The following is a 91175-nucleotide window of genomic DNA, read 5'->3' as shown; positions in this document are numbered from 1 at the left end:
AGGGACAGCTGATAGAAACAGAAGCCACTGGAGCACCTCAAAAACACCATCATACACTAAATCAGTAAGTTGGCAGCATCACCCAGCGGCGCTGCTGTATTTAATTGCCAGTGGTAAAACGGGTTTTGACGCGGCAGCCAGCGGTTTTGCTTCTAACGGTTATGGCGAGCATTCACCAGGCGGTTATTCCATGCTTTCCGCGCTGGTAGTTGAACTGGTATTGAGTGCAGGTTTCCTGTTGGTGATCCACGGCACAACCGACAAATTCGCGCCGGCAGGTTTTGCGCCGATCGCTATTGGTCTGGCCTTAACCCTGATTCACTTAATTAGTATTCCGGTGACTAACACTTCTGTTAACCCGGCGCGCAGCACCGCGGTTGCTATCTTCCAGGGCGGCTGGGCATTAGAACAACTGTGGTTCTTCTGGGTGGTGCCAATTGTCGGCGGCATTATCGGTGGTCTGATTTACCGGACCCTGCTGGAAAAGCGTGATTAATTAACGCAGAAGGCCTGGCGTAATGTCAGGCCTTTTTTTAAGATGTTGTTATATGTTGATTCATCATCTTGTTGCGCTCCTTTCATGAGCTAAGCCACATATTGCCACTGGCGCAAGGAGCGCGCAGGGGGCGGCCAATCGCCGCCGCCCCCTGCACCCCCGGGCTCTGGCGAACAAAATCGCCGCTGCGCGGTGCCCTCGGCTTATCCCTTACGGCTACCGGGTCGGGCGCGAGGTAACATCCCTGTAAAACGCGCCCTCAGCCCACATCCATGTGGGCTGCCCCGGCCTTCAGGGAACGCCTCGGCGATTTTGACGCCACCAACATCGGTGCAGTTTGTAATTAAAGCGCAAGAATATCTTTAAATGAAAACGAATACTCTACTGCTCCTTATGCATAACATTTCCTTTTAATTGCAACTTTACTCGTCCTTCCGCTTTCAGTAGTGTGTCATCGCGCATTTCGACTTCATCTTTGCAAGGACTGGGTTTTCATGTTTTCTGGGCTGTTAATCATTCTGGTTCCCCTGATTGTGGGTTACCTCATTCCGCTTCGCCAACAAGCTGCGTTAAAAGTTATTAATCAGCTATTAAGCTGGATGGTTTACCTTATTCTCTTTTTTATGGGTATCAGTCTGGCGTTTCTCGATAACCTCGCCAGTAACCTGTTGGCGATTCTGCATTATTCTGCCGTCAGTATTACCGTTATTTTACTGTGTAATATTGCCGCCCTGATGTGGCTGGAGCGAGGCCTGCCGTGGCGCAACCACCATCAGCAAGAAAAACTCCCGTCGCGTATTGCGATGGCGCTGGAGTCGCTAAAACTGTGCGGCGTAGTAGTGATTGGTTTTGCCATTGGTCTGAGTGGACTGGCTTTCTTACAACACGCGACCGAAGCCAGTGAATACACGTTAATTTTGCTACTTTTCCTCGTTGGTATTCAGTTGCGCAATAATGGCATGACCTTAAAGCAGATTGTCCTTAATCGCCGGGGAATGATTGTCGCCGTGGTGGTGGTTGTCAGTTCATTAATTGGTGGTTTAATTAACGCCTTTATTCTTGATCTCCCCATCAATACCGCGCTGGCAATGGCCTCCGGTTTCGGCTGGTATTCTCTTTCCGGTATTTTATTGACCGAATCTTTTGGTCCGGTAATCGGGAGCGCGGCGTTTTTTAATGATCTGGCCCGTGAACTGATTGCTATTATGTTGATCCCTGGGCTGATTCGCCGCAGCCGCTCTACTGCACTGGGCTTATGCGGTGCCACATCAATGGATTTCACCCTGCCCGTTCTTCAACGTACTGGCGGGCTGGATATGGTCCCGGCGGCAATTGTTCACGGTTTTATTCTTAGCCTGTTAGTGCCGATCCTCATCGCCTTTTTCTCTGCGTAATACCTCTCTGGCGGTAGATCCCTGCCGCCAAAATTGCGCTAAATCAATCTCCCTTAAAGTTGCATGAAAAATCCCTTTTATCCCCGCGTTAAGCGTCTTAACCTTAAACATGCATATTAAATATAACTTTAAAAGGTGTGATCATGTTTTGTGTGCAATGTGAACAAACTATCCGTACTCCGGCAGGAAACGGCTGCTCATACGCGCAGGGGATGTGTGGTAAAACGGCGGAAACTTCTGACCTTCAGGATTTACTCATCGCGGCGCTGCAAGGGCTTTCTGCCTGGGCGGTAAAAGCGCGTGAATACGGCATCATCAACCACGATGTTGACAGCTTCGCGCCACGTGCCTTTTTCTCAACCCTGACCAACGTTAACTTCGATTCTCCGCGTATTGTCGGCTACGCTCGTGAAGCGATTGCCCTGCGCGAGGCGCTGAAAGCGCAATGCCTGGCTGTAGATGCCAACGCGCGCGTCGATAACCCGATGGCTGACCTGCAACTGGTGAGCGACGATCTCGGCGAGCTGCAACGTCAGGCAGCAGAATTTACCCCTAACAAAGATAAAGCGGCGATTGGCGAAAACATTCTCGGCCTGCGTCTGCTGTGCCTGTATGGCCTGAAAGGTGCGGCGGCCTATATGGAACACGCGCATGTTCTCGGTCAATACGACAACGATATTTATGCCCAGTACCATAAAATCATGGCGTGGCTGGGGACCTGGCCTGCCGATATGAACGCGCTTCTTGAGTGTTCAATGGAAATCGGCCAGATGAACTTCAAAGTGATGAGCATTCTGGATGCAGGCGAAACCGGTAAATACGGTCACCCGACGCCAACCCAGGTCAACGTCAAAGCGACGGCGGGTAAATGCATTCTGATTTCCGGTCACGATCTCAAAGATCTCTACAACCTGCTGGAACAGACCGAAGGCACGGGCGTTAATGTCTACACCCACGGCGAAATGCTGCCTGCGCATGGCTACCCGGAGCTGCGTAAATTCAAGCATCTGGTCGGTAACTACGGCAGCGGCTGGCAGAATCAGCAAGTAGAGTTCGCTCGTTTCCCTGGCCCCATCGTGATGACCTCGAACTGCATCATCGACCCAACCGTAGGCGCTTATGACGATCGTATCTGGACCCGCAGCATCGTTGGCTGGCCTGGCGTGCGTCATCTGGATGGCGAAGATTTCTCTGCGGTCATCGCCCAGGCGCAACAAATGGCGGGCTTCCCGTACAGCGAAATTCCTCACCTGATCACCGTGGGCTTTGGTCGCCAGACGCTGCTTGGTGCAGCCGATACGCTGATTGATCTGGTTAGCCGTGAAAAACTGCGTCATATCTTCCTGCTTGGTGGCTGTGACGGCGCACGCGGCGAGCGCCACTACTTCACCGATTTCGCCACCAGCGTGCCGGATGACTGCCTGATCCTGACCCTCGCCTGTGGTAAATATCGCTTTAACAAACTTGAGTTTGGCGATATCGAAGGTCTGCCGCGTCTGGTAGATGCAGGTCAATGTAACGATGCTTACTCAGCGATTATTCTGGCTGTCACTCTGGCAGAGAAACTGGGCTGCGGTGTCAACGATCTGCCGCTGTCGCTGGTGCTCTCCTGGTTTGAACAGAAAGCGATCGTCATTCTGCTGACGCTGCTTTCTCTGGGCGTGAAAAATATCGTCACCGGCCCGACTGCACCTGGTTTCCTGACACCAGACCTGCTGGCGGTGCTGAACGAGAAATTTGGCCTGCGTTCTATCACCACTGTTGAAGAAGACATGAAGCAACTGTTGAGCGCGTAAGGAGTTTGTCGATGACGATGCCAACGAATCAATGCCCGTGGCGGATGCAGGTTCATCACATTACGCAAGAAACGCCGGATGTGTGGACGATTTCCCTGATTTGCCACGATTACTACCCATATCGCGCCGGGCAATATGCACTGGTCAGCGTGCGAAACTCAGCGGAAACGCTGCGTGCTTACACCATTTCCTCCACGCCAGGCGTGAGTGAATATATCACCCTGACCGTGCGGCGGATTGATGACGGTGTCGGCTCCCAGTGGCTGACGCGCGATGTAAAACGCGGTGATTATCTCTGGCTTTCGGACGCGATGGGGGAATTTACCTGCGACGATAAAGCAGAAGATAAATTCCTGTTGCTGGCGGCAGGCTGCGGCGTCACGCCGATTATGTCGATGCGTCGCTGGCTTGCGAAGAACCGTCCACAGGCCGATGTGCGGGTGATCTACAACGTGCGTACGCCGCAGGATGTTATTTTCGCCGATGAGTGGCGTAACTATCCGGTAACGCTGGTGGCAGAAAATAACGTTACCGAAGGCTTTATCGCTGGTCGTCTCACTCGCGAACTGCTGGCAGGTGTACCTGACTTAGCTTCACGTACCGTGATGACCTGCGGCCCGGCTCCGTATATGGATTGGGTAGAGCAGGAAGTGAAAGCGCTCGGCGTGACGCGTTTCTTTAAAGAGAAATTCTTCACCCCAGTAGCAGAAGCGGCGACCAGCGGTCTGAAATTCACCAAACTGCAACCGGCACGAGAATTTTACGCCCCGGTTGGCACCACGCTACTGGAGGCGCTGGAAAGCAATAACGTTCCGGTTGTCGCTGCCTGCCGTGCGGGTGTTTGCGGCTGCTGTAAGACAAAAGTGGTTTCCGGTGAATATACGGTGAGCAGTACAATGACGCTGACCGACGCCGAAATCGCTGAAGGTTACGTACTGGCCTGCTCCTGCCATCCGCAGGGGGATTTGGTTCTCGCATAATCGCCTTATGCCCGATGATATTCCTTTCATCGGGCTATTTAACCGTTAGTGCCTCCTTTCTCTCCCATCCCTTCCCCCTCCGTCAGATGAACTAAACTTGTTACCGTTATCACATTCAGGAGATGGAGAACCATGAAACAAACGGTTGCAGCTTATATCGCCAAAACACTCGAATCGGCAGGGGTGAAACGCATCTGGGGAGTCACAGGCGACTCTCTGAACGGTCTTAGTGACAGTCTTAATCGCATGGGCACCATCGAGTGGATGTCCACCCGCCACGAAGAAGTGGCGGCCTTTGCCGCTGGCGCTGAAGCACAACTTAGCGGAGAACTGGCGGTCTGTGCCGGATCGTGCGGCCCCGGCAACCTGCACTTAATCAACGGCCTGTTCGATTGCCACCGCAATCACGTTCCGGTACTGGCGATTGCCGCTCATATTCCCTCCAGCGAAATTGGCAGCGGCTATTTCCAGGAAACCCACCCACAAGAGCTATTCCGCGAATGTAGTCACTATTGCGAGCTGGTTTCCAGCCCGGAGCAGATTCCACAAGTACTGGCGATTGCCATGCGCAAAGCGGTGCTTAACCGTGGCGTTTCGGTTGTCGTGTTACCAGGCGACGTGGCGTTAAAACCTGCGCCAGAAGGGGCAACCACGCACTGGTATCATGCGCCACAACCAATCGTGACGCCGGAAGAAGAAGAGTTACGCAAACTGGCGCAACTGCTGCGTTATTCCAGCAATATCGCCCTGATGTGTGGCAGCGGCTGCGCGGGGGCGCATAAAGAGTTAGTTGAGTTTGCCGGGAAAATTAAAGCGCCTATTGTTCATGCCCTGCGCGGTAAAGAACATGTCGAATACGATAATCCGTATGATGTTGGAATGACCGGGTTAATCGGCTTCTCGTCAGGTTTCCATACCATGATGAACGCCGACACGTTAGTGCTACTCGGTACTCAGTTCCCCTACCGTGCGTTCTACCCGACCGATGCCAAAATTATTCAGATTGATATCAATCCAGCCAGCATCGGCGCGCATAGCAAGGTAGATATGGCGCTGGTCGGCGATATCAAATCAACCCTGCGCGCATTGCTGCCACTGGTGGAAGAAAAAACCGATCGCAAGTTTCTGGATAAAGCGCTGGAAGATTACCGCGATGCCCGCAAAGGGCTGGACGATTTAGCTAAACCGAGCGAGAAAGCCATTCACCCGCAATATCTGGCGCAGCAAATTAGTCATTTTGCCGCCGATGACGCTATTTTCACCTGTGACGTTGGTACGCCAACGGTGTGGGCGGCACGTTATCTAAAAATGAACGGCAAGCGTCGCCTGTTAGGTTCGTTTAACCACGGTTCGATGGCTAACGCCATGCCGCAGGCGCTGGGTGCGCAGGCGACAGAGCCAGAACGTCAGGTGGTCGCCATGTGCGGCGATGGCGGTTTTAGCATGTTGATGGGCGATTTCCTCTCAGTAGTGCAGATGAAACTGCCGGTGAAAATTGTCGTCTTTAACAACAGCGTGCTGGGCTTTGTGGCGATGGAGATGAAAGCTGGTGGCTATTTGACTGACGGCACCGAACTACACGACACAAACTTTGCCCGCATTGCCGAAGCGTGCGGCATTACGGGTATCCGTGTAGAAAAAGCGTCTGAAGTTGATGAAGCCCTGCAACGCGCCTTCTCTATCGACGGTCCGGTGTTGGTGGATGTGGTGGTCGCCAAAGAAGAGTTAGCCATTCCACCGCAGATCAAACTCGAACAGGCCAAAGGTTTTAGCCTGTATATGTTGCGCGCAATTATCAGCGGACGCGGCGATGAAGTGATCGAACTGGCGAAAACGAACTGGCTAAGGTAAAAAGGGTGGCATTTCCCGTCATAATAAGGACATGCCATGATTGATTTACGCAGTGATACCGTTACCCGACCGAGCCGCGCCATGCTCGAAGCGATGATGGCCGCCCCGGTTGGGGACGACGTTTACGGAGACGACCCTACCGTTAATGCTCTGCAGGACTATGCAGCAGAGCTTTCCGGTAAAGAAGCCGCCATTTTTCTGCCTACCGGCACTCAGGCCAACCTGGTCGCTCTGCTCAGTCACTGCGAACGTGGCGAAGAGTATATTGTCGGTCAGGCCGCGCATAACTATCTGTTTGAAGCCGGTGGCGCAGCGGTGCTGGGCAGTATTCAGCCGCAACCCATCGACGCGGCTGCCGACGGCACGCTACCGCTGGATAAAGTGGCGATGAAAATCAAACCCGACGATATCCATTTCGCCCGCACCAAATTACTCAGTCTGGAAAACACCCACAACGGCAAAGTGCTGCCGCGTGAATACCTGAAAGAAGCATGGGAATTTACCCGCGAGCGCAATCTGGCGCTGCATGTTGACGGTGCGCGCATCTTTAATGCCGTGGTGGCTTACGGCTGCGAACTGAAAGAGATCACGCAATATTGTGATTCGTTCACCATTTGCCTGTCGAAAGGTCTTGGGACGCCAGTCGGTTCATTACTCGTCGGTAATCGTGATTACATTAAACGTGCCATCCGCTGGCGGAAAATGGCCGGTGGCGGGATGCGTCAGTCCGGGATTCTGGCTGCCGCCGGGATGTATGCCCTGAAAAATAACGTCGCACGGTTGCAGGAAGATCACGACAACGCCGCCTGGATGGCGGAGCAACTGCGTGAAGCAGGCGCGGATGTGATGCGTCAGGACACTAATATGCTGTTTGTTCGCGTCGGGGAAGAAAATGCTGCCGCGTTAGGCGAATACATGAAAGCGAGAAACGTGCTGATTAACGCCTCGCCGATTGTCCGCCTGGTGACGCATCTTGACGTCTCGCGCGAACAACTGGCGGAAGTCGCCGCCCACTGGCGCGCATTCCTGGCGCGTTAAGGAGAGAGACGTGCCGCAACGCATTTTAGTTCTCGGTGCCAGTGGCTACATTGGTCAGCATCTGGTGCGCACACTCAGCCAGCAAGGGCATCAGATCCTGGCGGCGGCACGTCATGTCGACAGGCTTGCAAAGCTGCAACTGGCAAACGTCAGTTGCCATAAAGTCGATCTCAGCTGGCCGGATAACCTTCCGGCCCTGTTGCAGGATATCGATACCGTCTATTTTCTGGTGCACAGCATGGGCGAAGGCGGCGATTTTATCGCTCAGGAGCGCCAGGTGGCTCTCAACGTCCGCGATGCGCTACGTGAAGTACCAGTTAAGCAATTAATCTTTCTCAGTTCGTTGCAGGCCCCGCCACATGAGCAGTCGGATCATCTGCGTGCTCGTCAGGCTACGGCGGACATTCTTCGTGAAGCGAATGTACCTGTGACCGAACTTCGGGCCGGAATTATCGTTGGCGCAGGTTCAGCGGCGTTCGAAGTCATGCGCGATATGGTCTACAACCTGCCAGTGTTAACGCCGCCACGCTGGGTACGTTCACGCACCACGCCCATCGCGCTGGAAAACTTGCTGCACTATCTGGTGGCGTTGTTAGATCATCCGGCCAGCGAACACCGCATCTTCGAAGCCGCCGGACCAGAGGTGCTCAGTTATCAGCAACAGTTTGAACATTTTATGGCGGTGAGCGGTAAGCGCCGCTGGTTGATCCCCATCCCCCTCCCCACCCGCTGGATTTCGGTGTGGTTTCTCAATGTGATTACTTCCGTACCGCCCACCACCGCCAGGGCGTTGATTCAGGGGCTGAAACACGATCTGCTGGCGGATGATACCGCGCTACGTGCACTCATCCCACAACGGCTGATCGCTTTCGATGACGCGGTACGTAGCACGTTGAAAGAGGAGGAAAAACTGGTCAACTCCAGCGACTGGGGCTACGACGCTCAGGCCTTTGCCCGCTGGCGACCGGAGTACGGTTATTTTGCCAAACAGGCGGGGTTTACCGTTAAAACGTCCGCCAGCCTTGCTGCTTTATGGCAGGTAGTGAACCAAATCGGCGGTAAAGAGCGTTATTTCTTTGGCAATATTTTGTGGCAGACACGGGCGTTGATGGACCGCGCGATCGGTCATAAGCTGGCGAAAGGCCGCCCGGAGCGCGAATATTTACAGACTGGCGATGCGGTAGATAGCTGGAAAGTGATTGTCGTTGAACCGGAAAAACAACTTACGTTGTTATTTGGCATGAAAGCGCCGGGGCTGGGACGACTGTGTTTTAGCCTGGAAGATAAAGGCGACTATCGTACTATCGATGTCCGCGCTTTCTGGCATCCGCACGGTATGCCGGGGCTGTTTTACTGGTTATTGATGATCCCCGCGCATCTGTTTATTTTTCGCGGAATGGCAAAACAAATCGCCAGACTGGCAGAACAAAGCACAGATTAATCGACAAAACCTGCGTTATTCTTTCATGTTTCCCATTGCATCATGGGGGAAATCACGGAAGAATGCGCACGTTATTTTCTCAACAACAGTGGATTGATATGAAGGTACTGGTTACCGGCGCCACCAGCGGCTTAGGTCGAAACGCGGTAGAGTTTTTATGCCAGAAAGGCATCAGCGTGCGAGCGACCGGTCGCAACGAGGCAATGGGCAAATTGCTGGAAAAAATGGGCGCAGAGTTTGTTCCGGCGGATCTGACCGAGCTGGTTTCATCACAAGCTAAAGTGATGCTCGCGGGCATTGATACGCTGTGGCACTGCTCCAGCTTTACCTCACCCTGGGGGACACAACAGGCTTTCGATCTGGCTAACGTTCGCGCCACTCGCCGCCTGGGTGAATGGGCTGTCGCCTGGGGTGTGCGTAACTTTATTCATATCTCTTCCCCCTCCCTGTACTTCGATTATCACCACCATCGCGATATTAAAGAAGATTTTCGCCCTCACCGCTTCGCCAACGAGTTTGCCCGCAGCAAAGCAGCCAGCGAAGAAGTGATCAATATGCTTTCGCAGGCGAATCCACAAACGCGCTTTACTATTCTGCGCCCACAAAGTCTGTTCGGACCGCACGATAAAGTCTTTATTCCCCGTCTGGCGCATATGATGCACCACTACGGCAGTATTCTGTTACCGCATGGCGGCAGTGCGCTGGTCGATATGACCTACTATGAAAATGCCGTGCACGCAATGTGGCTGGCAAGCCAGGAAGCCTGCGATAAGCTACCTTCCGGGCGTGTGTACAACATCACCAACGGCGAGCATCGCACACTGCGCAGCATCGTGCAGAAGCTGATCGACGAGTTGAATATTGACTGTCGTATTCGTTCCGTCCCCTACCCGATGCTGGATATGATCGCCCGCAGCATGGAGCGTTTAGGCCGCAAGTCAGCAAAAGAGCCGCCGCTGACCCACTACGGCGTCTCCAAGTTGAATTTTGACTTTACGCTGGATATTACGCGTGCGCAGGAAGAGTTAGGTTATCAGCCGGTCATCACCCTGGATGAAGGTATCGAGAAAACTGCCGCCTGGCTACGCGACCACGGAAAACTGCCGCGCTAATCCTGCCCGTATTTCTCCAGCAATGCTTCGGCAATCGCCTGAGTTTCTGCATCCGCTTCGCCGTTATATAACGTCGGGCGGAAATGCATCTGGAATGCCATAATCACGCGCCGCTGCTCGCGCGGTGTCATATCAGGTTTAACGTCATAACCGTAGCGCGCCAAAAGCTCCAGCAATGACGCGGTATCTACCGGTGTGTGCGGCGCGCGCCCGGCAAGGTAAAAGTTAACCCGCTGCGCATCCGGCCAGGCACCAATCCCCTGCTGCGCCAGTTGCTGCCAGGGAAATAATGGCCCCGGATCGTCTTTGCGCTGCGGTGCGATATCCGCATGTGCCACTACGTTTTCCGGCTTGATGTGATAACGGGCAATAATATCTTTCGCCAGTGGAATAAGCGCCTGAATCTGTGCCGGTTCAAACGGGGCAAAATATTTCACTCCGGCCGATTTTTGCCAGCCACGGTTTTCCAGCTCAATGCCAATAGAGGTGTCGTTAAGGCGCGTTGCCCCGCGCCAGGCGCTAATCCCCGCATGCCAGGCCAGTTCTTGTTCCGGCACCAGTTGCCAGATGCGCGGTTTACCGTTGTATCGCGGTGGTACCGCAGGGACCAGATAATGCGAGCTGACCTGCTTATCGGTCAGTGTCGCCAGCGAGCTATCAAAATCATCTGCGGTGTAGTGGATCACCAGCACTTTAATGCGCGGATACGCCGCCTGCGCCTGGCGTCGGGTATCAAGCTGATATCCCTCTTTCTCGACAATGCCTTTTTCGCCTGCACACCCTGCCAGTAACAGAGCGGCAGCGATCAGCCAGAAGACTCTTCTCATCGACGCGTTTTCACCGCCGTACCGCTGACGCTAACCATCAGCATACTGCCGTTTTGCCCGACCGTTTCGTAGTCGATATCAATACCGACGACGGCATCGGCCCCCAGCGCCCGCGCCTGGGAGCCTAATTCCTCAAAGGCGATCTCCCGTGCTTTACGCAGTTCTTTTTCATACGCACCGGAACGTCCGCCAACGATATCGCGGATACCGGCAAAGAAATCACGGAAAATATTGGCACCTAAAATCGCTTCGCCGGTCACCACACCGCAATATTCAACGATGGTCTGGCCTTCCAGAGTTGGGGTTGTAGAAAATTGCATGATCGATCTCCTTGTTTGTTAAGCCTTCGATCTCTAAAGCATTATCAGACTGATACGCTATTATTGAAAGGATATCATTATTATCGTAGAACGCTTTCAGAGCGATCGCTTATAAGGAAATCATTATGCGCTACAGCAAATTGACAATGCTTATCCCCTGCGCACTGCTCCTCAGTGCCTGCACCACAGTCACTCCAGCTTATAAAGATAACGGCACACGCAGTGGTCCTTGCGTTGAAGGAGGCCCGGATAACGTGGCCCAGCAATTTTATGACTACCGCATTTTGCACCGCAGCAACGACATCACCGCCTTGCGCCCTTATCTGAGCGACAAACTGGCGACACTGCTTAGCGATGCCTCCCGGGATAATAACCATCGGGAACTACTGACCAACGATCCATTCTCCAGTCGCACAACCTTGCCAGAGAGCGCCCGTGTTGCCAGTGCCTCAACAATCCCGAATCGTGATGCGCGAAATATTCCTCTGCGTGTGGATCTAAAACAGGGTGATCAGAGCTGGCAGGATGAAGTGTTAATGATTCAGGAAGGCCAGTGTTGGGTGATCGACGATGTACGCTATTTAGGCGGCAGCGTTCATGCCACGGCGGGTACGCTCCGTCAGTCCATCGAGAATCGCTAACGCCTTGATCAACCAATAAACCCCGTAAATTGTCCGGCATTTCGTGAGGAATGCCGACATTTATGCTCACCGACCACCGCCCCCGTTATTTTGTGCTATGTTTATTGAATAATGCGCTTTGCTTTTAACTTTTAAAGCATAAATATTGCATAATTATTCTGTCAAAGGTACTATCTTCGACCTCAATAGCTATCAGACTGCCAGTATACGAGTGTCAATGAGTATTCAATTAAACGGCATTAATTGCTTCTACGGCGCGCATCAGGCGCTGTTCGATATCACGCTGGATTGCCCACAGGGCGAAACGCTGGTGTTACTTGGCCCCAGCGGCGCGGGTAAAAGCTCGCTGCTGCGTGTACTCAATCTGCTTGAGATGCCGCGCTCCGGTACGCTCAACATTGCAGGCAACCATTTCGATTTCACCAAAACACCCTCTGACAAAGCGATTCGCGATTTGCGTCGTAACGTTGGCATGGTGTTTCAGCAATACAACCTGTGGCCGCATCTGACCGTGCAGCAAAACCTGATTGAAGCGCCCTGCCGTGTACTGGGGTTGAGTAAAGATCAGGCGCTGGCCCGTGCAGAAAAACTGCTGGAACGTCTGCGTCTCAAACCTTATAGCGATCGTTACCCGCTGCATCTTTCTGGTGGTCAGCAGCAGCGTGTTGCTATTGCCCGTGCGTTGATGATGGAACCGCAGGTACTGCTGTTCGATGAACCGACCGCCGCACTGGACCCGGAAATTACGGCACAAATCGTCAGCATCATTCGTGAGCTGGCAGAAACGAATATTACCCAGGTGATCGTCACCCACGAAGTTGAAGTGGCGCGTAAAACCGCCAGCCGAGTGGTGTATATGGAAAATGGTCATATCGTAGAACAAGGCGACGCGAGCTGCTTTACCGAGCCGCAAACCGAAGCATTTAAAAACTATCTCTCTCACTAAGATTCGGGATAACAACAATGAAAAAAGTTCTGATTGCCGCGTTAATTGCAGGTTTTAGTCTTTCCGCCACAGCTGCCGAAACCATTCGTTTTGCTACCGAAGCCTCCTATCCTCCGTTTGAATCGATTGATGCAAACAACCAGATCGTTGGTTTTGACGTCGACCTGGCACAGGCACTGTGTAAAGAGATTGATGCAACCTGTACTTTCTCTAACCAGGCGTTTGACAGCCTGATCCCAAGCCTGAAATTCCGTCGCGTAGAAGCAGTGATGGCGGGCATGGATATCACTCCGGAGCGTGAAAAGCAGGTACTGTTTACCACCCCGTACTATGACAACTCTGCCCTGTTTGTGGGTCAGCAAGGCAAATACACCAGTGTTGATCAGCTGAAAGGCAAAAAAGTCGGCGTTCAGAACGGGACGACACACCAGAAATTCATTATGGATAAGCACCCGGAAATCACTACCGTTCCGTATGACAGCTACCAGAACGCAAAACTGGATCTGCAAAACGGGCGTATCGACGGCGTCTTCGGTGACACCGCAGTGGTCACTGAGTGGCTGAAAGATAACCCGAAACTGGCGGCGGTGGGCGACAAAGTGACCGATAAAGATTACTTCGGCACTGGCCTCGGCATCGCGGTACGTCAGGGCAACACTGAGCTGCAGCAGAAACTCAACACTGCGCTGGAAAAAGTGAAGAAAGATGGCACTTACGAAACCATCTACAACAAATGGTTCCAGAAGTAATTCCTGATGAATGAATTTTTTCCTTTAGCAAGCGCCGCCGGGATGACCGTCGGCCTTGCCGTTTGTGCATTGATTGTCGGGCTGGCGCTGGCGATGTTCTTTGCGGTATGGGAGTCGGCAAAATGGCGTCCTGTCGCGTGGGCAGGTTCAGCGCTGGTAACCATTCTGCGTGGCCTGCCAGAAATTCTGGTGGTGCTGTTTATCTATTTTGGCTCCTCGCAGCTGCTGCTGACGCTTTCGGATGGCTTCACTATCAATCTTGGGTTCGTGCAGATCCCAGTGCAGATGGACATTGAGAACTTCGACGTTAGCCCGTTCCTTTGTGGTGTCATCGCTCTGTCACTGCTGTATGCCGCCTATGCCTCGCAAACGCTTCGGGGCGCGTTGAAAGCGGTGCCGGTGGGTCAGTGGGAGTCTGGTCAGGCGCTGGGGCTGTCGAAATCGGCTATCTTTTTCCGTCTGGTGATGCCGCAGATGTGGCGTCATGCGCTGCCTGGCCTCGGTAACCAGTGGCTGGTGCTGCTGAAAGATACCGCGCTGGTCAGTTTGATTAGTGTGAATGATTTAATGCTGCAAACAAAAAGCATCGCTACTCGTACCCAGGAACCATTTACCTGGTACATTGTGGCGGCGGCGATTTACCTGGTGATCACCCTGCTCAGTCAGTACATTCTCAAACGCATTGACCTGCGCGCGACACGTTTTGAGCGGAGGCCCAGCTAATGTTTGAGTATTTACCCGAACTGATGAAAGGGCTACACACCAGCCTGACGCTAACCGTTGCCTCGCTGATTGTGGCACTGATTCTGGCATTGATTTTTACCATCATCCTGACGCTGAAAACGCCGGTGCTGGTGTGGCTGGTGCGGGGTTATATCACGCTGTTTACCGGTACGCCGCTGCTGGTGCAGATCTTCCTGATTTATTACGGGCCGGGCCAGTTTCCGACTTTGCAGGAGTATCCGGCACTGTGGCATTTGTTGTCAGAACCGTGGTTATGTGCGCTGATTGCGTTATCGCTGAACAGTGCGGCGTATACCACGCAGCTGTTTTACGGTGCAATTCGTGCGATCCCAGAAGGTCAGTGGCAGTCCTGTAGCGCCCTGGGAATGAGCAAAAAAGATACGCTGGCGATCCTGCTGCCGTATGCCTTTAAACGCTCGCTCTCTTCTTATTCCAACGAAGTGGTGCTGGTGTTCAAAAGTACCTCTCTGGCTTACACCATTACGCTGATGGAAGTGATGGGATACAGCCAGTTGTTGTACGGACGCACCTACGATGTAATGGTGTTCGGTGCGGCAGGGATTATTTACCTGGTCGTCAACGGCCTGCTGACGCTGATGATGCGTCTGATCGAGCGCAAAGCACTGGCATTCGAACGGCGAAATTAATGTAGCTGCGTACATTCGCCGGGGGGGTTTGTAGGTCTGATAAGACGCGCCAGCGTCGCATCAGACATCAGCACGGTGCCTGTGCCGGATGCGGCGTGGACGCCTTATCCGGCCTACATAGTGCATAAATTCTTATAATGAAGACGGACAACTCACTAAGGTATCCGTCTTTTTTTATTTCATTTAAATTATTTAATCATATTTATTGCATATAAATTCACTTGATGGCATTGTTATCCCATGCCGCAGACACGGCCAAAAATCATAAGATTGACAGACGGGAGTTCCATCATGAAAAAGTTAGTTCTTGCCGCTTTACTTGCTTCCTTTACTTTCGGTGCTTCTGCCGCAGAGAAAATCAATTTTGGCGTTTCAGCCACCTATCCACCCTTTGAATCTATAGGTGCTAATAATGAGATTGTCGGCTTTGATATCGATCTGGCAAAAGCCTTGTGCAAACAAATGCAGGCAGAATGTACTTTTACTAATCACGCGTTCGACAGCCTGATCCCGTCACTGAAATTCAGAAAATATGACGCCGTAATCTCCGGTATGGATATCACGCCCGAGCGTAGCAAGCAGGTATCGTTTACCACGCCCTACTATGAAAACTCAGCCGTCGTGATTGCCAAAAAAGATACCTACAAAACGTTTGCCGATCTGAAAGGCAAACGTATTGGGATGGAAAACGGCACCACGCACCAGAAATATATTCAGGATCAGCACCCCGAAGTGAAAACTGTCTCCTATGACAGTTATCAGAATGCCTTTATCGATCTGAAAAATGGTCGTATTGATGGGGTATTTGGTGACACAGCGGTGGTAAACGAATGGCTGAAAACCAATCCGCAACTGGGCGTTGCTACTGAAAAAGTGACCGATCCGCAATACTTCGGCACCGGTCTGGGCATCGCTGTACGTCCGGATAACAAAGCTCTGCTGGAAAAACTGAATAACGCGCTGGCAGCAATTAAAGCTGACGGTACATATCAGAAAATCAATGACCAGTGGTTTCCGCAGTAATTGAGACTGATGACAAAAGTAAGATTGCCTGATGCGCTGCGCTTATCCGGCCCACATCAACTCTGCAATGTATTGATTTAGCATGATTTTGTAGGCCGGATAAGGCGTACACGCCGCATCCGGCATGAACAAAGCGCACCTGATCAGCAATCTGAAGCCGCACCTGCGGCTTTTTTATTGCTTCACCAGCAGCGTCAGCACTTCATAGTGCGCGGTGTGCGGGAACATATCAAAAAGCTGTACCCGTTCGATGCGGTAACCTGGCAGTTCGCGGACATCTTTCGCCATGGTTTGGGCGTTACAGCTGGAGTAGATAATAAAACGCGGTGCCATTGTTGAGAGATAATCACATAGCGGTTTACCAATGCCGCGGCGCGGCGGATTAACCAGCACCAGCTCCGGCACCTCCCCCTGAGCGGTGGCAAACTGAGTGGAGTCCAGCGCCTGAAATTGCAAACGCGTTAAGCCCAGTTCAGCGGCTGACTGCTTTGCACAGGCAATGGCCTCTGATGCAATTTCGATCCCGGTTAACTGCATGTCAGGCGTCGCGCAGTGTAAACCAAAGCCACCCACACCGCAGAACAGATCCCACATATGTTTAACTGGCAGCTGCCGTACCCAGTCGCGCGCGGTAGCGTACAGCTGGCTGGCGACCGCCGGATTAGTCTGGAAGAAACTTTGCGGACGGATCCACAGCGGTACGTCATTAAAACGCTCTGCCAGCGCCTGTTGTTCAGTAAGGTAGATCTCCGTCTCCCCTTCCATAATCGCCATATGTACCGGCTGAATATTGACGGTAATAACTTTCAGTTGCGGTAGTTGTTCCTGTAACCACGGCAGCGCCTTACGCAGTTGTGCCAGTTTGGTTTCAGAACGCAGTACAAAGCGCAGCATCATGCCGCCATCGCTCTGGCTTTCAGTCAGCAGAATGTATTTCAGTTCGCCACGCTTACGCGCCACGTTGTAGGGTGTCAGCCCCGCACGGGCGATAAACGGTTTTAGCGCCGCAAAAACGGGCGCAAATGAGGCAGGATAAAGCGGGCAGTCACAAAGGTCTTCTGGTGTGCCGTCGCGATGCAGCATACCGAGCAGTGGTTTTTCAACGCTACCACTCACCACCATTTTGGCTTTATTACGAAACCCTTGTTCCGGGCCTGACACCGGCGCGCACCATTCCTCAACCGGAAAATCGGCGAGCAGATTTTTAAGATCGGCGGTTTTAGCGGAGAGTTGCTCTGGAATCGGCTGCGTTATCCACTGACAGGAACGACAGCGACCCGCGTCGTAAAGTGCGCACTGCATACATTGACCTTCACATCATCAGGGGCGACGATTATACACATTATTGCAACTGGAAGAACCGCCGACTGGTCGAGGGAACGAACAGCAGCATCAGGATGAGCATATCCGGCAGCTTCTGCAGCATCAGGCTATGGAAGATTTCACGTTTTGATTCACCGGGAATGCTGAACAGCTCCGGATAACCGTACCCCAGCGAAGCCGCCCACAAGTAACTTGCGGCGGTGATTTGTGTCAGCAGATATAGCCAGCGCGCCCAGCGACGCCCTTTCACCAGTGAAAACGCACACCAGATCTCAATGAAAACCAGCACCAGACTGCTTAAAAAGACCAGCGTTAAACTCCAGGTTTGTACGCTGCGATGAATGAACTCGCCAATACCGCGCACGCCCAGCGTATTGAAAATCATCAGCACGTCGAGGCCACGGATCATAATAATGGCGAGCGCCGCCACCTGCACCAGCGCAGGCACATTCAGGCGAGCATGAGATGAAGATGTTTTCTTAAAAAATCCCAACGTTTCGTCTTCCATGAAAACAATGCCGCGGCATGCGCGGCATTATGTAGCCAGGTTGGCAAATTTTAGTGTCTTCAGCCATGTCTTGCACGCTGGATATCGCGTATCCGCTGTTTTTCTGCGCGAGCCATCAGATACCAGGCGATAAATCCGACAATTCCGACCGCACCGAGAATTAACGTTGCAAGGGCGTTGATTTCCGGATTCACCCCCATCCGCACGCTGGAAAAGACCAGCATCGGTAACGTGGTGGCTCCCGGCCCGGATACAAAGCTGGCGATCACCAGATCATCAAGCGACAAAGTAAAAGCCAGTAACCAGCCAGAAATGATCGCGGGCATGATCATCGGTAGCGTAATGACGAAAAACACTTTCAGCGGCGTCGCACCGAGATCCATCGCTGCTTCTTCTATCGAGCGATCCAGTTCCCGCAATCTTGAAGAAATAACGACCGCCACATAAGCCGTACAAAAAGTGACATGCGCCAGCCAGATGGTGAGCATACCGCGGTCCGCAGGCCAGCCAATGGCATGAGCAAGCGCGACGAATAATAACAACAGCGACAAGCCCGTGATGACATCTGGCATCACCAGCGGCGCGGTGATCATAAAGGCAAAGCCATTTGATCCGCGAAACCTGCCAAAGCGCACCAGCACCACCGCCGCAATAGTCCCGAGGATCGCCGCCGCCGTTGCCGCACAGGCAGCAATTGTCAGGCTTAAACCAACCGCACTCATCATCGCGTCATCGCGCAATAACTCACCATACCAGCGCGTTGACCAGCCGGCCCACACCGTCACCAGCTTCGAGCTGTTAAACGAATAGATAACCAGCATCAGCATTGGCGCGTAGAGAAAGGTAAAGCCCAGCAGCAAAATCACAATCCGCCAGGGCGAACGAACTACCGGTAAATTATTCATCCGTGTTCTCCCACGCTTTTTTGCTGGTGTTTGTGGAACCACATTATCGGCACAATTAGCAGCAGCAACATGATGATCGCTACCGCCGAGGCCACCGGCCAGTCGCGGTTATTGAAAAACTCTTGCCATAGCACGCGCCCGATCATGATGCTGTCCGGGCCACCGAGCAGTTCCGGGATCACAAACTCGCCCACAGCCGGGATAAACACCAGCATCGATCCGGCAATAATCCCACCTTTAGTCAGCGGCACGATCACAGTAAAGAACGTTTTCAGCGGTCGTGCACCGAGATCCAGCGCTGCTTCCACCAGCGAATAATCAATACGAATCAACGCGGTATAAATCGGCAGTACCATAAACGGCACGTAGGCGTAAACAATGCCAATATAAACTGCCAGATTGGTATGCAGAATGGTCAGCGGTTGATCGATAACCCCCAGCCACAGCAGAAAATTATTCAGCACACCGTTGTTTTTTAATATTCCCATCCAGGCATAAACGCGGATCAGAAACGAGGTCCACGACGGCAGGATCACCAGTAGTAATAAAATATTACGGGTCGAAGGCTTACTGTGCGCCACCGCCCACGCCAGCGGATAGCCGATCAGTAAACAGCAAAATGTCGAAATCGCAGCCACCTGTAGCGACTGGAGATAAGCATCGAAATAGAGCGGATCGTCGGTCAGTTGCAGAAAATTACCGAGATTAAGAGTGATGGACAGTTGCCCGTCAGCCCACTCCATCAGTTCGGTATAAGGTGGAATAGCGCGCGCCATCTCCGCCAGGCTTATTTTAAAGACAATCAGAAATGGCAGCAGAAACAGCAAGATCAACCAGATATATGGCAACGCAATGACCAGTTTGCGCCCATGCTTCATTTGCAGCTGCGACAACCACAGCTTAAATCCGCCCGGCGGTTTCGACTGGGCAGCAGGTTCAAGTGTATTCATCTTTGCTCCTTAAACCGTCAGCACCACACAGCTGTCCACTTCCCAGCACAAACGCACTTCGTCGCCCCAGGTCGGTAACCCTTTACGATGACGATGGGCGTTTTGTAGCTGGGCGCTAATCATCTGCCCACTTTTCAGACGAACGTGATACACCGAAAGATCGCCGAGATAGGCAATGTGTATCACCTCCCCCACCGCGAAGTTACAACCATTGGCGGGCGGCTCTTCGCAAAGCATGATTTTTTCCGGGCGCAGCGCTACGTGTACCGGCACGTTATCGACCACTGAAGCATCCGCATCGACTTTCAGTGGATGCACCAGCCCCGGCGAATCAAGCACCAGGCCATCTTCCTGACGCTCTTTGAGTACACCTTCAAAGACATTAACCGAACCGATAAATTCAGCGCTGTAGCGGGTAGTTGGATGCTCGTAGATCTCTTCCGGCTCGCCAATCTGGACAAATTTCCCGCGATTCATAATGGCGATACGCCCCGCCATGGTCATCGCCTCTTCCTGATCGTGGGTGACCATCACACAAGTCACACCGACGCGCTCCAGAATATCCACCACTTCAAGCTGCATCCGGTCACGCAGCTTTTTATCCAGCGCGCCCATCGGCTCATCGAGCAGTAATAGTTTCGGGCGTTTGGCAAGGCTTCGGGCCAGGGCCACACGCTGTCGCTGACCACCGGAAAGCTGATGCGGTTTGCGTTTGGCGAACTCCTGCATGTGCACCAGGCCGAGCATCTCATGGACCCGACTGGCAATTTCCGCTTTCGGTAGTTTGTCCTGTTTCAGGCCAAAAGCGATGTTCTGTTCCACGGTCATATGCGGAAACAGCGCGTAAGACTGAAACATCATATTGATGGGGCGCAGGTAAGGCGGCACCTGTGACAAATCGACGCCATCAAGCATTATCTGTCCGGCAGAAGGTTGTTCGAAACCTGCCAGCATACGCAGCAGCGTGGACTTGCCACAGCCGGATGCGCCCAGCAGCGCGAAGATTTCACCTTTGTAGATGGTCAGGCTGACATCATCCACCGCATGTTGACCATCGTAGGATTTGGTGAGGTTGCGGATTTCTAATAGCGGCGTCAGCGCCTTACGGGTTTTCGCCTGCGGGCGAGGGATAGCGTCATTCACGGCTGCTCTCCGGCATTGAATGTGTGCAAGCGCACCATGATGGTGCGAATTGCCGGCGGGTGTGGTGCGCCCGCCCGGCATCTAAGGCTGCGGATTATTTTCCGCTCTTCACTTTGGTCCACGCGCGGGTGCGCACACGGTCGATTTTCGGGTCCTGCACTTTCAGAGTGAACAGCTTCGCACGAACATCCGCAGGCGGATAAATACCCGGGTTCTCACGGACTTCCGCACTCACCAGCGGCGTGGCTGCTTTATTGGCGTTGGCATAGAACACATGGTCGGAAATATGCGCTACTACATCCGGGCGCAGCAGGTAATTCAGGAACTGATAGGCTTCGTCTTTGTTTTTGGCATCCGCAGGCATGGCGAATACATCAAAGAACGCCATCGCCCCTTCTTTTGGAATCGAGAACGAGACATTCACTCCATTCTTCGCTTCCTTCGCGCGGTTTGACGCCTGCCAGACATCACCTGCCCAGCCGATAGCGACGCAAATATCGCCGTTTGCCAGGTCGTTAATGTATTGAGATGAATGGAAATAACGAATGTTCGGGCGCAGCTTTAACAGCAGATCGGTTGCCGGTCCGGTGTAATCATCCGCTTTAGTGCTGTTGGGATCTTTGCCGAGATAATTCAACACGGTAGCAAAAACTTCTTCTGGCGCATCCAGGAAAGAGACACCGCAGCTTTTCAGTTTTTCCAGATTTTCAGGTTTGAGGATCAAGTCCCAGCTATCGACGGGCGCGTTTTCGCCCAGCACAGCTTTAACTTTATCAACGTTATAGCCAATCCCGGTCGTCGCCCACATATAGGGCATAGCAAATTTATTGTCGGGATCGTGTTTGGCGACCAGCTTCAGCAGCTCCGGGTCGAGATTCTTCCACTCCGGCAATTTGCTTTTGTCCAGCGGCTGGAAAACTCCCGCAGTCAACTGGCGTTCAAGAAAGCTGGCAGATGGAACCACCAAGTCAAAGCCGGTGCTACCCGCCATTAATTTGCCTTCCAGTACTTCGTTAGAGTCGAAAACATCGTAGACGACTTTAATACCGGTTTCTTTTTCAAAATTGGCCACCGTGTCCGGGGCGATATAATCAGACCAGTTATAAACGTGGAGTGTTTTTTGTTCAGCCGCGAGCGTGCCGACAGAGACGGCCATCAGAGCACCCGCAACCAGACCCGATAGCCATTTTTTATTTAAGGCGGTCATATCTCTTTCCTTCTGAAAGTTCGTTAACAAACGAACAAAAGTTGTCACACTGAAAGATATGCAATAAACGTGCATATTTTTTTATCGGCGCGGTGTAAGAAAAGAGAACTCTCTCCCGGCCAGCACTGCTCGCTATATAAAAGCATCGCAAGAATAACTTTAGCCAGGGTTTGAGACTATAGCTCGGATTAAAAAACGGTATTTAACAAATTTTTATGCGTATTTGCTCTATGTGATAAAGCCAAATCGACACAAGATAAGTGAAATAATCTTTAAGAAAAGGTTAAAAACAGCAGATAATTTTGCAGCGCGCAGTCACTGCGGCAGCGACTGCGTGCTCGAAAGGAATTATCAGTGGAGAAAATAGTTTTCGGTAACGTTGTTTTGCCCTTCATCGTCAGTCGGTAACAGCAGTTGATGGGCATTAGCTTCAAGAATGACCATCGAAATCTGCTCTTCGCTCTGACGCACGAACCATGCAAACTGCTCATAGGTTACGCCCTGCATAACGGATAAAGACTGGCAAACCACCAGCTTTGGCAGATTATCATCCTGCATATCAAGAAATGCTTTCACGGTCAGCGAACTGGCATTGATGGCAGATAAATCCGCCGCCAGCGGCAATACGGCTGAAGGTCGGACTTCCGCCATGGCAGAAAACAGGATCGTGTTATCGATCAGATCGATTTTGGCATCAAAGACACCGTCGAAATTCTGCATATGGGGCAGATGCAGAGCCTGACAGTTATCACATTCAAAAAAACTCATCCCCAGGTCATCGAGCCATTGACGCAGCGTATCCAGACCAGGAACGACCAGCGATGTCATAATTTTGTACAACCTCTTTCGATAAAAAGACCGGCACAGCTTACGCAAAAAGCGCAGGCAAAACCATGATCAGTAATGTGATTGCGACTAACCACCCGTTTTCAGGCAATATTCTGTCGTAGCGTGGCGTTCGATCCAGCGGATCATTTTACCCGCGATGTCGATACCGGTGGTTTTTTCTATTCCTTCCAGCCCCGGCGACGCATTCACCTCCATCACCAACGGCCCGCGATTAGCACGCAGAATATCCACACCAGCAACGTCCAGCGCCATCGTTCGCGCGGCTTTTATCGCGATTTCACGCTCCTGTGGTGTGATACTGGCGACGCTTGCCGCGCCGCCACGATGCAAATTGGAACGAAAATCGCCCTCTTTCGCCCGCCGTTCAATCGCAGCGACCACTTCATCGCCAACAACCAGACAGCGGATATCGCACCCTTGCGCCTCTTTGATATATTCCTGCACCAGAATATGCGCGTTCAGACCGCGGAAAGCGTCAATCACGCTTTCCGCCGCCTGACGCGTCTCCGCCAGCACGACGCCAATTCCCTGCGTGCCTTCAACCAGCTTGACCACCAGCGGCGCACCACCGACCATGTCGATTAAATCGCTGGTATCATCCGGCGAATGCGCAATGCCCGTGACAGGCAGGTCGATGCCCTGACGCGCCAGCAGTTGCATGGAACGCAATTTGTCACGCGCCCGGGCAATGGCGACCGACTCATTGAGCGGATAGCTCCCCAGCATCTCGAACTGGCGCAGTGCCGCCGTCCCATAAAAGGTAATGGCGGTGCCAATACGCGGGATCACTGCGTCAAAATGGGGTAACTTGCGGCCTTTGTAGTGAATAGAAGACGCCGCAGGATTTATGTTCATGTAGCAAGAAAGCGGATCAAGAATTTCAACCAGGTGACCGCGCTGTATAGCGGCTTCACGCAGCCGCTTACACGAATAGAGCGTTCCATCCCGGGACAATATGGCAATTTTCACCCTGCACCTCTCTGTCAGACCTGGTCAAAAGCCCGCGTATCATACATCGACGTGGCGGTTTTAGCGCGTCGCCCAACCCTGTTTGTGCAAATAATCCAGAATAAATGGGCGGCTTTCTTTAATGATTGTTCGGCGGATATGATCGCTCCAGGTATCCCGGCGATTATTGCTGCCACGGGTGAGGTAATATTCCGCCAGTTGCTCGTCATACTGCGCCAGTGCGTCTTTATCCAGCGGTTGATAGCTGTTTTCATGCACCAAAATGGAGGCCGGTAAACGCGGCTTGAGATCCGGATTATCCGCAGGCCAGCCAAGGCACAGCCCAAACAGCGGCAGAACATGCTGCGGTAATTTCAGCAGTTTCGTCACCGCTTCAATATTATTGCGCAGGCCGCCGATATATACCCCGCCCAATCCCAGCGATTCCGCTGCGGTTAATGCATTCTGCGCCATCATTGCCGTATCAACGACACCGAGCAACAGTTGTTCCGCCAGGCCGAGCTGAGCATCCGGACAGATCTGTAAATGGCGGTTAAAGTCGGCACAGAACACCCAGAACTCCGCCGCTTGCGCTACGTGTTTTTGCCCGCCGGTCAGCGTCACCAGTTCTTCACGTAACGCTTTGTCAGTAATGCGAATAATGCTACTGCACTGCAAAAAACTGGAACTGGACGTCGCACGGGCGCTGTTAATAATCGCCTCACACTGCGCGTCGGAAATGGGTTCATCAGTGAAATGGCGAATGGAGCGATGGCCACAAATAAGTTCAATGGTTGGCGTCATTATCTTTTTCTCTTTCTGAACGTGAATATTGCGGTGGACGGTTCATCAGCTGTGGGGCAAGACGTTTTGCCACCTGAAGAATAACCACCACCGCAGCGGGAAGCATGAGCAAAACACCGAGAAAAATCATCAGAATCTGCACTTCTGGCCGAGAAAATGGCTCAGGCAGCGACAGGGAGTCGCTTACCGACAGCAGCGCCACCGCCAGTAGCATCATTCCGATAAATTCCAGTATCAACACGCCTTTAGGCAATTTACCGATCGCGCGCATACGCTTCCCTCTGCAAAGTGAGCCTTCAGTCTAAAACTTTTCACTGTATTGTGTTTAACAGTTATAGCTTTTAGCAATTAATGCAACAGGTTAAACCTACTTTCAGCGAATACATTTTAGCGTGATCATTACAGGCATAAATCTATGAGGAGAGAAATAATGCAAACCGTTATTTTTGGTCGTTCGGGTTGCCCTTACTGTGTGCGTGCAAAAGATCTGGCTGAGAAATTGAGCAATGAACGCGATGATTTTCAGTATCAGTATGTAGATATTCGTGCGGAAGGGATCACTAAAGAAGATCTACAACAAAAGGCAGGTAAACCCGTAGAAACCGTGCCGCAGATTTTTGTCGATCAGCAACATATCGGCGGCTATACCGATTTTGCTGCATGGGTGAAAGAAAATCTGGACGCCTGATCGTCTGACAAGCCCTCGCGTTGAGGGCTTTACTGATTTTTTCTGTGCTGTGGTTTAAACAAACTACTGATAAATAAGAAACACAGTGCCCCCAGCGCACACCAGAACACCGCGCTTAGTAACCATGCCAGCTCTTGCCAGAATGAGCGCGTCGGTGAAAAAAACAGCCGCATAATGAGCATCGAACAGGGTGCCGCCAGCATTGCGCCAAACAGAGGTTTCAGGACTTCTCTACGCTGTGAAAAGAAGCTGGCGACTGCTCCAGGAAGAATGAAAAATAGCAAGCCGATTTCAGGATGCCCGGCAGCCCGAAAAGCGCCTTTCATGTGCGTCGCCAGAAAAAGGCACACCACAATGAAGAGGACAAAACAGCAGATTGCCCCCGCCCAACGTTGTTTATGTTTCACTCGTTCCTCCTGACACTGCGTCTATCGAACACATTTTTCGCCAGTGTGGCGTTCAGTAAGATAAAGCCGCTTCGCATTCCATGCTAATATAGGCCAACGCAATTCATATAGCCGTTGATACCTAATGTGATTACACTAGTAAAATATATTGTTACTTTACTATCGTTTAGGTGCGCTGAATGAATCTGCGCCCTGAATTCTGGTAAAAAACATTATCGTAAATTACCATTTCTTTCAACAGCTTACTAGTAAACAAGAAGTTAGCCTCCGTGAATATAAACGTCGCCGAATTGTTAAATGGGAATTACATTTTGTTATTATTTGTGGTCCTCGCGCTTGGGCTATGTCTCGGAAAGTTACGACTTGGTTCGATCCAACTGGGTAATTCCATTGGCGTTTTAGTCGTATCGCTGTTATTAGGCCAACAACATTTCAGCATTAACACCGATGCGCTTAATCTTGGCTTTATGCTGTTTATTTTCTGCGTCGGGGTCGAAGCCGGACCGAACTTTTTTTCCATTTTTTTTCGCGATGGGAAAAATTACCTAATGTTAGCACTGGTGATGGTTGGCAGTGCGCTGGTGATCGCCTTAGGGTTAGGTAAGCTGTTTGGCTGGGATATTGGCCTGACGGCCGGTATGTTAGCAGGCTCTATGACGTCGACACCGGTTCTGGTCGGTGCTGGCGATACACTGCGTCATTCCGGCATGGAAAGCAGGCAGCTCTCACTGGCACTGGATAATCTGAGCCTCGGGTATGCCTTAACCTATTTAATCGGTCTGGTGAGTTTGATTGTTGGTGCGCGTTACTTGCCGAAATTGCAGCATCAGGACTTACAGACCAGCGCCCAGCAAATCGCCCGCGAACGTGGCCTGGACACTGATGCCAACCGTAAGGTTTATTTACCGGTGATCCGCGCCTATCGCGTCGGCCCGGAGCTGGTGGCCTGGACCGACGGCAAAAATCTGCGTGAACTGGGTATTTATCGACAAACCGGCTGCTACATTGAACGTATTCGACGTAACGGGATTCTGGCAAATCCAGACGGTGATGCCGTGCTACAAATGGGCGATGAAATAGCGTTGGTAGGCTATCCCGACGCCCATGCCCGACTCGATCCCAGCTTCCGTAACGGTAAAGAAGTTTTCGATCGTGACCTTCTCGACATGCGTATCGTCACTGAAGAAGTGGTCGTTAAAAACCATAACGCTGTAGGTAAACGTCTCGCACAACTGAAGTTGACCGATCACGGTTGCTTCCTTAACCGCGTCATTCGTAGCCAGATTGAGATGCCGATAGATGACAACGTCGTGCTTAACAAAGGTGACGTTTTACAAGTCAGCGGTGATGCCCGTCGCGTAAAAACCATCGCCGATCGCATCGGCTTTATCTCGATTCACAGCCAGGTCACTGACCTGCTGGCATTTTGCGCCTTCTTTGTTATTGGGCTGATGATCGGGATGATCACCTTCCAGTTCAGCACATTCAGTTTCGGCATGGGGAACGCTGCCGGGTTGTTATTCGCCGGAATTATGCTGGGCTTTATGCGTGCTAACCACCCGACCTTCGGTTACATTCCGCAAGGTGCATTAAGCATGGTGAAAGAGTTCGGCTTGATGGTGTTTATGGCAGGCGTTGGTCTGAGCGCCGGTAGCGGTATTAATAACGGCCTGGGCGCGATTGGCGGTCAGATGTTGATTGCCGGATTAATTGTCAGTCTTGTGCCCGTGGTTATCTGTTTCTTGTTCGGTGCTTATGTATTGCGAATGAACCGCGCACTGTTGTTCGGCGCAATGATGGGCGCACGCACCTGCGCGCCGGCAATGGAGATCATCAGTGATACAGCTCGCAGTAACATCCCTGCGCTGGGCTATGCGGGCACCTACGCAATCGCCAACGTCCTGCTGACGCTGGCAGGGACAATCATCGTCATGGTATGGCCAGGATTAGGATAAAACTGAAGTTGCCCTGAAAATGAAATTTTTTTGCACAACCGCAGAACTTTTCCGCAGGGCATCAGTCTTAATTAATGCCACTGCTTTTCTTTGATGTCCCCATTTTGTGGAGCCCATCAACCCCGCCATTTCGGTTCAAGGTTGATGGGTTTTTTGTTGCCTAAAATTTATTCTATTTAAAATCATGAGGTTAGAAGCACTGTTTTTTAACGATGGCGACAAAATGGCGGCAGCGTCAAAGAGAGAGCGCCACCTGTCCTGATTTCATTGGATGCGGCTGAACCGGATTTGACTCTTTTGGCGTTGCAATCGAACGAACAAAAGTTTCATGGGTAACAAAAGTATGGCTGCAGTTAATATTCTGGCACTGGTTGTAACGCTCTTTGGTCAATGAAGATACCTGAAAACTGCTGCGAGTATGGGCGGCACTTCCACACAGTGGGCAAATCATCATTTTTCGAGTTCTCCCCATTTTTGCTAAATTCACAATAATGATACCGCATTATTCCATTTTGCAAACTTAAAAGTTCTCCATTGCGAAGAATCATTCCATTTCGAAATCATCAATCCTCACTTCAAGCTCCAGACTGGTCGTAAAACCGTTATCCGGGCTGACGGTATGCGTCAGAGTCGTAATGGTCCATTCCGCATCATCTATCGGCTGTTTAAAGCCACTGACTTTCACTGGCATTTCCGTGTAGAGATCTGCCCGACCTTCCGCCAGTTGTAGCGAGAATGACGCAACGCCGCGTTGCAGGCGTTCCCACTGCATTTTCGCCGCTCGTTCGGCGTTGCTCCGGTTGGCATAAGTGCGATTAAGTACCAGCACGTTTTCATCCGTACCCACCAGGTAATCGCCCTGCTTCGCTTCCGGCTCTTTCTTCTGCTTCTTAGTCCTGCGCTTACGCTTCACCGTGGTGCTTTCTTTCTTCGAGGGTTCGCGAGTATGCAACCAGCTGGCAATTACGCCCGTGTAAGCTCCGCGATCTGCCAGGGTAAAGCGGTGACTGTCGCCGTCCTTACGTGTGATAGTGATCACCAGCAGTGGTTTACCGCTGGCACTTTTACCCTGTCCCTGTCGGATGAATAACAGATTGCCATTTTTCACTGACGCGATAGCACCGTACTGGCGCGCCAGCCGCATCAGAAAACTGCCGTCACTCTCATTAGTCTGGTCTATATGTTCCACGGGCTTATCCGACAGGTCATTACCCAGTGCCATCTTCAGCTTGTGACGCGCGGCTATTTCCTTGACCACTTCCCCGACAGTGGTCTTGTGCCACGACTTTTCACGGCGGGTATTCAGCGTTTCACGAAAATCAGCACTTCGCGCCCGGATAGTCAGGCGGTCCGGTGCGCCAGTGTGTTCAATCTCGTCCACCGTGAATGCCCCTTTCGGGAAAAGCGGCTGCCCCTTCCAGCCCAGCGCCAGCGTAATGACCGCACCACGGCGCGGCAGCGCTATTTTTCCATCGGCGTCGTCCAGCTCCAGATCAAGCTGGTCCGCTTCAAAGCCCCGGTTATCCGTCAGCGTCAGCCTCATCAGGCGGTTATCCAGCACAGTGGTGATATCCCTGCCCTCAATACTGATGCTGAATGCGGGAGTTTTGTTGCCTTTGTTAAGCAGTTCAGAGCTGAAATTCACGACAGCAGCCCTCCCACCGTTTTACTGATATCACTTAAGGCAGATGTTGCCGTGTCCTGCAGATTATTCAGTTGCGTACTGAGATCACCGAACATATCGGACAGGGATTCATCCACCCGTTTGAGCGACAGGGTGAACTCAATCCGCCGCGGCATACCGTCGCGGAAAAACTCCGTTTTAGTCAGATTCAGTCCCTCAATCACATACATGCCGTAAATCGTGCCGCTGCCTTCAATCAGGGGCCATGCTTTTCCCTGTTCTGCCATCTGCTCCAGAGCCAGCAACGACAGCCTGCCGCCCGTTATCTCCGGCATAAGAACACCAGAAAGCGTCAGCATGTCGTTGTCCGGTCCCAGAAACTGCGTGGACGGACGACGGTTTACCCGGCTGTTTGCCGCATGTCGCCAGCTGCGTTGATACTGCAGTTCCTGATACGGAACGGTGCGCAGCATAAACACGTACAATCCCAGCACCATCATCATGCGTCGTATCCCCCCTGATCGCTGTAGTTACTCCTGGCTTTTGCCTTCAGCCTGCGTTCACGTTCATCAAGCTGGCGTGCCACCTCCCGCGCAATATCCTGCGCACTTTGTCCTGGCTGCATCTGAATGATGATCTGCGTCGGTGCCTCAATCCTGTAAACGGGCGGCACAGTGGCTGCACGACTCACCATCGCTTCGCCGCCTTTCGCGGGAAGTGCCAAAGGATGCAACGGTGGAAGCTCTGCAGGCGCGGCAGCAACGCCCATCATTCCGGCAACAACGGCAGCCAGTGCAGCTGTATTTCTCCGGCTGGTCACATTTGCCGGGCCGTTAACAATTTCCGGCCCGTTTTCACCGACGATGCCAAACTGCCCGCGCGGGATATAGCCGCCGCTGTCATACATCCCCGCAAAGCCATATCCCCATGACGGAAAACCACCCGATGGCATCATCACTTTACCGTTTGTATTCACCGTCGCAGGTTGCTGACGCGTCACACTTTCCGGTAGTTTCGCCTTTGCGGCCTCTTTACTGACAACGCCGAGTTTCTCCAGCAACCAGGAAACGCCGGATTTCAGGGAGTCCAGCGGATGCATGACCATATTCAGCCCTTCCGCCAGTGCCTCCCCGAATCGCCGCCCCATTGCCGCTGCACTCTGCAGTTCGGCAGAGGTTGACTTAACGGGCGTCAGCAGATCAGTAAACCAGCCCCACAGCGCCTGTACTTTGTCGCCAATCCACTGGAACACGGGCTTAAGCGGTTCGAATGCTGCACTGACGGGACCTGCCGCCGCTTTGAATCCTTCCACCACGCCACCAAGAAATGCGGTGATGGGTTGCCAGTATTTCCAGACAACCAGCGCCACGCCCGCCAGTGCAGTAACCACAAGACCTATCGGACTGAGCAGAGCACCTAACAGACCAGATACGGCATACAGGGCAACGCGCAGCATCGCCAGTGGACCAGATGCCAGTACTCGCAGCACCGTGCCTGCGGCGGCCAGTCCACCACGCAGTACCGCCAGAGGATTCATAAACATCACAGCAACAGCACGTAAACCGGATAATCCAGACCGCAAAAGTGCAACCGGCGCACCTGCTACAGTTTTCAGGACATTTCCCGTCAGTGATGCCGTGCGGCGCAAAGACGACAACGGCGCAGTAAGTAAACCCGCAGCGTGGCCCGATGAAGCAAGCCCGCGTCGCAGCAGTGCCAGTGGTGCGCCAGCCAGCCAGGACAACGCGCTGCTGGTTCGAGTTACTGCTGCCGTAACGGAAGGTAACGTTTTGATACCCAGCACAGAGAACCCCAGACGGATCACTGCCAGCGGCCCCAGCACTGCAGCTAACACCACCGCTAAGGTGCCGAGGCCCACGGTAACCGCAGCCACAACAGCCGCCGCTTTCATCAGTGTGCCCGTCAGTTCCGGGTTAGCTTCCACCCAGCGACGCAACGCCCCCGTGACGCTTTTCACCGTGAACAGAATATCCATCAGCGGCTGGCGCAGCGTTTCGCCCAGGCTGCTGAAGGTGTTCTGCGCTCCGGTTTTGACCAGCAACCACTGAGCAGAAAGTGAGTCTTTGTTGATGTCGGATTCTTTCTGCATGGAGCCGAGCGCATCATTGCCCGCTGTCAGTTTTAGCTGGCGCTGCAGTTCCGGCAGGTTGTTTGCCAGTTTCGCCGCGTCATCGCCAAACTCTTTACCAAACAACATGGTCATGGCAGACAGGCGCTTATCCTGCGGCAGCGCGTTCACCTTCTCCAGCACGCGCTGGATGGTTCCCATCGCATCCTTCGTCATCTGCTTTTCAATCACTTCAGGATTGAGTTTCAGCAGATTCATCCCTTCAAAGAAACTCTTGCTCTGCATGGTGGCAATGGACAATTCACGCACCATCGCGTTTGCTGCACTGGCTGCAACCTCTGGCGCAGCGCCCAGTGTCAGGAAGGTGGAACCCAGCGCCGCCGCTTTACGATAATCCAGACGATCAGCCACACCGCCCAGGCGTTGCATGACATCAATGATGTCTGCCCCTTTCGACATGGCGTTATCATCCAGATAGTTCAGCGCATCACCGAGCTGTTCAATATTGCGGGTAGGGATTTTGTAGAGCTGGGCGATTTTCCCCAGACTTTCTGACAGTTCATCCGCTGGCAGCTCAAAGGCTGTTGCCGCCTTTGCTGCCGTACTGGCGAAGGCCAGCAGGTCACGTTTCTGGTCCTCCCAGCTGTCGTCAGGGTTTGCAACGTTCATACGCGCACCACCTTCAACCAGTGCAGCGAAGTCCACCGCACCGTTTTCCATCGGCAACTGTTCGCTGGCAGCTTTGATGGCATCCTGCATTTCATAAAAACGTGCAGTGCGGTTGCCATTATCGTCACGCAGACCATTGACCTGCTTTGCCACACCTTTCATGGCATCTTCCATGCTGGTATAGCTTTTTACTGCCGCCATCACTGGCGTCCCCATTGCCAGCCCTGCCGCCGTGGTGGTGGCTCCGGTTCCTGCGATGCGATCGCGCACCTCCAGCGAACGGGCATAACTGGCACGCGCTGCATTCATCCTGCGCTGAGCTTCCCCCAGTCGCTTCAGCCGCGCCTCCTGTTTCGACAGTTCCTGGTTATAACGTGATGTTTCACGGGCTAAACGGGCAGTTGCTCCCGCATCATCTTTCGCAGAAATTCCCGCCCGGTACAGTTCTGCACGCACAAGCGCCGTTTGCTTCTGCAAATATTTTTGTTGTTCTTCCAGGCGTTGGACTGCCAGTGTTTGCCGACCTAAAGCCACAAGGTGCCGTTGTGATGGTTGTTCCATCGCTTCCAGCTCAGAACTAAGCAAATTTGCCTTCTGTCTGGCATAGTTCAGCCTGTCGCCTAACTTTTTGTTATCGGCCTGCAGCTTGCGAAATTTTTCCAGGCTGTTACCCGCCTGATTGAGTTGCTTTAATGCGTCACGGGAGTTTCTGATTGCGCCAGCCAGCTCTTTCGAACTGGCCTGTGCAGCACGGAATGGGCGGGTGAGTTTGTCAACCGCATTAAGAATGACCTGCAGGCGCAGGTTATTATCACTCATCGTTAGCCCCGCTTCTCTGAATCGCTTTATACCGCCATTCCAGCACTTCGGTCAGCGGCATAACGTCAGTAACGGATGGCGGCCAGTGAAAGATGGTGGCGATATCAGCCACCAGATCGTCAACCGTCAGGCTGTCGGTAAACCGGCAAGCACCGACTTCTTCAACAAAAAAGTGACAACCTCAACCGACATAGCGGTGAGATCTGCCGGGTCCATCTCTGCAATTTCCTGTGCAGTCAGTGCCGGGCTGGAGATGCGGGGGATCACGGTCATCATCGCGTTCACATCCATATCCATAATGGCCTGCAGGCGTGTACCGCGCAGTGCACCAGACTGCGGTTTACGCAGCACAATTTCGGTGATTTCCGTTTTACCGCGCTTGATAGGGGTATCCAGTTGAATAGTCTTTTCAGTCTGCTTATCGCTCATTTTGTTGTCCTGTAAATTGGGTTCTGGCGCGGAATCCCGCGCCGTTCAGATACATCAGAGGCCGAGGGCGTTGCGGTGCGCTTCCATCAGGTCCACACCGTCCACAATTTCCACCATGTTGATAAGGTCCACTTCATAGAGCACCTCACCATTGATAGTCAGCTTCGCGTAGCTGTTGGTACTGGTCACTTTGGTGGTGTTGCTTTCGCCCGTCTTCCACTCACCGGAATCCACTTCTTTGTGACGTCCGCGCACCACAAGCTCCACGGCCTGCACTTCCCCGGTATCGTCACGCTGGATAGAGCCGGTAAAGCGCAACTGGATACCATCCACCGTGGCTTTGCCCATCTGCTTAAACAGCAGCAGTTCAGTACCACCAATGGAAAATTCCGTATCCAGTGCGCCGTCATCCAGCCCCAGATCAACATCCACTGCACCCGGCATTCCGCCGCCGCGATACTTCTCATATTTGCGGGTGAATTTCGGCAGCGTCAGCGACTCAACGATCCCCTGCCAGTTGTTCCCGTCATTAAACAGGTTCAGGTGTTTTAATTTGCGTGGTAAAGCCATGTTGTCCCCTTACGCGCTGACCTGGCTGGAGAAATTCACCAGGTACTGATCGGTGATGCGCTGACGCAGCATCAGGTTTTCAAGTGGCGGCACTGGTGTGTAGTCGTAGTCGATGGTGAGTTTTCCAGCTTTCAGAGTGTCTTTGTCGTTCACCGACTCATCCAGCCAGCAATCGCCACCAATGAGATAGCCCTGACTGATCAGGCTGCGCATTTTGGCGCGGATACCTTCGATAATGTCGCGGGCCAGCGACGGATTCAGCGGTTTGTCGACAGCCCACATTGGCGCTTCTGCCATCGTGTCCATCAGCACCTGCGCCGTGCGGGTGTTGTTTTCGAAGGCAAAGAGTGGGTCATCACTCAGACAGCGGGAACCCCAGAAGCGAAAGCCGTCTTTGCGGATAAGTGTGGTAACATCGTTCTGGTTAAGCAGTCCCGCATCAGTTGCCGGGTCCTGCAGATCCCAGAACACATCAGCAGAAATTCCAGTGACACCGTTCACGCCCACGTTGGACAGGCTTTTGTGCCACCCTGTCTGCTCATCAATTTTGGCACGCAGACCAAGCGCACGGGCGGTGGCATATGCCGTTGCGTCGGCATTCAGCACCGTGTCCCAACCAGTAAAGTCAGGCCAAATCAGCATCCCTTCACGCTGACTGAAGTTTTCACGGTAAGTGATCGCCTCCTGCACCGTCTTGCAGCCATACGCTGACAGGTAAGCAAACCCACGCAGGCTTTGCGCCACGCCCAGCAACTCAGTAGCAACGGCTTTATTATCGTGCCCCGGCACGCCGAGGATGCGCGGTTTAACACCGAGCTGTGACTGGGCAGATAACAGGGCTTTCATACCAGTTTTTTTACCTTCAGCAGTCACTGCGCCGATGATATTGGTCGTGGTTTCTTCTTCCGTTTCACCCTGCGGCACACGCACAACAACGGTCACGGGTTTTGCCTGGTCAGCGATGGCATCCAGCGAGCGGGCCAGCGTACCGGATTCACCCGCCTTACCGCTGGCAGTAAGCACATCAGTGATTAGCACGGGTTTATTAAGAGGGAACATTTTTGCATCGGCATCATCGCCCGTGCAGACCATGCCCACGATGGCGGTGCTCACCGTGGTAATGGATCGAGTGCCTTCGTTGACTTCAACAACGCGCACTCCGTGGTGGTAATCCTGAGCCATAGTGGCGAACCTCCTGATTGGATTAGGCTTCGCCCTATGTTGAAGTGATTGTGTCTGACAAGCAGCTAAGCGCAGTTGTACCGTTATTCACACAAAATGACGGTATTTATCTGCTTGCAGGGAAAACAGGCCAAATAATATCAGGTGCGGTGCTGGTATCTGTTGCCGTCACAGCCTCGATATAATCCAGCACAACGTTAAGTCGGGTAGTTTCCTCTTGCGTCAGTTTGCGCCCGGCCTGCAGCTTTAACTGAATCACGCTGATATTGACCATTGCTGCGTCTATCAACGACTGTTTTTTCTGTTCAGCGTCAGCTACCAGTTCATCATGAGAACGTTCCGGAGTGGGTGGTGCAGTAAATACCCCGTCTGAATACGCCCAGCCGATTCCGGGCTGCTCACTGATATCAGAAATATTAATGAGCTGCAGATTATCCGGCACAGTGAATTCATCCTCGCCATCCCAGACAATGACATTCACAACCATCCCATTTTCAATAACTGCATATGACGCATTCATTATGCAAACTCCTCGATAATACAAACCCCATCAGCACCTTTCCCGCCCGTCATACTGGTTCCGCTATAACCTGCATCGTATGCACCACCTCCGCCTGAACCAAATGCCCTGCCTCTAACGCCACCGCCAGCGCCTGCGCGTCCACCGCCACCCCAGTACGATGTTCCGCCTTCACCGCTGACGCCGATATTTCCGGACTGACCGTCGCCTCCATCTCCACCAGTGATGCGGATATCGCCAGTACTCGGCACACCTCCGTTACCGCCGTTTGTGTTTGTAACACCCACTTTCCCGCCACCTTCGCCACCAGGAGCAATTAACGATGCGAATACGCTATTCCCGCCCCTGGTGCCGTTCGTTGCACTAACACCACCGGCCCCACCTGCGCCGATAGTGACTGGATAACTATTCTGTGTCGGGGTCATTATTGAAATTATTGTTCCACCGGCCCCACCGCCAGCACCGAAAAACGTTTCATTATTGGATGTAGCCTTGCAGCCGCCCCCTCCGCCACCGCCGCCCGTTATTGTGACCCTGATCCGTTTTGTTTCTGGTGATGGGGTATACGTACCTGATGACGCGAAAGCCCGGGTACTCAGCCGGCGTCCCACGTATCCGCTTGTATCTCCCAAACCAAGATAACGAATAACCTCCTGTTTGCTTGTTTTAGCCAGAATATCCCGTCCAACATTAGTCAGGGTTGTCAGGCTGGCTGTATCATTCCCCGTAAAATACGGTAGTTTGTCTGCCGCAGTGGCAAGGCCTGCCAGTGCGGTCAGTGTGGCGTCGGCAGGTTGTTTTCCATTGGCAAGGTCATATACAGCCTTCACAGCTTTTGGTGTGGCAGCCTGCGTTTCTGACGTGCTGTTAGTGGCGCTGCTGAGTTGCACGGTACCTTTTACCGTCAGTGAAGCTGCAGGCACATCCGTTATCTGGCTCCACGGGTGCGTGTGACTGACAGGTGCCTTACCTGCTGCAAGGTCATATGCCGCCTTCACTGCCTTTGGTGTGGCAGCCTGCGTTTCTGACGTGCTGTTAGTGGCGCTGCTGAGTTGCACGGTGCCTTTTACCGTCAGTGAAGCTGCAGGCACATCCGTTATCTGATTCCACGGGTGTGTGTGACTGACAGGTGCCTTACCTGCTGCAAGGTCATATACAGCCTTCACTGCCTTTGGAGTGGCAGCCTGCGTTTCTGATGTGCTGTTAGTGGCGCTGCTGAGTTGCACGGTGCCTTTTACCGTCAGCGAGGCTGCAGGTACACCTGTTATCTGATTCCACGGGTGTGTGTGACTGGCGGATGCTTTACCTGCTGCAAGATCATATGCAGCCTTCACAGCCTTCGGTGTTGCGGCCAGTATTTCGGATTCACTGTTGGTCGCACTGCTTAACTGAGTAAAACCTTTTGCGGTCAGCGAGGCGTCCGGGTGACGTCGTGACTGTTCGTGCTCTGATATTTTGTCATCCACATACTTGCGGGTTGCCAGCACTACAGCAGGGTCGATTTTCAGGATGATATTGTCCGTACTGCTGGTAATCAGCACCATGCGCACGGTCTGGGTACGCCCACTGCCTTCAGCCAGTTGCGGCTTATAGCTTTCCGGGCAGTTACCCACGGCAATCAATGCCCCGGACTCATCAAACAAGCCCACTTCACGTATCCACCAACCGCCCTCGTTTTCAGGGATCACCTGTTCAGCAATAATCTGGCTGCTGTTCTGCGGGTCGATATAAAGCATATTCAGCGCAGCCCGGCGTTTCTCATTTACCAGTGCCGTCTGCTTTGCGTCCGGCGTTGGCAATACTCCGCCGCCATCGCCCACCGCCATATGGGTAATTTTTAGCGGCACACCGAGCGCGGCGGCGCTGGCAAGTTTCGCCGCGCCAATATCCGTCAGCAGGGTATAAAATTTTGTGCTCATGGATTCACTCTCATTGTGTCAATAACATGGACCGCCCCGCCTTCATGCGCGGTGCCACCGGAAATAATCGTTTCGTTGATATACGGATAGATCGTGATTTCTTCGCCAAGATAGCTGGCGGCTCCCACCCAATGCGGGCCGCTGGTCTGCAGATTGATGGACATGCCGATCATGTGGCGGCTACATGGTTTGGCATCGCTTATCAGTCGCTCAAGTTCCAGATAGGTATCTTCAGTGATACCCTGGTCCTGCACGCCGATATCCAGGCGAAACGTGCCCGGTGCCTCTCCGGTCTGCCACCACTCAATAATGCGGATCAGAAAGCCGAACGGCTCCACCACCCGCCGCACGGCACTGGTGGTCCCTTTATGCTGATGAATATAAAAAGCATCCTTCACCACCTGGCGCTTGACGCTTTCTGTCCAGCCCTCGTCCCAGCGATCTACAGAGAACGCCCAGGCGAGATAAGGCAGGAAACTGACCGGACAGGTTGCCGGATTCCACAAGTCACGAAGCGGCACCTGCAGATCAGAAATCCCGCTGCAGGTTTGCGCCAGTCGGCGCTCCAGTGGTGTTGAACCCGGTGGCAGCAGACTATTCATCCGTTCCTCCGTTGGTTACGCTCCACTGCGTACATGATGCCGCCTGTGTTTTGTTCAGGACCACATCCTCCAGAGGAGAAGCCAGCTCCACACGCTGCACACCCTCAACATGCAGGGCGGCAAAGATGGCGCTACGGCGAATATCCCGACCAAGACGCGTCTGACTGGCGATGTACTTCTGCAGGCTGGCTTTTGCCGCTGCCATTACCGGCTCTGCTTCCGGTCCAGGATAGAGAAAAATGGTGGCTTCCACGCGATACGGGATGATTTCTGCGCTGCGAACCGTAAGACGGTCAGCCACCGGGCGGACGTTCTCACTGTTCAGAGCTTTTTCCACCACGTCCAGCAGGTCTTTTTCTGCAGTTCCGTCGCCTTCGCGGCTAAGGACAGTCAGCACCACCTCTGCAGGTGCCGGGCTGGTTGCACTGGCATCCGCCACCCGACCGTCGGCGCTTCGGGCATGAAATTCATAAGCTGCAGTTGGCCCCGCAACTGAAAGCCCTTCAAAGGCTGCAGGCACACGCAGGCGTAACGCTTCATCGCTTTCCATCACAGCTGCAACGGGCGGCACAGCGTCATTATCAGCAGGCGTCACCGTCAGGCGTTTCACGTTGTAGTTGGCAGCGAGCTGGTCAAGATCGCTGCCCATCGCGTAAGCCACCATCACAGCCTGCGCGGCTTCGTTAATGCGCTGGCGCAGAAGCAACTCACGGTAAGCGTTCTCCTGCAGCAATTTGGTGACGGGTTCAGATTCCAGTTCCAGCGTGCGGATCACTGCTTCCTGCTCATCTTTCGGATGAAGCGCAACAAATCCGGCCTTGCGTTCGGCAAGCAGCGTCTCAAAGTCCGGCACATCCACAATCTGCGGCGCAGGCAACTGCGAAAGGTCAATCACTGCCATTCTCTGCTCCTGTTGATACTGAAAGGGACACAGGCACACCGTTATTCCGCCGCCCGGTCAGCTCCACCACCATTGAACCGTCAAAATTGCTGTTAATAGTGATGGAATCCAGCGTCAGCCGTGGCTCCCAGCGACTCAGTGCCACATACACAGCCGACATAACCTGCAGGCGTAACGCCGGATTTTGTGGCTGATCTATCAGTGCCGACAGCAGGGAACCATATTCCCGACGGGCAATGCGGCTACCCTGCGGCGTCAGCAGAATGTCCCGCACCGACTGGCGCAGATGGTCAATATCAGTAATGGCTTTACCGTTGGTATTGTTCATCCCGCTATAAAGCGTCATACCGGGCCTCCGGTTGTGTCGCCGCCTTTCAGGACGCCAGTATGCTGATGCGCATCAACCACGATCCCGTTAGAACTCATTGCTCCGCCGCCCTGGGTAACGCCACCATTGATCACCACTTCGCTGTTAATGCGCGTGCGGTCAGCCTCCAGTACAAACTCACTGGTTTTCATGGTGATGTTGTCAGCGGCCTCAATGACCATTGATTTGATGCCCCTGACATACCAGCGCCCGGTGGCGGGTTCATATTCAAACCAGCCACCGTCCGGGTATTCCGTCACGTTGCCGTCCTCAGAGCCTGAAGGTGGCGGAAACTGGTTTGAGTAGACCGCAGGCAGGGCAAACGCGGTTTCCAGATTGCCGCCAAGGCTGAACAGCACAACCTGCTCACCCACAGACGGTTTCCACCAGGTGCGCGATTTGCCCGCGCGCAGTGTCAGCCAGTTAATCCAGTTGGTTTCGAGGTCGCCAGTTTTCACCCGACACAGCCAGTTTGCCCTGTCCACTTCGGTGACTACACCTGTGCGGATCAGGTTGGTGATAAGGCGCATGATTTCGGTTAATTGTGCGTTCATAGGGAAAGGTTGCCATCAATAGCAAGCAGTAGACAGCCTTTGTAATTGTATTAGACATAGAACAAATGCCTTTCAATGGTCTGCGTTAGAGCATTAATACGTTGCAAAAGGTCGAATGACGTTGCGCAAGTTAAGAAGTTCAATGCTCTTAAAAAAGCACTTGAAAGCAACGCCTTTAATTATTAAAAGCCAATTAATTTAGGCGGTTACTATGTTATCTTTGACACAAAAGATGTTTATTGACAATATATAAGTTCAATCTAACAAGGAGAAAAATTATGCCAAATGAAAATCTTGATATTGACTCAAGGACTACCGAGCAATTATACGAATGGTATTTGCAAGGAAATTTGATAGTCAATAGACGTTATCAAAGGAAACTTGTATGGTCTCTAGAAGAAAAGACTTCTTTAATATCTTCTATGCTGCAACAATATCCTATTCCGTTATTATTATTTGTTACCATCAATGAACAAAGAGAAATATTGGATGGAATGCAAAGATTAGAAGCAATTATGAGCTTCATCGAACAGAGATTTTCATTAGATGGACAATATTTTGATTTGGACTCTATAGCTTTAACAAAACAACTTAAAGATAATGGAACTTTAATTCAGAAAGAACCAATCCTTTCCCGTGATTCTTCAGCAATTATTGCACGTTATCGATTTGCAATATCAGAATATAGCTCCACAAATGAAAATATTGACGAAGTATTCAGACGAATAAACTCAAACGGGAAGATTTTATCCAAACAAGAATTACGTAGTGCAGGAACAGTTAGTAACTTCTCTGAACTGGTCAGATCGATATCAACATCGATCAGAGGTGATACTAGCCATTCTGACATTATGAATCTCCAGCAAATGCACAAAATTTCAATCAGTAACGATAGATTGGAGTACGGGGTAAATATCGATAACCACTTTTATATAAAACATCATATTTTAACAAGACGAAGTATTCGTGATTCTGATGACGAGGAATTGATAGCCAATATCCTTGCATATATCAGTCTAGAAGAAAAACCCACATCTGGGTCAACTTCTCTCGACACATTCTATGGTCAAGGAAACTCCTCTCATGCTCATGGTGTCAGACAGCAATTAGAGTCTTTCATTCAAACCAATAACGCTGCCACTATTAAGCAGAATTTCATAGCTGTATATGAATTAATTACAAGCCTATATGACGGAAAAAATGATACTTTTAGAAGCCATATTTTAGGGGAGGATAATTCATCTCAAGAATGCCCTCGTTATTATCAAGCTGTGTTTTTGTCTATTTATGAACTTCTTTTCAACCAAAATATGCAATTAATTGATAAAGAAGGTTTATTCTCGCAATTAAAAAACACTGGCAATACCATAATTATGGTTACCGATGGTGGCCGCTGGGCTGCAAGCACTCGTGAAAAAAGTGTTAATGATCTTGTTGCATTAATAAGTCGTTACTTCCAACCTGCTCCTCAAAAGTATGTGAATCATGCTTGGGTAACTGAAATTCGCAATCTATTAACAAATTCTAGAACTGAACAACCAAGTTATGATTTCAAACAAGGGTTCTTTAATTTATCAGGTAAAAATGAATTTGATGATGAATGTTTAAAAGGAATATTACAAACTTGCGTAGCAATAAATAATATTGGAAAAAGCGCAAAAGGCTATATTTTAGTTGGTATTGCCGAAAATAAATTAACCGCAGATAGAATTCAACATTTATATGGAGTAAATTCAATTGAGTTCAATGGGTTCTATATAAACGGAATTGATCATGAAGCAATGTTAGTCTCTGGTAGCATTGATGATTACTTTATGTTAATAAAACAAAAAATACAAGGATACAATTTCACTGAAACTCTAAAACAGCAGATACTTAAGAATATTGAGTTTTGCTCTTACAATGGCTTACACATACTCAAGATAACTATTCAGAGCACAGGTCAAATTTGCGACTTTGAGAATATGTTTTATATCAGACAAGGCTCATCGACTGATCCAGTTACGGATACACAAAAAATCTCAGCTCTATTTAACTCTTACATGAACAGCTAATCAATCGCCATCTCCACTGGAGCTGGCTTATGGATAAAAACAAAAGACGAGAGGGCTATTTAAACCTCCTCGTCTTTATTTTGATAGCTCCTCCTTTATGCTCATAATAATATTTTCTTCTGTTTTATAAGATAAGCCCAATAAAGTACGTTGCGGATATTTCGCGATTAAACCTTTTTTATTTACCCGATCACGCAGGCCGTAATGGTGAACACGGGCAATACGCTGTACCATACCTTCAAACTGCACGCTGGCAGAATCGGCGCTGGCGGCAGTTTTCAGGTATTTTGTGGTGCGAAGCTTTGTAAACATCTGACGTTTGATGCGCCCCTTTTTACTACGTGCTGTTACCCTTCGCGGTTCATAGCTGCTGCCATCAGGATTACGCTGCATCCTGATGTTCTGCTGCTGTGTCCGGCGCAGTTCCTGCGCCAGCTGGCGCATCATGCGGCTTCTTGCGGCTGGCTCCAGATTCGCCAGCAAGGCACTCAGCCAGTCGTCCACCTTCTGCAATTCAGCCACGTTTCACCGTCCACATTTCTTCAGGTTCATCGGGTTCCGCTACAGCTTCAACACTCGACACACTGCCGTCAGTGCTGACCAGCACACGCTCCGTCAGTTGCAGGTTAAGGCTGATATCACAGACATCGTTGCGCAAAATATCCACCTCAAAGGTGAATAACTTTTCCCGTAACGCCGGGTTATTGATGGCATCAGGCTGGTTATCCCGCAGCCACAATAAAACCGGGGCCATCAGCAGATTCTGGTCGCCGCTGAAATCCTCAATCACCGCGTTCAGGGTGTAACGGTACTCCCACGACATGGAGCTGGCCCCCGTGGCAACCAGCGAACCGTTATCCACAAACAGATGCAGTTTGTCCGGGTTATTGCGGACATAAGGCACTGCTTTATTGAGGGCGTGGCGCAGGGACTGTGGTTTGTTCACTGTTTCGCTCCTGACACGCAATAATCATGTCCACTTTGTCTGCACAGACCGCCCAGGCGGCCTCCGTTTCATCCAGCAATGCGTTCAGATCACCGTTAGTGCGCGGCGCTGCCTGCTCCAGCCGACACGGCGTCACTCGCGGACAACCACTGACGGTAAGCTGCACCTCCGGTGAGTGCCGGACGTTCCCGCAGCCGGATAATGTCAGCAGGCAAAGGAGTATCAGCCCAGCGGCGTAAATCCTCGTTCTCACGTTTCAGTTCCTCGATCCGGCGTTGTCGTTGTCTCAGCAGTGCGCTGGTCTGTTCTGCTTCGGCGTAGAGCCGCGCCTGCTCCCGGTTGTTGGTTTCAGCCAGAATGGACAGACCGATCAGCTGGCTGTTTTTCTTCGTCAGTTCTTGCGCTTTACTTTTCAGCGCCGCGCGCTGCGTTTCGATGGTGTGGCTGGCGCTGTTAAGCCGCCACGACTGCCAGCCCAGCGCAACGAGTGCCAGCGCCACCACTACTGCCAGCGCACGCGTCATAGTCCAGCTCCTTTAAGGCACCAGGCCATCTCCCGCGCACGGCGGTTATCCAGCCCCTGATTAAACACACCTTTCACATAAACCCAGCGCGGCAACTGTCGGCACGCATCCGCCCAGCGCCGCTGATTGAGTAACTTCACCAGCGTGGAACTGCAGGCATTGCCCGTCCCCACGTTGAAGGCAAACGACACCACCGCGTCATACACCTTTTGTGGCGGCTGTTGCTTCACACATCTTTCCAGCGCCCGCTCCACACGTAGCACGTTTGAGATCAGCCCTTCTGCTGCCTGTCGTTCCGTAATGGTTTTGCCGGGAATGACGCCCGATGTATTACCAATGCCGTCGGTCCAGACACCCGCGCTGCACTGATACGGCTGCAGACGACAGCCTTCGTAATCGGCAATCAGTTTCAGCCCCTCCACGGAGGTGTGAAGCTGCTGAAAACCCGGCAGCGTGGCAGCAATAGCCAGCACGGCTCCGACAAGGCAGCGTTTAACGATTGATGGATTCATAGTCCTCCCGCGAGATCTGCCCGTCACGCAGAAGCTGGTAGGCTTTGTGTTTGTAGTACCAGTTGATAGCCAGCATCAGCACACCAATCATCAGGCCGCCCAGCGTTGAGGCATCCTTGATGGACAAATCGCCCAGCCAGGCCAGCACGACGGCGATGCAATACGTGATAAAGGCGCTGATTCGCTCAAGCGTCATAATTCAGTCCCATAGCTGGACGGTCTGCACGGTGGTGGTTGTCGGTATGTCCGGCAGCTCCACCTGCAACCCGTGAGGTAAAAAGGGGCCGTATTCGGCAAGCCCCGGATTTGCCTTCAGTACCTGCTCCGTGACACCCTGCGTGCGCCCGTAATGACGCCAGCAAAGCGCGTCCACCGTGTCATACTGATGCGCACGCACTTTCATCAGATAAGCTCCACTGTGCAGTGCGGCGCATCCTGCACCCGGCTGATGGCCCAGCGGGCGTCACGCCACAAATCACCGCTTGCTTCCGCCAGTTCCTCGCCCCGCTTCACACCGGACGCCGTGGCGTCATAGTCCTGATAACGCTCGTTGAGCATGGCGCGTGCCCAGCAGTAAACCGCGTTGAAATAGTGCTGAATGCGCTCACTTTTGCCGTCCAGCAGTTCCGCCGGAACCTCAGCCAGCGACGCATACCCCAGCATCTGCTGACGTCTGCGAAACTCATACAACTCTGCGTTGACCTCCGAAATTGCCGACAGGGCAACCTGCTTTAAACGCGGCTGCGTCACCGTGCCGTCAGTGCGCATGACACTGCGAAACTCCGACAGGTCCACATCAGGCCAGAACGGCGTATTTCTGATGATTTCCGCCTGTTCCGGTGCCTGTTCTGGCGCAACAAACTTCATGCTGCTTTCTCCTGAAATAGAGGGCGGTGGACGGGGTTTTGATGTGGCAGTGCCTTTCGCCACCCCGTGCCGCCCGTGCGCGGGGGCACGTTCTGTCAGCGGCTGTCATTGCGCAGTCTGCGCTCCAGCTGCTGTTTGTCTTTTTTCACGCCACAGCGGGGATCGAGCTGTAGCGCATGGTTGAGATGATTAAGGGCGGAAGCCGGATTGCTTTCACTCAGTACAGCGCCAATCGCTTTATGCAGACGCGCCCGTGACTGGTCCGGCATATCCAGACCGTCTGTCAGTTCCAGTGTCTGCAGTAACAGATCGGCATCAAAGCCGGTGGCGGCAAGCATTGCGCTCTGGGCTGCATCTGCCATTTCCTCTGCCAGCACGGTCTGCACGTTGCGGTTACCCAGCGGCATCACCCAGCCATGACGCAGGGCATGACGCCCGATCTCCAGCGCCCCGGCATAATCTCCGGCATCAATGCGCCACAGCATCACGTACATCAGCACGTCATCCTGTTGAGTGCCTCCGGCAGCCAGGACGCCCTCTGCCCAGGCGGCGTACTTCGGCAGCAGCTCCACCTTTATTTCCGCTTTTTTCACCGTGGACTGAACGCCCTTGAGACGGCGGCGGTCTTCCGCCAGTTGCAGCAGCATCAGGTCATAGCCCGACGCGTGGCGAACACTGCCGCCCTCACGGGCGGCCTGTTCAGCCTGAACGCGCAGGCGATGCTGCCGTGCGGGACTCAGGCTCATGGATTACGCTCCGGTTTCTGCTGCGGCGGCGCTGAAGTCGCCAATCTGGATGTTTTCCACCAGTGCGGCGCAGCGGTAGTCCTCAACCACATAGGCTTCGTTAACGGATTCAAAATTTTCAATCCGGTCACGTTTCGGGTTGTCGATAACTGAACGGCGGCGGGTGTCTTCCTGCCAGTAGATGGACAGGTTATCCAGACGGGTGATTAGCAGCGCATTCGGCGGGAAGAACGGCGCACGCACGGCCTGCAGGCCACCCATGCGTTTCTGACTGATGATCATATCGGCATCCAGTTTTTCACTGTTTTCCTGCTCTTTGTTGACCAGCGGGAAATACTTGTCAGACAGCAGTTCACGCCCGCAAATAACCACCAGATCGTCATCGTCCTGGTAAACCATGTCGATAAGCTCATTGACGGCATCCATCACTACGGCGTCCAGGTTGGCATATTCGCCACCTTTCCCGACTTTCACCGCACCCGGTGTGGTTTCACCGCCCGTGGTGGTGCTGCCCATGACGTGATCCGGTGCATCCTCACGGATTTTCTGCAGCCAGCCTTTATTCACATCCTGCAGCAGCGGGTTTTCGCTACGGTTGGAGGTTTTCGCACGCTTCACGCCGTTAAAGCCGATCATGATGCGGTCCAGTGCCTGACGTTTCACGATGGCGTCACGGATACGCACCTGGAAATCCTGAAACTTCGCCCACAGGTCCAGCTTCGCGTAGGTCAGCACCGTGTCAAAGTTGGTCTGCTCGCATTTATATTCCACATCGACCATCAGCGTCGGATCGACAGGTTCACGCTCTTTCGCGGTGGTATCAGTGGTTCCGGCAATGGTGCTGCCAACACCCAGCCCCAGCAACTGACCGGACTGCTCAGTCACTGGCGTGACGTTAATCAGTGTCAGGAAAGCGGCGGACTGCTGGATCTGGTCTTCCAGCGTCTGCTGCACGGACGGTTCGACGGTGAACTTGCTGGACAGTTCTTCAACTGCAACACCGTTCAGACGCGCCAGCTGCTGCAGGTAAGCGTTAAAAGCAAAGCGGGTATTCTTCTTCATCGGGTTTTGTGCTCCATCAGCAATTGGTCAGAGTGTCAGCGGGGGCGTTACCGCCTGTTGCACGCTGGCGGTAGTCCTGGCGGCTGTCTTCATGACTCAGCTTATCCACCAGTTCGTTAAAGGCGGCTTGTTGTGCCTGCAGGGCAGTCTCCAGCTCAGACAGACGTTCTTCCTGCTCAGACAGGGATTTTTCGGTGCGTGCGCTCAGGTTTTGCTGCTCAGTGGCGACCAGCTCCACGGCCTTATGCACATCAGAGAACCGGGCATCGTCGGACTGCTCTTTTTTGGTAAACAGCGCCGTGACACGGGCAAACAGGGAGGGTTTGTCATCCTGGATTTCTTCCAGTTCGATCACCGTTTCCTCTGCAGCGGTAAAGAGATTGGCAGGATTCTGCTTGCGGTTTGCCAGCGGGTTATGGGCTGCACTGGCGCTGAATGTCAGCATTTCAGTGCCCAGACTGGCAGGGTCATCAGTGGCAGCCAGGCCGACCAGGTAGGCTTTGCCCGTATCAGCAAACTTCGGGCTGACTTCCATAGAGGTGAATAATTTCTGGCCTTTTTTCACCAGCTCCACCAGTGATTCCGTTGGCTCAACGTCGGCATACAGCGCCATCTTGCCTGCCAGCGGACCTTCCGTGATTTCTTCAGCAAACAGCGCCGTCACCTTGCCGTAGCGGTTAAAGGTGCTGTCCGGCAGATAAGACTTGATGTGCTCAAGGTTAATCAGCGCGGTATACACCGCCGGGTTATAGCTGGCTGCCATCTGTTCCAGCCATTCACGCTGGATTTCGCGTCCGTCGGTGGTGGCACCTTCCACCCCGATGCGAAAACGCTTTGCTTTCACTGTCATGAGCCGTGCTCCGTTAGAAAAAACTTACTGGAGCCTTATGGTTGCGGTGATGGGGGCAGTGAAACAATGCGCGGTATTTGTACCGACAACCACACAAACCGCAGGCGGGGAAAGCCTTCATTCAAGGCTGTAGGTTTGTGCCATGAACACCACACTGACACTCGCAGATCTCGATCCCCGTCGGCAGGCCATGCTGCTGTACTTTCAGGGATACCGCGTAGCCCGCATTGCTGAAATGCTGGGCGAGAAAGTTTCAACCGTTCACAGCTGGAAAAAACGCGACAAGTGGGGTGACTATGGGCCGCTGGATCAGATGCAGCTCACCACCGCCGCACGCTACTGCCAGCTCATTATGAAGGAGCACAAAGAAGGGAAAGATTTCAAAGAGATTGACCTGCTGGCGCGCCAGTCGGAACGCCACGCGCGGATCGGCAAGTTTAACAATGGCGGCAACGAAGCCGACTTAAACCCTAACGTCGCCAACCGCAACAAAGGCCCACGCCGTCAGCCGGAAAAGAACGTTTTCACCGATGAACAGATTGAGAAGCTGGAAGAAATCTTCCATTCCTCCATGTTCAACTACCAGCGCCACTGGTGGGAAGCTGGAAAAACCAACCGCATCCGCAACCTGCTGAAGTCACGCCAGATCGGCGCGACCTTTTACTTTGCCCGTGAAGCCCTGATTGACGCCCTGCTTACCGGACGTAACCAGATTTTCCTTTCCGCCAGTAAGGCACAGGCTCACGTCTTTAAGCAGTACATCATCGACTTCGCTAAAGAAGTGGAGGTGGAGCTGAAAGGCGATCCGATGGTGCTTCCTAACGGGGCCACGCTTTACTTCCTCGGCACCAATGCCCGCACGGCCCAGAGTTATCACGGCAACCTGTATCTGGATGAATATTTCTGGATACCGAAATTCCAGGAGCTGCGCAAAGTGGCTTCCGGTATGGCTATTCACAAAAAATGGCGACAAACCTATTTTTCCACGCCATCCAGCCTGACACACAGTGCTTATCCGTTCTGGTCCGGTGCGCTGTTCAACCGTGGGCGCAACAAAGCCGATAAGGTGGACATCGACCTGTCCCACAGCAATCTGGCCCCCGGCCTGCTGTGCGCAGACGGGCAATACCGCCAGATAGTCACCGTAGAAGATGCGGTGCGCGGCGGCTGTAACCTGTTCGACCTTGACCAGTTGCGCATGGAATACAGCCCGGACGAATACCAGAACCTGCTGATGTGTGAGTTCGTGGACGATCTCGCGTCCGTGTTCCCGCTCAGCGAGCTGCAGGCGTGCATGGTGGACAGTTGGGAAGTCTGGACCGACTTTCATGCACTGGCCCTGCGCCCGTTTGGCTGGCGCGAAGTGTGGATCGGTTATGACCCGGCAAAAGGTACGCAGAACGGCGACAGCGCCGGATGCGTGGTGGTGGCACCGCCAGCCGTGCCGGGCGGTAAGTTCCGCATTCTTGAGCGTCACCAGTGGCGCGGAATGGACTTCCGCGCCCAGGCTGACGCCATCAAAAAACTGACCGAACAGTATAACGTGACCTATATCGGCATCGACTCGACCGGCGTCGGTCACGGGGTTTACGAGAACGTGAAAGCGTTTTTTCCTGCCGTCAGGGAGTTTGTCTACAACCCCAACGTTAAAAACGCCCTGGTACTCAAGGCCTACGACATTATCAGCCACCGCCGTCTGGAGTTTGACGCCGGGCACACCGACATTGCGCAGTCATTTATGGCAATCCGTCGCGCCACCACCGCCAGCGGCAACCGCCCGACCTATGAAGCCAGCCGCAGCGAAGAAGCCAGCCACGCCGATCTGGCCTGGGCAACGATGCACGCATTGTTTAACGAACCGCTGCAGGGCGAATCCGCCAATACCAGCAATATTGTGGAGATTTTTTGATGGGAAAGAGTAAGAAGAACCGCGCTGCGGCGACGAAACAGATCCAGCTTAAAAGCCAGACTACAGCCGAAGCATTCAGCTTCGGCGATCCCGTTCCTGTTCTGGACCGCCGAGAACTGCTGGACTATGTGGAATGCGTACAGATGGACCGTTGGTATGAGCCGCCCGTCAGCTTTGACGGACTGGCGCGCACCTTCCGCGCTGCCGTGCATCACAGTTCCCCGATTGCAGTAAAGTGCAACATTCTGACCAGTACCTATATCTCTCATCCACTGCTCAGCCAACAGGCTTTTTCGCGTTTTGTGCAGGACTATCTGGTATTTGGTAACGCCTACCTGGAGAAACGCACGAATCGATTCGGTGAAGTTATCGCCCTTGAGCCTGCGCTGGCAAAATACACCCGACGCGGGTTAGACCTGGATACCTACTGGTTTGTGCAATACGGTATGGCCACGCAGCCGTATCAGTTCACGAAAGGCAGCATTTTTCATCTGATGGAACCGGACATCAACCAGGAGATCTACGGCCTGCCCGGTTATCTTTCAGCCATTCCGTCCGCCCTGCTCAATGAGTCCGCCACGCTGTTCCGTCGAAAGTATTACATTAACGGCAGTCATGCTGGCTTCATCATGTACATGACCGACGCTGCGCAGAACCAGGAGGATGTGAACAACCTCCGCAACGCGATGAAAAGCGCCAAAGGTCCAGGCAACTTCCGCAATCTGTTTATGTACTCGCCTAACGGCAAAAAGGACGGACTTCAGATTATCCCGTTGTCAGAAGTCGCAGCGAAGGATGAGTTTCTGAATATCAAGAACGTGAGCCGCGATGACATGATGGCTGCGCATCGTGTGCCGCCACAAATGATGGGGATAATTCCCCAGAACATCGGCGGCTTTGGGGATGTAAGCAAAGCAAGTAAGGTATTTGTTCGTAACGAACTGACGCCTTTACAAAGGCGAATACAAGAACTTAATGAGTGGCTATGTGACGAGGTTATCAAGTTTGACCCCTACAAACTTGATATTGAAGATAACAATCACTCTGCTATCATACCTATCATCTAAATTTCAACCGCCATCAGGCGGTTTTTTGTTTCCAAACCAAACCTACTATGATACACACAGTAGGAAAAAAATTGGAGCATTTATATGGATATCGAAAAGCTAAAAGAATTTTACGAAAAACTTTACTTTCAGGAAACGGAAAATAAAGACAAGATTTACAACAGAATTCAAATGATATTTGGATTAATAGTAATCGACGCAACTATCGTAACATATCTGCTTAAAAACACATCCTTTGAAAATCATGCATTCTTTGCCTGCATTGTTATAGGACTTTCATTATTATCAGTGTTTTTTATTTATAAAGCCTGCATGCTCCTAAAAAAAGCATTTTGGGGTAATGAATTCAAATACATTCCCAAACCTAAGGAAATAGACGAATACTACAATGGCCTCATTAAATATGAAGCAGACTATAAAAAATATTGTGATAATAATGGGCTTACCTATAATGGTGAGCACTCATCAAGTAAAAAGTTCAATGAATACTTAGTAAAACAACTAGTAGAGTGTACTAGTTGGAATACTAAGAAAAATGAAATGAGAACAAGTCAAATATATCGAGCCACTAAATTCTTTTTTTTCTCACTAATTCCATTAGTGATAGCGGTTGGCTTTTTTTTAGCGATGGATCTCGATTCAGCCTCGCCAAGGAAGACTAATGAGCCACATTTCATTATTATACCTGTAGATAATATCAGGAGATTATGATGGGAAAAGCCCCTACACCTAACAAGCCACCAGCGAAGACTCCAACTCCGCCGACACCGCCGACACCGCCTAAATCTAGGCTAGTGAGAGACGATGATTCGAAAGCCAAAAGCAAAAGAGGTTAAAGTATCATGATAAAGCCCAGCAACGAAGGAACTGGAAAACCAAATTCTACAAGTAAATCACCTGTACCGCCTCAGCCGCCTCAGCCGCCTCAGCCGCCTCAAACAAGGTTAGTACGAGAAAGCTTTGGAGAATACATTTCAAAGAGAGATACGAAAAATGACAAAAAATAACGAGCAAAAACCACCACCACCACCACCACCACCACCACTACCACCATCGTCCCGCATGCTATTTGATCACGCGGCCCCCCCTAAGAAGAAATAACCTTAAGCCTGCGACTTAGCAGGCTTTCTTCATTAGCGCGCGCTCGTATCCCCGCCACGCCTGCCCGCTTTATGTAGTGGTTTTCATGCAGGTGCATGATCTACGCAAAAGCCCGCCAGTTCTGGCGGGCCTTAGCAAAAACGATCCTCAAACGATCATGCAATCTCATGCAGCATAGACATGCACAGACGAGTAAAGCGAATCGGACTTTACGCAAGGTGAACTCCTCAGCGGGCATAATCAGTATGTCGGAAGATCTCTAAAAATGAATAATTCGGTTAACAGGTATGCTTACAAAAGCATATATTTGATTAAAAATCATGTAAGGGGGAGGATCTCAAACTGAATCGCCACGGGTTTTACAAATTTCGATAGTCTCTCTAACGTTTCGGCTGAGGTCAAAATGAAAAGCTTTTACGTATTAATTTTAATTCTGGTTGCAAGCTTTGTTAGCGTCCCAGTTCAGGCGGTAACAGCTAAAAACTATGAGAAAGGAACTAAAGCTCAACAGAAATCAATATCTTACCTTTCATGTGCATTCTATGGCAGTAGCACACAATTAGATCCTAGCTACACGGAGCAAGTACCTACAGCCGATATCAAGATATTACAGAAAGCAGCTTACCACGCTTACAACGATGCGCTCTCATACTTTGGCTATGAGGAACCAGATCACGAACAACGCATAATTGATTATGCTGAATTTGTGGCGTCGCAAGAAGCTGTGTTATGGGATAAGCCGGGAATGAATGGAAAGCAGGTAACACTAATTGCTCGTTCTCTCTACAATGAGAGTAACTGTAACTTGTTACTGGACTCAATTAAGTAGGAAAAAGATGGTATTTTGCCCGTAGTTTCAACCTTAATCTCCGAACCTGTCGCAGAACGGGCGTTCACTCATCAAATAAACGCCACACCTAACGCCTCACTGTACTCGTTGTTCAACCTTGCTGACGCCAGAACCAAGTTCAGACGCCAGCAACTTTTCTTAATGCAGCCAGCTGTCGTCTTCCCACACCTTCTGCATAATCTTCATCACTTGTTTTCTTTCTTCGTCCAGTTGCAGTCCGGTCAGTTCCACACCGTTAGAGCTACCTTTGCGGATGCGAATTACCGTTTTGGGATACAGGGGGCGCAGATTGCGGTAAAGCTCGGATTCAAGGGCGTCCAGGGTAGACTGGCTAATCTTCTGCTCTTTATCGATCATTATTTCAATGCGCATAAAGGTCACCTCAGCTGATGACATCCATTGAGCGGTTGTATTCGTGGGTTCTGATTTTTGCCATGAGTTCATCTGTCAGTTCAGAAACCCACTGCAAAGCCAGCCCCTTCTCTTCATCACTACACTCACTAGCCGCTACAAGCTTAAGAAAAAAATCAATGCGCTGGAGCTTCAAAGACTCCAAAAAATAGTCCTGCATCTTTCCTCCTATGACACCACAAGCAATACTGTATACATAACCACTGTTTATATTTACAGCACATAATAATCTTACTGATGTAAAACGTTTTTTTACGTTCATTAGCCTGATATGCCTGGTATTATTAAGAGCACGAATTGTTAACCCGCGTAATTAATACAGGTTTCGCCACTTATCATCTTCCTGCAAACGCTGGTTCCGATAGAAGATACGCAGGCCTGCTCCTGACGGAATACTGCCGCCGCGAAGGAGTAAATCGACCTCTTTCTCGCTGCCATTAAATCCTCTGGACTTCAGTTCATAGACGAGCTGCTGTCGCTGATGGTCTGTAATTCGCTGTTTGTAGTCTTTACGCCGTTTCGGTTTCACCAGGCGTAACCTTGCAGCCAGTTCCCGGCGCTCTTTTTTGCTCATACTGTGCAGGTAATCGTGCAACTCCTTGTCATCCATGCGGGTAATGTCCGTCCTAGTATCCCCATCAGCTGATTTGTCTTTCCCTTGTTGGTTCAAATTTTCAGCAAGGGGACAGTTATTGCCACGAGTCCAAGGGGCGCAAGCGCCCTGGTCGGCTGCCGCCTCCTGAACGTCAACGGCCTTACGAACCATTTTCCACTTCACCGCATGAGTGCAGATCTTGCCCTCTGCAATGGGTGACCAGATGCCATAAATACGAATACCGTGATCGCCATATGCGGTCGGTTCTTCGTTGATTTCATAAGCAGTTCTGATGAGGTGATATTTGCGGGGAACCAGTACGCCTCCCTGCTTCATGATGTAGGTGGCAAAACAACCAGCATCGGCAGCAGCCAGGATTGCATCAAGGCGCGGGTTATCCAGTACCGGCGCACCTGCTTTTTTGTCCCCCTGTTGCCTTGCCGCCTGACCAGCCAGCAATCGCAGTTCACGGTAAGCCTGACGCCCCGGAATGCCAAAGAAGCGGAATTGCTGAACACGATGCAGAGACGCCCAGGCATTAACGTATTCAGCGTTATCACGCAGGGATTTACCCGTTTCCTTGCTGATCTCGCCAGCCAGACCACGCCCGTCAATGTTCTTACTGATGTATTTCGCGATGTAGCTTGTTGGCGTACCTTTGCGCGGGTTTATCAGCTCAGACTTAAAGCGTGGTCCCGTGTTATTACCCAGCTCCTCGCGGTCTTCACGAATGGCAAACTTACGCAACAAAGCAGTAATGGTGCGGCGATCTTTTTTGCGCATAAAACACAACAGGTGCCAGTGAACTGTACCGTCATGATGCGGCTCAGCCACCCGCACGCCATACCAGCGCAATCCGGCTTTGTGCATCGCCTTACGAAATGCAGCAAACATGCCGACCAGATAATCACTGCTTTGTCTTACCGTCGTATTTGTCCAGGTCGGGTTGGGCCTGCCGTTATTTAGCGTGGAATGGAAACGTGACGGACAGGTGATGGTGTAGAAAACGGCGCAGTCACCGCGCATTTCCGCGATAAGCTCCAGACCTTTAACACAGGCCATCATCTCATTGCGGCGATGCGCAGGGTTGCTGCTGCTGGCGTTTACCACATCCTCCATGTCCAGCGTGTCGCCGTCTTCGTTCACCAGTTCATGAGAACGGAAAAACTCCAGCGACTTACGGCGCTGCTCACGTTTATGCATCATGGCTTCATAGCTGACATAGGGAGATGCTTTTTTGCTGACCAGGCAAACAGCACGCAACTGCTCTTCCCGCCATTCGCAACGCATCTTCCATAATTTCCGGTACCACCAATCGGCGCACAACATACGCGCCAGCGAACCCGGAATGAGTTCATAGGGCACGGGTTTACGGCGGTTTCTTTTCCGGCGGAGTTGCTCAAACGCAGGCGGTATGACATCCAGTCGCAGGGTTTCTGCTGCCACCTTTTCCCATGTCTTGCGGATTTCTTCTGGCTTAACGTCATCGGTGGCATACAAATCGCCACAAGCTGCATCAAGGCACATGCTCATATGCGCAGCAACAAGGGTGGACAGGCGTTTCACCTGATCCTGACTCATTTCAGGCAGAATCAGCAGGCCGTCCAGCCCTTCATGGCTTGCCATAAAGCGAAAAGAAGTGGATAGCTGACTGTCGCGTACATGCTCCAGCCGTTCCAGACATGGCTTAATCGTCTCACGTAAATAGCGGGAATAAGCCTTTGGCCTGCCAAGGCTGCTGAAGTATTCAATACGTTGCATCAGCGGCCTGCTGATATGGGAAGGCTGGGCGTTAACGTCTGCCAGAATGACCATGTCCGGGTTAAAACGCTGCTGCTCATGCGCCAACTTTGCCCGGCTAATGAACTTATCCTGCTCCATTTCGCGCTGGACAGGATCACGGGATTCATTAAAGAAATAACGCTCCCAAACCTGATCACTCAGTGCCTCGCGGCGCAGTTGTTCCTGCTCGTTATCGGCAGCGTACAGAGTGATCAGGTTTGAAAGCGCAGAAACCGGCGCAACTTCCGCCGGGTCCAGATAAGGGTTAATAGCCTTTTTCGGGCTGTTCCATGAGAATGCTGCGGCGGCCTCGTTAAAGCCGCTGCAGTTGTTCATATCAGCATGGCTCATGCACGCACTCCGTACACGGCAGAACTATCCACGCCACGCGAAGGATCAAATCCCACCCAGCAGCGCGCCCCAGAAACAGCGATGATTTCTGTTGCAGATTTACTCTCGCCAGCCGACACACCGATGCTGCGTTGTGCCTTGATGTAGTGGTGAGTGAAATTTCGATACAGCGAACGGATCAGGGATGTGTCACTGTTAGAAACAATGACTGGATGACCTTCTGATGATCGATATTCAAGAACAGATGCCAGGTGATACTGGTCATCTTCAGTGAAGCCGTTAGTGTGATAGCCGGAAAACGTACCGTCATAAGGCGGATCGCAATACACCACATCCCCCACCTGCAGCATCGCCAGCGTTTCATCAAAGCTGGCGCAGATAAACGTTGCTTGCTGGGCTTTCTCTGCAAATGCGCGAATTTCTTTTTCAGGGAAATACGGATTTTTATAATTACCGTATGGAATGTTGAAATGCCCGCTCTTGTTATAACGACATAACCCACGGTAACCATGACGATTGAGATACAGGAAATATACCGCTTTCATGAAATCAGTAATTTCAGTGGAGTAATTAAACTCCTGCCTTATGTTGTAATAAGCCAACTCCCTGTTTGCTTCCTCAAATAAAGCTCTGGCACGAGATATAAACGCCTCGCAATCAGCAGCAACCTTTTTATAGAGGTTGATTAAATCAGGATTAATATCCGCAACAAGATAGCTGGGGTAATCCGTCTCCATCATCACAGCACAGGAACCCGCGAAAGGTTCAACCAGTCGCGGGCCAGCAGGAAGGTGTTTTTTCAGTTCGGACATAATGGCGGTTTTATTTCCCGCCCATTTCAGGATGGTGCTCATACAGCACCTCCGTTGTAATGTTTGCCTTTCAGCTCTGCAATTTCCTGGCAGGTAATGCAAAGCTGCACACCCGGAATGGCACGGCGGCGTGCTGGCGGAATTGGCGCTTCACACTCAATGCAAAGCACGCGAGACACGCCCGGTGTTTTGGCACGGGCAGCACGGATATGGCGCTGGCGTTCTTCTTCAACGCGCTGCTGTACGAGATCCATTGCATCAGCCATTAGTGGATCTCCTGCGCTTCGTTCTGGATTGCTTCAGCAGTCACACGCAGCAGTTCTGCCGCTTCCACGTGGTTTAGCTGACGGGATGAGATATGACACGCCAGGCTATCAAGGCGAGCTGCCATTGCTTCAGCCCTTGCCCGGCGTTCTTCCAGACGAGCCACTGTCAGTAAAATATTAAGCCCTGCATCATCCGATCCGGTTTTAGTCGTGAGGATCTCAATATTACGCATAATCAATTCTCCTGAATTTAGATAAAGGGATGCTCGGCGGGTTTACGCCATTAATTTCATTAGTTGGTTAATTCGGCATGGTTAGCCGTCTGGGAAATAAGCTCACCACTGCACGAAAATGATTCATTGCTTTAATCAACTCCCGCTTTTCGTCAGTGGTCAGCTCATTGATGCTGATGCTATGACGTTCAGCCGGAATTTTTGCCATAAAGAATATGGCTGCCAGTGCTCGTTTATTTTGTTCGTTATTGATATCCCGTGGATCACGCATATCTTTAATAAACCGCTCAAGCTCTGACTCAATATTCAGGCCAAAAACTTTTGCCCTTAATTCCGCTATGTGATTAAGTCCATTCAGGCGTTCACCGGGGCTTAATGGAACAGTCGCCGCAGCGCCTTCAATAGCCATTTGTTCCCCCGTTTTTTCGTAGATAGTTCTGCCAGCAATTCATCTTGTGAACGGCACGGATGCCAGCGTTTACCATCCTCACCCATGATCCAGCCGTGACCGTAGTGCATTGCCGGGCTTTGTTTTACCAGCAGCGATGCAAATGATGGTTCTTTCGTCAGCATAAGCACCTCACAGCAAACCGAATGAAGCACCGAGGCCAGTCACGGTATCAACTGCACTCGCCATTGCAGGATTAGCCTGTAAACGGGCCTGCAATGAAACAGCAGCCAGCGCCATCAGTCGTGTTACAGAGTTAATGCTGCTGATAGCATCACGACGACCGGCACTAGTTTTTACATCACCAGATACCGCACCTGCTGCAACACGTCCGATCTCTGCAGTTGCGCTCATGACGTAATGCGGCAGTTTCTCTTTTGCAACCTCATTAATCGGTACACATGGCAGGCAGTGAATCTGTGCCAGAAAACCATCTACCAGCGTTGAATCTTCAGTCAGATCGGTAAGCAGCCAGATTTCTGGTGCGGTTAATAAATGAGGCTGAGCTGGGTTCAGCTTGTTCCGCAGAATCTGCACATTCATGCCTGCACGTTCTGCCAGTTGCACCAGATTGTGGCGCAGTGCAAATGCACGACAGGCTTCATCAAAATGTGGATGTTTGGAAACTTGGTAATCAAACATGGTCAATGCCTCTGATGTATTTCAGAATCGAACTAATTAAGGTTTAGATTGCATTCTGAAAGCGCATCAACGGTCATGGCTGCTATGTTGATCATCACTTTTTCGCGTTTTTTATCTTTGCGCAAACGGTGACGGATAAGGCGTCCATCAGCCAACATGTCATTGATGGTATCGATGGACAGTCCTGTCAGCTCGCTATAGCGTTCAATAGTCACATGAGGCGTGGTAAGAGTGATTGAAATGTTAGGTCTCATGATGCAACATTCCTCGTTTAATGATGATTAATCAGGACGAATACGGATCGTTTGTATTTTGTGAACACCATAAACATACGATCGCACTATGAAATCGTCAAGATAAAAGTTCACTTGGAGTGACCATGAATTTGGAGAAAGGCGGACGAGGCGCTATAGAGCGCATGGTAGAAGCTTATGGATTCAAAACTCGACAGGCGTTGTGCGATCATTTAGGAATCTCTAAAAGTACACTCGCTACACGCTACATGCGTGACTCATTCCCAGCAGAATGGGTAATCCAGTGCGCCCTTGAAACGGGCACCTCGCTTAATTGGCTCACAACTGGACATGGTTCAAAGCAAACTTCAGGTAATACAAATACGATGGAAGTTGCTAAATATGTATTATCTGATGGTGCCTTGCGTGAAGACGGTTTTTATATTTTTGATAAGGGATTTCTACCCTCTACGTTTAAAAAACCTTTTGTCATCACAGATAACAATTCTGAATTTATTTGTGATAAAGAATTTGATGATATACGTGATGGTAAATGGGTAATAAGTATTGATGGCGAAATAACAATCCGCGACATTACTCGTTTACCCGGTGGAAGAATCTTCGTTGAAGGTGGAAACAGAACCTTCGAGTGCAAGATAGAAGATGTTGAAATAATTGGAAAAATTATAAGTTTGACAATTAAGTACGTTAGGTAATACCGGGAGGAAACTATGCTTGGTAAGGTATTTTTTGTGGTTTTATCATGCTCTTTGTTATTAAACCCACTAACTACCTATGCTAAAAATTATCCTTGTTCTGGGAAAAAGGGAGGTGTCTCTCACTGTACCTCCGATGGAAAGTTCGTTTGCAATGATGGAACTATTAGTAAATCAAAAAAAATCTGTACTAAAAACTCGCGATAATTTTTGCTTTTATATCTGCGCCTAATATAACAATGAGCCGCAGGCTAACCGCAAAAGTCACATACTCACATAGCAAAAAATAGCCAACTTCATTATGGCTTCAGTGAGATGTATGGTCGCAAGATTTCATACATTGACACTGGTTATACATACAGTAAAAATGCTCTCTATTGGAGGGCATTTTTTATGGCAGTACGAAAACTCACCACAGGAAAATGGCTTTGCGAATGTTACCCCGCCGGACGTAGTGGGCGTCGTGTGCGTAAACAATTCGCCACCAAAGGCGAAGCACTGGCTTTTGAGCGTCACACGATGGAAGAAACCGAAGCAAAGCCCTGGCTGGGCGAATCAGTAGATCGTCGAACCCTGAAAGACGTGGTTGAGCTATGGTTCAAACTACATGGTAAATCTCTGACTGCTGGGCAGCATGTCTATGACAAATTGCTGCTGATGGTTGACGCTCTGGGCAATCCCCTTGCAACCGATCTCACATCTAAAATGTTTGCCCATTATCGAGATAAACGACTGACAGGTGAGATCTACTTCAGCGAGAAATGGAAGAAAGGGGCCAGCCCGGTCACCATTAACCTGGAGCAAAGCTATCTAAGTAGTGTTTTTAGCGAACTATCCCGCCTGGGCGAATGGTCGTATCCAAACCCACTGGAGAACATGCGAAAATTCACCATCGCAGAAAAAGAGATGGCATGGCTTACCCATGAGCAGATTGTTGAACTGCTGGATGATTGCAAACGTCAGGACCCAATTCTGGCACTGGTAGTCAAGATATGCTTAAGCACAGGCGCACGCTGGCGAGAAGCAATAAACCTAACCCGATCACAGGTGACCAAATACCGAATTACCTTTGTAAGAACGAAGGGGAAGAAAAACAGAAGCATCCCTATCAGTAAAGAGCTTTATGAAGAGATCATGGCGCTTGATGGGTTCAATTTCTTCACAGACTGCTATTTTCAATTTTTATCCGTGATGGAAAAAACGTCTATCGTGCTCCCTCGCGGTCAACTTACACACGTTCTGCGTCATACGTTTGCGGCGCATTTCATGATGTCGGGTGGAAACATCCTTGCTTTGCAAAAAATCCTCGGACATCACGACATAAAAATGACTATGCGTTATGCTCATCTATCACCTGATCACTTAGAGACAGCTCTTCGTTTCAATCCACTAGCAACTTTGGATGTTACTAAATCAGATTCTTAAAGGTTCAAGCATGGTTAAGTTTTTGTTTCAATTCCCAATATTCGACTTCTCCTTAACATTTGATATTATCGAGACGTTAATCACTCATAGCGAATCATCAATCGCTAAGGGTATAGCAGAATATAAAGACAAAGGACCTGAAGAATATATAATTGAAATATCTCCGGAAGATGGTGTATATCAGTCAATTGATCATTACATGGGACTCACCAGCTCATCGCTAGATCTCGATGAAATGTTTTTAGAATACTACCCAAGTATTATCCGCAGGTCAGTATTCTTAACTATATTCGGAATTTTTGAGCACGAAATAGAAAAATTCTGTAACAACTTTGCTAATAGACATCATTCTCCTATAAATGTTTCAGATCTCAAAGGAAGTGGATTTGAGAGGAGCCATCTATTTATCAAAAAAATGATAGGGATGAAGTCAACATCCCACTATTCGAATATCAAAAAAATAACAAAATTAAGAAACAGTTGTGCGCATAATGATGCAAAATACTTAGAAAACGATGGGCAAAATATTAAAAGCATTATTGAACTTATAGAAAAATATCCTGATTTTTTTAAAAAAGATGGAAAACAGGTCCTATTTATGGAGGGCTCGTTAAGCATGATCTTGAACTCATTCAAAGAGTATCTTTCTGATGTTGAAAGAGCCTTAGATGAATTCGAAAAACAAAGCACTAGTGGCGACAAAGTGGCGGCAGCGGTTGGCATTACCCCGTAATAACCACCACTGACCACCAACCTAACTTATTGTTTTAATCTAACTTATTGTTTTCATTAACCCGTTTACATAAATGGGTTTTTTGTTATCTAAAATTTATCTACTACCCTGCAACCCTCTCAACCATCCTCAAAATCTCCTCGCGCGATAGCGGCTTACGGTCGGTGACAAAATGCAGCGTCATCCCCTCAATAAACGCATCAAGCGCGCGGGCGGTTCCGGGTTCAAACCATTGTTCGAGCGTTTGCTGACTGCGCTGCATCCAGTTTTGCATTACCGTTTTTAATAGCGGTTTTCGGCTAGCCAGCGCGTAGAGCTGGTACATCAGCTCCATATTATCCGGCGTTGCAACCTGTGAGCTGTAGATCATATCGGTGATAGCCTGGCATGCGCCTTGAGCATCACTAACATCGCTAAAAAATGCCTGATATTGCCGGGACATAATCTCAGTAAAACTGCTGAACGCCTCCAGCAACAACTCATCAATTCCTGAAAAATAGTAGGTCATCGATCCCAACGGTACCCCGGCAAGGGTAGCAATTTTGCGGTGCGTAACAGCATGTATTCCGTAAAGTTTCACCGCCTCCAGCGTGGCCTGGATAATTTTTTCTCGCCGTTGCGGATCGTTAGCGCGACGCATGTCATTTCCTCTCTCTGCAATTGTGTACAAATGTACACAACCTTGCTAATGTTGTCTTCCCTCTTCTTATTTTGACGTGATCTATGACCGTAAATTCTTCACGTAATGCATTGAAACGCCGAACCTGGGCGCTGTTTATGTTCTTCTTTTTGCCAGGCCTGTTAATGGCGTCCTGGGCAACCCGTACGCCTACTATCCGCGATATTCTCTCTGTCTCGATCGCTGAAATGGGCGGTGTTCTCTTTGGTCTGTCGATCGGTTCGATGAGCGGTATTCTCTGCTCGGCGTGGTTAGTGAAACGCTTTGGCACGCGTAATGTCATCCTGGTCACGATGTCCTGCGCATTGATCGGGATGATGATATTAAGTCTGGCACTCTGGCTGACATCGCCCCTGCTCTTTGCCGTTGGTCTCGGCGTCTTTGGGGCAAGTTTTGGTTCTGCGGAAGTGGCGATAAACGTTGAAGGTGCCGCCGTTGAGCGAGAAATGAATAAAACGGTTTTGCCAATGATGCACGGTTTTTATAGCCTGGGCACGCTGGCAGGCGCTGGTGTCGGGATGGCACTGACGGCCTTTGGCGTTCCGGCAACGGTGCACATTTTATTGGCGGCGCTGGTAGGTATCGCGCCTATTTATATCGCCATTCAGGCAATCCCTGACGGTACGGGCAAAAATGCTGCCGATGGCACCCAGCATGGCGAAAAAGGCATTCCTTTTTATCGCGATATCCAGTTGCTGCTGATAGGTGTTGTGGTGCTGGCGATGGCCTTTGCCGAAGGTTCTGCCAACGACTGGTTACCCTTATTAATGGTTGACGGTCACGGTTTTAGCCCTACTTCCGGCTCGCTGATTTATGCCGGTTTTACCCTGGGGATGACCGTTGGACGCTTCACCGGCGGTTGGTTCATCGACCGTTACAGTCGCGTTGCCGTGGTTCGGGCCAGTGCACTAATGGGGGCGTTGGGTATTGGGCTGATTATTTTTGTCGATAGCGCCTGGGTCGCTGGGGTGTCTGTTGTACTCTGGGGACTGGGTGCCTCGCTGGGCTTCCCGCTGACCATTTCTGCCGCCAGCGATACCGGCCCCGATGCACCAACCCGCGTCAGTGTGGTAGCAACGACCGGTTATCTGGCTTTCCTCGTCGGGCCGCCGCTGCTGGGCTATCTCGGCGAACATTATGGATTACGTAGTGCAATGCTGGTTGTACTGGCGCTGGTTATTCTCGCGGCTATTGTCGCGAAAGCCGTCGCCAAACCCGATACCAAAACGCAGACGGCGATGGAGAATAGTTGATGAGCATTAAATTAATTGCGGTAGACATGGATGGTACTTTCTTAAGCGATCAAAAAACCTATAACCGTGAGCGGTTTATGGCTCAGTATCAGCAAATGAAAGCACAAGGAATTCGCTTTGTAGTCGCCAGCGGGAATCAATATTATCAGTTGATCTCTTTCTTCCCTGAAATTGCTAATGAAATTGCCTTTGTGGCTGAAAACGGCGGCTGGGTAGTGAGCGAAGGCAAAGATGTTTTTAATGGCGAGCTGTCGAAGGATGCGTTTACTACTGTCGTGGAACATTTGCTGACGCGCCCGGAAGTGGAAATTATTGCCTGCGGAAAAAATAGCGCCTATACGCTCAAAAAATATGACGATGCCATGAAAACGGTGGCGGAAATGTATTATCACCGTCTGGAATACGTCGATAACTTTGACAACTTAGAGGATATCTTCTTTAAGTTTGGCCTGAATCTTTCCGATGAACTGATTCCACAAGTACAAAAAGCATTACATGAGGCCATCGGCGATATTATGGTGCCGGTCCACACCGGCAACGGCAGCATCGATCTGATTATCCCCGGCGTACATAAAGCCAATGGCCTTCGCCAACTGCAGAAATTATGGGGAATAGACGACAGCGAAGTGGTGGTCTTTGGCGATGGCGGTAACGATATTGAGATGCTGCGTCAGGCAGGCTTTAGTTTTGCAATGGAAAATGCCGGCAATGCGGTCGTCGCAGCGGCAAAATACCGGGCAGGCTCCAATAACCGTGAAGGCGTACTGGATGTGATCGATAAAGTGCTTAAACACGAAGCGCCATTTGACCAATAAAAACGGCAGCACGCCCGGCAACACAATACCTGAATGAAGGCTGCATAATTCGCGGAAATTAACCCGCTGCATTATTTCAGGCGAAATGTTTATGAAAAATTGTCTACTGTTGGGCGCGCTTTTAATGGGCTTTACTGGTGTGGCGATGGCGCAAAGTGTCACCGTCGATGTGCCGAGTGGATACAAAGTGGTTGTGGTTCCTGATTCAGTCAGCGTTCCACAAGCGGTCAGCGTCGCGACTGTGCCGCAAACCGTCTATGTGGCTCCTGCGCCAGCTCCGGCTTACCGCCCGCATCCTTATGTTCGCCATCTTGCCAGCGTAGGTGAAGGGATGGTTATCGAACACCAGATTGACGACCATCACCATTAATTCGAGAATGCCTGATCGCACAAAGCAATCAGGCATTTTTTTACCCTTCGTGAGAATTTCCCATCTGTTTATCTTTTAAAAAGATAACCATCAGCGACAGCCACAAAATTCCGTTGACAAGGTTGAAGAGATTAAACAGTCCGTTGCCCCCGTTCAGCCAGGCATGTTTGCTGATTTCAATACCGACGGTAAAGATCAGCATTTGCAGCATTCCCATCGCCGCAGAAACCGTACCTTTACTCATATCGCTGGCAAACAGGGTTAATCGCACCAGTCCCGCATTCGCCAGACCAATGCCGAAAGCATAAATACTTAACCCGGCGGTCATCCATAAATACGCGTGCGATGAGATAACCGTTGCCGCAGCAGCGACCAACAGACCAATAATAATCGGCCAGCCGCCCATAATAATCAGCGAACGTACGGTGCGGCGCGAGGTCAGACGCGCTAACAGCAAGTTACCCGCAATTAACGCCCCGAAAATAGGCACTTGCAGCAAGCCATATTCATAGCTGCTCAACTGCTCGCCGGTAATGATGATAATCGGCGACTGGGCGATCCACGCCAGCAATGGCAGGCTAACGAATCCCAGCGCCAGCGCCCCCGCCACAAAGCGGCCGTTCTTCAGCACCAGCTTATAGTCACGACCGAGTTCTTTCAGTGACAGTTTCTCGCCTATACGCGTGGCGGTTTCAGGCATGGCTTGTTGCAGACCGAAAAAGGAGATCGCTGCCAATGCGGCAAACAAGACAAACATCCCTTCCCAGGGCAGCACATGGATCCACGCCGCGCCCACCAGCGGACCAAGTAGCGGAGCAATCAGCGCCACGTTCGCCATCAGCGCGGTGATCTTGATACAAACCGCCTCTTCGAAGGATTCCTGAATTGCGGCGTATCCCACAGCGCCAATGAAACAGAGGCTTATGCCCTGCAAGAAGCGCAACAGAGTGAATTGTTCAATGTTTTGCGCCAGTAATATTGCCAGACAGGTGATGATAAACCACACCACCCCCGCCAGCATCACCGGACGGCGACCAATACGATCCGACAGCGGCCCCAGGAGCCATTGTAAAAACATCCCGCCCGCCAGATATGCGGTCATTGAAGTAGGAACCCAATCAATGCCCGCCTGATATTGTTCCACCACGGCCAACATACCGGGTTGAATCATATCGTTGCCGATATAGGTTGAAAATTCGTAAAGCACCAGACAGAGAGGGAAAAGTAACGCCTGACGTCCAAGCCTGGCACCGGAAGCTAATTTATTTTGCATGCAATTTCTTCGCCAATAATAATCGCGCAGAGTTTAATAAAAGCACAGCTAACGAGAAAGCGAATTTTGTAGCTGAAACCACGGTTAAGCACATTCTTACATTATTGCGAGTATAGCTACGCTTTCTTTAAGTTTTATTTAACCTATGCCCGTTACAATTACCCACCGTAAACAGGCCGCTTGAGGGAAATAAGACGATGCCGCTTTACCCAGTTTAACCTGCACTTTATTCTCAACGACTTGCCTGTATTGGCTCCCTTTTAATCACTTTGCGTCGGGAAGTTATGCTGGAAAATTTGAATCTCTCTCTATTCTCTCTTATTAACGCGACGCCAGACTCGGCTCCGTGGATGATCTCGTTGGCGATTTTTATTGCTAAAGATTTGATTACCGTGGTACCGCTGCTGGCCGCGGTGCTTTGGTTGTGGGGGCTTACAGCACAACGGCAACTGGTGATAAAAATCGCTATCGCGCTGGCGGTCAGCCTGTTTGTGTCCTGGACGATGGGACATCTTTTTCCGCACGACCGACCCTTTGTCGAAAATATCGGCTATAACTTCCTGCATCATGCGGCGGATGACTCATTCCCAAGCGACCACGGTACGGTGATTTTCACCTTTGCACTGGCATTTTTATGCTGGCATCGCCTGTGGTCCGGCTCACTTTTAATGGTGCTGGCCGTCGTCATTGCCTGGTCGCGCGTTTATCTTGGCGTGCACTGGCCGCTGGATATGCTCGGTGGATTGCTGGCAGGTATGATTGGCTGCCTTAGCGCTCAGATTATCTGGCAAGCGATGGGGCATAAACTCTATCAACGTCTGCAATCGTGGTATCGCTTCTGTTTTGCATTACCGATCCGCAAAGGCTGGGTGCGTGACTGATCTCTGCTAAAAAGTGTAGTATTGAGCGGCTCGCTTCAATAACTATTCAGAGGGATTATGGAAACACGTCGCGAAGAGCGTATCGGGCAGCTGCTGCAAGAATTAAAACGCAGCGATAAGTTACATCTTAAAGACGCCGCCGCCCTGCTTGGGGTTTCGGAGATGACGATTCGTCGCGATCTGAACAACCACAGTGCGCCCGTCGTTTTGCTCGGCGGCTATATTGTTCTGGAACCGCGCAGTGCCAGCCATTACCTGTTAAGCGATCAAAAATCCCGCCTGGTGGAAGAAAAACGCCGGGCGGCAAAAATGGCTGCGACACTGGTAGAACCCGATCAGACTCTCTTTTTTGACTGTGGCACCACCACGCCGTGGATTATTGAAGCGATTGATAATGAAATCCCTTTTACCGCCGTTTGTTATTCGCTAAATACCTTTCTGGCGCTGAAAGAGAAACCCCATTGCCGCGCATTTCTGTGCGGTGGTGAATTTCACGCCAGCAACGCCATTTTCAAACCCATCGATTTTCAGCAAACGTTGAATAATTTTTGCCCGGATATCGCTTTTTATTCCGCGGCGGGCGTGCATGTCAGTAAAGGCGCTACCTGTTTTAATCTTGAAGAGTTGCCGGTAAAACACTGGGCCATGTCGATGGCGCAAAAGCATGTGCTGGTTGTCGACCACAGTAAATTTGGCAAGGTGCGTCCGGCGCGCATGGGTGACCTGAAACGCTTTGATATTGTGGTGAGTGATTGTTGCCCGGAAGATGAGTATGTGAAGTACGCGCAGACGCACCGTATTAAGTTGATGTATTAATGACGTATAACCGGATGACGTTTCGCGCCATCCGGTTATCAGAAGATTAAGAGAACCAGCTGCCGAACCACTGATGGAATTTCATCATCACGAAATCCCACATCCGACCAAAGAATCCGCCCTCTTCCACATTTTCCATCACGATCAGCGGACGCTGCTCAATGGATTTACCGTTAAGCTGGAAATCAATGGTCCCGACAACCTGACCTTTTTTCAGCGGTGCGGTAAGCTGCGGTTCCGTTAACGTGTAGCTCGCCTTCAGGTTTTTCAGCTGCCCACGCGGTATGGTCACTGAGCCCGCTTCACCTGCCCCAAGATTCACTTCGCTCTTATCACCAAACCAGACGCGCTGAGTCACAAAGGTGGCATCAGGTTTAATTGGCGTCACGGTTTCAAAGAAGCGGAAACCCCAGGTCAATAATTTCTCAGACTCATTAAAACGGATACGGTCAGTTTTCGCCCCCAGCACTACGGAGATTAAACGCATATCGCCCTGGGTAGCCGAAGCAACCAGATTATATCCCGCGCCTGCCGTGGTTCCTGTCTTCATGCCATCAACATTCAGATTGCTGCTCCACAGCAGACGGTTACGGTTAGGCTGACGAATTTTGTTGAAGGTGAACTCTTTCTCTTTATGAATGGCGTACTCTTCCGGCACATCGTGGATCAATGCTTTACCCAGCAATGCCATATCGCGCGCGGTACTGAACTGCCCCGGCGCATCCAGACCGTGCACCGTCTGGAAGGTAGTGTTGGTCAGACCCAGTTTTTTGGCATAACCATTCATCAAACCAATAAATGACTCCTGGCTCCCGGCAACGTAATCGGCCAGCGCAATACAGGCGTCATTACCGGACTGGATAATCACACCTTTGTTCAAGTCTGCCACCGAAACCTGATCGCCCGGTTTGAGGAACATTACCGATGAACCACGCAGTGCCGGATTTCCCGTCGCCCAGGCATCTTTACCGACCGTCACCATATCGGTGAGTTTAATCTTATCGGCCTTAAGCGCCTGCCCAACCACATAGCTGGTCATGATTTTAGTCAGGCTCGCGGGATCCAGTTTCTCATCCGCGTTGCCTTCTGCCAGCACTTTACCGCTGGCGTAATCCATTAAAATCCATGCACGCGCATCCACGCTCGGCGCTTCAACGGTTTGTTCCGCCGCGAATGCCGTTGGGGCAAAAAGGAATAAAAATGCAGAACCCGCTGCAAGACCACGAAGGAGAGAGGAGTATTGCGTCATAAATGCCACCCGAGTATCCATTCAAAAAAAATACGTTAAATCGCCGTATGATAAGTTCGGTGATTAATAACGCACACACAAACTTAAAGAAACCGTAAGTTGGTAAAGTTTTTAAAGTTTATGCAATATCCTGCCGCTTCGCTGCTTCTGGTGTCATTTTTTTGCCAGCTGTTGCTTAAAAGTTAACTTTACTTCACCATCGGAGTCCTGTTCAGCCTGTGGCTGCCTGTCGGAAAAGGGGTGAGTATGATTACGCTGTGGGGTCGGAATAATTCAACTAACGTAAAAAAAGTATTGCTGACGCTCGAAGAACTGGAACTACCTTATGAGCAAATTCTCGCGGGCCGTGAGTTTGGGATAAATCACGATGCTGATTTTCTGGCGATGAACCCTAACGGGCTGGTGCCGTTGTTGCGTGACGACGAAAGTGATCTCATTCTTTGGGAATCAAACGCCATTGTCCGCTATCTGGCGGCACAGTACGGGCAAAAAAGCCTGTGGATCGACTCACCGGCACGTCGTGCGGAAGCGGAAAAATGGATGGACTGGGCAAACCAGACACTCAGTAATGCTCATCGCGGGATCCTGATGGGATTAGTCAGAACACCACCCGAAGAGCGCGATCAGGCCGCCATTGATGCCAGTTGCAAAGAGTGCGACGCCCTGTTTGCCCTGCTCGATGCGGAACTGGCAAAAGTAAAATGGTTCTCTGGCGACGAGTTTGGTGTGGGCGATATCGCTATCGCACCGTTCATCTACAATTTGTTTAACGTTGGCCTGACCTGGACACCGCGTCCAAATCTGCAACGCTGGTATCAGCAACTCACTGAACGCCCCGCAGTGCGCAAAGTGGTGATGATTCCCGTTAGCTAATTGCGTGGGCTAACTTTAAGTAATTCCCCACTGGACTCGTCGGTGAGAACGTATAAATAACCGTCGGGTCCAGTGCGAACATCACGAATTCGCTGCCCTCTGTCCGTTAAAATACGGCCATCTTCTGTCACTTTGTCGCCGTTGACGCTCATCACAATGACATCTTTATCTTTCAGCGCGCCTATAAATAATTTTTGCTGCCACTGGGGGAATTTATCGCTGTTATAGAAGGCCATGCCGCTCACAGCGGGCGAATCTTTCCAGTAAAAAACAGGTTGCTCGGTCCCGGCGACGATCTCCCCTTTCGCTTCCGGTATCTTAAAGCCTGAATAGTTGATTCCCCAGGTTGCCAGCGGCCAGCCGTAGTTTTTGCCTTTTTGCGGGATATTAATTTCATCACCACCGCGCGGGCCATGTTCATTCAGCCACAGTGCATTACTCCACGGATTCATCGCCATTCCTTGCGGATTACGAATGCCATAAGACCAGATCTCGGCGCGCGCACCGGATTCCTTTATAAAAGGATTATCATCCGGGATTTCGCCCTGGTCGGTCAGACGCACCAGTTTGCCCTGTAATTTATCCAGATCCTGCGCCGTCGGGCGCTGATTGTTTTCGCCCAGAGCAAAAAAAGATAACCTTTACCGTCGAATACCAGCCGCCCGCCAAAATGGTTGCCGGTAGACAGTTTTGGCATCTGGCGGAAGACGGTGCGGAAGTCGGTCACTTTTGAGAGATCATCACTTAAGCGGCCATAACCCACAGCAGTTCCGGCTTTGCCATCATCGCCAACTTCGGAATAACTTAACCAGATGCGGCGAGACTGAGCAAAATCAGGCGCTAAAACCACGTCCAGCAGGCCGCCCTGCCCGTGCGCCCAAACGTCCGGAACTCCGGAAAGCGGCGCAGATAATCCTTTTCCTACTTGCCAGTGACGCAACTCGCCGCCGCGCAGAGTGATTAACATACCGTGATTATCGGGTAAAAAGGCCAGTGCCCAGGGATGGTCGAGTTTGTCTTGCAGTACTTCGACATTTACCGTTGCAGGAGCCGCCCAGAGAGCGGAAGAAAGACAAATAAGGGGCACAAGGAAAAAGGATTGTCGATGCATAACGCCTCCGGATTGACTCTGGCTTAAAGCGTAGTCAGTGGAGGAGATAACAAATTCATTTTTACAAAAACTTAAACATGAAGGGGGAGACGCTTTCTCCCCCTTAGTTTTCAGGCCTTCTCAAGCATGGCGTGCTTCTGCAGGCTCTGGATACTCAGCGTTAAGCTCATCAGACAATTTTCAAGCTTATCGGCGTTGACGGTAATAACAGTCGGGCAATCATGGTGCCCACTCATCAAACATACTGCGGCTGTCGCTAATGCTTCTTCAGCATGATGAAGAGCACTCCACTCTTCCTGATCCAGATGAAGATTCAACCGCAGCGATTTATCGTGCAGTTCGCGATTCAGTTTAAAAAAGTTATCTCGTAGATGATTGCTTTCGCTGACGGACATGTATCCTTTTGCCTTCCTCAGTTGCACGTATGCAGCGAGGTCAACGCGTGCGTCGATCAACCGGTTCAGCAGATCGATTCGCTGTCTGTCAACGAACATACTTCGATCCTCCTCTTTCCAGCCTTGTTGCAATTAAATAGTATGGCTATTTTTTGAGCAAAATGCTGTCCAGGATCAATTCTTCACGCCGAATTAACAAAATTTACATTTCCTTCGCCTCCGCCAGCGAATGAGATTGCGATACAAATTTTATCCAGAACTCTGTAGAATCCCTGCCCTGACCTTTCCTGTAACTGAATATTTTTTAAGCTATGAGCAAAGTAACTCCCCAGCCGAAAATCGGCTTTGTTTCCCTTGGCTGTCCGAAAAACCTTGTCGATTCAGAGCGTATTCTCACCGAACTACGCACTGAAGGTTATGACGTGGTACCGAGCTATGACGATGCGGACATGGTGATCGTCAACACCTGCGGCTTTATTGACAGCGCGGTACAAGAATCACTGGAAGCCATTGGTGAAGCGTTGAATGAAAACGGCAAGGTAATTGTGACCGGTTGTCTGGGGGCAAAAGAAGATCAGATCCGCGAAGTCCACCCGAAAGTGCTGGAAATCACCGGGCCTCATAGCTATGAGCAGGTTCTGGAGCACGTTCATCACTACGTGCCAAAACCGAAACACAACCCATTCCTGAGCCTGGTGCCAGAACAAGGTGTGAAACTGACGCCGCGTCATTATGCCTATCTGAAAATTTCTGAAGGCTGTAATCACCGCTGCACCTTCTGCATTATTCCGTCTATGCGCGGCGACCTGGTGAGCCGTCCGATTGGCGAAGTGTTAAGTGAAGCGAAACGTCTGGTAGATGCGGGCGTTAAAGAGATTCTGGTGATCTCGCAGGATACTTCCGCCTATGGCGTTGATGTTAAACATCGTACTGGCTTCCACAACGGCGAGCCGGTAAAAACCAGCATGGTCAGCCTGTGCGAACAGTTATCGAAACTGGGGATCTGGACACGTCTGCACTACGTTTACCCTTATCCGCATGTGGACGACGTCATCCCACTGATGGCAGAAGGCAAAATCCTGCCGTATCTGGACATTCCGTTGCAGCACGCCAGCCCGCGCATTCTCAAACTGATGAAGCGTCCGGGTTCTGTAGATCGCCAACTGGCGCGCATCAAACAGTGGCGCGAAATCTGCCCGGAACTGACCCTACGCTCAACCTTTATTGTCGGCTTCCCTGGCGAGACAGAAGAAGATTTCCAGATGCTACTCGACTTCCTGAAAGAAGCGCGTCTGGATCGCGTTGGCTGCTTTAAATACAGCCCGGTTGAAGGTGCAGACGCCAATGCCCTGCCTGACCAGGTTCCGGAAGAAGTTAAAGAAGAACGCTGGAACCGTTTCATGCAGCTGCAGCAGCAGATTTCCGCCGAGCGCCTGCAAGAGAAAGTGGGCCGTGAAATTCTGGTGATTATCGACGAAGTGGACGAAGAAGGCGCGATTGGTCGCAGCATGGCAGATGCACCGGAAATCGACGGCGCGGTTTATCTCAATGGTGAAACCAACGTTAAGCCGGGTGATATCCTGCGTGTGAAAGTCGAGCACGCCGATGAGTACGATTTGTGGGGTAGCCGGGTTTAATTAATTCAGGCCGGGCAAAATCATTTGTCCGGCCTGCGAATAATGATTACTGCCAGCTAATCTGAGCCCTGCCGTTTTTCTTACTCTTATACAGCCGCTCATCCGCCAGCATTTTCAAGCGTTCGACGGTGGTACATTCATTTGAATGCGCTACACCGATACTGGTACTTAAATTAATGCTTCCCACCTGGAAATGAACGATTTCTTTTAGAATCGATAGCAACTCTTCCAGCGTTCCACCCGTATAAATCACCGCAAATTCGTCACCGCCGAAGCGGTAGATTTTACCTTTATCTACCGGGATCTGTGATTTAAGGATTTTCACCACTTTCATCAACACTTCATCGCCCAGCAAATGACCGAAGGTGTCGTTAATGTTTTTGAATTTATCGACGTCAAACAGGCACAAATAACCGCCTTTTTCCGGCAGCGCTTTTAAATCTTCGTCAAAGGATTTTCTGCCCATTGCTTTGGTCAGGTCGTCCAGGAACGCCGAGTTATACATACTGTAGAGTTTTTTGACATCGGCAGCCGAAAAGAAAAGCCCGCCATCCAGTACGCGTTCAAAATGGTTATTAATGATGGCTTCTTTCTCCACAATACCACGATTAATCACTCTGCGTACCAGATAGAGGCAACTGGTACCCGATATCACCGCCACCAATGCGGCAAAGAAAATAATCAATGTACAGACCCGCAAATAAACATCTTTTTTATACGCAAATACGTACAATCCGGTCGGCAAATAGGCGAAGTGCTCCATCGCTTCCGAAACGGTGAAGATGGCGTTTTTAGCATTATATTCATCACCGGTCACCGGTTTACCGTTCTTAAACAGAGAGAACATCAGGTTCTCGCTGTCCATCGCCAGCGATTTTGACAGTAAAGAAAAACGCTCCAGACCAAGCAAAAATATCAGACTACGATTGTGAGTTACCGGATAGAGGTAATAGACGAAGGTTTTACCGTCAAAAGAGATAAACCCTGTATTTTTGACATGTCGATACTTCACAACCTGCATAATATCTGCACAATAATTTTTCTCGAACTCCTTTACCTGAATACATTCGTCACTGGAAATCAGATAAGGACCGACATCGTACAAGTAAGAGGGTGAAACCGAGTCAGCGTAAACTGTGCGTAAGCCAACCAACAGCTGTTCCTCCGTGGGATTTAGCGTATTGATAAGATCAATTGCCACGCTACGCCGATATTCAGCAATATTTGCCACCGCAAAAGCAGTATCAATAACGGACTGTTTCAGGCTATACACCCGTTCCTTTACCATTTGAGTGTAGATCCCGCAGGCAACTGCTGAAATCATGATAAAAATCAGCAGACTGACTGTAAGTACGAACTTATTGATTCTGGACATACGTAAACTACTCTTTTACTAATTTTCCACTTTTATCCCAGGCGGAGAATGGCATGGGTTTCTGGTACAGATACCCTTGGGCCTGAACACATCCTAATTTGATTAATTCGCGCGCAACGTCTTCGCTCTCTACGCCTTCCGCAATCACCGGGATCCTGTTATAGCGCGCCAGATCGAAAATAATGCGCACAATTTTTCCCGCAGTACCGAAAATATCGCCGGTAAATTGCGAGTCCACTTTTATGCTATCTGGATTAATTTCATAAAAACGTTTCAGGTTTGACAAACCGGTGCCAAAGTCATCAATCGATATCCGTACCCCTTGTTTACGCAGTTGTTCAATATTGAGATAAAAATGTTCATTAATTCGCTCGATCACGGTTTCAGTGATCTCAACACAGAGGCTGTTCGCCTTCAGGCCATTTTCTTTCATGATGGTGGTAAAACGCTCATGAAAGTGCGGTTCGTTTAACTGCCAGGGCGAAACATTAATATGCAGTAAGAAATCATCCTTCAGCGACGCACGCTGACTAAAATGTCTAAATTCACCCATTGCCGTTTTAATAATCTGATAACCCAGCTCATTGATAAACCCGATATCTTCAGCAATGGTAATGAACTTCAGCGGTGAAATGATCCCCCGCTCCGCAGACACCCAACGGCACAACGCCTCCGCGCCCAGAATGGCGCGGGTGTTAATATCAACGATCGGTTGATAGACGAGGAATAGTTCGCCAATTTCCATTGCATGGCGAATATTACGCGCAATCCAGATATTCTCTTCTATTTCGTTGAGTTTCGCGTCATCACAAAAAATAAACTCGGAGAACATATGGTCACGGATACTGGAAATCGCCAGTTTCAGTTTTTCTGCGTAACTCCAGGCGTTTTCCCCCTGCAAAGGTTCACAAATGGCAGACTTATGGATGCGCAGATTGCGGTAGCCAAAGCTGCTGTCAAAATCGTTTACCATCGCTATTTTACGGGTAAATGTCTGTACATTTTCCCGACACAGAAGTAAATAGAGATCGGCATTGAATGTCACGATATCGCAGCATTGCGCATATTTCTCGGCAATTCGCTGACACAATTTCCTGACGATTTTATTGCGTTCATCAACACCAAACACCGCTTCCACGGCTTCCAGACCACACAGTTTGATGATCCCCACAGCCAGATACTGATTATTGTTGGACTCAATAATCGCCATATTTTTAATAAAACCGCTTTCCTGATCGTAAGAGATCAGTGAGAGCAATTTATTTGACCGTTCAATTTCGGCATCTTTCATTTCCGCGATCGAATTTTTGATGCTGATAATCTCTTTCGCATCGCCTTCGCGAATTTTCAGAGCCTCGATTTGATCCGTTGAGTCGGGCAAAAACGCCAGCGTATTAACCAGCTCGGTCATTTCAGAAAATTGCCGACGGAACACACGAGTGGTCATGAAATATACCACCAGCAACACGATAATAATGAAAGCAAACGGTAGATAAAAAAGTTTATCTGATGCGTTCAATAAATTACCGCCAGGATAATAAAAATAGATTTCGAACAATGCATTATTTGGCACTGCTGATGTCTTTGCAATATACTCCGTATCGACAGAATCAATAATATTATAATTACCTTCGCTATTATAAATAATCAGTTTTTCACGAGCGAGTTGATTCTTGGCAATGATCTCATGACCTTGTTTCAAAAATAGAACTTCATCATTAGCGCTGATTTGATCAAGATACTCGTTCAGATACCGCCAGTTTAAATCGACATGAATTTTATCTACCGCTAACAAATCGTGATCTTTGCCGTTGATACGTAGCGTAAAAGAGATACATTTTTTACCCGGACGATCAAAGCAATTGTATGCCGGATTCCAGCTGTTGTTAGAGTCATCTGAAGCCACCGACCACGGTCGTTTCGATGGGTTAAAATCGGCAAAAATAACCCGCCCTGACTCGTCGACAAGCGGTCCATTTACTTGTTCCTGATGATAAACAACGATTTTATCGTTCGCCCTCCGCGAAAAGAGATAATATTTATTATCATCAAGTACCAGTCCCACCGAGTCTAAAAATGGCATCATTTCCATTTTCAGGATCACAGCGCGTTGAATCTCCTCTGTATTTTTTAATAAATACAGTGAGTCCTTTAATGTCAGGGCCGAACGTTCAATATCTTTAAAGAAATAGCCAACGTTTTTCTGAATAAGTTCAAAGCGGCTATCGGCACGTTTTACCGCGCGTTCCGATACCAGTTGATAGTTAATGATGAAAAAAAGGCCAATAAATGACAGTGCTGCCAATAAAAATAAAATTATCAGCCTTATCTTTATCTTTTCGTATAAACTCAGCATGTTAATACATTTAACAAAATAACTGTCTGAACGCTGTGCCGCTGCAAAAATAGTCCCTTGCTGCGGCTTTTTAACCAAATTACCCGATTCTACAAAATCAGCAGAAAGTTACAACACTTGCTTAGGGCAATAATTTCCTGTGAGGTGATTACCCTTTCAAGCAATATTCAAACGTAACTATCCTTTAATTTTCGGATCCAGCGCATCGCGTAAACCATCGCCCAACAAATTGAACGCCAGTACGGTCAGAAAAATAGCCAGGGCCGGAAAAACAGCGACATGCGGCGCGATAACCATATCCGCTCGTGCCTCATTGAGCATTGCTCCCCACTCTGGTGTCGGCGGCTGCGCACCGAGGCCGAGAAATGACAGGCTGGCGGCAGAGATAATCGAGGTGCCAATGCGCATGGTGAAAAACACCACGATAGACGAGACGGTCCCAGGCAGGATATGACGCAATAAAATGGTCATATCGCTGGCACCAATACTGCGTGCTGACTCAATAAAGGTTTGCTGTTTCAACACCAGCGTGTTGCCGCGCACCAGGCGGGCAAACGCGGGGATGGAAAAAATGGCGACTGCGATAATCACGTTAGCAATGCCGCTTCCCAACACCGCAACAACAGCGATCGCCAGTAAAATACCCGGGAAGGCAAACAGCACATCGCAAATGCGCATGATCAGCCGATCCCACCAGCCTTCATAATATCCAGCCAGCAAGCCCAGCAACGTCCCTATCGCCGCACCGATAAACACGGCAAACACGCCCGCCGCCAGCGAGATTTGCGCACCAACCAGGACACGGCTGAAAATGTCGCGCCCCAGTGAATCGACGCCAAACCAGTGCTGCAAAGAAGGTCCGTTATTCAGATTGTCATAATCAAAATAATTTTCGGCGTCATAGGGAGCGATCCAGCGTGCAAAAATGGCCACCACAATCAATAAAATAACGAATAATGCGGCGGTCATCGCCATATGCTGACGGCGAAATCGTCGCCAGAATTCATGCCACGGTGTACGTACCTGGTCAGGTTTGACCAGTGGCATGGCGTTTAACACCGCCTGACGTCGCCAGTTAAATAGTCGCATCCTTACTTGTACCTGATAGCCGGGTTAATGGCGGCGTAAAGCACATCCACCACTAAGTTGATAAGAATAAATTCCAGTGAGAAAAGCAGAATTTCCGCCTGAATCACCGGGTAATCGCGCATTTCTACGGAGTCAACGAGTAAGCGTCCAAGTCCGGGCCAGTTGAAAACTTTCTCCACCACGATAGAACCACCGAGCAAAAAGCCAAACTGTAAGCCCATCATGGTCACTACCGGGATCATCGCGTTGCGTAGCCCGTGTTTGAGGACAACCCAGGTTTCGCTCACCCCTTTCGCCCTCGCGGTACGCATATAATCTTCGCTTAAAACGTCGACAAATGACGCACGGGTAAAGCGCGCCATCACGGCGGCCACTGCCGCGCCGAGCGTCAGGGAGGGTAAAATGTAGTGCTGCCAACTGTCTGCTCCCACGGTAGGCAGCCAGCCCAGTTCAACGGAGAATACCTGAATTAAAAGCATCCCCAGCGCAAATGCCGGAAACGAGATCCCCGACACCGCAATGGTCATACTCAATCGATCCGGCCAACGATTACGCCAGACGGCGGCGATAATTCCCGCCGCCATACCAAATATCACCGCCCAGACCATACTGGTTATGGTCAGCCACAGCGTTGGCATAAAGCGGCTGGCAATCTCATCGGCAACCGGACGACGCGACACCATCGACAGGCCAAAATCCCCCTGCACAGCATTGCTGATATAGTGCCAGAACTGGTGATACAGCGGCTGATCCAACCCCAGCTGCTGACGCACCAGTTCTATAACCTGCGCATCAGCTTCGGGCCCGGCAATCAATCGCGCCGGATCGCCGGGCAGCATATGCACAAATAAAAACACCAGCACCGAGACGATAAACAGCGTCGGAATCAACCCCAGTAATCGTTTGATAACGTAATTAAGCATTCCACTCCCTGCGTTGCTTATTGCAAATCCGCGTCTTCAAAGCTGAAGCCGGTGTCTGGCATGATCCAAAAACCGGTCAGGTTTTTACTGTGTGCCGACACCAGTTTTTCTACCACCAGCGGGATCCACGGCGACTCTTGCCAGATGATATCCTGCGCCGCCTTATACAAGCGGGTCTTTTCCGCCGGATCATTAGTTTTCAGTGCCTGAGCCAGGAAGTCGTCCACCTGTTTATTGCTGTAAAATGCGGTATTAAACAGCGTCGGTGGCCAGTTTTGCGAGGCGAACAGTGGCGATAGCGCCCAGTCCGCTTCGCCGGTTGAAGCCGACCAGCCAGTGTAGAACATCCGCACGCCGCTCTCTTTTTGCCCTTTACCTTCAACTTCTGCCGCCCGCTGTCCGGCATCCATCGCGGTCACCTGGGCTTTAATCCCGACCTGCGCTAACTGCTGCTGGGTAAATTGCAGCACTTTCTGCGCGGTGCTGTGGTTATGTGACGACCACAGCGTGGTACTGAAACCGTTGGGATATCCCGCCTCTTTCAGTAATTCGCGCGCTTTCACTGGATCGTAAGGCCACGGTTTATAACTTTGCGCGTAGGCGATACTTGGCGGTACCACACCAGTAGCTGGCGTTGCATAGCCCGCAAAGGCAACTTTCACCAGCGCCGGACGGTTAATGGCGTAATTCAGCGCCTCACGGACCTTCGGGTTATCGAACGGCTTTTGCGTCACGTTCATACTGATATAACGCTGCATAATTGACGGACTGGCCATCAACTCGATATTTTTGTTTTTCTCCAGCAGTGTGGCCTGCTCGTAGGGAATGGGGAAAGCAAACTGCGCTTCACCGGTTTGCAGCATTGCCGCGCGGGTGTTGTTATCCGCCACCGGACGCCAGGTTATGCTGTCCAGTTTGGGCAATCCTGGCTGCCAGTAACCCGCGAATTTTTTCACCTTCACAAAATCGGTCTGATTCCAGGTATCCAGTTCATACGGTCCGGTTCCCACCGGATGAAAACCAATCTCCTTGCCATATTTTTCCAGCGCTGCCGGTGAAATCATCGCGGTCGCCGGATGGGCAAGAATATTAATAAACGCTGAGAACGGCTGTTTGAGGGTAATCTTTACCGTTGTCGGATCGATCGCCTCCGTTTTGGCAATATTCTTATACAGGTTATAGCGTTTAAGATGATTCGCCGGATCGCTGGCCCGGTCCAGATTCGCTTTTACCGCCACTGCGTTGAAATCGGTGCCATCCTGGAATTTAATTCCTTCCCGCAATTTCACGATGTAAGTAATGCCGTCATCGGAAACGGTATAACTCTCCGCCAGCACGTTTTTCAGTTTCATCTCTTTATCCAGACCGAACAGCCCCTGGTAAAACGATTTCGCTACGGCCTGAGATAACGTGTCATTTGCGTCATACGGATCGAGCGTGGTGAAATTCGATCCTACCGCCACCACCACATCTTTGGCAGCGAATGCACAAGATGCCATCAACGCTGTCGCAATGCCCTGCGCCACTAACCCACTACGGTGTACAGCTCTTGCCATTTTATTCTCCGCCTGAATGTTATCTACGCATGAATGCGTATTCTGATTGTGGTTGTGCGACGTAATGCCCCGGCCCGACGCATTGCAACGAGACGGCTGCCACCTCTTCGCCACGCAGATGAATATTGCTGGGAAGATCGTCCGACAGCAGTACACGCTGCGGTCGTTGTCGGGACGGTTCAGCGACCGGAACTGCCGCCAGTAATTTACGCGTATAAGGATGCTGCGGGTTTTCGAAGACCGCGCGCCGTGGACCAATTTCAACAATTTGCCCGAGATACATCACCGCCACACGATGACTAATCCGCTCTACCACGGCCATATCGTGGGAGATAAACAGATACGCAATGCCGAAATCACGCTGGAGATCGAGCAACAAGTTGATAATCTGCCCGCGAATAGAAACATCCAGCGCCGAAACGGCTTCGTCGGCAATGATCACTTTTGGATTCAATGCCAACGCGCGAGCAATGCAGATGCGCTGGCGCTGACCGCCGGAAAACTCATGCGGGTAACGCCAGGCATGTTCAGGTAACAGGCCCACGCGCTCCAGCAACCACGCAACGCGTGCAGCCGCGTCTTTACCTGGCAATAAACCGTGTACACGCAGCGGTTCGATAATCGAATCACCGATGGTCTGACGTGGGTCCAGCGAAGCGTAAGGGTCCTGAAAAATAAACTGAATATCCCGGCGCAATGCCTGAAGTTTGCCGGGTGACAAGGTATCGATTCTCTGACCGTTAAAGATAATTTCGCCGCCCTGCGATTCGACCAGGCGCAGCAACGCCCGCCCGGTAGTGGATTTACCGCTGCCAGACTCGCCCACCAGCGATAGCGTTTCGCCAGGCCAGAGATCAAAACTGACTTTCTCAACGGCATGCACTTCCCGCGTTACGCGATTCAACAAACCGCTGCGCAAAGGGAAACGGGTGACAAGATTACGCACTCGTAAAACAGGTTCGCCATCCACCACCGTTTTCTGCTCGATGGGGGGGGCCTGTTTCGCTGGATGTTCAAGCGATATCAACGGGAAACGTCGGGGATAATCTAACCCTTTCATCGCACCAAGTTGCGGAACAGCAGCTAACAGCGCACGGGTGTAAGGATGTTGCGGTGCATGAAAAATCTGTTCGACGGTACCCGTTTCCACCGCCTCGCCCTGATACATCACCAGTACCCGATCGGCAATCTCTGCCACCACGCCCATATCGTGAGTGATAAAGATAACGCCCATCGACATCTCTTTTTGCAATACTTTGATTAATTGCAGGATCTGCGCCTGAATAGTGACATCCAGCGCGGTGGTTGGCTCATCGGCAATCAGCACCGCCGGGCGGCATGACAGCGCCATCGCAATCATCACTCGCTGGCGCATCCCGCCAGAGAGTTGATGCGGATAACGTGAAAGAATGGTTTGTGCCTCAGGAATGCGTACCTGATCCAGCATCCGCTTCGCCTCGACCATCGCTTCTTCACGACTGGCGTTCTGATGCAGACGAATTGATTCGGCAATCTGTTCACCCACAGTAAATACCGGGTTCAGCGATGTCATCGGCTCCTGAAATATCATCGCCATATCCGCACCGCGAACATGGCGCATTTGTGCAGCGCTCTGCTCGCTAAGTTCAATCACTTCGCGACTGCGCCGCTGCAACAGCATTTTATCGCACTGTACTAAACCGCCCGCCTGTTCCAACAGGCGCATCAATGCCAACGCAGTCACTGACTTACCGGAGCCGGATTCGCCAACAATTGCCAGCGTCTCACCGCGTTGCAGACTAAAAGAGAGATTGCGGACCGCAGCTATTTTCTGCTGGTCCTGCATAAAGGCAATATTCAGATTTTCAACCGCCAGCACATTACCGGCATCAAGTTCATCACTGTGTGGCAACGGTGTCCCCTTTTTCACGGTAGATACCGGTGGTTGGCGTATCGCCTGCGTAGCCCCAGGCGCGATACATTCCTTCGGTGTTAAACGGTAGCGCGACATTCCCTTCATGGTCGATAGCGATTAAGCCACCGCTACCGCCAAGCGCAGGGAGTTTTTCCATTACTACCCGCTCGCAGGCTTCCGCGAGACTTAATCCGCCGTAATCCATTAACGCGGCGATGTCATATGCCGCCAGCGCGCGGATGAAGACTTCGCCCGTGCCGGTACAAGAAACCGCCACACTGGCGTTATTGGCGTAGCATCCGGCACCCACTAAGGGACTATCGCCAACTCGTCCGGGTAATTTATTGGTCATTCCGCCTGTGGACGTGGCTGCCGCCAAATTGCCGTCTAAATCCAACGCCACGGCCCCCACGGTGCCCATTTTCTGTTTTTCATCCAGTGGCGCACCGCTATGGTCGAGGACGGTTGCCCCTTCCTTGCGCGCTGCCAGTAGTTGTTCATAACGCAAAGGCGTGGAGAAAATCTCCGGCGAGACGCGCTCCATGCCACGAGCAAACGCAAAATTTTCTGCCCCTTCGCCAATCATCATCACATGCGGGCTTTGCTCCATCACCAGCCGGGCGGCAAGAACCGGATTACGCAGATGACTAACGCCCGCCACCGCACCGGCTTTCAGGGTGTTACCATCCATCACACAGGCGTCCAGTTCATGGGTTTCATCACGCGTAAAGACAGCGCCAATTCCGGCGTTAAACAGTGGACACTCTTCCAGCAGACGCACCGCTTCCGTCACCACATCCAGCGCACTTTCGCCCGCTTCCAGCATTTTCTGCCCGGTTTCAACAATGGCAGACAACGCCTCAATGTAGCGTAATTCCTGTTGCAGACTCATCTGCGCGCGGCTAATTGCACCTGCGCCACCATGAATTGCAATGACTGCTTTGCCCATAGTATTCATCCATTAAGGGTGGCTCGCCACTTTTGCTATAAATATCAGAATTTTTATGAATTACTCATTCAATTTTTGAATATAGAAAGATGGATATGGCATGTAAAGGCAGGACCCAGCGCTACGCCCGAGGTGGCATACAGTCTGTGGCGTTTTTCTGACATAATAGGCAAATTCGATTTTGCCTCCGCAGGAGTGTTTTCATGGAATTTACCACCGGATTGATGTCGCTCGACACCGCGCTTAATAAGATGCTTTCTCGCGTCACCCCACTGACCGCCCAGGAAACGCTGCCACTGGTACAGTGTTTTGGTCGTATTCTGGCGAGCGATGTCGTTTCGCCGCTTGATGTTCCGGGGTTTGATAACTCCGCAATGGACGGCTACGCGGTGCGTTTAGCCGATATTGCCTCCAGGCAACCGCTGCCCGTTGCCGGTAAATCCTTTGCCGGTCAGCCGTACCATGGTGAATGGCCTGCGGGTACCTGCATTCGTATTATGACCGGTGCGCCGGTGCCGGAAGGCTGCGAAGCGGTGGTGATGCAGGAGCAGACTGAACAAACGGACAATGGCGTGCGTTTTACTGCTGAAGTGCGTAGCGGGCAAAATATTCGCCGTCGCGGTGAAGATATCTCTGCAGGTGCGGTTGTTTTCCCGGCGGGAACTCGCCTGACTACCGCTGAACTGCCAGTGATTGCTTCACTGGGGATTGCCGAAGTTCCGGTGATTCGTAAAGTGCGTGTAGCGCTTTTTTCTACCGGTGATGAACTCCAGTTGCCCGGTCAGCCACTGGGCGATGGCCAAATCTACGATACCAACCGTCTCGCCGTACACCTGATGTTAGAACAGTTGGGATGCGAGGTAATCAACTTAGGGATTATCCGCGACGATCCACATGCCCTGCGCGCCGCATTTATTGAAGCCGACAGCCAGGCGGATGTGGTGATCAGTTCCGGCGGTGTTTCAGTGGGTGAAGCGGATTACACCAAAACCATTCTTGAAGAGCTGGGGGAGATCGCCTTCTGGAAGCTGGCGATTAAACCGGGTAAACCGTTCGCGTTCGGTAAACTTTCTAATAGCTGGTTCTGCGGCCTGCCGGGCAACCCGGTTTCAGCGACGCTGACCTTCTATCAACTGGTACAGCCTTTGCTGGCAAAACTAAGCGGCAACACCGCCAGCGGCCTGCCCGCGCGCCAGCGCGTACGCACAGCGTCCCGCCTGAAAAAAACGCCAGGACGTCTTGATTTCCAGCGCGGCGTGCTGCAACGCAACGCCGACGGTGAACTTGAAGTGACGACCACCGGACATCAGGGTTCACATATATTTAGCTCCTTTAGTCTCGGCAACTGCTTTATCGTGCTGGAACGCGATCGCGGCAATGTGGACGTGGGCGAATGGGTGGAAGTAGAACCGTTTAACGCGTTGTTCGGAGGCCTGTAATGGCGGAACTCAGCGATCAGGAGATGCTGCGCTACAACCGGCAAATCATTCTGCGCGGTTTTGATTTTGACGGTCAGGAGGCGCTAAAAGATTCTCGTGTGCTGGTAGTCGGCCTCGGTGGACTCGGCTGCGCAGCTTCGCAGTATCTGGCAAGCGCCGGTGTCGGCAACCTGACGCTGCTCGACTTCGACACGGTTTCGCTCTCGAATCTGCAACGCCAGACACTGCACAGTGATGCCACGGTCGGGCAACCGAAGGTGGAATCCGCCCGTTACGCCCTGACGCGGATCAACCCACATATCGCGATTACGCCAGTCAATGCACTGCTAGATGACGCAGAACTTGCAGCATTGATTGCTGAACACGATCTGGTGCTCGACTGTACGGATAACGTTGCGGTACGTAATCAACTGAACGCAGGCTGTTTTGCCGCGAAGGTGCCGCTGGTTTCCGGCGCGGCAATTCGTATGGAAGGGCAAATCACGGTCTTCACTTATCAGGACGGCGAACCGTGCTATCGCTGCCTTAGCCGTTTGTTTGGCGAGAACGCATTAACCTGCGTAGAAGCAGGCGTGATGGCACCGTTGATCGGCGTAATTGGTTCGTTGCAGGCAATGGAAGCGATCAAACTGCTGGCAGGTTATGGCAAACCGGCCAGCGGGAAAATCGTCATGTACGATGCGATGACCTGTCAGTTTCGCGAAATGAAACTGATGCGCAATCCGGGGTGTGAGGTGTGCGGGCAGTAATTGCCACCTCCAGGCCTGATAAGACGCGACAAGCGTCGCATCAGGCATTTGCTCCAGACGCCAGATGCGGCGTGAACGCCTTATCTGGCCTACGGTTCGGGCACAGATTTCCAAGCGCGGCAGGCATCGGTGCACTCCGCCACGTCATCAGCAATTTATGAGGATGCAGAACGTCCGGTTAAATCGACGTTCTGCCAAACGCTCCCAGCCAGTCCTGTTCAAACTTCGCCACAGCGGCATCAACCGCCGGATAGCTAATCATCTGTTGTGCCACATCCAGTGGCAGCGTAATTGATTCACATCCTGCCAGTAAGCAGTCCAGCGCCTGACGCGGGGTTTTGAAACTCGCTGCCAGCACTTTCGCCTGCGGCGCATGCATTTTCAATAACTGGTGTAAGTCGGTCACAGTCTGAATGCCGCTACCGCCCTGAGCATCAATACGATTAACGTAAGGCGCAACATATTCCGCACCTGCCAGCGCCGACAGCAGCCCTTGTGCTGCGCCATATACCGCGGTTCCCAGCGTTGGAATCCCTTCCGCTTTTAACATCTTAATAGCTGCCAGCCCCTCGGCGGTCACCGGAACTTTCACCACGATATCCGCAATAATAGAACGCAATTTACGTGCGTCATTCACCATCCCTTCAGCAGTGGTAGCCATTACCTGGGCAAACAGACGCCCCTGACCGCCCATCGCTTCATGAAGTTGCGGAAGCACAACATCCAGCGGTTTTTTACCCGCGGCGATAATGCTTGGGTTAGTGGTCACACCCGCCAGCGGAAAAATACGTGACAGCGCCTTCACCGCAACAACGTCTGAAGTATCCAGATACAGTTCCATAACCATCCTCAAAATGTACTTTTTGTCTGAATGTAGACTATCACGGGAAAACTCTCTGAACAGTTGACGCACATCAATCTAACTTTCATTCGAAAGTATTTTAATGTTTGAACGAAACAGAGAGGCAACTATGATTTTCAATATTCAGCGCTACTCGACCCATGATGGCCCCGGTATCCGCACGGTCGTATTTCTTAAAGGCTGTTCGCTGGGCTGCCGCTGGTGTCAGAACCCGGAAAGCCGCGCCCGCACGCAGGATCTGCTGTATGACGCACGACTGTGTCTGGAAGGCTGCGAGCTGTGCGCTAAGGCCGCGCCGGAAGTGATTGAGCGCGCGCTGAATGGTTTGCTTATTCATCGGGAAAAGTTAACCCCGGAGCATCTGACGGCGTTAACCGACTGCTGTCCGACACAGGCATTAACCGTGTGTGGTGAAGTGAAAAGCGTTGAGGAGATCATGACGACCGTTCTGCGCGATAAACCGTTTTATGATCGCAGCGGCGGCGGTTTAACGCTTTCGGGTGGTGAACCCTTTATGCAGCCGGAAATGGCGATGGCGCTACTGCAAGCCAGCCACGAGGCCGGCATTCATACTGCGGTAGAAACCTGTCTGCATGTGCCGTGGAAATATATCGCCCCTTCTCTGCCCTATATCGATCTGTTTCTTGCCGATTTAAAACACGTTGCCGACGCGCCGTTTAAACAGTGGACCGACGGTAACGCCGCCAGGGTGCTGGATAACCTGAAAAAACTCGCCGCAGCGGGCAAAAAAATCATTATCCGCGTGCCGCTGATTCAGGGCTTTAATGCCGACGAAACCTCTGTAAAAGCCATTACCGATTTTGCCGCCGACGAGCTGCACGTTGGCGAAATTCATTTTCTGCCCTACCACACGCTGGGCATCAACAAATATCACTTACTTAATCTGCCCTATGACGCCCCGGAAAAACCGCTTGATGCGCCAGAACTGCTCGACTTTGCCCAGCAGTATGCCTGCCAGAAAGGGTTAACCGCGACCTTACGAGGATAACAACCATGACCACACTGAAACTGGACACGCTCAGCGACCGCATTAAAGCGCACAAAAATGCGCTGGTGCATATTGTGAAACCGCCAGTCTGTACCGAGCGCGCGCAGCACTATACCGAGATGTATCAACAACATCTCGATAAGCCGATCCCGGTACGTCGCGCGCTGGCACTGGCGCATCACCTGGCGAATCGCACCATCTGGATCAAACACGATGAGTTGATCATTGGCAACCAGGCAAGCGAAGTTCGCGCCGCGCCGATCTTCCCGGAATATACTGTCTCGTGGATCGAAAAAGAGATTGATGATCTGGCAGATCGTCCCGGTGCTGGCTTTGCGGTGAGCGAAGAGAACAAACGCGTTCTGCATGAAGTGTGCCCGTGGTGGCGCGGTCAGACCGTACAGGATCGCTGCTACGGCATGTTTACCGATGAGCAAAAAGGTCTGCTGGCGACCGGAATCATTAAAGCGGAAGGCAATATGACCTCCGGCGATGCGCACCTGGCGGTGAATTTCCCGCTGCTGCTGGAAAAAGGTCTTGATGGTCTGCGTGAGAAAGTAGCGGAACGTCGCTCGCGCATCAATCTGACGGTGCTGGAAGATTTACATGGCGAACAATTCCTGAAAGCGATTGATATCGTGCTGGTGGCAGTCAGTGAACACATTGAACGTTTCGCTGCCCTGGCGCGTGAAATGGCTGCTACCGAAACTCGCGAAAGCCGTCGCGATGAACTGCTGACGATGGCAGAAAACTGCGATCTTATCGCCCACCAGCCGCCGCAGACTTTCTGGCAGGCGCTGCAACTGTGTTACTTCATCCAATTGATTTTGCAGATCGAATCTAACGGTCACTCGGTATCGTTTGGTCGTATGGACCAGTATCTCTACCCGTACTATCGCCGCGACGTTGAACTCAACCAGACGCTGGATCGCGAACACGCCATCGAGATGCTGCATAGCTGCTGGCTGAAACTGCTGGAAGTGAACAAGATCCGCTCCGGCTCACACTCAAAAACCTCTGCGGGAAGTCCGCTGTATCAGAACGTTACCATTGGCGGACAAAATCTGGTTGATGGTCAACCAATGGATGCAGTGAATCCCCTCTCTTACGCGATCCTCGAATCCTGCGGTCGCCTGCGTTCCACTCAGCCTAACCTCAGCGTGCGTTACCATGCAGGAATGAGTAATGATTTCCTCGACGCCTGCGTACAGGTGATCCGTTGCGGCTTCGGGATGCCGGCGTTCAACAACGACGAAATCGTGATCCCGGAATTTATTAAACTCGGTATTGAACCGCAGGACGCTTACGACTACGCAGCGATTGGTTGTATCGAAACCGCCGTCGGTGGCAAATGGGGCTATCGCTGTACCGGCATGAGCTTTATCAACTTCGCCCGCGTGATGCTGGCGGCGCTGGAAGGCGGGCGTGATGCCACCAGCAGCAAAGTGTTCCTGCCACAAGAAAAAGCGTTGTCGGCAGGCAACTTTAACAATTTCGATGAAGTAATGGACGCGTGGGATACGCAAATCCGTTATTACACGCGTAAATCAATCGAAATCGAATATGTCGTCGACACCATGCTGGAAGAGAACGTACACGATATTCTCTGCTCGGCGCTGGTGGATGACTGTATTGAGCGAGCGAAAAGTATCAAGCAAGGCGGCGCGAAATATGACTGGGTTTCTGGCCTGCAGGTTGGCATTGCCAACCTCGGCAACAGCCTGGCGGCAGTGAAGAAACTGGTATTTGAACAGGGCGCGATTGGTCAGCAACAGCTGGCTGCCGCACTGGCGGATGACTTCGATGGCCTGACTCATGAGCAACTGCGTCAGCGGCTGATTAACGGTGCGCCGAAGTACGGCAACGACGATGATACTGTCGATACGCTGCTGGCTCGCGCTTATCAGACCTATATCGACGAACTGAAACAGTACCATAATCCGCGCTACGGTCGTGGTCCGGTTGGCGGCAACTATTACGCGGGTACGTCATCTATCTCCGCTAACGTACCGTTTGGCGCGCAAACTATGGCAACGCCGGACGGGCGTAAAGCCCACACCCCGCTGGCAGAAGGCGCTAGTCCGGCCTCTGGTACTGACCATCTCGGCCCTACTGCGGTCATTGGCTCGGTGGGTAAACTGCCTACGGCAGCGATTCTCGGCGGCGTGTTGCTCAACCAGAAACTGAATCCGGCAACGCTGGAGAACGAATCTGACAAGCAGAAGCTGATGATCCTGCTGCGCACCTTCTTCGAGGTGCATAAAGGCTGGCATATTCAGTACAACATCGTTTCCCGCGAAACGCTGCTGGAGGCGAAAAAACATCCGGATCAGTACCGCGATCTGGTAGTGCGTGTCGCGGGTTATTCCGCCTTCTTCACCGCGCTCTCTCCAGACGCTCAGGACGATATCATCGCTCGTACTGAACATATGCTGTAATCTCTTCGGCCCGGCTGCGGCGTCGCCGGGCTAAATCATTCACATCATCAATTTCATCCTTACTTTCATTCGAAATATAATTTGTGCTCTGCGTCACATTGTTATTACACTGTTACGGTTTCATTTTCGAGCCAGGAGCACACCTATGAGCGTAAAAGTTATCGTCACAGACATGGACGGTACTTTTCTTAACGACGCCAAAACGTACAACCAACCACGTTTTATGGCGCAATATCAGGAACTGAAAAAGCGCGGCATTGAGTTCGTTGTCGCCAGCGGTAATCAGTATTACCAGCTTATTTCGTTCTTTCCTGAGCTAAAGGATGAGATCTCTTTTGTCGCGGAAAACGGCGCACTGGTTTACGAACATGGCAAGCAACTGTTCCACGGCGAACTGACCCGACATGAATCGCGGATTGTTATTGGCGAGTTGCTAAAAGATAAGCAACTCAATTTTGTCGCCTGCGGTCTGCAAAGTGCATATGTCAGCGAAAATGCCCCCGAAGCATTTGTCGCACTGATGGCAAAACACTACCATCGCCTGAAAGCTGTAAAAGATTATCAGGAGATTGACGACGTACTGTTCAAGTTTTCGCTCAACCTGCCAGATGAACAAATCCCGTTAGTGATCGACAAACTGCACATAGCGCTCGATGGCATTATGAAACCCGTCACCAGTGGTTTTGGCTTTATCGACCTGATTATTCCCGGTCTACATAAAGCAAACGGTATTTCGCGGTTACTGAAACGCTGGGATCTGTCACCGCAAAATGTGGTAGCGATTGGCGACAGCGGTAACGATGCGGAGATGCTGAAAATGGCGCGTTATTCCTTTGCGATGGGCAATGCTGCGGAAAACATTAAACAAATCGCCCGTTACGCTACCGATGATAATAATCATGAAGGCGCGCTGAATGTGATTCAGGCGGTGCTGGATAACACATCCCCTTTTAACAGCTGACCTCTCTACCGGAGCCGTGCGCTCCGGTTTTCCCTTCTTTTTACATCCTGTACATCACATCAAATCATTAAACTTGCATTAACTTATTTATAACTTATATTGTCACATGCAAATCAGAAAGGTTTCGAATGAAAGTTAATGAGAGGTGGTTATGGCTTCTACTTTTACCAGCGACACATTGCCTGCCGATCACAAAGCAGCTATCCGTCAGATGAAGCACGCGCTGCGGGCGCAGCTTGGCGACGTCCAGCAGATCTTTAATCAGCTAAGCGATGACATTGCCACGCGAGTGGCTGAAATCAACGCACTCAAAGCACAGGGCGATGCCGTCTGGCCGGTGCTGTCTTATGCCGATATCAAAGCAGGTCATGTTACTGCAGAGCAGCGCGAACAGATTAAACGTCGCGGTTGTGCGGTGATAAAAGGCCATTTCCCCCGCGAACAAGCGCTAGGCTGGGATCAGTCGATGCTGGACTATCTGGACCGCAACCGCTTTGACGAGGTCTACAAAGGCCCCGGCGATAATTTCTTCGGGACGCTCAGCGCTTCACGTCCCGAGATTTACCCCATCTACTGGTCGCAGGCGCAAATGCAGGCCCGCCAGAGTGAAGAAATGGCGAATGCGCAGTCGTTTCTCAATCGTCTGTGGACATTTGAAAGTGATGGAAAGCAATGGTTTAACCCGGATGTGAGCGTCATCTACCCTGACCGTATCCGCCGCCGTCCGCCCGGAACGACCTCCAAAGGTCTTGGAGCGCATACCGACTCCGGGGCGCTGGAACGCTGGCTGCTTCCAGCGTATCAGCGCGTTTTCGCCAACGTCTTTAATGGCAATCTGGCGCAATATGATCCCTGGCATGCGGCACATCGTACGGAAGTTGAAGAGTACACGGTGGACAACACCACCAAATGTTCCGTGTTTCGGACATTCCAGGGCTGGACAGCGCTCTCTGATATGCTGCCTGGTCAGGGGCTGCTGCACGTTGTGCCCATTCCTGAAGCCATGGCGTACGTACTGTTACGTCCGCTGCTTGATGATGTGCCGGAGGATGAACTGTGCGGCGTAGTGTAGTGGTCAAGTAATATTGGCCACGGTTTTACAGTAAAAATGGTATCTGTTCTCTGACTCTTCCGGCGTCAGCCCACCGTTA

97 protein-coding genes and 3 pseudogenes are annotated in these 91175 nt (G+C 51.2%); 38 read left to right on the top strand and 62 right to left on the bottom strand.

Features of this window, described 5'->3' with window-relative positions; translation table 11 throughout:
• From FTE26_RS05455 to FTE26_RS05420, 8 genes are all read left to right on the top strand, one after another.
• Positions 1-496, top strand: a 496-nt coding sequence (locus FTE26_RS05455; RefSeq protein WP_272457515.1) for an aquaporin, incomplete at its 5' end; no start/stop codon positions are given.
• Positions 497-990: 494 nt separating this feature from the next.
• Positions 991-1890, top strand: coding sequence for an L-lysine exporter LysO (gene lysO / locus FTE26_RS05450; protein WP_000491142.1), 900 nt, complete (start codon positions 991-993; stop codon positions 1888-1890).
• A gap of 143 nt (positions 1891-2033) precedes the next feature.
• The gene (hcp, locus tag FTE26_RS05445) at positions 2034-3686 is read left to right on the top strand and encodes a hydroxylamine reductase (protein ID WP_000458817.1); all 1653 of its coding nucleotides are present in this window, start codon (positions 2034-2036) and stop codon (positions 3684-3686) included.
• Positions 3687-3697: 11 nt separating this feature from the next.
• Positions 3698-4666, top strand: a complete 969-nt coding sequence (hcr, locus tag FTE26_RS05440) for an NADH oxidoreductase (protein WP_000178677.1) — start codon at positions 3698-3700, stop codon at positions 4664-4666.
• Between the two features lie 132 nt (positions 4667-4798).
• A complete protein-coding gene (gene poxB / locus FTE26_RS05435; RefSeq protein WP_000815350.1) occupies positions 4799-6517 on the top strand; it encodes a ubiquinone-dependent pyruvate dehydrogenase in 1719 nt (572 codons plus the stop codon).
• Between the two features lie 36 nt (positions 6518-6553).
• Complete coding sequence (gene ltaE / locus FTE26_RS05430) at positions 6554-7555, top strand: low-specificity L-threonine aldolase (protein ID WP_000566372.1); 1002 nt, start codon at positions 6554-6556, stop codon at positions 7553-7555.
• 10 nt (positions 7556-7565) lie between these two features.
• Entirely contained in the window at positions 7566-8996 is a 1431-nt protein-coding gene (locus tag FTE26_RS05425) for an SDR family oxidoreductase (RefSeq protein ID WP_001136554.1), read from the top strand.
• Between the two features lie 98 nt (positions 8997-9094).
• Entirely contained in the window at positions 9095-10108 is a 1014-nt protein-coding gene (locus tag FTE26_RS05420; RefSeq protein WP_001338420.1) for an NAD-dependent epimerase/dehydratase family protein, read from the top strand.
• Here FTE26_RS05420 and amiD read toward each other — a convergent pair.
• Positions 10105-10935, bottom strand: a complete 831-nt coding sequence (amiD, locus tag FTE26_RS05415) for an N-acetylmuramoyl-L-alanine amidase AmiD (protein WP_001255144.1) — start codon at positions 10933-10935, stop codon at positions 10105-10107. The two genes, FTE26_RS05420 and amiD, sit on opposite strands and share 4 nt — an antisense overlap.
• Positions 10932-11255: a heavy metal-binding domain-containing protein gene (locus tag FTE26_RS05410; protein ID WP_001160737.1), complete on the bottom strand. Its 324-nt coding sequence runs from the start codon at positions 11253-11255 to the stop codon at positions 10932-10934. The genes amiD and FTE26_RS05410 overlap by 4 nt, the downstream gene beginning before the upstream one ends.
• 125 nt (positions 11256-11380) lie before the next feature.
• On the opposite strand from FTE26_RS05410, the gene FTE26_RS05405 reads away from it, so the two are divergent.
• The 6 genes from FTE26_RS05405 (at position 11381) to artJ (ending at position 16005) form a co-directional block, all read left to right on the top strand.
• The gene (locus FTE26_RS05405) at positions 11381-11896 is read left to right on the top strand and encodes a lipoprotein (protein ID WP_001270740.1); all 516 of its coding nucleotides are present in this window, start codon (positions 11381-11383) and stop codon (positions 11894-11896) included.
• Between the two features lie 217 nt (positions 11897-12113).
• Positions 12114-12842, top strand: coding sequence for an arginine ABC transporter ATP-binding protein ArtP (artP, locus tag FTE26_RS05400; RefSeq protein ID WP_000027205.1), 729 nt, complete (start codon positions 12114-12116; stop codon positions 12840-12842).
• 17 nt (positions 12843-12859) lie between these two features.
• The gene (artI, locus tag FTE26_RS05395) at positions 12860-13591 is read left to right on the top strand and encodes an arginine ABC transporter substrate-binding protein ArtI (RefSeq protein ID WP_000756569.1); all 732 of its coding nucleotides are present in this window, start codon (positions 12860-12862) and stop codon (positions 13589-13591) included.
• 6 nt (positions 13592-13597) lie between these two features.
• Positions 13598-14314, top strand: a complete 717-nt coding sequence (gene artQ / locus FTE26_RS05390; RefSeq protein ID WP_001001691.1) for an arginine ABC transporter permease ArtQ — start codon at positions 13598-13600, stop codon at positions 14312-14314.
• A complete protein-coding gene (gene artM, locus FTE26_RS05385; protein ID WP_000464491.1) occupies positions 14314-14982 on the top strand; it encodes an arginine ABC transporter permease ArtM in 669 nt (222 codons plus the stop codon). The genes artQ and artM overlap by 1 nt, the downstream gene beginning before the upstream one ends.
• Before the next feature lie 291 nt (positions 14983-15273).
• Positions 15274-16005 carry an arginine ABC transporter substrate-binding protein ArtJ gene (artJ, locus tag FTE26_RS05380; protein WP_001295905.1) on the top strand — a complete coding sequence of 244 codons (732 nt, stop codon included), beginning with the start codon at positions 15274-15276 and terminating at the stop codon, positions 16003-16005.
• A 174-nt stretch (positions 16006-16179) separates the two neighbouring features.
• On the opposite strand, the gene rlmC is transcribed toward artJ, so the two are convergent.
• From rlmC to FTE26_RS05330, 10 genes are all read right to left on the bottom strand, one after another.
• Positions 16180-17307: a 23S rRNA (uracil(747)-C(5))-methyltransferase RlmC gene (gene rlmC / locus FTE26_RS05375; protein WP_001149734.1), complete on the bottom strand. Its 1128-nt coding sequence runs from the start codon at positions 17305-17307 to the stop codon at positions 16180-16182.
• A 40-nt stretch (positions 17308-17347) separates the two neighbouring features.
• Entirely contained in the window at positions 17348-17836 is a 489-nt protein-coding gene (locus tag FTE26_RS05370; RefSeq protein WP_000389260.1) for a YbjO family protein, read from the bottom strand.
• Between the two features lie 59 nt (positions 17837-17895).
• Positions 17896-18741: a putrescine ABC transporter permease PotI gene (gene potI / locus FTE26_RS05365; protein ID WP_001061657.1), complete on the bottom strand. Its 846-nt coding sequence runs from the start codon at positions 18739-18741 to the stop codon at positions 17896-17898.
• Complete coding sequence (gene potH, locus FTE26_RS05360; RefSeq protein ID WP_001093858.1) at positions 18738-19691, bottom strand: putrescine ABC transporter permease PotH; 954 nt, start codon at positions 19689-19691, stop codon at positions 18738-18740. Before potH ends, potI begins: the two co-directional genes overlap by 4 nt.
• Before the next feature lie 9 nt (positions 19692-19700).
• On the bottom strand, positions 19701-20834 hold the full coding sequence (gene potG / locus FTE26_RS05355; protein WP_000995994.1) for a putrescine ABC transporter ATP-binding subunit PotG: 1134 nt from the start codon (positions 20832-20834) through the stop codon (positions 19701-19703).
• 94 nt (positions 20835-20928) lie between these two features.
• On the bottom strand, positions 20929-22041 hold the full coding sequence (gene potF / locus FTE26_RS05350; protein WP_000126091.1) for a spermidine/putrescine ABC transporter substrate-binding protein PotF: 1113 nt from the start codon (positions 22039-22041) through the stop codon (positions 20929-20931).
• Positions 22042-22392: 351 nt separating this feature from the next.
• Positions 22393-22869 carry a YbjN domain-containing protein gene (locus tag FTE26_RS05345; protein ID WP_000203025.1) on the bottom strand — a complete coding sequence of 159 codons (477 nt, stop codon included), beginning with the start codon at positions 22867-22869 and terminating at the stop codon, positions 22393-22395.
• A gap of 87 nt (positions 22870-22956) precedes the next feature.
• Positions 22957-23859 (bottom strand): 30S ribosomal protein S6--L-glutamate ligase, encoded by a 903-nt coding sequence (gene rimK, locus FTE26_RS05340; RefSeq protein ID WP_000684321.1) that lies wholly within the window; start codon positions 23857-23859, stop codon positions 22957-22959.
• Positions 23860-23919: 60 nt separating this feature from the next.
• Positions 23920-24642: a nitroreductase NfsA gene (gene nfsA / locus FTE26_RS05335; RefSeq protein ID WP_000189121.1), complete on the bottom strand. Its 723-nt coding sequence runs from the start codon at positions 24640-24642 to the stop codon at positions 23920-23922.
• Positions 24626-24913, bottom strand: coding sequence for a DUF1418 family protein (locus FTE26_RS05330; protein ID WP_001201560.1), 288 nt, complete (start codon positions 24911-24913; stop codon positions 24626-24628). The genes nfsA and FTE26_RS05330 overlap by 17 nt, the downstream gene beginning before the upstream one ends.
• A 159-nt stretch (positions 24914-25072) precedes the next feature.
• On the opposite strand from FTE26_RS05330, the gene grxA reads away from it, so the two are divergent.
• Positions 25073-25330 carry a glutaredoxin 1 gene (gene grxA, locus FTE26_RS05325; protein WP_001195240.1) on the top strand — a complete coding sequence of 86 codons (258 nt, stop codon included), beginning with the start codon at positions 25073-25075 and terminating at the stop codon, positions 25328-25330.
• A gap of 29 nt (positions 25331-25359) precedes the next feature.
• Here the strand turns inward: grxA and FTE26_RS05320 are convergent, their stop codons facing one another.
• Positions 25360-25737: an inner membrane protein YbjM gene (locus FTE26_RS05320; protein ID WP_000681108.1), complete on the bottom strand. Its 378-nt coding sequence runs from the start codon at positions 25735-25737 to the stop codon at positions 25360-25362.
• A gap of 269 nt (positions 25738-26006) precedes the next feature.
• On the opposite strand from FTE26_RS05320, the gene FTE26_RS05315 reads away from it, so the two are divergent.
• Entirely contained in the window at positions 26007-27692 is a 1686-nt protein-coding gene (locus FTE26_RS05315; protein ID WP_001024876.1) for an aspartate:alanine antiporter, read from the top strand.
• A gap of 235 nt (positions 27693-27927) precedes the next feature.
• Here the strand turns inward: FTE26_RS05315 and FTE26_RS05310 are convergent, their stop codons facing one another.
• The 14 genes from FTE26_RS05310 to FTE26_RS05245 form a co-directional block, all read right to left on the bottom strand.
• The gene (locus FTE26_RS05310; protein WP_000972391.1) at positions 27928-28146 is read right to left on the bottom strand and encodes an ogr/Delta-like zinc finger family protein; all 219 of its coding nucleotides are present in this window, start codon (positions 28144-28146) and stop codon (positions 27928-27930) included.
• A gap of 90 nt (positions 28147-28236) precedes the next feature.
• A complete protein-coding gene (locus FTE26_RS05305; protein WP_085674494.1) occupies positions 28237-29337 on the bottom strand; it encodes a phage late control D family protein in 1101 nt (366 codons plus the stop codon).
• Positions 29334-29819: a phage tail protein gene (locus FTE26_RS05300; RefSeq protein ID WP_000980384.1), complete on the bottom strand. Its 486-nt coding sequence runs from the start codon at positions 29817-29819 to the stop codon at positions 29334-29336. Before FTE26_RS05300 ends, FTE26_RS05305 begins: the two co-directional genes overlap by 4 nt.
• Positions 29816-32893 carry a phage tail tape measure protein gene (locus FTE26_RS05295; RefSeq protein ID WP_001282754.1) on the bottom strand — a complete coding sequence of 1026 codons (3078 nt, stop codon included), beginning with the start codon at positions 32891-32893 and terminating at the stop codon, positions 29816-29818. Before FTE26_RS05295 ends, FTE26_RS05300 begins: the two co-directional genes overlap by 4 nt.
• Positions 32886-33005 (bottom strand): GpE family phage tail protein, encoded by a 120-nt coding sequence (locus FTE26_RS05290; protein ID WP_000763311.1) that lies wholly within the window; start codon positions 33003-33005, stop codon positions 32886-32888. The genes FTE26_RS05295 and FTE26_RS05290 overlap by 8 nt, the downstream gene beginning before the upstream one ends.
• 14 nt (positions 33006-33019) lie before the next feature.
• Positions 33020-33322, bottom strand: coding sequence for a phage tail assembly protein (locus tag FTE26_RS05285; protein WP_001281009.1), 303 nt, complete (start codon positions 33320-33322; stop codon positions 33020-33022).
• A 54-nt stretch (positions 33323-33376) separates the two neighbouring features.
• The gene (locus FTE26_RS05280; RefSeq protein WP_001207656.1) at positions 33377-33892 is read right to left on the bottom strand and encodes a phage major tail tube protein; all 516 of its coding nucleotides are present in this window, start codon (positions 33890-33892) and stop codon (positions 33377-33379) included.
• 9 nt (positions 33893-33901) lie between these two features.
• The gene (locus FTE26_RS05275) at positions 33902-35074 is read right to left on the bottom strand and encodes a phage tail sheath protein (protein ID WP_000046127.1); all 1173 of its coding nucleotides are present in this window, start codon (positions 35072-35074) and stop codon (positions 33902-33904) included.
• 106 nt (positions 35075-35180) lie between these two features.
• Positions 35181-35561, bottom strand: a complete 381-nt coding sequence (locus FTE26_RS05270) for a tail fiber assembly protein (protein WP_073516341.1) — start codon at positions 35559-35561, stop codon at positions 35181-35183.
• A gap of 32 nt (positions 35562-35593) precedes the next feature.
• On the bottom strand, positions 35594-37513 hold the full coding sequence (locus FTE26_RS05265; RefSeq protein ID WP_000104780.1) for a tail fiber protein: 1920 nt from the start codon (positions 37511-37513) through the stop codon (positions 35594-35596).
• A complete protein-coding gene (locus FTE26_RS05260; RefSeq protein WP_001086820.1) occupies positions 37510-38115 on the bottom strand; it encodes a phage tail protein I in 606 nt (201 codons plus the stop codon). Before FTE26_RS05260 ends, FTE26_RS05265 begins: the two co-directional genes overlap by 4 nt.
• A complete protein-coding gene (locus FTE26_RS05255; RefSeq protein WP_000268315.1) occupies positions 38108-39016 on the bottom strand; it encodes a baseplate assembly protein in 909 nt (302 codons plus the stop codon). The genes FTE26_RS05260 and FTE26_RS05255 overlap by 8 nt, the downstream gene beginning before the upstream one ends.
• Positions 39003-39362 (bottom strand): GPW/gp25 family protein, encoded by a 360-nt coding sequence (locus FTE26_RS05250; protein ID WP_000177571.1) that lies wholly within the window; start codon positions 39360-39362, stop codon positions 39003-39005. The genes FTE26_RS05255 and FTE26_RS05250 overlap by 14 nt, the downstream gene beginning before the upstream one ends.
• On the bottom strand, positions 39359-39937 hold the full coding sequence (locus FTE26_RS05245) for a phage baseplate assembly protein V (protein ID WP_000993753.1): 579 nt from the start codon (positions 39935-39937) through the stop codon (positions 39359-39361). Before FTE26_RS05245 ends, FTE26_RS05250 begins: the two co-directional genes overlap by 4 nt.
• 278 nt (positions 39938-40215) lie before the next feature.
• Between FTE26_RS05245 and FTE26_RS05240 the strand changes: the two genes are divergently transcribed.
• Positions 40216-41991, top strand: coding sequence for a GmrSD restriction endonuclease domain-containing protein (locus FTE26_RS05240; protein WP_001132405.1), 1776 nt, complete (start codon positions 40216-40218; stop codon positions 41989-41991).
• Positions 41992-42066: 75 nt separating this feature from the next.
• On the opposite strand, the gene FTE26_RS05235 is transcribed toward FTE26_RS05240, so the two are convergent.
• The 11 genes from FTE26_RS05235 to FTE26_RS05185 form a co-directional block, all read right to left on the bottom strand.
• Complete coding sequence (locus FTE26_RS05235; protein ID WP_000829131.1) at positions 42067-42513, bottom strand: phage virion morphogenesis protein; 447 nt, start codon at positions 42511-42513, stop codon at positions 42067-42069.
• The gene (locus FTE26_RS05230; RefSeq protein ID WP_001039937.1) at positions 42506-42937 is read right to left on the bottom strand and encodes a phage tail protein; all 432 of its coding nucleotides are present in this window, start codon (positions 42935-42937) and stop codon (positions 42506-42508) included. Before FTE26_RS05230 ends, FTE26_RS05235 begins: the two co-directional genes overlap by 8 nt.
• The gene (lysC, locus tag FTE26_RS05225; RefSeq protein ID WP_224065133.1) at positions 42900-43148 is read right to left on the bottom strand and encodes an Rz1-like lysis system protein LysC; all 249 of its coding nucleotides are present in this window, start codon (positions 43146-43148) and stop codon (positions 42900-42902) included. The genes FTE26_RS05230 and lysC overlap by 38 nt, the downstream gene beginning before the upstream one ends.
• Complete coding sequence (gene lysB / locus FTE26_RS05220; protein ID WP_000196202.1) at positions 43033-43461, bottom strand: Rz-like lysis system protein LysB; 429 nt, start codon at positions 43459-43461, stop codon at positions 43033-43035. The genes lysC and lysB overlap by 116 nt, the downstream gene beginning before the upstream one ends.
• The gene (locus tag FTE26_RS05215) at positions 43458-43973 is read right to left on the bottom strand and encodes a lysozyme (RefSeq protein ID WP_001069911.1); all 516 of its coding nucleotides are present in this window, start codon (positions 43971-43973) and stop codon (positions 43458-43460) included. Before FTE26_RS05215 ends, lysB begins: the two co-directional genes overlap by 4 nt.
• Entirely contained in the window at positions 43954-44169 is a 216-nt protein-coding gene (locus FTE26_RS05210; protein ID WP_000171568.1) for an HP1 family phage holin, read from the bottom strand. Before FTE26_RS05210 ends, FTE26_RS05215 begins: the two co-directional genes overlap by 20 nt.
• A 3-nt stretch (positions 44170-44172) precedes the next feature.
• Positions 44173-44376 (bottom strand): tail protein X, encoded by a 204-nt coding sequence (locus tag FTE26_RS05205; RefSeq protein WP_000868175.1) that lies wholly within the window; start codon positions 44374-44376, stop codon positions 44173-44175.
• Positions 44376-44840, bottom strand: coding sequence for a head completion/stabilization protein (locus FTE26_RS05200; RefSeq protein ID WP_000673514.1), 465 nt, complete (start codon positions 44838-44840; stop codon positions 44376-44378). Before FTE26_RS05200 ends, FTE26_RS05205 begins: the two co-directional genes overlap by 1 nt.
• A 95-nt stretch (positions 44841-44935) precedes the next feature.
• Positions 44936-45586, bottom strand: coding sequence for a phage terminase small subunit (locus FTE26_RS05195; protein ID WP_000059204.1), 651 nt, complete (start codon positions 45584-45586; stop codon positions 44936-44938).
• A gap of 3 nt (positions 45587-45589) precedes the next feature.
• The gene (locus FTE26_RS05190) at positions 45590-46648 is read right to left on the bottom strand and encodes a phage major capsid protein, P2 family (RefSeq protein WP_272457514.1); all 1059 of its coding nucleotides are present in this window, start codon (positions 46646-46648) and stop codon (positions 45590-45592) included.
• A 16-nt stretch (positions 46649-46664) separates the two neighbouring features.
• Positions 46665-47498: a GPO family capsid scaffolding protein gene (locus FTE26_RS05185; protein WP_000216236.1), complete on the bottom strand. Its 834-nt coding sequence runs from the start codon at positions 47496-47498 to the stop codon at positions 46665-46667.
• Positions 47499-47640: 142 nt separating this feature from the next.
• On the opposite strand from FTE26_RS05185, the gene FTE26_RS05180 reads away from it, so the two are divergent.
• The 3 genes from FTE26_RS05180 to FTE26_RS05170 all read left to right on the top strand — a co-directional run bounded on the left by FTE26_RS05180 (position 47641) and on the right by FTE26_RS05170 (position 51185).
• Positions 47641-49407: a terminase ATPase subunit family protein gene (locus FTE26_RS05180; RefSeq protein ID WP_001098403.1), complete on the top strand. Its 1767-nt coding sequence runs from the start codon at positions 47641-47643 to the stop codon at positions 49405-49407.
• The gene (locus FTE26_RS05175) at positions 49407-50474 is read left to right on the top strand and encodes a phage portal protein (RefSeq protein WP_000520354.1); all 1068 of its coding nucleotides are present in this window, start codon (positions 49407-49409) and stop codon (positions 50472-50474) included. Before FTE26_RS05180 ends, FTE26_RS05175 begins: the two co-directional genes overlap by 1 nt.
• Positions 50475-50558: 84 nt before the next feature.
• Positions 50559-51185 (top strand): hypothetical protein, encoded by a 627-nt coding sequence (locus tag FTE26_RS05170; protein ID WP_048237166.1) that lies wholly within the window; start codon positions 50559-50561, stop codon positions 51183-51185.
• A 376-nt stretch (positions 51186-51561) separates the two neighbouring features.
• Here the strand turns inward: FTE26_RS05170 and FTE26_RS20010 are convergent.
• Positions 51562-51744, bottom strand: a pseudogene (locus tag FTE26_RS20010) (hypothetical protein).
• A gap of 234 nt (positions 51745-51978) precedes the next feature.
• Here FTE26_RS20010 and FTE26_RS05165 point away from each other — a divergent pair.
• Positions 51979-52404 carry a hypothetical protein gene (locus FTE26_RS05165; RefSeq protein ID WP_000834899.1) on the top strand — a complete coding sequence of 142 codons (426 nt, stop codon included), beginning with the start codon at positions 51979-51981 and terminating at the stop codon, positions 52402-52404.
• A 159-nt stretch (positions 52405-52563) separates the two neighbouring features.
• Here the strand turns inward: FTE26_RS05165 and FTE26_RS05160 are convergent, their stop codons facing one another.
• The 10 genes from FTE26_RS05160 to FTE26_RS05115 all read right to left on the bottom strand — a co-directional run bounded on the left by FTE26_RS05160 (position 52564) and on the right by FTE26_RS05115 (position 58219).
• Positions 52564-52797: a DinI-like family protein gene (locus FTE26_RS05160; protein ID WP_001217575.1), complete on the bottom strand. Its 234-nt coding sequence runs from the start codon at positions 52795-52797 to the stop codon at positions 52564-52566.
• 10 nt (positions 52798-52807) lie between these two features.
• Positions 52808-52996: a hypothetical protein gene (locus FTE26_RS05155; protein WP_001154434.1), complete on the bottom strand. Its 189-nt coding sequence runs from the start codon at positions 52994-52996 to the stop codon at positions 52808-52810.
• A 153-nt stretch (positions 52997-53149) separates the two neighbouring features.
• On the bottom strand, positions 53150-55564 hold the full coding sequence (locus FTE26_RS05150; RefSeq protein ID WP_000017505.1) for a replication endonuclease: 2415 nt from the start codon (positions 55562-55564) through the stop codon (positions 53150-53152).
• Positions 55561-56418 (bottom strand): DNA adenine methylase, encoded by an 858-nt coding sequence (locus tag FTE26_RS05145; RefSeq protein WP_000104144.1) that lies wholly within the window; start codon positions 56416-56418, stop codon positions 55561-55563. The genes FTE26_RS05150 and FTE26_RS05145 overlap by 4 nt, the downstream gene beginning before the upstream one ends.
• The gene (locus FTE26_RS05140) at positions 56415-56642 is read right to left on the bottom strand and encodes a TraR/DksA family transcriptional regulator (RefSeq protein WP_000752613.1); all 228 of its coding nucleotides are present in this window, start codon (positions 56640-56642) and stop codon (positions 56415-56417) included. Before FTE26_RS05140 ends, FTE26_RS05145 begins: the two co-directional genes overlap by 4 nt.
• Positions 56642-56875, bottom strand: a complete 234-nt coding sequence (locus FTE26_RS05135; protein ID WP_001244167.1) for a DUF2732 family protein — start codon at positions 56873-56875, stop codon at positions 56642-56644. Before FTE26_RS05135 ends, FTE26_RS05140 begins: the two co-directional genes overlap by 1 nt.
• A 67-nt stretch (positions 56876-56942) precedes the next feature.
• Positions 56943-57284: a DUF5347 domain-containing protein gene (locus FTE26_RS05130; RefSeq protein ID WP_000963473.1), complete on the bottom strand. Its 342-nt coding sequence runs from the start codon at positions 57282-57284 to the stop codon at positions 56943-56945.
• Complete coding sequence (locus FTE26_RS05125; protein WP_000956182.1) at positions 57248-57448, bottom strand: phage filamentation protein Fil family protein; 201 nt, start codon at positions 57446-57448, stop codon at positions 57248-57250. Before FTE26_RS05125 ends, FTE26_RS05130 begins: the two co-directional genes overlap by 37 nt.
• A 7-nt stretch (positions 57449-57455) precedes the next feature.
• Positions 57456-57965, bottom strand: a complete 510-nt coding sequence (locus tag FTE26_RS05120; protein ID WP_000460893.1) for a phage regulatory CII family protein — start codon at positions 57963-57965, stop codon at positions 57456-57458.
• Positions 57966-57997: 32 nt separating this feature from the next.
• Positions 57998-58219 (bottom strand): hypothetical protein, encoded by a 222-nt coding sequence (locus FTE26_RS05115; protein WP_001247707.1) that lies wholly within the window; start codon positions 58217-58219, stop codon positions 57998-58000.
• Positions 58220-58344: 125 nt separating this feature from the next.
• Here FTE26_RS05115 and FTE26_RS05110 point away from each other — a divergent pair, with 125 nt between their 5' ends.
• From FTE26_RS05110 to FTE26_RS05095, 4 genes are all read left to right on the top strand, one after another.
• A complete protein-coding gene (locus FTE26_RS05110; protein WP_001047325.1) occupies positions 58345-58914 on the top strand; it encodes a phage repressor protein CI in 570 nt (189 codons plus the stop codon).
• A gap of 15 nt (positions 58915-58929) precedes the next feature.
• Complete coding sequence (locus tag FTE26_RS05105; RefSeq protein WP_001321204.1) at positions 58930-59121, top strand: hypothetical protein; 192 nt, start codon at positions 58930-58932, stop codon at positions 59119-59121.
• Positions 59122-59307: 186 nt separating this feature from the next.
• On the top strand, positions 59308-60339 hold the full coding sequence (locus FTE26_RS05100; RefSeq protein WP_024174454.1) for a phage integrase: 1032 nt from the start codon (positions 59308-59310) through the stop codon (positions 60337-60339).
• A 10-nt stretch (positions 60340-60349) separates the two neighbouring features.
• Positions 60350-61072 (top strand): hypothetical protein, encoded by a 723-nt coding sequence (locus FTE26_RS05095; protein ID WP_000238243.1) that lies wholly within the window; start codon positions 60350-60352, stop codon positions 61070-61072.
• Between the two features lie 103 nt (positions 61073-61175).
• Here FTE26_RS05095 and rcdA read toward each other — a convergent pair whose 3' ends face one another.
• Positions 61176-61712: a DNA-binding transcriptional regulator RcdA gene (rcdA, locus tag FTE26_RS05090; protein WP_001297003.1), complete on the bottom strand. Its 537-nt coding sequence runs from the start codon at positions 61710-61712 to the stop codon at positions 61176-61178.
• Positions 61713-61795: 83 nt separating this feature from the next.
• On the opposite strand from rcdA, the gene FTE26_RS05085 reads away from it, so the two are divergent.
• From FTE26_RS05085 to ybjH, 3 genes are all read left to right on the top strand, one after another.
• Positions 61796-63004, top strand: coding sequence for an MFS transporter (locus FTE26_RS05085; protein ID WP_000217887.1), 1209 nt, complete (start codon positions 61796-61798; stop codon positions 63002-63004).
• Positions 63004-63819, top strand: coding sequence for a 5-amino-6-(5-phospho-D-ribitylamino)uracil phosphatase (ybjI, locus tag FTE26_RS05080; protein ID WP_001297001.1), 816 nt, complete (start codon positions 63004-63006; stop codon positions 63817-63819). Before FTE26_RS05085 ends, ybjI begins: the two co-directional genes overlap by 1 nt.
• Positions 63820-63904: 85 nt before the next feature.
• The gene (gene ybjH / locus FTE26_RS05075) at positions 63905-64189 is read left to right on the top strand and encodes a protein YbjH (protein ID WP_000480892.1); all 285 of its coding nucleotides are present in this window, start codon (positions 63905-63907) and stop codon (positions 64187-64189) included.
• Positions 64190-64229: 40 nt separating this feature from the next.
• Here the strand turns inward: ybjH and mdfA are convergent, their stop codons facing one another.
• Positions 64230-65462, bottom strand: a complete 1233-nt coding sequence (gene mdfA / locus FTE26_RS05070) for a multidrug efflux MFS transporter MdfA (protein ID WP_001180076.1) — start codon at positions 65460-65462, stop codon at positions 64230-64232.
• A 284-nt stretch (positions 65463-65746) separates the two neighbouring features.
• On the opposite strand from mdfA, the gene ybjG reads away from it, so the two are divergent.
• Positions 65747-66343 carry an undecaprenyl-diphosphate phosphatase gene (gene ybjG / locus FTE26_RS05065; RefSeq protein WP_000892317.1) on the top strand — a complete coding sequence of 199 codons (597 nt, stop codon included), beginning with the start codon at positions 65747-65749 and terminating at the stop codon, positions 66341-66343.
• 57 nt (positions 66344-66400) lie between these two features.
• Entirely contained in the window at positions 66401-67159 is a 759-nt protein-coding gene (gene deoR / locus FTE26_RS05060; protein WP_000450133.1) for a DNA-binding transcriptional repressor DeoR, read from the top strand.
• 46 nt (positions 67160-67205) lie between these two features.
• Here deoR and dacC read toward each other — a convergent pair whose 3' ends face one another.
• Positions 67206-68408: a serine-type D-Ala-D-Ala carboxypeptidase gene (dacC, locus tag FTE26_RS05055; RefSeq protein ID WP_000195961.1), complete on the bottom strand. Its 1203-nt coding sequence runs from the start codon at positions 68406-68408 to the stop codon at positions 67206-67208.
• 246 nt (positions 68409-68654) lie between these two features.
• On the opposite strand from dacC, the gene gstB reads away from it, so the two are divergent.
• Positions 68655-69281, top strand: a complete 627-nt coding sequence (gene gstB, locus FTE26_RS05050; RefSeq protein ID WP_001297002.1) for a glutathione S-transferase GstB — start codon at positions 68655-68657, stop codon at positions 69279-69281.
• Here the strand turns inward: gstB and yliI are convergent.
• Together yliI and bssR are read right to left on the bottom strand one after the other, a co-directional pair.
• Positions 69278-70392: pseudogene (yliI, locus tag FTE26_RS05045) on the bottom strand (aldose sugar dehydrogenase YliI). The gene gstB and the pseudogene yliI overlap by 4 nt on opposite strands.
• Positions 70393-70502: 110 nt before the next feature.
• Entirely contained in the window at positions 70503-70886 is a 384-nt protein-coding gene (gene bssR, locus FTE26_RS05040; protein ID WP_000497137.1) for a biofilm formation regulator BssR, read from the bottom strand.
• Positions 70887-71098: 212 nt separating this feature from the next.
• Here bssR and rimO point away from each other — a divergent pair, with 212 nt between their 5' ends.
• Entirely contained in the window at positions 71099-72424 is a 1326-nt protein-coding gene (gene rimO, locus FTE26_RS05035) for a 30S ribosomal protein S12 methylthiotransferase RimO (RefSeq protein WP_000049367.1), read from the top strand.
• Positions 72425-72470: 46 nt separating this feature from the next.
• Here the strand turns inward: rimO and FTE26_RS05030 are convergent, their stop codons facing one another.
• From FTE26_RS05030 to iaaA, 7 genes are all read right to left on the bottom strand, one after another.
• Positions 72471-73799, bottom strand: coding sequence for a GGDEF domain-containing protein (locus FTE26_RS05030; protein ID WP_000086924.1), 1329 nt, complete (start codon positions 73797-73799; stop codon positions 72471-72473).
• 7 nt (positions 73800-73806) lie between these two features.
• On the bottom strand, positions 73807-76155 hold the full coding sequence (locus tag FTE26_RS05025; RefSeq protein WP_001307078.1) for a sensor domain-containing phosphodiesterase: 2349 nt from the start codon (positions 76153-76155) through the stop codon (positions 73807-73809).
• 177 nt (positions 76156-76332) lie between these two features.
• Entirely contained in the window at positions 76333-77244 is a 912-nt protein-coding gene (gene gsiD / locus FTE26_RS05020; protein WP_001236044.1) for a glutathione ABC transporter permease GsiD, read from the bottom strand.
• A gap of 2 nt (positions 77245-77246) precedes the next feature.
• The gene (gene gsiC / locus FTE26_RS05015) at positions 77247-78167 is read right to left on the bottom strand and encodes a glutathione ABC transporter permease GsiC (protein WP_000936043.1); all 921 of its coding nucleotides are present in this window, start codon (positions 78165-78167) and stop codon (positions 77247-77249) included.
• Between the two features lie 17 nt (positions 78168-78184).
• Entirely contained in the window at positions 78185-79723 is a 1539-nt protein-coding gene (gene gsiB, locus FTE26_RS05010) for a glutathione ABC transporter substrate-binding protein GsiB (RefSeq protein ID WP_000090190.1), read from the bottom strand.
• Positions 79724-79742: 19 nt separating this feature from the next.
• Positions 79743-81614: a glutathione ABC transporter ATP-binding protein GsiA gene (gene gsiA / locus FTE26_RS05005; protein WP_001296993.1), complete on the bottom strand. Its 1872-nt coding sequence runs from the start codon at positions 81612-81614 to the stop codon at positions 79743-79745.
• Positions 81601-82566 (bottom strand): beta-aspartyl-peptidase, encoded by a 966-nt coding sequence (gene iaaA / locus FTE26_RS05000; RefSeq protein ID WP_000513775.1) that lies wholly within the window; start codon positions 82564-82566, stop codon positions 81601-81603. Before iaaA ends, gsiA begins: the two co-directional genes overlap by 14 nt.
• Positions 82567-82769: 203 nt before the next feature.
• On the opposite strand from iaaA, the gene moeA reads away from it, so the two are divergent.
• Both moeA and moeB read left to right on the top strand, forming a co-directional pair.
• On the top strand, positions 82770-84005 hold the full coding sequence (moeA, locus tag FTE26_RS04995) for a molybdopterin molybdotransferase MoeA (protein ID WP_000397406.1): 1236 nt from the start codon (positions 82770-82772) through the stop codon (positions 84003-84005).
• Positions 84005-84754 (top strand): molybdopterin-synthase adenylyltransferase MoeB, encoded by a 750-nt coding sequence (moeB, locus tag FTE26_RS04990; protein WP_000829261.1) that lies wholly within the window; start codon positions 84005-84007, stop codon positions 84752-84754. The genes moeA and moeB overlap by 1 nt, the downstream gene beginning before the upstream one ends.
• A gap of 178 nt (positions 84755-84932) precedes the next feature.
• Here the strand turns inward: moeB and fsa are convergent, their stop codons facing one another.
• Entirely contained in the window at positions 84933-85595 is a 663-nt protein-coding gene (gene fsa / locus FTE26_RS04985) for a fructose-6-phosphate aldolase (RefSeq protein ID WP_001297004.1), read from the bottom strand.
• 130 nt (positions 85596-85725) lie between these two features.
• Between fsa and FTE26_RS04980 the strand changes: the two genes are divergently transcribed.
• From FTE26_RS04980 to FTE26_RS04965, 4 genes and pseudogenes are all read left to right on the top strand, one after another.
• On the top strand, positions 85726-86625 hold the full coding sequence (locus tag FTE26_RS04980; RefSeq protein WP_001295295.1) for a glycyl-radical enzyme activating protein: 900 nt from the start codon (positions 85726-85728) through the stop codon (positions 86623-86625).
• 5 nt (positions 86626-86630) lie between these two features.
• Positions 86631-89063, top strand: coding sequence for a glycyl radical protein (locus tag FTE26_RS04975; protein WP_000209365.1), 2433 nt, complete (start codon positions 86631-86633; stop codon positions 89061-89063).
• A 145-nt stretch (positions 89064-89208) separates the two neighbouring features.
• Positions 89209-90024, top strand: a complete 816-nt coding sequence (gene ybiV / locus FTE26_RS04970; protein ID WP_000114244.1) for a sugar-phosphatase YbiV — start codon at positions 89209-89211, stop codon at positions 90022-90024.
• A gap of 151 nt (positions 90025-90175) precedes the next feature.
• A pseudogene (locus FTE26_RS04965) lies at positions 90176-91090 on the top strand (YbiU family protein); the annotation flags it as partial.
• Positions 91091-91175: the final 85 nt, after the last annotated feature.

This window comes from Escherichia sp. S10b (genome assembly GCF_028421345.1).
Taxonomy (GTDB): domain Bacteria; phylum Pseudomonadota; class Gammaproteobacteria; order Enterobacterales; family Enterobacteriaceae; genus ECMA0423.
This window is presented reverse-complemented; position numbering and strand designations above follow the sequence as displayed.

What these genes read in the sequence shown, in the direction of transcription:
- lysO (WP_000491142.1), top strand. Translation starts at nt 991, where the DNA reads ATGTTTTCTGGGCTGTTAATCATTCTGGTTCCCCTGATTGTGGGTTAC.
- FTE26_RS05145 (WP_000104144.1), bottom strand. Translation starts at nt 56,418, where the DNA reads ATGAGCACCATCCTGAAATGGGCGGGAAATAAAACCGCCATTATGTCC.
- FTE26_RS05270 (WP_073516341.1), bottom strand. Translation starts at nt 35,561, where the DNA reads ATGGTTGTGAATGTCATTGTCTGGGATGGCGAGGATGAATTCACTGTG.
- FTE26_RS05420 (WP_001338420.1), top strand. Translation starts at nt 9,095, where the DNA reads ATGAAGGTACTGGTTACCGGCGCCACCAGCGGCTTAGGTCGAAACGCG.
- artP (WP_000027205.1), top strand. Translation starts at nt 12,114, where the DNA reads ATGAGTATTCAATTAAACGGCATTAATTGCTTCTACGGCGCGCATCAG.
- FTE26_RS05125 (WP_000956182.1), bottom strand. Translation starts at nt 57,448, where the DNA reads ATGCTGACGAAAGAACCATCATTTGCATCGCTGCTGGTAAAACAAAGC.
- FTE26_RS05085 (WP_000217887.1), top strand. Translation starts at nt 61,796, where the DNA reads ATGACCGTAAATTCTTCACGTAATGCATTGAAACGCCGAACCTGGGCG.
- FTE26_RS05160 (WP_001217575.1), bottom strand. Translation starts at nt 52,797, where the DNA reads ATGCGCATTGAAATAATGATCGATAAAGAGCAGAAGATTAGCCAGTCT.
- FTE26_RS05115 (WP_001247707.1), bottom strand. Translation starts at nt 58,219, where the DNA reads ATGAGACCTAACATTTCAATCACTCTTACCACGCCTCATGTGACTATT.
- artI (WP_000756569.1), top strand. Translation starts at nt 12,860, where the DNA reads ATGAAAAAAGTTCTGATTGCCGCGTTAATTGCAGGTTTTAGTCTTTCC.
- FTE26_RS05405 (WP_001270740.1), top strand. Translation starts at nt 11,381, where the DNA reads ATGCGCTACAGCAAATTGACAATGCTTATCCCCTGCGCACTGCTCCTC.
- FTE26_RS05170 (WP_048237166.1), top strand. Translation starts at nt 50,559, where the DNA reads ATGGATATCGAAAAGCTAAAAGAATTTTACGAAAAACTTTACTTTCAG.
- lysB (WP_000196202.1), bottom strand. Translation starts at nt 43,461, where the DNA reads ATGACGCGTGCGCTGGCAGTAGTGGTGGCGCTGGCACTCGTTGCGCTG.
- bssR (WP_000497137.1), bottom strand. Translation starts at nt 70,886, where the DNA reads ATGTTCGTTGACAGACAGCGAATCGATCTGCTGAACCGGTTGATCGAC.
- rlmC (WP_001149734.1), bottom strand. Translation starts at nt 17,307, where the DNA reads ATGCAGTGCGCACTTTACGACGCGGGTCGCTGTCGTTCCTGTCAGTGG.
- FTE26_RS05100 (WP_024174454.1), top strand. Translation starts at nt 59,308, where the DNA reads ATGGCAGTACGAAAACTCACCACAGGAAAATGGCTTTGCGAATGTTAC.
- FTE26_RS05275 (WP_000046127.1), bottom strand. Translation starts at nt 35,074, where the DNA reads ATGGCTCAGGATTACCACCACGGAGTGCGCGTTGTTGAAGTCAACGAA.
- gsiD (WP_001236044.1), bottom strand. Translation starts at nt 77,244, where the DNA reads ATGCGACTATTTAACTGGCGACGTCAGGCGGTGTTAAACGCCATGCCA.
- FTE26_RS05245 (WP_000993753.1), bottom strand. Translation starts at nt 39,937, where the DNA reads ATGAACGCACAATTAACCGAAATCATGCGCCTTATCACCAACCTGATC.
- amiD (WP_001255144.1), bottom strand. Translation starts at nt 10,935, where the DNA reads ATGAGAAGAGTCTTCTGGCTGATCGCTGCCGCTCTGTTACTGGCAGGG.
- ybjI (WP_001297001.1), top strand. Translation starts at nt 63,004, where the DNA reads ATGAGCATTAAATTAATTGCGGTAGACATGGATGGTACTTTCTTAAGC.
- FTE26_RS05165 (WP_000834899.1), top strand. Translation starts at nt 51,979, where the DNA reads ATGAAAAGCTTTTACGTATTAATTTTAATTCTGGTTGCAAGCTTTGTT.
- FTE26_RS05155 (WP_001154434.1), bottom strand. Translation starts at nt 52,996, where the DNA reads ATGCAGGACTATTTTTTGGAGTCTTTGAAGCTCCAGCGCATTGATTTT.
- FTE26_RS05210 (WP_000171568.1), bottom strand. Translation starts at nt 44,169, where the DNA reads ATGACGCTTGAGCGAATCAGCGCCTTTATCACGTATTGCATCGCCGTC.
- FTE26_RS05250 (WP_000177571.1), bottom strand. Translation starts at nt 39,362, where the DNA reads ATGACGCTTTATAGCGGGATGAACAATACCAACGGTAAAGCCATTACT.
- ltaE (WP_000566372.1), top strand. Translation starts at nt 6,554, where the DNA reads ATGATTGATTTACGCAGTGATACCGTTACCCGACCGAGCCGCGCCATG.
- FTE26_RS05300 (WP_000980384.1), bottom strand. Translation starts at nt 29,819, where the DNA reads ATGATGATGGTGCTGGGATTGTACGTGTTTATGCTGCGCACCGTTCCG.
- nfsA (WP_000189121.1), bottom strand. Translation starts at nt 24,642, where the DNA reads ATGACGCCAACCATTGAACTTATTTGTGGCCATCGCTCCATTCGCCAT.
- deoR (WP_000450133.1), top strand. Translation starts at nt 66,401, where the DNA reads ATGGAAACACGTCGCGAAGAGCGTATCGGGCAGCTGCTGCAAGAATTA.
- FTE26_RS05280 (WP_001207656.1), bottom strand. Translation starts at nt 33,892, where the DNA reads ATGGCTTTACCACGCAAATTAAAACACCTGAACCTGTTTAATGACGGG.
- FTE26_RS05180 (WP_001098403.1), top strand. Translation starts at nt 47,641, where the DNA reads ATGAACACCACACTGACACTCGCAGATCTCGATCCCCGTCGGCAGGCC.
- FTE26_RS05265 (WP_000104780.1), bottom strand. Translation starts at nt 37,513, where the DNA reads ATGAGCACAAAATTTTATACCCTGCTGACGGATATTGGCGCGGCGAAA.
- FTE26_RS05185 (WP_000216236.1), bottom strand. Translation starts at nt 47,498, where the DNA reads ATGACAGTGAAAGCAAAGCGTTTTCGCATCGGGGTGGAAGGTGCCACC.
- ybjG (WP_000892317.1), top strand. Translation starts at nt 65,747, where the DNA reads ATGCTGGAAAATTTGAATCTCTCTCTATTCTCTCTTATTAACGCGACG.
- FTE26_RS05105 (WP_001321204.1), top strand. Translation starts at nt 58,930, where the DNA reads ATGCTTGGTAAGGTATTTTTTGTGGTTTTATCATGCTCTTTGTTATTA.
- FTE26_RS05200 (WP_000673514.1), bottom strand. Translation starts at nt 44,840, where the DNA reads ATGAAGTTTGTTGCGCCAGAACAGGCACCGGAACAGGCGGAAATCATC.
- dacC (WP_000195961.1), bottom strand. Translation starts at nt 68,408, where the DNA reads ATGACGCAATACTCCTCTCTCCTTCGTGGTCTTGCAGCGGGTTCTGCA.
- artM (WP_000464491.1), top strand. Translation starts at nt 14,314, where the DNA reads ATGTTTGAGTATTTACCCGAACTGATGAAAGGGCTACACACCAGCCTG.
- FTE26_RS05030 (WP_000086924.1), bottom strand. Translation starts at nt 73,799, where the DNA reads ATGTCCAGAATCAATAAGTTCGTACTTACAGTCAGTCTGCTGATTTTT.
- FTE26_RS05175 (WP_000520354.1), top strand. Translation starts at nt 49,407, where the DNA reads ATGGGAAAGAGTAAGAAGAACCGCGCTGCGGCGACGAAACAGATCCAG.
- gstB (WP_001297002.1), top strand. Translation starts at nt 68,655, where the DNA reads ATGATTACGCTGTGGGGTCGGAATAATTCAACTAACGTAAAAAAAGTA.
- FTE26_RS05255 (WP_000268315.1), bottom strand. Translation starts at nt 39,016, where the DNA reads ATGGCAGTGATTGACCTTTCGCAGTTGCCTGCGCCGCAGATTGTGGAT.
- potF (WP_000126091.1), bottom strand. Translation starts at nt 22,041, where the DNA reads ATGACCGCCTTAAATAAAAAATGGCTATCGGGTCTGGTTGCGGGTGCT.
- iaaA (WP_000513775.1), bottom strand. Translation starts at nt 82,566, where the DNA reads ATGGGCAAAGCAGTCATTGCAATTCATGGTGGCGCAGGTGCAATTAGC.
- ybiV (WP_000114244.1), top strand. Translation starts at nt 89,209, where the DNA reads ATGAGCGTAAAAGTTATCGTCACAGACATGGACGGTACTTTTCTTAAC.
- moeA (WP_000397406.1), top strand. Translation starts at nt 82,770, where the DNA reads ATGGAATTTACCACCGGATTGATGTCGCTCGACACCGCGCTTAATAAG.
- rcdA (WP_001297003.1), bottom strand. Translation starts at nt 61,712, where the DNA reads ATGCGTCGCGCTAACGATCCGCAACGGCGAGAAAAAATTATCCAGGCC.
- FTE26_RS05130 (WP_000963473.1), bottom strand. Translation starts at nt 57,284, where the DNA reads ATGGCTATTGAAGGCGCTGCGGCGACTGTTCCATTAAGCCCCGGTGAA.
- gsiB (WP_000090190.1), bottom strand. Translation starts at nt 79,723, where the DNA reads ATGGCAAGAGCTGTACACCGTAGTGGGTTAGTGGCGCAGGGCATTGCG.
- FTE26_RS05190 (WP_272457514.1), bottom strand. Translation starts at nt 46,648, where the DNA reads ATGAAGAAGAATACCCGCTTTGCTTTTAACGCTTACCTGCAGCAGCTG.
- FTE26_RS04975 (WP_000209365.1), top strand. Translation starts at nt 86,631, where the DNA reads ATGACCACACTGAAACTGGACACGCTCAGCGACCGCATTAAAGCGCAC.
- hcp (WP_000458817.1), top strand. Translation starts at nt 2,034, where the DNA reads ATGTTTTGTGTGCAATGTGAACAAACTATCCGTACTCCGGCAGGAAAC.
- ybjH (WP_000480892.1), top strand. Translation starts at nt 63,905, where the DNA reads ATGTTTATGAAAAATTGTCTACTGTTGGGCGCGCTTTTAATGGGCTTT.
- rimO (WP_000049367.1), top strand. Translation starts at nt 71,099, where the DNA reads ATGAGCAAAGTAACTCCCCAGCCGAAAATCGGCTTTGTTTCCCTTGGC.
- FTE26_RS05025 (WP_001307078.1), bottom strand. Translation starts at nt 76,155, where the DNA reads ATGCTGAGTTTATACGAAAAGATAAAGATAAGGCTGATAATTTTATTT.
- moeB (WP_000829261.1), top strand. Translation starts at nt 84,005, where the DNA reads ATGGCGGAACTCAGCGATCAGGAGATGCTGCGCTACAACCGGCAAATC.
- potI (WP_001061657.1), bottom strand. Translation starts at nt 18,741, where the DNA reads ATGAATAATTTACCGGTAGTTCGTTCGCCCTGGCGGATTGTGATTTTG.
- FTE26_RS05195 (WP_000059204.1), bottom strand. Translation starts at nt 45,586, where the DNA reads ATGAGCCTGAGTCCCGCACGGCAGCATCGCCTGCGCGTTCAGGCTGAA.
- FTE26_RS05120 (WP_000460893.1), bottom strand. Translation starts at nt 57,965, where the DNA reads ATGTTTGATTACCAAGTTTCCAAACATCCACATTTTGATGAAGCCTGT.
- artJ (WP_001295905.1), top strand. Translation starts at nt 15,274, where the DNA reads ATGAAAAAGTTAGTTCTTGCCGCTTTACTTGCTTCCTTTACTTTCGGT.
- FTE26_RS05150 (WP_000017505.1), bottom strand. Translation starts at nt 55,564, where the DNA reads ATGAGCCATGCTGATATGAACAACTGCAGCGGCTTTAACGAGGCCGCC.
- FTE26_RS05260 (WP_001086820.1), bottom strand. Translation starts at nt 38,115, where the DNA reads ATGAATAGTCTGCTGCCACCGGGTTCAACACCACTGGAGCGCCGACTG.
- FTE26_RS05110 (WP_001047325.1), top strand. Translation starts at nt 58,345, where the DNA reads ATGAATTTGGAGAAAGGCGGACGAGGCGCTATAGAGCGCATGGTAGAA.
- grxA (WP_001195240.1), top strand. Translation starts at nt 25,073, where the DNA reads ATGCAAACCGTTATTTTTGGTCGTTCGGGTTGCCCTTACTGTGTGCGT.
- artQ (WP_001001691.1), top strand. Translation starts at nt 13,598, where the DNA reads ATGAATGAATTTTTTCCTTTAGCAAGCGCCGCCGGGATGACCGTCGGC.
- FTE26_RS05095 (WP_000238243.1), top strand. Translation starts at nt 60,350, where the DNA reads ATGGTTAAGTTTTTGTTTCAATTCCCAATATTCGACTTCTCCTTAACA.
- gsiC (WP_000936043.1), bottom strand. Translation starts at nt 78,167, where the DNA reads ATGCTTAATTACGTTATCAAACGATTACTGGGGTTGATTCCGACGCTG.
- FTE26_RS05135 (WP_001244167.1), bottom strand. Translation starts at nt 56,875, where the DNA reads ATGCGTAATATTGAGATCCTCACGACTAAAACCGGATCGGATGATGCA.
- FTE26_RS04980 (WP_001295295.1), top strand. Translation starts at nt 85,726, where the DNA reads ATGATTTTCAATATTCAGCGCTACTCGACCCATGATGGCCCCGGTATC.
- FTE26_RS05330 (WP_001201560.1), bottom strand. Translation starts at nt 24,913, where the DNA reads ATGCGCGCGATCGGTAAATTGCCTAAAGGCGTGTTGATACTGGAATTT.
- fsa (WP_001297004.1), bottom strand. Translation starts at nt 85,595, where the DNA reads ATGGAACTGTATCTGGATACTTCAGACGTTGTTGCGGTGAAGGCGCTG.
- FTE26_RS05205 (WP_000868175.1), bottom strand. Translation starts at nt 44,376, where the DNA reads ATGAAAGTGCGTGCGCATCAGTATGACACGGTGGACGCGCTTTGCTGG.
- mdfA (WP_001180076.1), bottom strand. Translation starts at nt 65,462, where the DNA reads ATGCAAAATAAATTAGCTTCCGGTGCCAGGCTTGGACGTCAGGCGTTA.
- FTE26_RS05310 (WP_000972391.1), bottom strand. Translation starts at nt 28,146, where the DNA reads ATGATGATTTGCCCACTGTGTGGAAGTGCCGCCCATACTCGCAGCAGT.
- FTE26_RS05285 (WP_001281009.1), bottom strand. Translation starts at nt 33,322, where the DNA reads ATGAGCGATAAGCAGACTGAAAAGACTATTCAACTGGATACCCCTATC.
- hcr (WP_000178677.1), top strand. Translation starts at nt 3,698, where the DNA reads ATGACGATGCCAACGAATCAATGCCCGTGGCGGATGCAGGTTCATCAC.
- potH (WP_001093858.1), bottom strand. Translation starts at nt 19,691, where the DNA reads ATGAATACACTTGAACCTGCTGCCCAGTCGAAACCGCCGGGCGGATTT.
- poxB (WP_000815350.1), top strand. Translation starts at nt 4,799, where the DNA reads ATGAAACAAACGGTTGCAGCTTATATCGCCAAAACACTCGAATCGGCA.
- FTE26_RS05370 (WP_000389260.1), bottom strand. Translation starts at nt 17,836, where the DNA reads ATGGAAGACGAAACGTTGGGATTTTTTAAGAAAACATCTTCATCTCAT.
- FTE26_RS05295 (WP_001282754.1), bottom strand. Translation starts at nt 32,893, where the DNA reads ATGAGTGATAATAACCTGCGCCTGCAGGTCATTCTTAATGCGGTTGAC.
- FTE26_RS05410 (WP_001160737.1), bottom strand. Translation starts at nt 11,255, where the DNA reads ATGCAATTTTCTACAACCCCAACTCTGGAAGGCCAGACCATCGTTGAA.
- FTE26_RS05140 (WP_000752613.1), bottom strand. Translation starts at nt 56,642, where the DNA reads ATGGCTGATGCAATGGATCTCGTACAGCAGCGCGTTGAAGAAGAACGC.
- FTE26_RS05345 (WP_000203025.1), bottom strand. Translation starts at nt 22,869, where the DNA reads ATGACATCGCTGGTCGTTCCTGGTCTGGATACGCTGCGTCAATGGCTC.
- FTE26_RS05215 (WP_001069911.1), bottom strand. Translation starts at nt 43,973, where the DNA reads ATGAATCCATCAATCGTTAAACGCTGCCTTGTCGGAGCCGTGCTGGCT.
- FTE26_RS05240 (WP_001132405.1), top strand. Translation starts at nt 40,216, where the DNA reads ATGCCAAATGAAAATCTTGATATTGACTCAAGGACTACCGAGCAATTA.